A 99,754-nucleotide genomic window follows, 5' to 3' on the forward strand; every position below is an offset into this window, starting at 1 on the left:
GGGTACTTTCCAATGCCGCTTGCGATGCGCTGGCTCTCAGGCGCTTGTCACGCAAGCTGGCCCGCCGAAAAAGTGGCGCTGCCCTCCCCGTTAGCTTTTCCCCTTCTCCCCCGCGCGCGCGGGGGAGAAGGGGCATATTGGCAGCCGACTCCAAAATGAGAATTGCTGGGAAAAGCCGGATGCCCGGGTATGCCGACAACCTGACTGAACTCACAGTTCCCTCAGACCCGCGCGTCCGGCAGGTGTAGCACACCCGACGAGATGGTTAGCGTTGCAAATTGACCCGGCCTTGGCTATAATTCGGCCATGGCAGCCAACGGACTCCAGCGTCTGATCGAGCAGCGCGCGGGGGAGCTCAAGACGTTTGAGTCCCTGCGCAACGACAACTTTCGCCTGCTGTGGACCGGCAATCTGGCCACGCAGGCTGGATCGTTCATCAACACAGTGACCGTCGGTTGGCTGGTATACGAAAAGACCCAGTCGGCCGGCTGGCTCGGCATCAGCGGGTTCGTCAGCGGCATCCCGATGTTGCTGTTCTCGCTCGTTGGCGGCGTGATGGCCGACCGGCTGAATCGCCATCGCGTGATGCTCTTCAACCAGATGGTCGGCATGCTGGTCTCGCTGGCGTTTGTCGCGCTGCTCGCGTTCGACATTGTCGAGATCTGGCACATCCTGGCGCTGTCGTTCATTCTCGGCATCACCAGCTCGATCAATGTGCCGGTACGCCAGGCGATGGTGCCGACGCTGGTCGGCCGCGAAAATGTCGTGAACGCGCTGGCGCTGCACTCGGTCGGGCTGAACACCATGCGCATCGTTGGCCCGTCGCTGGCCGGCGTGCTGATCGCCACGATCGGCCCGGTCGGCTGCTTCGTGGTGCAGGCGGCCGGCTTTATCTGGGCGTTCATCAACGTACTTCAGATGAAGGTGCCGCCGCAGGCGCCGGTCGATCGCAAGGTCAGTCCACTGCGCACCCTGACCGACGGCCTGGCCTACGTGGCCGGCGACAAGGTGCTCTTCTGGATTCTGGCGGTCGTGGCGCTGCCAACCTTCTTTGTGTTCCCCTACCAGCAGATGCTGCCGTTGTTTGCGGAAAAAGTGCTCGCGGTGGGGCCTACCGGTCTCGGCATGCTGACATCGGCCGTCGGCATCGGCGCGCTGACCAGCGCGCTGGCCGTCGCCAGCTTCGGCAACATGCGAGGCAAGGGGCGCCTGCTGATGTTCGGTCTGATACTGTATCCACTGTTCATCGGGCTGTTTGCCCTATCGCCGTGGTTCGCGGGCAGCCTCGTCGCGCTGCTCTTTGCCGGTATGTCATGGTCGATCGCCAGCGCCATCGCGCAGTCGCTGCTCCAGACGCTGAGCAAACCGCAGTACGCCGGGCGTGTGATGAGCGTGTTCGCCGTCACCTGGGGCCTGCAGCCGATCGGCAATCTGGCGGTCGGCGGCGTGGCGGATGCGGTTGGCGCGCCGACTGCGCTGGCGGCCGGCTGCGTCATTGCCCTGGTTTTGACGCTGGCGCTGTTTGCCCGGCAGGCGCGGCTGCGCCAGCTGGTATGATCCGGCGCGCTGGGGGTCGGTTGTATCCTCTTTTGCGGTACAGATGTCCCTATTCGCACCCCCGCTTCCGGAGTATCGTTTCCCTATGCGAAGTTCTGCGCTTGAACAACCCCACGTACTAGGAGGAACACCGATGTCTGCGCCGACCAACACGTTGACGGTCGTTGATAACCGAACCGGCAAGTCCTACTCGTTAGCGATCGCCGACGGCGCTATCAAGGCCAACGATCTGCGCCAGATCAAAACGGGGCCCGACGATTTTGGCTTGATGGCGTACGATCCGGCATTCATGAACACGGCCTCGACTCGCAGCGCGATCACCTTTATCGACGGCGATAAGGGTATCCTGCGCTACCGGGGCTACCCGATCGACCAACTGGCCGAGAAGAGCACTTACCTCGAAGTTGCCTACCTCATCCTCTTCGGCGAACTGCCGACCAAAGCACAATACGACAAGTGGGAATACGAGATCAAGCATCACACCTTCGTGCACGAGAACGTCAAGCAGTTGATGGAGACGTTCCGCTACAACGCGCACCCGATGGGGATGTTCATCAGCACGATCGCGGCGCTGTCGACGTTCTACCCTGAGGCGAACAAGATCGCCGACGCGGAGAACCGCCTGCACCAGATCACCCGGCTGATTGCCAAGACACCGACCATCGCGGCATGGTCGTACCGGCACAGCCTCGGCTTCCCATACGTCTATCCCGACAACGATCTGTCGTTCACGGGCAATTTCCTGAACATGATGTTCAAGATGGGCGAGTTGAAGTACCAGCCGAACCCGGCGTTGGAGCGCGCGCTCGACGTGCTATTCATCCTGCATGCCGACCACGAGCAGAACTGCGGCACCAACGCCATGCGCGGCATCGGCTCGTCGCACGTGGACCCGTACTCCTCCATGGCCGGCGCGGCGGCGGCGCTGTATGGGCCGCTGCACGGCGGCGCCAACGAGGAAGTGCTGAAGATGCTGACCGAGATCGGCGACGTAAAGAATATCCCGCCGTTCATCGAGAAGGTCAAGAAGGGCGAGGGCCGCCTGATGGGCTTCGGGCACCGCGTGTACAAGAACTATGATCCGCGCGCGAAGATCATCAAGACGGCGGCCGACGCCGTGTTTGAAGTGACCGGCCGCAATCGCCTGCTCGACATCGCCATCGAGCTCGAGCAGATCGCGCTGAAAGACGATTACTTCATCGCGCGCAAACTGTACCCGAATGTGGACTTCTACTCGGGGATCATCTACCAGGCGATGGGCCTGCCGACCTCGATGTTCACCGTGCTCTTCGCGATCCCGCGCACGGTGGGTTGGCTGACGCAGTGGCAGGAACTGGTCACCGACCCGGAGCAGAAGATCGCGCGGCCGCGCCAGATCTATACCGGCCACGACACCCGCGACTACACGCCGATGCACAAGCGGTAATCCGCGCAACGACCAGGCCATATGCCGGGCGCCGCCTTGATGGCGGCGCCCGGTTTTCGTTTGACAACCGGCGCGCGACGCGCTATTGTACGCGGCGTCAACGCCGACGCAAAGAGGAAACGCTTCAATGTCACACGCAGACGAGAGGAAAATCCAGGTCGCGCGCGATACTCTGGTGATCGGCCGGACGACGCGCGAGGAGGTGCGGGCGCGCTGGGGCGAGCCGATGCTGCAGGAGCTGAAAGGCAAAACGCCCACCGGCCTGCGCGAGCGGTGGGTGCTCGATTCGGCCGATGGATTGGTGGTCTGGTTTGCCGGCGGCGTGCTGGAGCGGGTCGGCGACTAGCAGCGCATACCGACTCACCGCAAAGCACGCAGAGAACGCAAAGATAACAAGGTTTTCCTCTGCGTTCTCTGCGGTTAGATTTGCATTAGCCTACAGCGACTGCTCGAACTCGGTCAGCGACTCGTCCAGTTTTCCGAACAACTCGTCAAGTTCGACTGTGCTGATCGTGAACGGCGGGCAGAGCAGGAAGTGATCGCCGTTCACGCCGTCGGCCGTGCCGCCGCCGGGGTAGATGACCAACCCGCACCGCAGCGCGATGGCGGCCAACTGCGCGTTGGCGCGCTGGCCCGGCGGGAACGGCTCTTTGGTATGCTGGTCGCGCACCAGTTCGATGCCCATCAGCAAGCCTTTGCCGCGCACCTCGCCGACCGTGCGGTGCTTGAGCAGCGAGCGCCCGCGCGCGAAGAAGCCGGCCTCGAGGGCAGCGACACGCTCGACCAATCGCTCGCCTTCGATGATGTCGAGCACGGCGACGCCAACGGCGGCGGCCAGCGGGTTCGACGACATAGTGTAGCCGTGCACGAAGGCGGCGCCCGCCTGCGCGAACGCGTCGCGCACGCGGTCGTGTGCCAGCACCGCGCCGAGCGGGGCGTAGCCGCCGCTGAGCCCCTTGGCCGACGTGATGATGTCGGGCGTGACGCCCCAGTGCTCGATGCCGAAGTTGCGGCCCGTGCGCCCGAAGCCGGTGATCACCTCGTCGGCGATGAACAGGATGCCGTAGCGGTCGCAGATCTCGCGGATGATGCCGAAGTATTCGGCAGGCGGCGTCGTGGCGCCGGCGGCCGCACCGACGATCGGCTCCGCGATGAACGCCGCGACGTTGCGCGCGCCGGCCCGCTTGATCGCCGTTTCGAGCTCGTGCGCGCAGCGGATGCCGCACGACGGGTGCGTCAGGTTGAACGGGCAGCGGTAGCAGTTGCACTCCGGGATGTGCGGGAAGTCGAGCAACAGCGGGGCAAACTTCTCGCGGCGGCCGATGATGCCGCTGAGCGACAGCGCGCCGAGCGTCCCGCCGTGGTACGACTGCCAGCGCGAGATCATGATGTAGCGCGACGGATCGCCGCGCTCGACGTGATACTGGCGCGCGAGCTTGATCGCCGTCTCGGTGGCCTCGGAGCCGCCGGACACGAAGAATGCCGAATTGAGGCCGGCTGGCGCAACGCGACCGACACGCTCGGCCAGTTCCAGTGCCGGACGGTTCTCGAAGATGGACGACTGTACGTAAGACAGCGTCTGCGCCTGCGCTGCTAACGCCTCGGCCACCTGTGCGCGGCCGTGGCCGATGTTGACGACGGCGATGCCGGCGATGGCGTCGAGGTAGCGCTTGCCGGTCTCGTCGTAGATGGCGCAGCCTTCGCCGCGCACAATGCGCGGGTACAGTCTGGTGACGTCGCGCGGCAGCAGTTTGCCGTTGGATGGGGCGGGCATGGGCGGGCCTCCGGTGATGGGACTGGATTCAGCGGCAGTGTAGCATATTCAGGCGTGCGCCACAAGCCCGACAACGGACAATCAGTAATTCTCATTTTGGAGTCGGCTGTCAATATGCCCCCTCATCCCCTGCCCCTTCTCCTCCGCCAGCGCGGGGGAGAAGGGGCCAAGCTACCGGGGCGGTGCGCGGGGGCGCAGCCGCCGCGCACCTCCCCTAAGAATCTCGCCCCCTCCCAACCAAGTTGGGAGGGGGTCGGGGGGAGGGCAACGCCACTTTTTCGGCGGGCCAGCTTGCGTGACAAGCGCCTGAGAGCCAGCGCATCGCAAGCGGCATTGGAAAGTACCCGTACAAAGCCAAATTGAGAATTGCTGACGGACAATCACACCTCGCGGGTCTTCAAGACCCGCGAAGCAATAATTGACTGAGGAGAGAACGAATGGGCGAGACAGGCTATTCCGAACAGGGCGAGAAATGGTTTGCCGACGAAGGGCCGTTCGCCGGGCAAATCCAACAGTACTGGGGCGACTGGGGCTGCGCGTCCGAAGTGGCCCCGCTGCGCGCGGTGATGCTGCGGCGGCCGGGCGCGGAGATCGAGTCGGTCACCGATGCCGCGCAGTGGCGCTGGCTCGACGTGATGGATCCCGACAAGGCGCGCGCGCAGTTCGACGCGCTGGCCGACACGTATCGCCGGCACGGCGTGCGCGTCGCACTGGTGGAGGAGATGCGGCCTGACCGGCCGAACGCGCTGTTCCAACGTGACTCGACGTTCATGACGCCGGAAGGCGCGATTATCGCGCGCCACGCCATGCCGTTCCGGCGCGGCGAGGAGCGCTACGCGGCGGCGACGCTGGCAAAGCTCGGCGTGCCGATCGTGCGAACCGTGACGGGCACCGGCGTGTTCGAAGGCGCGTGCGCGATGTGGGTGGACCGCCAGACGGTCATCCTCGGAACCGGCGTGCGCTGCAACGCCGAAGGCGCGCGGCAGGTCAGCGAGGTGCTACGCAACATGGGCGTGACCGAGATCCTGCCGTTCCAGATCCCGTACGGGCATGCGCACGTGGATGGCCTGATGAACATGCTCGACCACAAGCTGTGCATGGTCTTTGCCTGGCAGGTGCCGCATGAGGTCGTGATGGCGCTGCACAAGCGCGGCTTCGAGGTGCTCGAAGCGCCGTCGATCGACGAAGTCAAAGAGAGCATGGGCATGAACTGGGTCGCGCTCGCGCCGCGCAAGGTGCTGCTGCCGAAGGGCAACCCGGTCACGCGCAAATTGCTGGAGAGCAAGGACGTCGAAGTGATCGAAATGGACGTCAGTGAGTTGATGAAGGGCTGGGGCGCGATTCACTGCATGAGCGTGTTCCTCAAACGCGATATGGCGGGCTAACGGAGACCCATGAAACAGATCATTGCGCTGGGCGGCGGCGGGTTCTCGTCGGAACCAGACAATCCGCTGCTGGAGCATTACATCCTGAAGCAGGCAGGCAAGGAGCGGCCGCGCGTCTGCTACTTGCCGAACGCGACGGCCGACCCAGTGAACGCCACGCTGGCGTTCTACGTGGCGTTTGCGGCGCTGGACTGCCGCATGACGCACCTGAACCTCTACAAGCCGCCGACCGCCGACCTGCGTTCGTTCCTGCTCGAGCAGGACATCATCCGCGTCGGCGGCGGCAATACCAAGACGATGCTGGCGACCTGGCGCGAGTGGGGACTCGACTCGATTCTGCGCGAGGCGTGGGAGCGAGGCATTATTCTGTCGGGCGTGAGCGCCGGTCAAATCTGCTGGTTCGAGCAGGGGCTGACGGATTCGATTCCGGGGCCGTTCACGGCACTGAGCTGCCTCGGCTTCCTACCCGGCAGTTGCTCGCCGCACTTCGACAGTGAAGTGAACCGGCGGCCGACGATGCTGCGGTTGGTGGCAAGCGGCGCGATGCTGCCGGGCATCGCCGCTGACGACGGCGCAGGGCTGCACTACATCGACGACCAACTGCACAAGATCGTCACGTCGCGCCCGAACGCGCGCGCGTATGCCATCGAGCGCAGCGGCGCGACAGCAACCGAGCGTCCGCTGGACGTGACGTATTTGGGCGCAGCGTAGCGGATTGACTAGCGTCAAGCTCGCCTTCGCCCGGTTGATGCCGATCCGCCAGCCGAGCCTGCGGCGCCTGCTGGTTGTCTGGGCACTCCTCGGCTTCAGCTACTTCGGGATTCAGACCGTTCTGCAGAACCTGTACCTGCTGCGCCTGGGATATGGCACCGAGTTCATCGGTGTGCTGATCGGCTCGGGGCAGGTCCTGTGGGCTGTGTGCGCGCTGCCGGCGGGCTATGTTGGCCGGCGCTTCGGCCTGCGCCGTGCGATTCTAGCCGGGTGGATACTGTCGGGACTTGGCAACAGCCTCGTGGTGTTCGTCGAGTTTGTACCGCCCGAGTGGCGCATGCCGTGGCTGTTCTTCTGGTGGGGCTTGAGCTGGGTCGGCGCGGCGCTCAACTCGGTCAACAACATCCCATATGTGATGGCGGTGGCCAGTCCGGAGGAACGCAACTACGCCTTCGCCGCGCAGCAAGGGATCCAATCGCTGATGGCGTTTGTGGGCAGCCTGGTCGCCGGACTGCTGCCGGGTACGATCGCGGCAGTGGTGGGGCCCGGCGACTCACTGGCGCCATTTCGATACACGCTCTGGTTGGTGCCGCTCGGCTACGCGCTGATCGTGCTCGTCATAGTCGGCATTGAGCCGGCGGCAGAACCGGTCCACCAGCAGCGCAGCGCAAACGCCGACAAGGCGCCGCTCGGCCTGTTCGCGCTGTTCGTCATCGTCGTGTTTCTGCAGACGACGGGCGACGGCAGCCTGCGCGCGTTCTTCAACGTCTATCTGGATCGCGGCCTGGGCGTATCGACCGCGCAGATCGGTTCGGTGATGGGACTGGCGCAACTACTGCCGGTGATCGGCGCGATACTGGCCCCGCGCGTGCTGTCAGCGCTCGGTCCCGCCCGAGCCTATGGCGCGGCCGCGCTCGCGGGCGGACTGTTCATCGTCGTTGTCGCGCTGGTACCCAACTGGTTGGTCGCGGCGGCGGCGTATACGGGCGCAATGACCGTATTTTCGATTGCGGGACCGGCGCGCAACGTGTTCAGCCAGCAGTTGGTGGTGCCACGCTGGCGCACGACCTCGGCGGCCTTGTCCACCATCGGCCTGGCGACAGGGTGGGCCGCGACGGCGATGGCCGGCGGCTACGCTATTGCGATGGTCGGATTTCCGGGCCTGTTCGGGGCGAGCGCGCTGCTTGCAGCCACGTCGGCGATGACCACGTTGTTATATTTGCGGCACAGGGTGCAGCGCGTGGATTAGAGCATCTTGCAGAAACATCGGGCACGCCATGCGGTTCGCCGGGTAGGGGCAGGTCTTTGACCTGCCCAGCGGACAGGCCAAAGGCCTGTCCCTACAGGCGTCGTGCAGCACCGTATCGGATCATTTCGCAAACCGCTATAGCCTGGCACGCCGCCCGAAAAAAGGCAGCCCCTCACGGTAAACTTCGTGAGGGGCTGTTTACATCTTGGAAGTGCTGCGGTTAGTTGCAGCCGATCAGGTGCCCATCCCATGGTGCGAAGCACCAGCGGTATGTCCACCCAAACGCTTTGACGCGGAACTCGGTGATATAGACATTGAGGTCCGTGTAGCCGGCCCACGTGACGTTCGTCGTTGCGCCGGGTGCGATCGCCGGCAAATACTCGCTGTTGTCATACGGGTAGTAACAGGACAGCACGGCGCCCCGGCTGTTATAGAACGTGCCGTACCAACTGGTCAGCATCTGTGACGTGCGGTTGATGCCGGTCAGATCAATCGTGAAGCGGCTGACCGGGTCTTTGTCGTTGTAGTTAGTGCACCAGTTATCGACCACGCTCGGTCGTCCCCACTTCTCATAGCCACGCACACTCACGTATAGATTGATATTCGGCGCGGCATCGGTGGCCGTGGCCGTCGGCGTCGGGAGCGACGGGCCGGGGCCGGGCGGCGGTGGCGGCGGCACGCGTGTCGCGGTGGGCGGCGTGGCCTGCGCGACGCACTGCAGTGCTTCGACGCCCGATGGATTGATGATCAGCGCGGCCTGACACTGCGCCATGGCGCCGATCAGGTTGCCTTGCGTTAGCAGTTGGGCTCCATAATTGACGCGCGCGGCGTACAGTTTGCCCGGAATCGACAGATCGGCGGGGTCCAGTTGGCGCAGCGCTTCCAGCAGTGTAACCACGCGCTGCCACTCGCCGCTGCCCCACGCATCGTCAAGCTGTGCTCTCAGGCGTGCCGCGGCGCTCGTGGTCGCGGTGGGAACGGGCGTGCCGGTGCTGGTGGCCGTCGCAGTCGGGGTGGGCGTTCCCGTCGGGGTGCGGGACGCTGTCGGAATGGCCGTCGCTGTGGGCGGCACGGGCGTCGCGGTCCGTGGCACGGCGGTGGCCGTCGGCGTTGCCGTGGGCGGCACGGGCGTCGTGGTCGGTGGCACGGCGGTGGCCGTCGGCGTTGCGGTTGGCAGCACAATCACAATTGCGGTAGCAGCCGGCTCTGCACGCCCGATGCCAAGCACCCCGTAACCGTAGACGCCGGCCGCGACGAGCACCAGCAGAATCAGCGCGCCGGCGCAACCAATCAAGAGGGAGCGCCCGCCGCTGCGCGCGACCGGCGCGGCGGCGAGCGAGGGCGGCTGTGCCGGGGCGGTCTTCACCAGCGGAAACTCGGCCAGGGACGGTGGCGATGTGGGCGCAACGCGAGCCGGCACGTTGCCTCCGCCGTACGGGTCGGCGACGGCCCACTGCTGGCCGTCGAAGACGTGCCAGCGCCCGCTGCCGGCCCCCAGATTCCAGTAGCGGCCCTGGGTATCCTGCACCATCAACCCCTGCAGCTCGCGCTCGTACTGCGCTTTGGCGATGCGCCCGGTGTCAAGCTGGCCTTTGAGCCGGTAGAAGTCGTTCTCGGCCTGCCGGAACCGTTCGAGCGGGTCCGCCGAGACCGACGGCGTCGAAGGCGCCGATGCACCGACCGGTGTGCCGCAGCGACTGCAGGCCTTCGCCTCGGGCATCAGGAAGTTGCCGCAATTTGGACAGGTGTTCATCTGTGCTCCTCGTCGTCCCGTGTGGGCCGCCCGGTGGCTGCAAAGTAGGCTGCTGGGTTAGCGCTCCGAAGCGCTGGCGTGCCGAGCCGTCTCGATGATGCGAATCACCGCGCCGTCATCCAGTTGGCTGAAATCATTGTACCAAAGCCCGATGGCGTGCAGGTCACCGGGCGTGTGGAGGCAGAGCAGGTCGTCGCACAGCGGGCGCACCTGGTCGCACGCATCCGGGGACGCGACCGGCACCGCAACGATCAGGCGCGCGGGACGCTGCGCGCGCAGCGCCATGAGCGCGGCGCGCATCGTTGCGCCGGTCGCCAGTCCGTCATCGGCGACGATCACGGTCTTCGCTCGCACGTCCAGCGGGGGCAGCCCGGCGCGATACGCGCGCTCGCGGCGCGCGATCTCGGACTGCTCGCGCGCGACGACCTGCGCGATGACAGCGTCGGAGATGCCCAACGCCGCGACGACGGAATCGTTCAGCACGCGCCCGCCGGCGGTCAGCGCGCCCATGGCGAGTTCGTCGTGGCCGGGAACGCCGAGTTTGCGCACGACGAGGACGTCGAGCGGCACGCCGAGGCCGGCGGCGATCTCCGCGGCAATGGCCACCCCGCCGCGCGGCAAGCCGAGCGTCAGGACATCGGCGCGCCCGGCGTAGGCTTGCAGGCGCGCGGCCAGCCGCTGCCCGGCATCGCTGCGGTCCAGAAACCGTTCAAACGAAGGCGGCAATACATACCACATGGCCAGCCTCCATGTTCCCTTCTATCGCGCCGTACGCGCGGTCAGGGGACGCGCCAGGCGGCGCGTCGTGCTTACTCGACGAGCTTAATACCGGTTTCGATCGCTTTCAGGCTCTCTTCAGCCACGTCCGCCCGTTGGTCGGCGCGCACGCTGGCCGTCAACGCCTCCAGCGGCATACACCGGCTGTGCTTGACGAAGGCGGCGACCGCCATCATGGCGAGCGCCTTGCGGTTCGTCTTGCCGTCCGGTCGCAGGATGATCTTGCGCGCGCGGGTCTGCACCTTTGACTCAAGCTCGGCCAGGACGTAGACCGTGCCGGATTCGCCCATCTCGGCCAGTTGCGCCTTCACCTGTCCGAGTCCTTCCGGCGAGATGATCGCCAGCACATCAGGACGCGGGATGCCGGTGTAGAAGATCTCGCCGGGCGCGATGATGATCTCCGACAGGGAATGGCCGCTCATCACGGTGGTCGGGTAGTCGTCGCGCTGGGTGGCGAACAGCCCGCAACGGATCGCGGCCTGCGCGAACACGGTGGCGGTCGACTTCACTTTGCCGCCCGCCGATCCGGCAATCACGACGCGCAGCGGCTTGTCGAGCCGGGTGGTGAACTCGCGCGCGAGCGGCTTGCGTGTGAACGGCGTCTTGCTGCGCGTCGGCGCGTACTGTGCGCGGTATGCCGAGGCCAGTTCGGGATAGCCGGCGCGGTACAACTCGCCCGCTTGCATGTGCAGTTCGCTCATGACGCCCAGCATATCGGAGCGCGAGAAGTCGTTGTTGGGCACGTAGTATGCCGTGCACAGCTCCCACAGATCCATCAGAGCGAAGCCGTCCACATTGATCGCCTCGGCGATGCGCTCGGGCAGGTCTTTGTCGAACGACGTGCCGCGGTAGACGTATGACGCGCCGTTGACGCCGACGGTGGCGCAGATGTCGAGCGGCCGTTCCAGGTTGCCGCCGCGCGTCGTCGCGGTCAGCGCGCCGTGCGGCGTCGTCACCGAGTGCTGGCCGCCGGTCATGCCAAAGTTCAGGTTGTTGAAGACGAGCACGGTGATGCCGACATTGCGCCGCGCGGCATTGATCAGGTGGTGGCCGCCGATGCCGCACCCGCCGTCGCCCATGAGCACGATGACCTTGAGCTCCGGGTTGGCGAGCTTGATGCCCGACGCGTAGGCCACGCTGCGGCCATGCAAGCCGTGGAAGGCGTGCGCGGCGAAATACTGGTCCGACAGGCCAACGCAGCCGATGTCGGTCACGATGACAACCTTGTGCGGGTCCAGTTGTAGCTTGACCAGCGCGGCGTTGAGTTGGTCATTGATCGTGCTGTGCCCGCAGCCAGGACAAAACGGGTACTTCGCAATCTCCGGGTTGCGGTAGGTAGCGAACGTCGTCACCAGGGGTGTGGCGGTATGCGTGCTCATGGAGTCTTCTCTCTCGGCGTCTGGTTTACAGCGCGTCCTGGATCTGGCGCGGCGCGATCAATTCGCCATCGACACGGTTGACGCCGCTGACGGCGGGGCGCGGGTCCAGCGCGTAGGCAATGCGCTCGATTTCAAGCCGGTACTGGCCGTGGTTCAATTCCGGCACGACGATGCGCCGGTGCGCGGCGAGTGCGCGGCGCAGCGCGTTTTCCGGCACGGGCCAGAGCGACTGCACGATCAGTTGCGAGACGCGCTGGCCGTCCGCTCGCGCATCGGCGACTGCTTCCTGCATGGAGCGCGCGGTGATGCCGAACGATACCACCAGCGTCTCGGCGCCGTCCTGCGGATCATAACGGACCATCTCGATCTCGGCGGCATGCGCCCGAATCTTTTCGTAAAGATGATTGTTGAGCCGCTCGACCTTTTCCGGCTTCTTGGTGAGCATACCGCGTTCGTCGTGTGTGCTGGTCGTAAAGCGGACGATGTTCTGCGCGTCGCCGATCGCCGCAAACGGCGGTGCGGTTGCCGGCTCGGTGAGCGGGTAGGGCAAGAAACTGCCGGGCGCGGCGACGGTGCGGGTGCGGCGTTCCGGGGTCAGGTGCTTGAGTGCGGCGTCCGTATCGAGCGTGCCCTGCGTCATCACCGTTTCTTTGTCGGTCGCCAGGAAGACGGGTGTACGGAAACGCTCGGCGAGATTGAAGGCGTGCTGCGTGAGCGTGTAGCACTCCGCCGCATCGGACGGGCAAAGCGCGATGACCGGGTAACCGCCGGACGTGCTCCAGCGCAGGAACTGCACGTCGCCCTGGGCGACAGTGGTCGCGCCGCCGGTGGCCGGGCCCAGCCGCTGCACGTCGACGATGACGAGCGGTACCTCGCCCATGAGGGCGAGGCCGATATTCTCGGAGTAGAGACTGATGCCGGGGCCGGCGGTGGCCGTCATGGCGCGCGCGCCGGTCATGGCCGCGCCGATCGTCATGGAGATGCTGGCGATTTCGTCTTCCGCCTGGATGCCGACGCCGCCAACTTTCGGCAGTTCGCGAAGCATGTGTATCAGGATCGGCGAAGCCGGCGTGATGGGGTAACCGGCGAAAAAATCGCAGCCGATATCAATCGCTCCGCGCGCGATCAATTCGGCTCCATCAATAAACTCGTACATAGCGGCTCCTCGGGGAGGAATAGGGGAGGCCCGCGACCGAAAAATCCCGTCCGGCCGCGCAAAATGCCCTCGCCCACCAGTATACGAGTGCGCCACCGCGCGTAAAGTGGCAATTGTCACGTTGGAGCGATGACATTTAGCCCGTCCGGGACCGACCAGAGGGGGAGGGTTTAGGTATTATCGCACTGATTTGTGCGCAATTCGAGGCGATTGGGAGGTTGTGAGGGGACTGAGATCATCGACTGAGCGTGTCTGGAGATGCCTACCACCTCAACCGGACGCCTCCTGCGAAGAGTGACTGCCGTCGATGGTCAGCGTGTTGTGACCTTCACGGTGCCCAACACGAATGCATCGTTGGGGAACTGGCTGCCATCGGCACGGAACGCCGGTATGCGCGCGGAGGTCGCGGGATCGTAAAGGCCAGCCAAGACCACGTAGGATCCAGGCCGCAACTCCGGCGGCAGCATGATCGCATAGCGATCATCGATCAATTCGCCAGCGCGCCACGTATCGGTCGGACGCAATCCAGCAACCGGCTCATCGTCGGCTTGCGCGACCGGCTGCCCGCCGGAATCGGCCACGTGGATAAACACCTTGTACCGCCGGTCGGTTGGGCTGTCCACTTGCCAGCGCAGGTGCACCGGTATCCAACTGCCGGGCAATACAGTCTCCGGCAGTGGCGCGACGCCCGTTAGCATGGCCAGATCATCTGCGCGCGCCCGTATCTCCGCGAATGGCACGTCCGGGCTGAGCATGAACGGACGCAGTCGCACGTTGGCCATCCATCGCGCTGAGAGGGGATAGGCGATATGTGCCAACCTATCTTCGCTGACACTGGCCGCCTGTCCCCAGAAGACGCCCCATACACGCGAAACGCTTGAGGGTAGTGGTTGCGTGACCGGATCCACATAGGGCAGCGTGCCCGGATAGTACTCATCCAGCACGCGCCGCGCTTCCGGGTTGGAAAACACAACGGCGTCGCCAACGCGCCCCTCGGCCAACAGCGTCTTGCTGATCGCATAGAAGGCCGTGTCATCGCGCTGGCGAGCGCGGTACACTTCGAGGCGGCTAAGTGTCGCCAGCGAGCGCCACGTTGCATCATAGCCCTCTGCCGCAATCAATCGCGGATCATCCGGAAGCCCATCGCGCAGGCGGTAGATGCGGGTCTGTGCGACGCCGTCCACCGTGATTGTGGCCCACAGGCGATGCGTGGTGAGCAGATCGGCGGGCACGGGTTTGCGATCGCGGCCCGGTTTTTCCGGAGGAGCGACAATGAAGAATACGGGCCGCGGGGTTGCCGGAGTCCACTGGTGATTGAGGTAGAAGTCCATAATACGCGGATCCGTGCTGTTGTGCTCGCCCCGCATCGCCCCCGTCTCGTACATCACGGCGATAGCCCGCCATCCGCCGCGATTTACCAGGAAGAACGACGACGAGATCAACCGTGGCGATGCCAACTGGCCAAACAACGCCGGTGTGTCCGACGCCTGCGCGTCAAGTTTGCGAGGAAGATAGGCGATGTTTTGCAGCGCGTCGTACGACACGAGCGCAACGAGCCATACGCCGACCAGCACCGCAACTACGATCCGCACGGCCCGCGTATTTGCCGCGGACCAACGCGCCTGGGCGCCGCGTGCGACAAGACGCATGCCCTCGACGGCGCCGAGCAATAGCGGCGGCAGGCCAGCCAGGTAGTGATCATTCGGCGAGGCCATGAAGAAACCGGTGAAGCCGAACGTGACAAACGCAACGAGCGCGACGGAGCCCCAGAATGCGTCCGGTACCCCCTTCCAAAGCAGAAACAATCCGAAACAGGCAAATGGCACAAGGCTCACGTTTGTCCCGGCAACCGAGAGGGCGTCTGGTTGGACGACAGCCAGCCCGGTCAGTAGTACGCATGCCAGGTACAGCGATGCCGCAACGCGCGGTGTGCCGGATCGAAGGCGCATCCGTCCATACACCGAGAACAAGGCAACCGCGAGCGCCGCCAGAACAATCGCTTGCTGGAGCGCAGAATTGTAGTCCCACTGCTCCCAGAAAAAGTCGTTCAGGTGGTTGAATGGGGCATGCGACAAATCCAGACGCTGATCAAGGTACCCTTCCTGCATCTCCCGCGCGTTGACGGGCAGCGCCAGCAACATCACGTAGTAGGGCACGCTCACGGCGAGTGCGAACGAGGCCAGCGCAAGTCCGCCGAGCCATGTGGAACGGCAGCGCAACGTGCGATGGTGTGCCTTCACAAACAGGTAGCCAATGGCGGGGACGAAGAAGGCGGCGAAGTAGTGGCCGAGCAGCGCCGCCCCCAGCAGCACGGCACAGAGCACCCAGTAGCTGCGCGCCTCGGGCTGGCGTCGGCGCTGGTACGCCCGCAACGCGCACAGCAACCCCAACTGGCCCATGGCGAGTACGAAGCCCTGAAACTGCAACCAGCGGACAAGGCCGGTCCACATGCCGAGCGAAAGCAACAGCAATCCGGCGATGAGGACGGCGGCCGGTCGCAGCCGGCTGCGGGCAAACAGCACGAACCCGGCAACCGAGATGAGCGCGCACAAGGCTGCGGGGAGGCGCAGAACGCCCTCGTAATAGCTGTCGGTCAGCCGCATGAACCATGCGGCGAGTATGATCTGCGCGGGACCTTTTGGCAGCGCGAACAGCGCCGCGGCCTTGCCGAACAGCAGATCGGTAGCGCTGCTCACGATCCAGTACTCATCGAACAGGTACTCGCCATGGTCGAGACGGGCCAAAAGGAGAAACGCGCCTGCCACTACAAGCACGGCGAACACGGCCAGAAACGGACGATCGACGCGCCCCGGCGTTCTCGCCGCGACGGGCGCGCGTTGATCTCGCCATGCCGCCATGAACGCCAGGATGAGCGTGAAGGCGCTTGAAACAAAAGCCAGCGTAAAAACCGAAATCGGCACGCGCGTGAGGAAAATGCCCCAGAACAGCAATACGGATAACGCGACGCTGGCGCCCGCGGAAAGCACGCAACGCTCGGCCAGCGCCATGCGCGTCCTGCGCGAGAAGAGGAGACTCACAAATGCAGAGCCAGGAAGCACAAAGACGAACAGCAGTGCGCCCGCCACCCGCGCCTCAAGCGGCGCGGGCAGAAACACGCACGCATTGGCGCTTGCGGTCAGGATTAGCGTTGCAAAGAGGTATTTCATCGACTGCGTTTTGGATGCCGCGATTCTGAAGCGCGCCTGCCCAGCGGTTATTATACCCGTGCCCGGCGATTGAGTGCGCGGGCCGCCCATGCTACAATAGTCGGGCAATCGTGGGCCGTCGCTTGAACCAGAGCAGGTGTGAAGTGCAATCGCAGTCGCCGGCGCCAAAGCCAGCAACGGGGATGCGACTGTCGTTCGCTCGCATGAGCGCTTGTGCCAAATCACATTCGCGGCGTTCGGGGCCGGGCGCGAGCCAAAGTCCCCGTACCTGGCCCGCGGCGAGCAGCCGGTCGATATGCCAATGCGGGTGCTTGTCTGCGCGCAAGTGGCGTGCCACGCGCGCTCGCAAGCCGCCCGGCCCGAGCGCACTGCCAACATAGACGTACCAGCCGGGCGGAAAGTCGTGCACGCCCAGTGCGCCGATCGCCAGCCGTATGCGCCGGGGCAGGCGGATGAGCAATGCATAAGTACCGGGCGCGCCATTTGCCAATTGGCGTTCCCAGCCGTCCAATACTTTTACTTCACGAAAGGATGTTGCCATGCTTGCTGCCGATTCTCACCTTGATCTGGGTTGGAGTTCCCTGCAGTGGAACCGCGACCTCGAACTTTCCGCGTACACGCTGCGCGCCAGCGAATCAGCGATGACCGAGAAGGGGCGCGGGCAGAACACGGTCTGCCTGCCAGAGATGCGGCGCGGCCGCGTCGCGCTCGCGTTCACGACCGTGCTGGCCCGCTCGACCGGCATCAAGAACCCGCACATTGACTACGGTTCGCCGGCGCAGGCGCATGCGATCGGCATGAGCCACATCGCGTACTACCGCGCGCTGGAGCGTCTCGGGCACGTGCGCGTCATCACCGATCTGGCAGCATTGAACAGACATATCAAGGAGTGGGAGTCCTGGGATGCGGCGCACAAGCAGCCGACCGATGCCACGCCGCCGCTGGGTTTCGTGATCAGTATGGAAAGCGCAGACCCGATTCTATCTCCCGGCGAGCTCGGACAGTGGGCCGAGGCGGGCCTGCGCATCATCGGCCCGGCGCACTACGGCCCCGGCCGCTATGCCGGCGGCACCGGCACCGAGCTCGGGCTGTCGAAGATCGGCGTCGAGCTCGTGCGCAAAATGGACCGGCTCGGCCTGATTCTGGACATGACGCACTTCTCCGACCAGGCATTCTGGCAGGCGGCCGATATCTTCAAAGGACCCGTGCTGGCCAGCCACAACAACTGCCGCGCGCTCGTCCCGCACCAGCGCCAGTTCAGCGACGAGCAGCTCAAGTGGATCATCGCGCGCGGCGGCGTGATCGGCGCGGCGTTCGACATCTGGATGCTGATCCCGGAGTTCAATCGCGGCGCTACGACCAACCGCCAGGCAAGCATCGCGACCGTCTGCGATCACATCGACCATGTCTGCCAGTTGGCGGGCAGCGCCCGGCACGCAGCGATTGGCTCCGACCTGGACGGCGGATTCGGCCGCGAGCAAGCGCCACACGATCTCGACACGATCGCCGATCTGCAGAAGGTGGGCGAGATCCTGTCTGGGCGCGGCTACAGCCAGAGCGACGTGGCGGCGATCATGTATGGCAACTGGGTGCGGCTGCTGCGCGAAGCGTGGGGCGCCAAGGCCGCCAAAGCACCGGCGCGTAAAGCGGGCGCGGGAACGCGCAAGTCGCGGTGACGCTTTCGGCGTACGGCGCGGCGGTGACGTCGACCGACAGAGTCGCTCAGGTGGATGTCCAGGCTCGGCCGCGGGGCCTTTCCAAAATCGGAATAGCCCTCTCCCTAACCCTCTCCCGCGACGCAGAACCGGCGTCGCAGGCGAGGGAATCAGCTCCTTCCCCTGTTCGCGGGGGCTGCGAACGGGGGAAGGTTGGGAAGAGGGCATTCTGTCCACGACTTTGGACAAGCCCGAGTTCGGCCGTGAGCCGACAAGCGCAGGCGACCCACTCGATGTATAATACTAACTCGGGTTAGCCAAAGCGCAACACTTCACTCCAGTCCCACATCGCAGAGATCACAATCATGAAAAATGCCGTTGCATTCGTGGCAGCTTCGACATTGCTCGCCGGCTTGTTGGTCGCCTGCGACAATAGCAGCGCACCCGCCGGCAGTGCGCCCGCAATTGTTTTGCCCACATCGACGACCACATCGCCTCCGCCTCCAATTCCAATTTACACAGCGACGCCATCCCCGATCCCAACTGCCGCCGCGACCGAGGTTACCCCGGTTCCGTCAGTTATCCCAGCAACTTCAACTCCCGACATAAATGAAGGAACGGCTGAAAACTTGGCACCTTACCAAGTCGTTAAGCAAACGATCGCTCCAACGACAATAACCAATGAAACGAATAAATATGTGACTTATCCGCAGACCGATAAAATGGTAGCAAGCGGTGACTTTGAAGTCCGCTTCAAGCTTGACGTCAAAAGTCCAGGTGTTGATACGGCTGGGGCCAATCCCAAAAACACCATGACGCTTGACCTAAATAAAGGTCGAGTATATTTAGCTAAAAATGGACCAAGTTATGTTATGGCGGTTGTGGATTCTAATCAAGTCATCAATCGAGTGATTATCGGCTCTGATAAGAACTTTCCTAAGGGTGAGTTTACCTTTCGCTTTCTTAAAGGTGGTCAAACCGCTCAAATTATTGTTGACGGGAGAGTTGTCGGCGCCCTGGACATTAGTAAAACTAACTTATTTAATCCTAATGGACAGTTCACTTTAGGAGTTGAAGCAGCCCCGAAAGCTGAGGATATTTTTTCAGCTACTGTTGCCGTACCGAAGGGACAGGAGGATAATATTAAACCTTTTGTTTCAACGCCAACTCCCCCAAAACCGGAGAGTACTCCAATTCCTCGGGCAACTCCAGTATTACAACCCGATAATGCGCCGTATAGTGTCTTTACCGAAATGGATAAATTTACGACAATAACCTCCAAATATCCGACTGTTTTTAATAGTCAAAACGGGATTCAGTTAACTGCCCCGATGAACTTAATTTCAAGAGGCGACGCCCGCAAATATAAGCCGGGTAATCCTACGTTTAACGGAATCGCTGTTATTAATTCATTTGACCCCGCGACTAGGGGCATTGATCTATGGAGAGGTACATTTAGAACAGGTAATATTGTCCAGGTCCTTGGTCAGGGAATGGTTGGAAATGAGCCATATGAGCAACTTCTTGTTCGGTTACAAAATGGACAGATGGCCATATATGATATGCCTTTAGCTAACGACGCTGGAGGAATTCTCGTACCGGCATATAAATCTTATCCTGGGATTGACAGCCCGCCAAGTGTTGGCGTTATTCAAACACATCTTTCAATGATTAATCCAAAAATTTTCGAGGAAGGGGATTTTGTAGCCTTTTTGGAAACACCTAACTCTGCATTTGTAACCCTTCCTAATGGCACTTTATACAAACGATTGGAAAAAAATCTATATGTCTTAATTGCTTCTAATAATAACCTGTACGGCTACCTTGTGCCTTGAATTTTGTTTCAGTTTTGATAGTATTGATTCAAAATGGCTAAGGCTCCTTCGCATTGTAAATCCAACACCCACGCCAACCGCGGCACCAAGCACAAGTTGCCAAAATGGGCAGAATCCATGACTGGCCAATCCGGCTATCGGGTTTGATGGGGTCACCACGAAGCTCAAGACTTCCTACCACGATTATCTGGGGTGCTACCCGGTCTTCCGATCTGACAAAGCATTGCTATTTGTGAGAAGGGCCATAGTAATTGTGCCTATTGGCTTGAGCAACGTCTTTGGATGATCCTCGTCACCAGCGCGACAGTTGTAGCCGGCATCGTTGATGCCGGGTGCCTTCCGCGACCACCGGTCGCAACTACAGGTCGCGCGCGTAGGCGCGGAAGAGCGGCCGGGTCAGACAGGTCGGACCGCCATCGCGGTTGAACGAAATCTCCTGGCCCTCGTACTCCCACACGTCCACGCCGCGCTCGCGCAGGTTGCGCACCGTGACTGGGTTGCCCTTGAGCATGATGACCCGGTTGGGCGCGACCGCCAGAATGTTTGACGCCTGCGTCTTGAACTCTTCTTCCGGAATGGGTAGCAGTTCGACGCCGCGGCTGTGCAACAAGTCGACCAGGTCGATTGGCATCAGCGGCAGATGCACGACCGCCAGTTTCTCGGAGACCGGGCTGATCAAGGACAGCAGATGCAGGATCTCGCCGCCGCCACGCCAGTGCGGCAGCGTCACCTTGACCACCTCCGCGATGCTGTCGAGCGCATGCTGCAACTGGCGGATGCCGTCGTCATTGGTGCGGTAGGTGCGCCCGACGACCAGAGTGCGCTCGTCGAGCCAGAACGTATCGCCGCCCTCCAGCGTGCCCTCGCCGCGAATCGTCGCCACGATCGGCACGCCCTCGGCCATCATCGAGTGGGCCAGCGCGTGCTCCTCGCCGCGCCGCAACGGCTTGCCCATGCGGCAGACGATGGCGCCCTCGCCGCACATGATCACCGGGTCGTAGACGAAGATCGAATCGAGCCGCTCGCGCTGCGGGTCGCCGACGAACAGTACCTCCGTCCCGGCCTCGGTCAGCAATTCGACGAAGTGCGCGTGCTCGCTCGCCACCCGCGCCAGGTCGGGCGGGCGGTAGTAGCCGAACTCGCGCCAGGCTTCGGCCTCGGCCTTCTGCTCGGCCGGCCGTTTCACCATCACGCGCCGCAGCGGCGCGACCATAGACGTAACACCGTAGCGTTTTGGCATTGTGGCCTCATGTCGTGCGCTGGTAGTTGGGCGACTCCCTGGTGATGACAATGTCGTGCGGGTGGCTCTCGATCAGGCCCGCGTTGGTGATGCGGCGCAGGCGTGTCTTCGTCTGCAGGTCGGCCAGCGACGCGGCGCCGGCGTAGCCCATGCCGGAGCGCAGGCCGCCCACCAGCTGGTAGACCACGTCGCGCAGCGAGCCCTTGTACGGCACGCGCCCCTCAACGCCCTCGGGCACCAGCTTGCCGCTGCCCTGGCCGCTGCCATAGCGGTCCTTGCCGAAGCCCTGCATGGCGCCGAGGCTGCCCATGCCGCGATATTCCTTGAAGCGGCGGCCCTCGTACAGCACGATCTCGCCCGGCGACTCGTCCAGACCGCCCAGCAGGCTGCCCAGCATCACGGTATTGGCGCCGGCCACGATCGCCTTCACGATGTCGCCGCTGAACTTCACGCCGCCGTCGCCGACAATCGGGATGTCCTTGCGGCGGGCGACGCGCGACGACTCGAAAATGGCCGACATCTGCGGCATGCCGGCGCCGCTGATGATGCGCGTGGTGCAGATGGAGCCGGCGCCGACGCCGACCTTGATCGCATCGGCCCCGGCGGTGATCAGCGCCTCGGCGCCTTCGGCGGAGATGACGTTGCCGGCGATGACCGGCAGGCTGGGCCAGTGCGCCTTGATTCTCTCGATGGCGCGCACGACGCCGAGCGAGTGGCCGTGCGCCGTGTCCACGACCACGACGTCAACGCCTTTGGCCACCAGCGCTTCGACGCGCTTTTCCAGCTCCGGGCCGACGCCGACGGCCGCGCCGCACAGCAGTCGCCCGCGGCGGTCCTTGGCGGCGTTCGGGTATTCGCGCTTCTTCTGAATGTCCTTGACCGTGATCAACCCCATCAGGTTACCGTCGCCGTCGACCAGCGGCAGTTTCTCGATGCGGCGCGACTGCAAGATCTGCTTGGCTTCTTCCAGCGTTGTACCGACGCGCGCGGTGACGAGGTTGGTGCTCGTCATAAATTCGCTGACCGGGTGCGACAGGTCGTCCGGCTCCACGAACCGAATATCGCGGTTGGTCAGGATGCCGACCAGCCGCTTGTGCCCGTCACGGTTCTCGGTGATCGGCACGCCGCTGATGCGAAACTTGTTCATGATATCTTCGGCGGCCTGCAGGCTGGCCGTCGGCGGCAGCGTGATCGGGTCGGTGATCATGCCCGACTCCGAGCGCTTGACCTTGTCGACCTCATCGGCCTGCGCCTCGATCGACATGTTGCGGTGAATAATGCCGATGCCGCCCTCGCGCGACAGGCCGATCGCCATCGGCGCTTCGGTGACGGTGTCCATGGCGGCGGACACGAGCGGGATATTCAGGTGGATGTCGGCGGCGAGCCGCGTGCGCACATCGGTCTGATCGGGCAGCACTTCGGTATAGTACGGCATGATCAGCAGGTCGTCGAACGTCAACGCCTCGTGGACCGTAAACAGTTCTTCGTTCATGTTTTTCTCCTCCATATAAGCCGACGCGCCCGCTCAATGAGGGCGCGCTGGCATATTTATCGTGCCATTTTGCATCTATCCGGCTCTTTGCACAAGTTGGCGCAGCGCACCGACGAGCAAACCGTGCTCGACGGCATGTACGCGCTGGGACAACAACTCCAGCGTGTCGTCGGCGTGTATCGGCACCACAGCCTGGGCCAGCACCGGCCCGTTGTCCACGCCCTCGTCGGGCACGCGATGGATCATCACGCCGGTTTCGCGCACCTCGCCGCGCCGGTATGCGTCCAACGCGCGCCCGATCGCATCGGTGCCGGGAAACATGCCGGGCAGGGCGGGATGCAGGTTGATGATCTGATTTGGGAAGCGTCCAATGAACGCCGACGAGAGGATGCGCATCCACCCGGCGAGCACGACATAGTCGGGGCGGTACGGCTCCACGAGGTCGGCCAGCGCGGCGTCGTAGACGCGCCGTTCCTGTGCCTTGCGCTTGGCCAGCACGAGCGCCGGGACGCCGGCCTTCCGCGCGCGTTCCAGCCCGAAGGCGTCGGCGTTGTTCGATACAACGGCCACGACCTGCGCCGGCAGTTCGCCGGATGCGCAGGCGTCCAGAATCGCCTGCAGGTTGGTGCCGTTGCCGCTAATCAAGACGACGAAGCGTTTGGGTGACGTCATTGGCATGGGAGCGATCCGTCAACAGTGAACGGTGAACAGTGAACAGTTCATGGCGTGGTTCCACTGTTCACTGTTGACTGTTCACTTTCCAGGTGGGCCTTGCGCGATGCGCCGCTGCACGACGCCGTACACGTCGGGCTGGTCGTTGGCCATCCAGCGCGATTCTATCCACCAGGTCGCACCGGCAGCGGCCCACGGCTGTACCTGCGCGGCGGCGCGTGCCAGGTCGTCGCCGGGCGTTTCGCCCTCGACGATGATATCGAACGGGCTATCAGGCGAGCGGTGCTCCCTGACGTAGTCGCGGATGGCGCGCACTTCATCCACGGTCGCCTGGCGTGCTTTGGGGTCCAGCACCTGCGGCAGGATGCCGTCGAACTTCAGCGCTCGCGCCATCGACTTTTGGCTGCCCCACGCGCCGACGACCCAGATCGGGATGCGCGGCTGCTGCACGGGCGGCGGGGGCGGCATGAATCCGAGTTCGTGCACATGGTAGTGCTTGCCCGCGTACTTGAACGGCTGCCCGGACCACAGTCCCGTCAGAACGTCGAGCCCCTCGTCGAGCAACTCGGCGCGCGCCTTGCGGTCGGTCACCTCGCCGAACTCGGCGAAGCCGGTGTCGACAGCGCCCAGCCCGACGGACAGGATCGTGCGGCCATTGGAGAGGCGGTCAACCGCGACCGTCTCGCCGGCCAGCTTCCACGGGCGCATGCGCGACAGCGGCGAGATCATGGTGCCGAGCCGGATGCGCTCGGTCTGCATCGCCGCGGCGGCCAGCGAGACCCAGGCATCGACGCCCCAGACCGGCTCCCAGACGAAGAAGCCGTCCCAGCCGGCGCGCTCCGCATCGCGCGCCAGATCGGCGGCGGCACGCGCATCGGCAAACGGCATTACAAATCCGTATTTCATCGCCCCTCCAACTCGACGCCGCGCGCGCCGGCAGCCAGTTCGCCGATGATATAGGTCTCTTCGTTGATTTGCGACCGGAACGCGGCAACATCCTCGCGTGCCACGACGACGACCATGCCGATACCCATGTTGAAGACGCGAAACATCTCTGCGCGGTCGATTTCGCCGCGCGACTGAATGACCTGAAAAAGCGGCGGCACCGGCCAACTGCCGGCGCGCACGCGCGCTTGCACACCGTCCGGCAAGACACGCGGGATGTTCTCGATGAAGCCCCCGCCGGTCAGGTGCGCCAGCGCCTTCACGGGCGAGGCGTCAGACGCCAGCGCCTGGGCGAGCACCGGCAGATACGAGCGGTGCGGGGCCAGCAGCGCGTCGGCCAGCGGCCGGCCAATCTCCGGGAAAACCGTGGCCAGCGGCACGCCGTCGAAGATGCGGCGGATCAGCGAGTAGCCGTTGGTGTGCGGACCGTTGGACGCCAGGCCAACCAGCACGTCGCCCGGGCGGACGCCGGCGCGCGGCAGCATGCGGTCGCGCTCGACCACGCCGACGATGGTGCCTGCGACGTCGAACTCACCGGCCTCATAGACGCCGGGCATCTCCGCCGTCTCGCCGCCGAGCAGGGCGCAGCCGGCGCCCCGGCAGGCCTCGGCCATGCCGGTGACGATCTCCGCGATCATCTCAGCGTTGAGCCGGCTGGACGCCACATAATCGAGGAAGAACAGCGGGCGCGCACCCTGCACCAGGATGTCGTTGACACAGTGGTTGACGATATCGTGCCCGACCGAGCGGTAGCGCCCGGCCTGCGCGGCGATCTTGACCTTGGTGCCGACGCCGTCCGTGCTGGCGACCAGCGCCGGGGCGCGCATGCGCTGAAGCTCGGACGCGTCGAACAGGCCGCCGAATGCGCCGATGCCGGACAGCACGCGCGCGTCGTACGTCGAGCGCACGGCATCGCGCATCAGCGCGACGGCGCGATTGCCGGCGTCGATGTTGACGCCGGCGGCAGCGTAAGTGCCGGGCGGCGGTTGCACGCTCATGCGCCGGCCTCGCGCTTCAAGGCCCGCGTGCCGATGTCGCGCCGGAACTGCGCGCCCTCGAACTGGATGCCGTCCACGGCGCGATAGGCGCGGGACAACGCTTGCGCGATATCGTCGCCCCAGCCGGTGACGGCCAGCACGCGCCCGCCGGCGGTGACGACGCGGTCGCCATCGGCGCGCGTCCCGGCATGAAAGACGAACGCGTTTTCAATCGGGCGATCGAGTCCGCTAATCGGCAGGCCGGTCGGGTAGCGATCGGGGTAGCCGCCCGATGCCATGATGACGCACGCGGCCGCGCCGGACTTCCAGCGTACGTCCACATCGGCGAGACGGCCATGCGCGCACGCCTCCGCAACGTCGAGCAGATCGCTGTCGAGCAGCGGCATGAGCGCCTCAGTCTCCGGGTCGCCGAAGCGGCAGTTGTATTCCAGCACGCGCGGTCCGTCAGCCGTCAGCATTAGCCCGGCGAAGAGCGTGCCGACGAACGGGTGCCCTTCCGCGCGCATGCCGTCCACGGCGCGCTGCAAGATCGACGCGCCCAACTCGGCGGCGAGCGCGGGCGGGCAGGCGGGCGCGGGAGCGTCCGCGCCCATCCCTCCGGTATTCGGTCCTTCATCGTTGTCGCGCTGGCGTTTGTGGTCCTGCGCCGGCGGCATGACACGCACGGTCGTGCCGTCGCAGAAGGCGAGCAGCGACACCTCTTCGCCGCTCAATCGTTCCTCGATCACGACCTGGTCGCCGGCCGTGCCGAACGCGTGGTCGAGCATAATCTGGCGCAGCGCCTTTTCGGCGTCGTCGGCGCAGTCCGGCACGATGACGCCTTTGCCGGCGGCCAAGCCGGACGCCTTGATAACTACGGGATAGTCGATCGCAAGCAAGTGCCCCACGGCGTCATAGAAATCCGTGAACACGCCGAAGCGTGCGGTCGGAATGCCGTGCCGTGCCATGAACGCTTTGGCGTACGCCTTGGACGCTTCGATCTGGGCGGCGGCGCGGGACGGGCCGAACACGGCCACGCCGGCCGCGCGCAGTTCGTCTGCCAGACCGGCGGCCAGCGGATCTTCCGGGCCGACGATGACGAGCTGCACATCGTTCTCGCGGGCGAAGGCCACGAGTGCCGGGGTGTCGCTGGCGCGGATCGGCACGTTTCGCACGCGGCCGCCGGGCAGTGCGGCGGTGCCGACGTTGCCCGGCGCGACGAACAGCGCGGTCAGCCGCGGCGACTGCGCCGCCTGCCAGGCCAGCGCATGCTCGCGGCCGCCGGAACCGACAATCAGAACATTCAACGGGAGCTCCCTGGCGCGGTTCAGCCGCGAATTGCCTTCTCGAAGCCGGTCTTGGTCTGCGCGAAGTCGATGTCGATCGGGTAGAGGCCGGTGAAACAGGCGTGGCAGTATCCTTCCTGGCGGTCGATGGCGCGCATCATGCCGGCGAGCGACAGGAAGTGCAGTGAATCGCAATCGAAATGGTCGCGCATCTCCTCGAGCGTCATGCGGTGCGCTACCAGTTCGTCATAGGTACCCATGTCCACGCCCATGAAGCAGGGATGGGCGATGGGGGGACAACTGAGCCGCAAATGCACCTCGCGCGCGCCGGCTTCGCGCAGGAGCTTGACGAGCGGCCCGGCCGTATTGCCGCGCACCACGCTGTCATCGATCATGATGACGCGCTGGCCCCGCACGTTGTCCGGCAGGGCGTTGAACTTGAGCGCGATCCCCTGCTTGCGCAGCGAATCGGTCGGCTGGATGAACGTCCGGCCGATGTAGCGGTTCTTGATGAAGCCGTCGTTGTACGGGATGCCGGCCGCGCGCGCATAGCCAATCGCCGCCGGCACCGACGAGTCCGGCACCGGCACGACGACGTCCGCCTCGGTCGGGCACTCGCGAGCCAACTCCTCGCCGAGGCGCTGGCGCACATGGTGCACGCTCAAGCCGTCCCAGAACGAGTCCGGGCGCGAGAAATAGACATGCTCGAAGACGCAGCGCGCCGGCTGCTCGGCGGCGGGCATACCCTGGCGAACGCGCAGGTTGCCGGCGTTCAGCGTGACGATTTCGCCGGGCTTGACTTCGCGGATGACGTGACAGCCAAGCGTGCGCAGTGCGCCGGTCTCGGATGCGGCCGCGTGCCCGCCGCTCGGCAGACGGCCGACGCTCAGCGGCCGGAAGCCCCACGGGTCGCGCACCGCAAAGACGTCTTCCTGCGTCAGAATGACCAGCGAGTAGGCGCCATGCCACTGCTGCATGGCGTTCTGGATGCGCTCCTCCCAGGTATCGCCGGGCGCGCCGGCCAGCATCATGGTGATGACCTCGCTGTCGGACGACGACGAGAGACCGACGCCCCGCCTGAGCAATTCGCGGCGCAACTCGCCAATGTTGACGAGGTTGCCGTTGTGCGCCACCGCCAACGGCCCGTGCACCGTCTCAATCAGGAACGGCTGGGCGTTGCGCGCCGCCGACGAGCCGGTGGTCGAGTAGCGCGTGTGGCCGATGGCATAGTGGCCCTGCAGCGGCGCGAGGCTTTGCGGCGTGAAGATCTGCGTGACCAGCCCGACGTCCTTGTGAATGTGCGCCGTGACGCCGTCCGAGACCGCGATGCCGGCTGCTTCCTGCCCGCGATGCTGCAGCGCGTGCAGGCCGAAGTACGCCATGCGCGCCACGTCTTCGTTCGGCGCGTAGATGCCAATCAGACCGCACTCTTCGTGCGGGCTGTCCGACTGGTATGGATTGGTCATATGGGGTCCTCCCTCTCTTGCGTGCACCTCACAGGTCTCCAGGACTTGTGAGGTGTTGCTCACCGATCAGTGCCTGCACCCGCGCAACAGCGTGCTTCAGTTCTTCGGCGCTGTCGCGCAGCAGCGTGACATGCCCGACCTTGCGGTTTGGGCGCGGCTCTTTGTCATACAGGTGCAGGTACGCACCCTGAATGTTCAACACGTCGATCATGGGCGGGATGATGCCGACCAGATTGACCATGGCGGCGCAGCCGCGCGCCTCGGTTGATCCGAGCGGCCAGCCCATGATGGCGCGAATATGATTGGCAAACTGGCTGGTCTGCGCGCCTTCGATAGTCCAGTGTCCGGAATTGTGCACGCGCGGCGCCATCTCGTTGACCAGCAGGCGCCCGTCCATTTCAAACAGCTCAATGGCCAGCACACCGACATAGGATAGCGCATTCAACGCCTGTGTGGCAATCGCCTCGGCCTGCGCCTGCAAGTGCGCGCTGTCCGGCGCCGGCGCGAGCGACAAGCGCAGGACGCCGTCGCGGTGGTGATTCTCGACCAGCGGATAGGTCGCCACCGCGCCGTCACGGGAGCGAACCGCCAGTATCGACAACTCGTGCCGGAACGGGACAAAGCCTTCCAGAATCAAATGGGCGCCGCCGAGCGCCTGCCATGCCCCATCCAATTCAGCATCGGAGCGCAGCACGACCTGGCCTTTGCCATCGTAACCGAGTCGCCGCGTCTTGAGCACGGCGGGCAAGCCGATCTGCCGCACGGCCGCCGTGAGCGATGCGCGATCATCCACAGCGGCAAAAGGCGGCGACTCGATAGCGAGCGACCGGAAAAACTGCTTCTCGACGAGCCGGTCCTGCGCAACGGCCAGCGCGCGCGCCGGCGGGAATACCAGGTGCGTGCGGGCCAACTGCTCCGCCACGGCGACCGGCACATTCTCGAACTCGTACGTCAGCACGTCGACGCTGTCCACCAGTTTGGCCAAGGCGTCACGATCGTCGTATGCGCCGGTGATCTGCGTTGCCAGATGACGCATCGGCGCGTCGGGCGACGGGTCGAGGAAGCGGAAGCGCAGGCCGAGCGGCAATCCGGCCAGCGCCAGCATGCGTCCCAACTGCCCGCCGCCGAGCACGCCGACGGTCGTTGCGCCCGTCATGCGCTAGGCCGCGCCCTCGCGCGGATCGGGATGATCGAGCACCGACTGCGTCTGGGTGGCACGGTAGACCCTTAGCGCCTCGCGGATTTGCGCGTCGCCATGTGCCAGTATCGCGGCAGCGTACAGCGCGGCATTGACCGCGCCGGCGCGGCCGATCGCGAATGTCGCCACCGGAACGCCGGCCGGCATCTGGACGATTGACAACAGCGAATCCATGCCGTGCAGCGCCTTCGACTCGACCGGAACCCCGAGTACAGGCAGAATAGTATGCGCGGCGACCATGCCGGGCAAGTGCGCCGCGCCGCCCGCGCCGGCGATGATCACTTTGAGGCCGCGCGCCTCAGCCGTGCGCGCATACTCCGCCAGCAGGTCCGGCGTGCGGTGCGCGGAAACGACGCGCGTCTCGTAGGCCACGCCGAGTTGTTCCAGCGTCTGCGCAGCGTGCTGCATCGTCTCCCAATCCGAGCGCGATCCCATGATCAGGCCAACTTGTAGCGTCGCCATATTACGCTATCACCCCCGCGCGGCGCAAATTGTCTGTCAGTCGCGGCTCGACCGGGTACGCGCCGAGGCGGAACGGCCTCCCCGTCAGCATCTCGTAGATCGTAATGTAGCGAATGCTCGCCTCCACCCAGAGCTCGTCCGGCATGACGGGCGGCTCGCCGTCGCCGCGATAGTCGTACCTGGCGTAGGCCAGCCGCACGAACTCTTTGTCGAAGTTCTCCGGCTCCTCGCTGTGCGCAAAGCGTTCCGGGTACGACGCAGCCAGCCAGAAGCGCGACGAATCCGGCGTGTGCACTTCGTCGATCAGCAGCAGCCGCCCGTCGGTTCCACGCCCGAACTCGTACTTGGTGTCCACGAGGATCAGCCCGGCGCGGCGCGCGACCGCCTGCCCGCGCCGGAAGAGCGCCAGCGCGGCGACCTGGATCGCCTCCCAGGTCGCCGCATCGACGAGGCCGTGTTTCACGACGTCGGCGCGCGTGATGCGCTCGTCGTGACCGGTCGCGCCGCCCTTGGTGGTCGGCGTGATGATCGGCTCCGGCAGCGCCTCGTTTTTGTAGAGTCCCTCGCGGAAATGGTAGCCGTAAATCTCGCGCTCGCCAAGCTCGTATCGGCGCCAGAGCGCGGTCGACGTTACGCCGGTGATGTAGCCGCGCACGACGACTTCCACCGGGAACGGCACGGCTTCGCGCGCGATCAGCGCGTTGGGGTCGGGCACGGCGATGACATGGTTGGCGACGATGTCCACCGTCTCGGCAAACCACCAGCGCGCCAGTTCGTTAAGCGCCTGCCCTTTGAACGGCACCTGCGCCAGGATGCGGTCGAACGCCGAGAGGCGGTCGGTCGTGATGAGCAGCCGCCGGTCGTTGCCCAGCGGGTAGCTATCGCGCACCTTGCCGGCCACGCGGCCGGGCAGCGGCAGATGCGTTTCGCCCAGCGCCAGCGGCAGGTGCGCGCGAATCACGCTGGAGTCGATCATAGACCCTCCGCGTAGCGCACGCCGTTCACAAACAATGGCAAGCCCATGTGGCCGCTTTCCCCCCGTGTCCAGCGCGGATGCTGGTAGGCGTGCAGATGATCTTCGGGGTGGGGCATGAGCCCGAGCACGTTGCCGCGCCGGTTGCATACGCCGGCGACATCGCCACGCGAACCGTTCGGGTTGGCGGGATAGGCGGCGCCGGCAGGCTGCCCGTCATGTCGCCGGTAGGTCAGCGCGATCTGTTCCGGCGGCAGCGCGGCCGCGTCGCTTAGGACGAAGTTGCCTTCGCCATGCGCGACCGGGCACTCGATCAGATCGGTCAGGCCGCGCGTCCAGATGCAAGTGGACGACTGCGGCGCGAGTGTGACCCAGCGGCACTCAAACGTTCCCTGCGCGTTAAACGTCAGTGTGGCCTTTGCGCCGGCGGCAGGGAGGTCGGGCAGGAGGCCGGCCTTCACGAGCGCCTGGAAACCGTTGCAGATGCCGGCGACCGGCCGACCGCTCTCCACAAAGGCCCTGACTTCGTCGGCGAAGTAGACACGCAAATCGAGCGCCAGCAGCTTGCCCGCGCCTAGCGCATCGGCGTACGAAAACCCGCCGGGCAACACCAGCATCTGGTAGTCGCGCCAGTGTCGCTCACCGCGCCGCAACTGGTTCAAGTGCACGATCTCGGCCGTGCCGCCGGCCGACTCGATCGCGTGCGCGGCTTCGTGGTCGCGGTTAGTGCCGTCGGCATGCAGAATCAACGCGTTCGGTTTCATCAGTTCACCTGCCCGTCATGCGTCCACGCCGCGACGAGGTTGTCGACGGCCGCATCGATCAACGGCGTGCCGGGACCTTCCACGACAAAGCGGACGCTCGAGGTTACGACGCCAATCCGCCGGGCCAACGCGCTGTCGAAGTGCGACTCAAAGGCGGCCGCGTCGGCTGTTCGCACTTCCACAAGCAGCGCGCCATTGGTCTCGGCAAAGAGGTCGCCGGGGGCGCTGGTGAACCGCATACCGAGCCGTCCGGCGATTGCCATTTCAGCGGCGGCGACCGCGAGACCGCCCTCGCTGAGGTCATGGCAGGCGCGGATCAGACCGGCCTGCATGGCGCGATGCACGGTCGCATACATGGCTGGCGCATGCGCCGGCAGTCCCGGCACAGCGGCGTTGTCGGCTGCAGCACCTAACCGGTATAGGATGTTGCCCGCTTCCTTGGCATCCATGCTTACGGCGTGCTGCACGTCCTCGATCAGTCCGATTGCCGAAATGAGCAGGGTAGGCGGGATAGCGTGCCGCAGACCGTCCGCGCCAAGGTATTCGTTATTGAGCGAGTCCTTGCCGCTGATGAACGGCGCGCCGTAATGGAGCGCGGCATCGTGACAGCCGCGCGCGGCCTCGACGAGCGCGCCGAGCGTCTCCGGGCGATTGGGGTCTCCCCAGCAAAAGTTATCCAGCAGGGCGATGCGCGACGGATCGGCGCCGGCGGCGACGGCGTTGCGAATCGCCTCGTCCACCACGCTCACCGCCATGCGATACGGGTCGACCGCGCCGTATGCGGGGTTGATGCCGCAGGCCAGGACGATGCCGCGCGTGCCGCGTGTGCCGATTGGCTTGAGGACCACGCCGTCAGACGGTCCGTCGCACGCCGCGCCTGCTAGCGGTTTGATGACGGTGCCGCCCTGCACCTCGTGGTCGTAGCGCCGGATGACGTCGGCTTTCGACGCCGTATTCGGATCGCCGAGTATGCGCAGCAGGCGCGCCGTGGCGTCGCCATCGGCAGGGGCAGCCAGTGCGGCCGGTTGGGGCGCCGAGGCGACCAGCGAGCGGCGCGGCAGGCCATCGTGCAGGAAGCTGTTGTCCAGATCGAGCACCGCGCGGCCATCATGGCGCACGACGAGATGCCCGCTGGCGTCGAACGCGCCGATGTCGGTCAACTCGATGTCGAAGGTGTCGCACAGCGTCTGCAGCGCGGGCACGTTCGCGGGCGGAACGGCCAGCACCATGCGTTCCTGCGCCTCGGACAGCCAGATCTCCCACGGCGCAAGGCCGGGGTACTTGAGCGGCGCGCGCTCAAGCTCGACCTGCGCGCCGCTCTGACTGGCCATCTCGCCGACGGCCGACGAGAAGCCGCCTGCGCCGCAGTCGGTGATGGCATCGTACAGCCGTGCGTCGCGCGCGCGGGTGATAACCTCGATCAGGCCTTTCTCGACGATCGGGTCGCCGATTTGCACCGACGCGCCGGCGACCTCGCCGGTCTGGGCATCCATCGTCATCGAAGAGAACGTCGCCCCGCGCAGCCCGTCGCGGCCGGTGCGCCCGCCGAGCACGATGATGCGGTCGCCGGTGCGCGGCTCGCGCACGTGCGCGCCTTTGGGCGCCAGGCCGACACAGCCGCAGAAAACCAGCGGATTGGCCGTGTAACCGGGATCGTACACGATCGCGCCGCTGACCGTCGGGATGCCGATCTTGTTGCCGTAATCCTGAACACCGGCCACCACCCCGGAACGGATGCGGCGCGGGTGCAGCACGCCTTCAGGCAGGCTGTCCGGCGCCACGTCCTGCGGGCCGAAGCAGAGTACGTCGGTCGCGGCAATCGGCTTGGCCGAGACGCCGAGCACGTCGCGAATGACGCCGCCGACGCCGGTGTTGGCGCCGCCGAACGGCTCGATGGCCGACGGGTGATTGTGCGTCTCGACCTTGAATGACACCTCGTACTCGTCGTCAAAGTCGATGCTGCCGGCGTTGTCCACAAAGGCGGAACGCACCCACGGCGCGGCGATCTGCTCGGTGGCCGCGCGGATATACGTCCTGAGAATCCCGTCGACGTCGCGGTCGCCGTAGCGGATTTGCGCCTTGAACGTCTTGTGCACGCAGTGCTCGCTCCAGGTCTGGGCGATCGTCTCGAACTCGACATCGCTCGGATCGCGGCCCTCGGCGCGGTAATACGCCTGCATTGCCTGCATCTCCGCGAGGTTGAGCGCGGCGCGGCGTTGGCGCGATAGCTCGGCCAACTCGCCGTCGTCTAGTTCACGCAGCGCGATGGTCTCGACATGCCCCGATGCCGTGGCTTCCTGCGGAAATATCGGCTCGATCTCGCCCAGTGCGTGGCGCTGGATGACTTCGTTCGCGAGCAAGCGGCGCGCCAGGGCGCGCAGATCGCCGTTGGATAGATCGCCAAACACCACGAAACGGATGCCGGTGGAGGCGTGCCGCACGCTCTGCACACCGATCATCAGCGCGCAACGCATGATTTGTTCGGCGACCGGATCGGTGACGCCGGGCCGGAGCGCGACTTCGATGACATGCCCGCCGACCGCCGGGCGTACTGCGCCGGGCGTGCGCCATTCGGCATTCTGGGTGACCGGGTCGCTCAACAGTTCGGATGCCAGTCGCGCCCGGTCGTCGCCCGAGAGGTCGCCGTCGATGAAGTAGAGATCGCTGACCGTCAGGCCGCGAACACGCGTGAGGCCAAGCGCGTGCGCGTCGGTCAGCAGGCTGGCGGCGCGCGGTTCGCGCTCGGACCGGGCGGTAACAATCAGGCAATGAATGGTCATGACGAAATCACAAATCCCATCATCCAAATCCCAAACTACCGGCGTACGATCGGCTATACTGCGGTCGTCCCTCGCAGCTCGGCGACATGGCTGACCCCTGCTTGCTTGCACGCCGCGACAAGCGCGCGACAGATCTGCCGGGGCAGGGAGGGACCGGCGTAAACCAGCCCAGTGTAGACCTGCACCAGCCACGCGCCGGCCCGAATGCGCTCGATGGCGTCGGCCGGCGACACGATCCCGCCCGCGCCGATCAACGGCAGTTGGCCGTGTGTGGCGCGTGCGATGTGCCGGGTGACGGCCAGCGCTCGCGCGCACAGCGGCGCGCCGCTCAATCCGCCACGCAGATCGGCGTAACGGGCCGCGATGCCGTCCCGGCTGATGGTCGTGTTGGTCGCAATAATACCGTCGAAACCCGATGCCGTGATAGCCGCCAGCACGTCGTCGATCTCACCCTCTCTCAGGTCAGGTGCGATCTTCACCAGCAGTGGCACGCGCCGTGGCAACTGGTCGCGCACGCCGGCAATCGCCATGAGCAGGTGCTCCAGCATGTCGCGCGCCTGCAACTGGCGCAGTCCCATCGTATTAGGGCTGCTGACGTTGACCGCGACGTAGTCGGCATACGCATGCACCCGTTCCAGCAGGGCGCCGTAGTCGTCGGCGGCGCGCTCGAGCGGCGTGTCCTTGCCCTTGCCGATGTTGATGCCGAGTCGCGTTGTGTGATTTGCAAGCGGTTCCCGGCCGAGCGATTCCAGCAACGCATCGACCCCATCGTTCGGGAAACCCATGCTGTTGATGACGGCGCGTGACTCGCTGACGCGGTGTATGCGCGGCCGCGGGTTGCCAGGCTGCGGGATGCGTGTGACCGTGCCGACCTCGACGTGGCCGAAGCCGAGCGCGCCGAGCCCGGTTACCGCCGCGCCGTTCTTGTCATAGCCGGCAGCGATCCCGACCGGGTTGGTAAATGTCAGGCCGAGCAACTCGGTTTCGAGCCGGGCATCATGGTACCCGCAGGCGGCGCTCAACGCGGCGCGCACCACGGCCAGCCGCCCGGCCAGGGCGAGCGCGCGGAGCGTCTTCTGATGCGCGTCCTCGGCGTCGAGCCTGAACAGTAGCCGCCGGATCAATCCGTACATGGCGGCGCGCTAGAATGACCCGTCAAGGTACGCCCGGACGTCGTTATACTGCGCCTCGCTGATGGCCCGGCTGTCGCGCCACGCGTCCAGCAGGTCGCCGATCTTTGCGACGGCATGGAAGGCGTAACCGGCCCGGCCCAGTGTGTCGGGCGCGCCCTGCTCGCGGTCGATCAGCACAATGATGTCGCGCACGACGAGGCCGGCCTCTTCGAGCTTGCGAATCGTCTCGATCTTCGTTTCGCCGGTGGTGGCCAGATCGTCGATGATGGCCACGACCTCGCCCGGCTCATACACCCCCTCGATGGACGCGCGCGTGCCGTACTCCTTGGCCTCGCGGCGCGGGTAGATCAGCGGGCGGTTCATTTCGAGCGCGACGGCCGTCCCGATCGGCAGCGCCGCGTACGGGATGCCGACGAGGCGGTCGAAGCTCAGATTGCCGAGCAATCCGGCATAGGCGCGCGCTACGCGCCGCAGCGCGTCCGGATACGACACGAGGCGGCGCATGTCAAGGTAGAAAGGCGAGATCAGCCCGGATTTCAGCTTGAACTCGCCGAAGCGTACGCAGCCGGATGTGACCAGGTCGGCGGCCAGGTCGGCCAGCGTGTTTTGCATTCCCAATCCCCCTGTGTGACCTAATTATGAACGCCGCGCGGCGTTGATCGCATCCCGCGTGCGCAGCGCCTCGGCGCGCGGGTCGTGGGCGCGCGCGATGGAGCGCGACGCGCTGATGAGCACGCCCAGTCCGTCGGCGCGTATCCCATGTTCCACCGCCATGCGCAGGTCGCCGCCCTGCGTGCCGACGCCGGGCACCAGGAACCAGAGGTCGGGCGCCAGCGCACGCACGCGCGCGAATACCTCGGGGTATGTGGCGCCGACAACGAGACCGACGTTGCGGTGCGTGTTCCACGCCTGGGCGTGGAGGGCGACCTGCTCGTACAGCGTGGTGACCTTGAATGACGAGTCGGCGGCGAACTGCGCGAAGAACTCGGCGGCCGGCCGGCCCCCCGTGTCCAGCACGCTCATGTTCTGGAATTCGTCGCCGCCGGCGTTGGAGGTTTTGCAGAGGATGAACGCGCCGTACTCCGGCCGCACGATGAACGGCGCGACGGCATCGCTGCCGATGTACGGGCTGACCGTCACCGCGTTTGCGCCGAGGCCGTCAAACGCCGCATGGGCGTATGCCGCCGCCGTGTCGCCGATGTCGCCGCGCTTGGCATCCAGGATAACCGGGATGCCGTCCGGCACGTGCCGGATCACGTCGTGCAGTGCGAACATGCCATCGGCCAGAAACATCTCAAAGAACGCACTGTTGGGTTTGAACGCGCAGGCCGCCTCGGCGGTCTCGTCGATCAGGCGCAGGCACTCGTCGCGCGCGATGGCTGCGCTGGGCGCGCGCGGGTCGAGGCCGACGCACAGCAGGCTGTTCTGTTTGCGCGCCGATGCGTTGAGCAGGTCATCGAAGCAGATCATCGGGTCTTATGCTTTCCCCAGCACCATCGCCAGCAGCGCCATGCGCACGTACAGGCCGTACTCCATCTGGCGGAAGTACGCCGCGCGCGGGTCGGCGTCCACGTCCATGTCGATCTCGCCGACGCGCGGCAGCGGGTGCATGACGATCATGCGCGGTTTGGCGCGCTGCAGCGTCTTCGGCGTGATCACGTAGGCATCCTTGACTTCCTCATACTGGTTCAGATCCGTGAAGCGCTCTTTCTGCACGCGCGTCACGTACAGCACATCGGTCTGCGGCAGCACCGCGTCAAAATTGGCGTCCTCGGTCTGTGCCATATTGCGCTCGCGCAGTTCGGCCACCAATTCGGGCGGCATGCGCAGGATCTCGGGCGACACGTAGTTCAACTTCGCGCCGTAAAGCGCCAGCAGGCGCGAAAGCGAATGCACCGTGCGGCCATACTTGAGGTCGCCGAGCATCGTCACCGTCAGGCCGTCGATATTGCCGAGTTCCTCGCGGATGGTGAACAGGTCGAGCAGTGCCTGCGTCGGATGCTCGCCGGTGCCGTCGCCGGCGTTGATCAGCGGCTTGCGCAGGTAGCGCGCGGCCGTCGCGGCGGCGCCGGTATCCGGGTGCCGCAGCACGATCAGGTCGGCGTAGCATTCCAGCGTGCGCACGGTGTCGGGCAGCGATTCGCCCTTGGCGACCGACGAGTAGCGCACTTCGTTGATCGGGATGGCCGAGCCGCCGAGCCGCTCGATCGCCGCGATGAACGAGGACGACGTGCGGGTGGACGGCTCGTAGAATAAATTCGCCAGCACCTTGCCCTTCAAAAGGTCGAAGGTGCCAACCCGCTCAACCATCACGCGCATGTCTGCCGCCACGGCGAACACGTAATCGAGATCGTCGCGCGAGAACTGCTTGACCGACAGAATGTGCTTGTTGTAGAAACGCCGGTCGCTTTTCTCCCCGAAGGGCAGGTGCGTCGCCGTTGCCGTTGTATTCATGGTCATGTCGCTCCTGGTTCGTGTTTGCGTGTTCCTGAACTAGCCGGCAATATTGCGGCCGGTACCGGGCGCGGCCAGCACCGTGCCGTTGCGGTACGCATCCTGCCCGCGCAGCACCACGCGCTCGACGCGGCCCCTCATGGTCCAGCCTTCAAAGGGAGTCCACTTGGCGCGCGTTTGCATAGTCGCGCCCTGTGCCACCCACTCGGCATCGGGGTCAATCTCGACCCATGTGTCGGTCTGTTCCTTCAGATTCAGCAGACTGCGCGGATTGACCGCCATGCGCTGGATCAGTCCGTCGAGCGTCAGTCGCCCGTCATGCACCAGTCGCAGGCATAGCGCGAGCGCGGTCTCCAGTCCCGGGAAGCCGGGGGGCGGATTGTCCGAGTCTTTCTCGGCCAGCGTGTGCGGCGCGTGGTCGGTTGCGAAGCAGTCCACGATGTCCAAGTTGGCGATCAGCGCGTCGCGGTCGGCGTCGGTGGCGAGACGCGGCCGCACCTCGCCGCGTCCCGATCCGATCGTCGGAATGTCAGCATCGGTGAGGAACATGTGATGCGGCGTCACCTCACAGGTGACCTGAAAGCCCTTGTCCTTGGCCTTGCGAATCAGCTCGATCTCGTCTTTGCGGCTGACGTGGCAGATATGCACCGAGCGACCGGCCAGGTTCGCCGCGAGGATGGCGGCGCCCACCGTGCGGCCCTCGGCGTGGCAGAGGAGCGGCGAGGCGGCCGGCCAGTTGGCGGCGTGCTCAACCAGCGCGCCCAGCTCATCCAGGCGCAGCGGTCCGAACGTCTGGTCGAGATACATCTTCATGCCGCTGACGCGCCCCGTAAATGTTTTCGCCGTGGCGGCGTTGTCGGCCCCCGCACCAAAGTAGAGGCCGTAGTCGCAGCGCGCTTTGGCGCGCGCGGCCGCTTCGGTGCGCGCCAGCGTCTCGCCATCGGTCAGCGGTGGCGTGGTGTTGGGCATGGCGCATACGACGGTAAAGCCGCCCACCAGCGCCGCCGCGGTGCCGCTATCGTAGTCTTCCTTGTGCGTTGCGCCCGGCTCGCGCATGTGGACGTGAATGTCAACGAGACCCGGCAGTTTCAGCGTGCTCATCGATCCCTCCCGAGGTCACAAGAAAAGAGCCGATATTTGATCGGCTCTTGGGGGAATGCAAATGCGGCATTGGAGCAGTGCGCCATGACAGCGCGCCGCCCGTCTATCGGCGTGCAAAGGGACAGCGAATAATCCAGACCGTGCATTAGGCGTCATTGTAAGTAGGAAGCAGCCTTGTGTCAAAAATGGCGAGCACTGAATACCGCGAGCTACCAGTAGTTGGTGGGAGCCGGAAGCGGTATTTTGTCTGACTTTGCGCCGACAACCGAGGGAATATAATGATACCTATAAACGAGGAATCGTCGAATGGAGGTTGAACCTATGCTCCGCACATCCGTCAAGCACGTAGTCGCGACGTTGTTGGTAGTCTACGCACTGGCCGGTTGCGCTTTTGCCGCACAGGAACAGGCGCAGGCACTGATTGTCAGTGGAGAGTTGGCCGCCAATGCCGGTAAGCTAGATGAAGCGGTCGCGAATTTCAGCCGGGCCATCGAACTTGACCCCACTTCTGCTACCGCTTATGACGACCGAGGCACTGCGTATTCTCAACAAGGCAGAACCGAGCTTGCATTTGCGGACTATAACAAAGCCCTCGAGATAAATCCCGGCTATGCGCTCGGCTACTACAATCGCGGCCTACTCCATGCCAGTACCGGCAATCAAGCCCAAGCCGTATCTGATTTTAGCAGGACCATTGAACTCGATCCGAAGAATACAAAAGCGTACTATAGTCGCGGCGTCGTCAATGCCCAATTGGGACGGGCGGAGCAAGCTATAACCGACTATAGCAAGTCAATTGAGTTGGCACCTACATTCGCTGCGGCCTACAACAATCGCGGCAGCGTCTATTTGCAGCAGCGCAAATTGGATCAGGCCATAAATGACTTCGATCGGGCAATAGAAATTGATCCTGGTTTTGGGCGTGCCTACAATAACCGTGGAATCGTTGGTGCACAGCGGGGCAACATTGATCAAGCGATTGCCGACTTCACATCCGCGATCGACCATGAGCCTGCTTACGCAAGCCCATACCTGAATCGTGGCAGAGCCTATCGCCAGAAAGGACTCAGTTCGCCAGCGATTTCAGATTTTGAGGCGTACCTGCGTTTGATGCCCGATGGAGATTCGCGCCTGCAAATCGAAGCATGGCTGCGCGAGCTCAAAGGGCAATAGCGGCCCTTATGCCGACAGCGCCAGTTCGGCCGCTTCTTCCGCGCAGCCCCACGAGCAAGTGATGACGGGACCGCCGGCGTCGCTCAGTCCACGGTGAACCGGCAACGCGGGTGCCCGGTCGCGATACACTCGATCTCCTGCACCTTCACCGGCCGGCGCCAGGCTTCTTCGAGAAACCCCGCGAGGTAGCCAGCGATCGGGTGACAGACCGATCGTTTCTGGGTGGGCACGGCCGACGCGAGGGTCGAGTGCTCGACGTTGATGAACAGCTTGGGGTCCTCGCGCATGAGTGTGGCGTGACCCCAGTTTGACTGATTGAATGCCGTCAATGCCGCGTCCACCAGATCGTCGCCATCATAACCCAGTTTGTCGCGCAGCAGCCGCGCGCCGCTCAGCCCGCCCTGCTTGCCCGCGGAATAGAGGATGCCGCCGACGCCCATGCCGACGAATTTGAGCGCCGTGTTGTACATCTCGCCAATTGCATTCTTGTCCACCAGAACCGACTCGGCGCGTATGAGGGCCGAAACCTTCTGCTGGCTGATCATATGAGTCTCTCTATGTGATGCGACGATCTGAGATGCCGCAGCGCCATGATGGCACCGAGCATCGATGATGGGTGGAACGGAGACACACCATCGATTCTAGTCCGGCCGGGCGGCATGTCAAGCGCGCTGCGCGTTTGGAGTATGAGTAAAGCTCGTCTGTGGGTGGCTCACCAATACGGTTGCCGTATAGGTCGGACCGCTCGGCGGCACACCGCGTTCGTGAATGGGCGCAGGAGAACGGGCGTATGCCGCGCCCGTTGTCGGGGGGGGCTGTAACCTGCGCGCTCGAACAGGCAGAATATCTGTCCCTACACACTGAACCATAGCTTACCGAAGATTACGAGCGTGTGCAATACTCTAATGCGCACATCCTTCACGGGGTTTTGACTTGTCGTTTTGGGGCCGGCTCAGGTAGAATGTCACCGTTCCGGCAGTACGGTTGACACTGGTACGCCGTTGCGATCGGCTCTATAATGCATATGGTATGCAAGACAGGCAATGACATCAGCTACACCATAGGAGGCCGCGATGGCCAAGCGCAAGATTCTCATCCCGCTCGATGGCTCTGAATTTGGACGAACCATCGTGCCGTACGTGTCGAAGTTCTTTTCACCGGATATGGTCGAGATCGTTCTATTCCGCGCCGCGGCGCACCCGCAGGGCATGACGGGGCGGCCGTCGCGCCCGGCATCGGCCGAGGTTCCCGTGCCGATGTATGAGTCGTCGCGCGACGTCGAGTACATGAACCATCCCGTCTACGCCAGCCAGGAGATGGAGAGCGAGCTCGCCGAGATCAGTGACGAGCTCAAGGCCGAGGGCGAGCCGCTGCGCGCCGCCGGATTCGAAGTCATCGTCGCCGTTCGTTTTGGCGATGCGCAATCCGAGATTGTGAAGTACGTGATGGACGAGGATATCGCGATGGTGGCGATGACCACGCACGGGCGGTCCGGCGTGAGCCGCGTGATGGCCGGGAGTGTGGCCGGTCATGTCATGCGCCATGCGCTGGTGCCCGTGATCATGCTGCGCCCGTTCGCCCCGGTCGATTCGAAGGATGGCGACGGCGGCCGCTAACCCTCAGCGACGCTGGACCAGCGGCCTTGGCGCCGGGTCCAGGCAGACCACCATCGGCAGTCCAGTAATGACGGCTGGCTCTATCCGTGCATAGAGTCGGCCGTCTGCCGTTGCCGGCCGGCGCACGCCATGACGACAGCGGGAGGTATCGCCATGTTGAAACGCAGTCTGGCATTTGCTGTGCAGCTTCTCGTGCTTGTGGCAATCTACATCGCGGTGTTCATCGCCGCCAGTTCGGTCGCGTACCCGATCCTGAACCTGCCGCCGCCGGCCGCCGCGACACAACCGGCCGACGCGTCGGCGTCCGGGGCCGCATTGGGCGCGATCCCCGCCGTCGCCATGCTCAACACATTGGTCATTGCGATCGCCATTGCCCGTGCGCGCTGGCGCGGTCTGAGCCTGGCGGCGGCGCTGGCGTTCGTGATGTTTGCCGTTATGGCGTTCATGACGCAGATCGAGCTGATCGTCTTTCCGGCGGTGCTCAATCGCCTGCCGCCGGGTACGATCCCGCTGGTCATGGTCATGAACGGCGTCCAGGCGCTGGTATTTGCGCCGCTGGCCGTCCTCGTGATGGGGCACTGGCGCCAAAGCGACGCGCCCAGCGGCGAGCGGCACGCGCTTGCCCTGCACCTGGGCGCTTGGCTATGGCGGCTCGCCACGATCGGGGTTTTGTATGTGGGCCTGTACTTTACGTTTGGCTATTTCGTCGCCTGGCGAAACCCGATCGTGGCCGCATATTATGGCGGAAGCGATCCCGGCAATTTTCTGGCCCAACTGGCGAGTGTTGCGCGCGACAACCCATGGCTGTTCTTGTTCCAGTTCGTGCGCGGCATTCTGTGGGCGCTTATCGGCCTGCCGGTTATCCGCGCGCTGAAGGGCGGGGCGGCCGAGTCGGGGCTGGTGCTGGGACTGCTGTTTGCGGTGCTGATGAGCTCGCAACTGTTGTTCCCGAATCCGGCGATGCCGTTTGATGTGCGTATGGTTCACCTGGCGGAAACCGTGCCGTCCAACTTCATCCTGGGCGTAGTCGTGGCGGAGGTGCTACTCTGGCGTGGCCGCACGACCAGTTCATTTTCTCGACCGGCGCCGATTCTGCGCTAACGTTTGCCTGCGGAGGCCAAGGAGACGCGATGCAATCACCCGCACCAATGGAAGCGATGCTGCACCGACCGGCAGTACGCCGCCTGTTCGGCGCGTTGAACCGCTATATGATGGTTCCCTATTTGCGGCTCGGCCTCGGGCCGTTGATCGGCAATCCGTTCACCGGATACATCATGGTGCTGAAGACGCGCGGCCGCAAGACCGGCCGCGTACGCTACGCGCCGGTGAACTATGCGATCCTTGACGGGAATGTGTACTGTCTGTCGGGCTGGGGCGGGGCGTCGCACTGGCTCCGGAATCTGGCCGCGGATCCGCAGGTGGAACTGCTGATGCCGGGCGGCGCGGTCAGGGGCACAGCCGAGGTCGTGACCGACCCCGATGAGGCGCTGCGCGCTGGGCGCGCGGTGCTGATCGCCGGCGGCTTCGCGGGCTTCGCGTTCGGGTTCAACCCGCGCACGGTACCCGACGACCTACTGCGTGCAGGCGCGAAGGACACGCCGGTTGTTCGTATCACGCCGACCGGTCTGGCCGCCGGCGCCAGCGATCCGGGCGGCTGGCTGTGGATGCTGGCCTTCGCCGTCATGGCGTGGCTGGTTCTGGGTCGCCGGCGCTCGCGCTGACGCCCGCCGTGGACCGGCGCGTTGCAAAAAAAGCAGAGGCCGGACGAAATGTTCGGCCTCGTGGTTTCGCAACGGTCGATCGTCACAACTCGTGACGATCGACCGGCGAATAGTGTGCGCGGCAGTTGGCGAAGCGCATATCGGCTATTGCCGCACCCTTCGACTGGCTCAGGGTTCGGTATTTTGTCTTTCGACCGACTCTCGAATTGGCCGATCGTCTAGTTCCTGCGATGCGCTTCGGCGAGACTGGCGTTCAGTGTGATGATGTCGCTCTTGCTCAACGGCAGCAGTTTGCGCCGGCGACCCTGAACGTATACCGGCTCGGTCACGGCGATCACGCCATCTTTGCAGATGTCAATACAGGCCCCGCATTCAATGCAGTACTTCGGGTCGACATAGGCAAAGTCTTCGCCGCCCTGGATGGCTTCCGTCGGGCAGTACATGATGCACTCGCCGCACTGAGGCCCTTCATCCAGGCACTTGCCGGCGATCACGTAGGGATGGTTCATCTGGCTCATGACGGTTCCTCCTCGTGTGATGGTAAACGACAGCTATGCGATTATCCAGTCATAGGGGTTGGCCTACGCCGGCAATTTCTGTCTGGCCCACTCCGCCCCGCGCCGCAGGCCCTGCTTGTTCGGTTCGAGCGCGTCGCGGTGACGCGGCCCGACATGCGCCTCCAGCACCCGGTCGATGGTCTCGATCTGTACGACGCCCGTCGCGCCGATCAGAGCGCCGAGCATGACGACGTTCGCGATCTGCGCGAAGCCGAGCGCGGCAGCCAGGTCCTTGGCGGGCAGCTCCAGCACGCGAATGTCCGTGCGCGCGCTATGCAGAGTGATGAGCGTCGCGTCGCTGATCAGCAGCCCGCCCGGCCTGACCAGCGGCTCATACTTTAGCATAGATGGCGGGTTGAACACAAGGGCCGCCAACGGATTGCGGACCAGCGGCGAGCCGATCTCTTCGTCGGAAATGATGACGGTGCAGTGAGCAGTGCCGCCGCGCATCTCCGGCCCGTACGATGGAATCCACGTCACGTGCTTGTCCTCGGCAAGCCCGGCATAGGCCAGTATCTGCCCGGCGAACAGCACGCCCTGGCCGCCAAAGCCGGCGACGACGATCTCGGTTTGCATGGTTCTCCTCGTCAGCGCCCGAAGACGCCCGCAGTGGCCTTGCCAAAGATGGGCGAGCGCGCCTTGCCGATTACGGCCGTTTCAGCCGGCTGCGCCTGGCGGCTGGGGTGCTCGTCCGATAGCTCTTTGACGCCGGCCGCGACCTTGAAATCGCCAAGTGGGAAGTACGGTATCATCTGTTCTTCAACGACCTTGAGCGATTCGGAGGGGGTCAGGTTCCAGTTGACCGGACAGGTCGATAGCAACTCGACCATCGAGAAGCCCATGGCGTGCTGTTGCACCTGGAACGCCGTCTTGATAGCGCGCCGGGCGCGATGGATGTGGCCCGGCTCGTGCACGGCGCGCCGGACAATGTACGCCGGCCCATCCAACTGCGAAAGCAGTTCCGACATACGTACCGGGTAGCCCATCGTCCCAACGTCGCGACCACTTGGGGACGAGGTGGTGCGCATGCCGGGCAGCGTCGTTGGCGCCATCTGCCCGCCGGTCATGCCGTACACGCCGTTGTTGACGAAAATGACGGTGATGTTCTCGCCGCGGGTGGCGGCGTGCACGATCTCGGCCGTGCCGATCGCCGCCAGATCGCCGTCGCCCTGGTAGGTGAAGACAATCCGGTCCGGGTGCACGCGCTTGACGCCGGTCGCCATGGCCGGCGCGCGGCCGTGCGGAGCCTGCGCGAAGTCGCAGTCGAAGTAGTTGTAGGCAAAGACCGAGCAGCCCACGGAGGCCACCCCGATCGTGATGTCACGGATGCCGAGCTCGTCCAGCACTTCGGCGACGAGACGATGGACGACGCCGTGCGTGCAGCCCGGGCAATAATGCGTGACCACGGGCAAGAGCGCCGCCGGCCGCTCGTAGACAACCTGTAAAGTGTCGGTGTTCATTGACTGTAATCCTCGATAGTCCGTCAGTTACCGGGCGATCGCCCACGGGTGGTCCCGGTCGAACGATGCGGATGGCATAGCGGAGACTATCCTCGCCAGCACCTCGTCGGGCATAGGCACCACACCGCCCATGCGGCCAAAGAACTCCACCGACGCGGCGGCGCCGACGGCCAGCCGCACATCCTGCACCATCTGGCCGGCGTTCAACTCGACTACCAGCACCTGCTTGATCGTCTGCGCCAGCGCGCGCAGCCGGTCGGTCGGGAACGGCCAGAGCGTAATGGGGCGGAACAGGCCGACCTTTGCGCCGCGCGCGCGCGCGTCCTTGATGGCCGACTGCGCGATGCGGGCCGCCGAGCCGAACGCCACGACCAGCAGGTCGGCGTCTGCGGTCTGTGATTCGGCGTAGCGCACTTCGCGGGTCTCGATCTCGGCCATCGTGGCCTGCAGCCGCTGGTTGAGCCGCTCCAGTTCCTCGCCCTGCAAGTAGAGCGACGAGATGATGCGGCGCGGGCGGTTGCGCGCGCCGCTTAGTTCCCAGCCGCGGTCCCGGCGGGGGATGGCACGCATCGGCGGCATGTCAACCGGCTCCATCATCTGGCCGATATTGCCGTCGGCGGCGATAATGACGATCGTGCGGTAGCGCTCGGCCAGCTCAAATGCCCCGTACGTCAAGTCCGCCGCTTCCTGCACGGATGCCGGGGCCAGCACGAGCGGGTGATAGTCGCCGTGGCCGCCGCCCTTGGTCAACTGGAAGTAGTCGCCCTGGGTCGGCAGGATATTGCCAAGCCCGGGGCCGCCGCGCATCATGTCGACCAGCACGCACGGCACGTTCGACGCCGCAATATACGACAAACCCTCCTGCATCAGCGAGAACCCCGGGCTTGACGACGAGGTCATGGCGCGCGCGCCGCCGGCCGCGGCGCCGTAGACCATGTTGATCGCCGCCAGTTCGCTCTCCGCTTGAAGAAACACCCGCTTCAGCCCCGGCATGCGTTTGGCCAGATACTCCAACAACTCGGTTTGAGGCGTGATCGGGTAACCGAAATACGCTTCAAGGCCGCCGCGCACGGCGGCCTCCGCGATCGCCTCATTGCCCTTCCAGAGTTCTTTGGTCATCGTGATTCCTCGTCAGGCGTGCGCCGGCGGCTCAACCGGCCATGGGCAGTTTGCGGCGGGCCGCTTCGCGATAGACGGTAATGGCAACGTCGGGGCAGATGGTGGAACAGAGCAGGCAGCCGGTGCAGGCGCCGTGCGGATCAACAAGCGTGGCGGGCCGGTACCCGCGCGGGGTGAAGTGTTCGGCGATGTGAATGATAGCCTTGGGGCAGACGACGATGCACAGCTCACATCCCTTGCAGCGGTTCTCATCAATCGCGATTGTGCCGCGCATGCGAGAACTCCTTGTCAACGGCCGCATGCCGCGCCCGGTACAGGATCGGGGGCCTTCGCGGTATGCGACATACGCTCGATGGCCGCTGACGTCAGAAAGCGGCAACCGGGCCGCGGTGGATACGGTTGGTGACGCGCCGCCGCGCGCAAGCGTGCGGCCGGCCAATATTAGTATGGCCCAACTGAATATTGCGGTAAGTGTTGAATGTCCCAGGATATTAAGGACATTGGACAAGTGGCAACTCCCGCGAATGGGACTACCCTGTATCAGGTATGCTGGCGTATGGCGCGCGCCGCGCCGGCGTTTGACTCATGAGATCGCGATACCACTTTGGAGGAGAACCTGCATGAAGACTGTGACGCGTGAAGAAGCCCTCGAGTATCACAAGTTACGAGGGAAACCCGGAAAGATTTCGATCCTGCCGACCAAGCCGCTGGCCACCCAGCGCGATTTGAGCCTGGCCTACACACCGGGCGTGGCCGTGCCGGTGCTCGAGATCGCCAACGACCCCGCGCTTGCCTATGAATACACATCCAAAGGCAACCTGGTCGCGGTCATTAGCAATGGCACCGCCATCCTCGGCCTGGGCGACCGCGGCGCACTGGCCTCAAAGCCCGTTATGGAAGGCAAGGGAGTACTGTTCAAGCGATTCGCGGACGTCGATGTGTTCGACATTGAGGTGAACAGCCACGACCCCGATGACATTATCAAGGTTGCGGCAGCGATTTCGCCGACTTTTGGCGGCATCAACCTCGAAGACATCAAAGCGCCGGAGTGTTTCTATATTGAAGAGACACTGAAGGAGATGCTCGACATCCCGGTGTTCCACGACGACCAGCACGGCACCGCAATCATCGTGGGCGCTGCGCTGATCAACGGCCTCGAAGTCGTCGGCAAGCGCTTCGACGAGGCGAAGATGGTGGTGTTGGGCGCGGGTGCGTCGGCTGTCGCGTCGGCGGAACTCGCGATCCGGCTGGGCTTGAAGCGCGAGAACGTTCTCCTGGTGGACAGCAAGGGCGTCGTGTACAAGGGACGCAAGGAGAACATGAACAAGTACAAAGAGCGCTTCGCGCATGAAACGAACGCGCGCACGCTCACCGACGCCATGCGCGGCGCCGACGTCTTCATCGGCCTTTCGGGCGCGAACCTCGTCTCGGCCGACCAGGTCAAGGTGATGGGCGAGCGGCCGATTATCCTCGCTATGGCGAACCCGGATCCCGAAATCAAGTACGAAATCGTGCGTGAGGCGCGACCGGATGCGATCGTTGGCACCGGCCGCTCGGACTACCCGAACCAGATCAACAACGTGCTCGGCTTCCCGTTCATCTTCCGCGGCGCGCTCGACGTGCGAGCCAAGGCGATCAACGATGAAATGAAAGCCGCCGCGTCGAAGGCGCTGGCCGCGCTGGCGCGCGAAGACGTGCCGGACAGCGTGTTGAGCGTCTACGGGCTCGACTCGCTCAAGTTCGGGCCGGGTTACATTATCCCAACGCCGTTTGACCCGCGCGTCCTGCTGTGGGAATCGCCGGCGGTCGCCAAGGCGGCGATGGAGACCGGCGTCGCGCGCAAGCAGATCGACATCGACGAGTATCGCGAGCAGTTGGAGTACCGCCAGGCGACCGGCCAGCGCGTGCGCCACTTCATCCTGAACAAGGCGAAGTCCGCTACACCGGCGAAGCGCATCGTGTTCGCGGAAGGCGAAGAGCCGAAGATCATCCGCGCGGGCGCCCAGATCGAGGAAGACGGCATCGGCAAGGTGATCCTGATTGGCCGCGCCGACGTCATCGACGACAAGATCAAGAACCTCGGGCTCGACTACGCGCCGCAGGTCGTCGATCCGGCGGATTTTGCGAAGCGCGATGGGTACGCCAAGGTTTATCACGAGCTGCGCCAGCGCAAGGGCGTGACGTACAGCCAGGCGCTCAAGAAGGTTGTGGAGCCGAACGTGCTCGGCGCGATGATGGTCAAGATGGGCGAGGCCGACGCGTTCGTGTCGGGCCTGACCTATGAGTACCCGGACGTGATTCGCCCGGCGCTGCAGGTACACCACACCCGGCCGGGCGCGACCACGGTCGCGGGCGTATACATCATGAACATCGGCGACAAGGTCTATCTGTTTACCGACACCACGGTGAACATCGACCCAACCGCCGAAGACCTGGCCGCCATTGCGGTGCTGGCCGCCGACTTCGCCAAGCAACTGGAGTTGGAGCCGCGCGTCGCCATGCTGTCGTTCTCGAACTTCGGGTCGACGCCGCACAACCACACCGACAAGGTGCGCAAGGCGGTCGAGCTCGTGCGCGCCAGCCGGCCGGACATCGCCATCGACGGCGAGATGCAGGCCGACACGGCGGTGGTGCCGGAGATCGTCGAAGAGCGCTATCCGTTCAGCGCGGTGAAGGATGCCAACGTGCTGGTCTTCCCGTCGCTCGAAGCGGCCAACGTGGCGTACAAGCTGATGACGCGACTGGGCAATGCCGAGGCGATTGGCCCGATTCTGTTGGGCATGGGTGCGCCGGTGCACGTGCTGCAGACCGGCGACGCTGTGTCCGACATCGTGCATATCGCCGCGATGGCGGTCATGGACAGCATGCACCGCTGAGTTTCGGTCTGGACTTGACGGCTCGTGGGCGAAAGTGGTTGCCGTCGATGAACGAGCATGCAATGACCGGGGCTGCGCCGAAAGGCGCAGCCCCGGTCTTTAATGCTACGCCCTGTAAAAATCGGAGCGCCGGGCCTGTGCGGGCCCGGCGCTTTCGACAACGGAATATCCCGCCAGCCGGTCATCCGCCTGGCGCAGAAACCACAGATGCTTACTCGTGGTTAGCCCGTCTGCGGCGCGTTGGCTTTGTAAATCGCCACTTCCTTCAGCCCGCCACGCCCCTCGTCCGATAGCCAGAACGAGAAGATCAGCCCGCTCTCCAGTTCGATCTCGCCGGTCACGAAGCGCCCGGCGCGGATGGCCTGTTCGTCGTTCTCATCCGTCTGCGTCAGGAAGGTCATCCGTCCGCCCTTGACCTTCAGGGTGAGCGTTTCGTTGCCCTTCAGCGAGAGGTTTTCGATGCCTTCCCGGTCGAGGTTGCCGTCGCCGTGAAAGACTTCGGTCAGCTTGGCTCGCTTCATGGTTCCTCCTGGATTGGTGCGCATGCCTCCGCCCGGCACGCATCGCGGCGGGCAAGAGGGTTCCGGGTTGCATACCTAATCTACCATCTCAAGTATGCCACACTTTCGCCGGCAGGCCATTTGGCAACCCTACTCGATTCGACGTGACAGTTCAGCAATTCTCATTTTGGAGTCGGCTGCCAATATGCCCCCTCATCCCCTGCCCCTGCTCCCCCGCGCGTGCGGGGGAGCAGGGGAAAAGCTAACGGGGAGGGCAGCGCCACTTTTTCGGCGGGCCAGCTTGCGTGACAAGCGCCTGAGAGCCAGCGCATCGCAAGCGGCATTGGAAAGTACCCGTACAAAGCCAAATTGAGAATTGCTGGTGACAGTTGACCCGCGCGCAGGGATGCGCGATAATGATAGTAGGGTCAACAGGCATACGTCGAAATAGACTACAGGAGGCAACCATGAAAGTCGAAACTGGTAGGCCGGTTGCGACGGCGAGCCACCTGGTGGATCGCCTGTACGATGATGATGGCATGGTCCGGGCGAAGGCGCGCGAGACGATCATCAAGTTGGGGAAGCCGCTGACGCCGCGCCTCATTGCGCTGCTTTCCGAGCCGGGCGACCAGGTGCGCTGGGAGGCCGCCAAGGCGCTGGCCGAGATCGCCGACCCGGCCGCGGCGCCCGCGCTGGTCGGCGCGCTCGTCGATCGCTCGTTCGGCGTGCGCTGGCTGGCGGCGACCGGGCTGATTGTGCTTGGCCGTGACGGGTTGATTCCGTTGCTGCGCGCTCTGATGGCCGACTCCAGCTCGGTCATTCTCCGGCACAGCGCGCACCGGGTGATATTCGATCTGGTCGGGCGCGAGCAACTGGTGCCGATTCTGGCGCCGGTACTGGAGGCGCTGGAGTCGGCGGAGCCGGCGGTGAGCGTGCCGCTGGCAGCCCACACGGCGCTGGAACAGTTGCTGGCGCTTAAGTAGCCGCCTTGCGGCATTAACAACACTCACGGGAAGCCAGAGCGCTTCCCGTTTCGTGTGCGAACGCCAGCGCTTGTGAGCTTCAGGCCGGGCCGGTCGCTGCGCCCTCGGCGCGAACAAGCTGCGCGGCGACCGCGAGTCGCAGGACTTTGACCCACAGGATGCCGAAGACGAACATCTGCTGGACGATGACGCCAGCCAGCGGCGACCAGATCGTGACGGTCGCGCCAACCTGCGCCAGCATGATAAGCAGTGCCGCCTGCGCGAGCAGCCCGAGCACGGCTAACAGTGCTACCGCCGGAAAGTGCCTTGCCACAAAGCCCGCGCTGCGTGCCGCCATTGCGAACGGGTTGCGGCGCTGGCGGGAAACGGCCAGCGCGCGCGCATATTCCCCGATGACGTTGACCAACTGGAGCAGAACGACCGCCGCTATGCCGCCGACCAGCCCGCTGCCCGTTGCCATAAGCGCTGCGCCGATCGCCAGGCCGATGGTACCGGCGATGATGAGCAACAGTCCGAGCACGACAAACGACAGAAAGTAGCGCGCGCCCCCGCGCCAGAACGATGACTGGCCCGCCCACGCCGCCAGCATGGCGCCCGAGATGAAGTTGTACGCGCCGGCGAATACCGCCGTCAGCACGACGGTCGACAGCAGGTACAACGCCGTCAACATCGACGCGCCCTGGGGATTGGACAGCGCCGCCAGCAGCCATGCGTCGGAGCCGCCCGTTGCGAGGTCGTTAAGGTATGGGTTGTGCAGCGCGCGATTGTCGATCAGCGGCCAGGTCTGCACGACCGCCAGCATCAGGCTGAGCCCGAACAGCGGCAGCCAGAGCCGGACGCGCCGGGCGTCGCGCCAGGCGGCCGGCAGGATCGACAATAGTCCCGGGCGTGTCATCCGAAAAGCCCCATCCACTGCGATAGCAGTTGGAACCACACCATCAGGCGGCCGGCGAGCGCTGTGGCGGCGTCGAGTTCGATGCGCCGGCTCACAGCGTTGTTCAAGACGTCTGTTTCGGCCGCCAGCTTCTTCTGCGGGTCGATCTCCACGCGGACGATCGGATCGGTCGCGGGCACCGCGAGGCGCGTATCGTCGCCCCGGCCGTCCCACGCCTGCGCCTGGATCCGGCCGCTGGCCAGCGTGAGCTGCACGTCAACGGGTGCATGCACAGTTCCCGTGCGCCGGACCGCTACGGCGCTTTCGGATGGCGTATCTGCGATCTCGCCAACGGCATAGTCGATATCTCCGCCGCGCGCGTACTCGTCGAAGAACCAGCGCAGATCGGCGCCATTCAGCGCCGCTTCGAGGCTGGCACGGAAATCAGCGCCGTTCGGATGTTTCCAGCGGTACGCGTTCAGGTAGTCCGCCAGCGCGCGCTGCATCGCGTTGCTTCCCACCGTGCGCTCAAGCGTCAAGAAGCCGAGTGCGGACTTGCTGTATACCGCGCCGCCATACGCGATGGTCGCGTACTCCCATGCCGGTCGATTGATCGGCTCACCGTCCCCGCCGCGCGCTTGCAAGCTGTCAAGCAACAACGGACTGATGCCGAGCGCCCCGCCCAGCCGCGCACGCGCATTCAGCATGTAGCGCAGGCTGATGTATTCCGTCAGTCCTTCGTCCAGCCACGGCTCGCGCCCTTCGTTGGTGGCGGTCTGCATCGGCCACCACTGGTGGCCCATTTCGTGTGCCACCACGTACGCGATCAGCCCGAGGCCGCCGGGCGCGCCAACGGTGCCGCCGGTGATCAGCGTGGGATACTCCATGCCGCCCGCGCCGCCCGCATCATCGGGCACGTCCACGACCGAGATGCGGCTGTGCGGGTACGCTCCATACCATTGGCTGTACGCCTGTAATGACCCGCTGGCTGCGCCGAGATACTCGTCGCGATACGACGCATGCTCCGGTAACAGGTAGAGCCACACATCAGACGTGGGGGTCTGCTGCGTGTGGACTTGAAAATCCGGCGACGCGGCAAACGCGAAATCGGTCACGTCGGTGGCCGTGAAGCGCACGCGCTGCAGGCCGTTCCCTGCATCGTCCGCGTTGCCGACCGGTTCGCCGACGCCGGCCACCACATACGCGCGCGGCAGCGTGATTTGGACATCGTAGCGGCCGAAGTCGTTGAAGAACTCGCTGTTGGCGTGCCACGGCTCGGTATCCCACCGTCCGCGATCGTAGACGGCCAGCTTCGGGTACCACTGCCCGACCATGAAGAAGGTGTTGTCGCGGCCGCCGTAGCCCGTGCGCGCGAACACGCGCGGCAGTTGGCTCGTCCAGGCCACGTCGAGCGACAGGCTGGCGCCGGGGGCCAGCGATCGGGGCAGCGGCACGCGCATCAACGTATCGGTTATGCTCGCCGTCGCCAACAGATCGACCCCGTCGAGCGCCAGGCGCGAGACCGTGATGTTGCCCGGCGCACCGGCATTGAACGCAAAGCCCCGGCTATCGCCCTTCGATTCGCGCATCCAGACGGTGTCGGGACTGTTGAAGGCGCGCAGGTACAGCCGCAGCCACACCTCGTCGAGCGTGTCGCCCGATGGATTGGTATAGGTGATCCGCTCGGTGCCGGCCACCGTCCGCGCAGCGGGGTCGAGCGCAACATCCATTTGATACGACGCCACGTGCGGCGCATGTGGAACAGCCTGCATTGGCGCGCGTGTCGCGGGCGCGGCGACTGCGGCAGCTGCGATCAGGCATGGTAGAAGGAATACAAGGTAGCGGCGCATAGCCATCTCAGGGCGAGATGCGTTTCTTCACGAGCTGGCGGACCGATGTCCAGTAGTTGGCGGCGAGATCGGGCGCATACGGGTCGGCCTTGCCAGTCGGCACGGAGATCGAAAGTTCCGGGTAGACGCCGTTCTTGATATCGCGCACCATGATCGGATTGGCGCTGGTGCCGACCCACTGCACGCCGCCATCGCCGATCGCCTGATCGACCACGAACAGCGAGCGTGTGATGGTGAGCGGTATCTTCTCGCCCTGCGCGCCGCGCGCGACATACTGGTTGATGGTCTGGAACAGCAGCGACGCAGCATCGAAATCGTATTCAACTTCCTTGTTATCCAGCGTACGGCGCAGGAAGTTCGCCAACCTGGCCCAGAACACGGGGTTGGTCGTCTCGCGTTTTATGTTGTCGAGTACCGCCGTAACGACGATTTGCTTGCGCACAGCCGGCTCTTTGCGCGGATCGTACTTGGTCTTGCCGAGCTGGGCGTTGATCGCCTTGATGAATTGCAGCGTCTGCAAACCGTTCAGTTTCTGCTTGCCTTGCGCGTAGCGCAGCGCGGGGTATTGCTTGTCGGCAAACACGATCGGCGCCGCGTCGAACACGTATGGCACGTCGACGAGCAGCCCGCCGAACACCTCGTCAACGATATTCTTGACGACCAAATCCTGGAAGACCAGTTGGAAATCGACATTGAGCCCGGTGGCGTCTTCCACCGTGGTCCGCGCGAGCGGGAAGCCGCCGGCCAGGTGGGCGCGGTCGAGCTTGGACGGGCCGACTTTCTTGCCGTCGCGCATCATGTAGCGCTCGACTTCGGGCGCGCGGATGTCGTGGTTCAGTGTTACGGTGCTGATCTGCAGCGTGTTCAGATCGAGCGAATAAAGCGTGACATGGCCCTTGTAGGTTGGCGGGTAGGGCGGCTCGTACGTTACGCCATAGCCGGTCACCAGGAAGTTGAGTCGGTTGGCGTTGAACGGGGCGTCGATGCGCGTTGCGAAGCCGGCCGGGTTGGCATCTTGCGCCGCGCGCCGTCGCCGGGCCGCTTCCGCGGCCAGCGGCTTCATGATGTCGGCAACGAAGTTGACCTGTGCCTGTGTAACCGTGGGCGCGGGAATTGGCGTGGGTGCGGGAAGCTCGGTCGGCGTGGGCAACGGCGTGCCAACCGACTCGGCCGCGGGCGTGAACACTGGGGAGACGGCGATCACGGGATCGGTGGTGATGACCACCGGGAGCGGCGCATCGCCTTCGTCGTCCGCGTTCGCGCCGAACTGCGGCAACCACTCTGCGGGTAACAGCATCAGAATGGCGATGCTCAACAGCAAGCAGCCGATCGAGAACGTCAGGAACACACTGACCCAGAAGAGGCAACTGCGTTTCATCATTGAAACCGTGTCCGAGCTATTGAAGTCCGCTAACCGGTGCCCGTATCGGCATGCGATTGCGTTGCGCAGGCCGGCGACGCTGTCAGTGTGATAACCTCACACCCGCAGCCTGCCGTCCCATTGTTCCCGCGCGGCAGAGCGCCAGAGAATCGGCAGCGTGAAACTGCATAAGGACAGGCACGTGCCGCACCATCGTGTTGACATGATTATACTTGCAGGCGCGCTGGCGTGCAACGCGTGGCGACCGGTGGGGTATACCAACGAACTGTCGGAACTCTGCAGTCCGTCATGCCGGCGCGTCGTTGTCCGCTGGCCTCACGCCAGCGGACGGTTAACGGTCAGCGGCGGGAAGCCGCTGACCACCGCCGGCATCCATATCCGCATGTGGCAAGCGTCCAAGCCGTGGTTGCCCAGACTGGATTCCGGCTAAGATCATGCCGAATGACGGGTTGGTGGGCCGCGGCTGGCTTCTTGCCCTCCGACAGTTTTCGGCTATACCCCGACAGGTGATTGCCACGACCGTCGCGGATGGCGCGTATCAAGCCCCCGCAGGTTTTCATAACTTGTGGTCACTGATCGCATGGCGGGCGGACAAAACAACAACCCCCGATCGCTCGGGGGTTGTTGTTTGGCTGGGGCGCAAGGACTCGAACCTCAATCAACTGATCCAGAGTCAGTCGTGCTGCCGATTGCACCACGCCCCAGTGCGGCGTTTATTCTAGCACAGTCCCGCCGATGGCCCAAATACGCTCGGCGTAGTCGTCGCCGCCGGCCGTGCGGCGTGCGTAGGCTTCGACGCGCCGCGCCATATCGGCCGGGCCGCGAAAGGTGGAATGCATCTGCGAGGCGTAGGCGGCCACGGCGCGGATCTTGCGCCGCACGTCGATTGGGTGCGCGGCGGCGATCCAGCCGGCACGGCCTAGCGCGTGCCGGGCGCGGGTGACGGCGCCGCGCGCTTCCGCATAGGGGAAATCCTCGTACCAGAGCACCATGTAACCAGCCGCCAGAACCGAACGGACGGCGTCGCGCGTGAGCAGGTGGTCAACATGTCGCCCGGCACCGAGCGGCGCGACGATGATACTGCTGCGCTTGCCATGTGTGTGCGATTTGATCTGCCGCGCGATGTGTGCGATCAGAGTAGCTTCCGGTGCATAGCCGCGTCCGAACAGCGTACGTCCGGAGTTTACAAGCGGCCGCCCGTTCGCTTTGCGCCGATAGATGGCATCGGGCACGTCGAGATAGACTGGCTCCGCGCCAAGCAGTCGTACCGCTTTGCCGTCTTCGCGCAGGCGTGCCGCAATCGGATCGCGTGGCTCGCCCCACTGGCGATGCTGTACGCGAGCGAACGCGGAGAGGGGAGCGTTGCCCGGTCGGCCGGCGCAGACGGTCAGCACAGCCGCGCGGCGCCCGGTGCGCGCCAGATGGCTGACCCAGCCGCCGCACGAAAGGGCGACGTCATCGAAGTGCGGCGATACGAACAGATAGTCCATGTCAGGCTGGCTGCGGTTGGCGCAACGGCTTGGTGACGGGTTCAGCCGGGTCTGGCGAGACTCGCCTTAATAACCAGAGCAATTGCTGGCAAAACGCGTCATGCGTAACCGCGCCGAAGGTGGCCGGCTGCATATGGTGTTAGACCTCTATTTGTCGCAGAGGCATTTAGGCGGAGTGCTTCGGGGGCACTCCGCCTCGAAACGCGCGTTAACGCAAGTCCCCGAAGCCTGTCTTACGCACCGCCCCGGTAGTCGTTTCTGGCTTCTTGAAGGCACGCGCCAGCACGATCACACCAAGCCCCATCAGCAAGGTCTCAAAGACCGGCAGTTCGACCGACAGATGCAAGACCGAAGTCGTTAACACCAGCCCTGCGCCCAACACGAGCGCGAGAATGCCGACCGCGGTCGTACTGGCTTTGATGGGAATACCGCTCAGCGATCGTGCGGCATTCAGGCCGAGTAAAATCAGGCCGGTGCCGATCAAGCCTGTGCCATTCGGCAAGAATGCGAACAACCAGCGGATGCCCCACCAGAGAATAAGCGTACCCCAAGCAAGCGTTTCGAAATCCAGATTGATTGTTCGTGGCTTGTTCATTTTGTCTCCTAATGAAAGTTGAATCTGGGCATCTATCTTAGGACCCGCACCCACACTCGCCATCTGTTTCGCTAGCCGTGGAGAGGGCGGTGTAGTTTTGGCGTAAGGCGAACTTGTCCATTTTGGCTCCTGCGCCCTTCCTTACCCGTCTTCCGATTTCAACTGCTTCCGCGATCTCCTGCGGTTTGGCCCCGCTTTCCAACGCCATGTTCACGGTGGCTTGCAGACACTGCTGGCAATTTGCGGTGATTGATGCTCCGACGGCTATCAATGCTTGAATCCGATTATCGAGGTTCATTACTGTTCGCTCCTTTCTGACTTTACAGACGAAAGTCATTTGGGAAAAGATACACTCCTAATTCGTCGCCGACAGTGAAGCTGGCGACGACATGCCTGATTCCGCCATGGCTGCTTGAACGGCCACCGCATCCGGCAGCTCATCCTCGACCAGCCGCAGGCGCGGATACAAATAGCCGATCACCGATGCGAGCATAAGGAATAGACCTGCGCTGATGAACAGCAAGCCTGCGCCTCGCCCCGGGCCTACGCCGATGATCTCTCCTAAGCTTCCAGCCAATGGTCCATCCACCCGCAGCAAGGGCTCGAAAACTCCATCGGCCAGCGGCCCGGTGATGAGATAAGCAAGCAGCGGCGTCGCTAGGAAGAACGCTTGCCGGATCGCAAAAACCCGACCCTGCACATCCGGTGCGACTTTGCTCTGCCAGATCGCCTGGTTGGCACTTATAGTGATTGGATAGAAAACAAGGCATAGGAATAGGCTGGCAGTGGCGAGGGGGATAGAGGCGCGCAGTCCGATCAGAGCCATGAACAATCCGACCAACAGCATAGAAACCATCACGGTATGGATGCGGCGCTTGGTGCCGCCCCATGCGCTCATGACGATGCTGCCCACCAGATAACCGATGCCACCAAGCGATAGTGCCATTCCGAGCGTGGCGGTCGAGGCGAAAGACAGGATCATGGGCGTGAATAGCACCGCGTCCAATTCCATCAGGAAATTCGCGATGGAAAGGAACACCAGCAGCGCGAGCAGCCCGGGACGCGCCGTAATGTACGTCCAGCCATACGCCGACTCATGCAGAAGCGAGCCCTTGCCTGCCTGTCCCTCGGCGGTGGTCTCGGGCCTGGGAATGCGGACGAGCAGGAGCGTCAGGATTGCGATGAGAAAAGTCATAAAGTCTGCGAGGATCACGCCCTGAAGTCCGATCGTGCCGATCAGCACCCCCGCGACGAGCGGAGAGACGAGCAGTGTGCCTGCCGACACGATTTGCAGCAGGCCGCTGGCGCGGCCGAACTGCTCTTTGGGGACCAGTTGTGTCGTTGCCGCCGTCATGGCCGGCCAGCGCAGCGTGTCAAAGATGCCGCAGATGAAGATGGCGAGGTAGATGTGCCAGATCTCCAACCGGCCGGCCAGGATCAGCAATGCGATGGAGAGCGTACTGAGACCGCCCCCCGCGTCGCTGATGATCATGACGTTCCGGCGGTCCCAGCGGTCTACCAGCGCGCCCACCAGCGGGCCCAACGCAACTCTTGGCAGGATTATGAACAGCGAAGTGAGCGCGAACTGCGTTATGGAACCTGTTGTCTGATAGACCCATACACCCAACGCGAAACTGGTCATGCCCGAGCCTATGAACGAGATCACTTGCCCGAACCAGACAACAGCAAAAGCCCGCACGCCGACTATGGAGCGCTTGATCGTCGAGATCATGGCTTGCCTCCGAGTTTGCGGGATGGAGGCCGGCCAGTTCCATATCGTCTGATTTTCATGGCATATCATCCCTTTCTGACCTATAGACGAGGCCAGTCGGGAAAGGATACACCCCTAATGTGTCGCTCCAAATTCCTCAATGGCCTTCTTCAGATCGGGAACAAATTCGTTTTCCTCAATCCAGTATGAATCACAATGCCGCACCAGTTCTACCTTGAGTCTTTCTCTGGCGCGATGCAATCTGATCTTGACCGTATCCAGGCTGACTCCCAGAAGTTCCGCGATCTCTTTGTTGCTTAGCCCCTCCAACTCACTAAGCACCAGAACCGGTCGGTAGTTCTCCGGAAGCCTTTCAATGCGGTCCCGAATGCACTCGTTCATTTCCTTCCGAACAAGCTGTTGTTCAACTGAATGCGTCTTTTCCCCGGTCCATACGTCTTTATCATCAACCTCTGCTTCACCGATCTCAGTTGAATTTTCCGATAACCTTTTCCGGAAAGACGGACTGCGTAACCTATCAAATGCGGCATTGGTTGCAATTCGATATAACCACGTCGACAGTTGAGACTCGCCTCGAAATGTCTTCAACGCTCGACTGACCTTTACGAAAACATCTTGAGTCAGGTCTTCTGCCTCGTGCTCGCCCACCAGTCGCAATAGATAGCGAAGTATTCTCGGCTGATAGGTGTCGTAGATTATCTGAAATTCCAATTCGCTGTCGTCCATCCGGTTCTACTCCTATTGAGTTAAGGGCGATTGCGCCTGACTCAATCAATTGACGCGCGGCTTCGCGTGTAAGCAGATGACCGAAGTGGCGTCCGGCGACGCGCATGTGGTGTCTGCTGCCGGCCAGTGCCGTGAGTCGGCGCGCGACCTTAGCGACGAGCGGCGATTCCACGACGTAGCCGCGCCCGAACAGCGAGCCGGCAGAGTGCGCCAGTGGGCGGCTGCGTGGTTTGCGCCGGTAGATCGCGTCCGACACATCAAGGTAGGCCGGCTCTGACCATATAGACGAGGTCGGTCGGGAAAGGATACACCCCCAATTATGTCTCTCGACATTCCTCCAGGGCCTCCTTTAGGTCGGGAGCAAATTCGCTTTCGTCAATCCAGTATGAATCACAATGCTGCACCGGTTTTTCCGCACGACAGTGCCACATCGTCGAAATGCGGCGCGATGAACAGGTAGTCCATCTCAGGCCGGCTGTGCCTGATGCCAGCGCTCGGTCGAAGTCGCTGAGACTGCATCCCGAACCCGATAGGCGGATTCCGCTTCGTCGTACACTGCCAGTATCTGGTCAGCAATACGCTCCCAACCGTAGCTGCGCGCGGCGCGGGCGGCCTGCTGACCCAGCGTGTCGCGGAAGACCTGATCGTTGAGAACGTGGCAAATAGCGTCGGCTAACGAGTCGGGGTCTTTGGCCGGCACCAGAAACCCGGTCACGCCATCCACGACGGTATACGACAGGCCGCCGACATCTGACGCGATGACCGGCGTGCCGCACGCCATCGCCTCGAGCGCCACCATGCCGAACGATTCATAGTGCGAAGGCATCACGACGACATCGGCGGCGGCATAGTACAACGGCAGAATATCCTGGCCCTGCGCGCCGAGAAAGGCCACCATCTCCTGTAACCCGAGCGCATCGCGCATCTGAATCAACCGCCCCATCTCGCCGGTCATGGCGTCCGGGTGGTCTTCGGCGCTGCCGCCGATCAGCATGAGCGACAGTCTGCTGCACGGCATGTTGCCGTTGCGCTGAATGAGCGCGATGGCGTGCAGCAGATCGTCAATGCCCTTGAGCGGCTCCATGCGGCCGACGAACAACACCGTGCTGGAGCCGGCGTCGAGCCCGACTTCCTGCCGGGCATGCGCCTGGTCGGTGGGCCGGAAGAGGGCCAGATCCACGCCGCATGGCACGATGCGGATCGGATCGCCAGGCACGTTGTACAGCGTGACCATCTGGCGCTTGTCCAACTCCGTGGCGGCGACGACGCGGTCGGCCCAGCGCATGATCTCGCGCTCGGTGTCGATGCGCTGCGGGTGTTCGCGCGATTCGTCCGGGCGCGCCACCTTGTCTTTCATGGCGCCCAATGTGTGAAACATCTGCACGACCGGCACGCGCCAGCGCGCCTGCAACTCGCGCGCCACCCAGCCGGACAGCCAGTAGTGGCTGTGAATCACATCGTAGCGGCAGCCTTCCATGTCTGCGAACTCGGCCACCTCGCGCACGAACTCGGGCAGGTACTCGTACAGCCGGTTCTTCTCCTGGTGCTGAAGCGGTCCGGCACAGATGTGCACGACCCGCGCGTTGGGGCCAAGCTCGACGATTGGCGGATGGATCTGGCTTTCGCAGCGCGTGAATACGTCGACGGCATAGCCGCGGCGGCCCAACTCGCGCGACAACTCGCGCACATAGACGTTCATGCCGCCCGTGTTTTTTCCGCCCAGCATGGCGAGCGGGCAGGTATGCACGCTCAGCATGGCAATTCGCTTCAATCCGTCCCTCCAGTACTATCCAGTCGCGCGCCTTTGATGGCGCGCCGCACGATGCTCCGTATATACGCGCTACCCGGCAATCCGAATTGCAGCATCCAGGCGCGCCAGCGTGCGGGCCTGGCCCAGCACGGCCAGTGTGTCGAACAGCGGCGGCGTGACCGTTCGCGCCGTGACCGCTTCGCGTATCAGCGTGAACAGGTTGCCGGGCTTGATCTGCAGCCGCTCCGCCAGCGCGCGCAAGTCGGTCTCCAGCACGGCCGCTTCGAACGGCGACACGACGGCGACGGCGGCGCGCACCGCCTCCAGCGCCGCGCGCGCGGCATTCGGTTGAGCGGCAAACGCCTTGCCGAGCATGGCGTCACGCGTTGGGTGCACATCGTCGACGAAGAAGAAGCCGGCCAGCTCGACCGGGTCCTTGAGCGTCTTGATGCGCGTCTGCACCAGCGGAACCACGCGCAGCAGCAGGTCGTTGTCGACTTCGATACCCGCAGCGTCCAGGAACGGGCGGATGCGGCGCGCCAGATCGAGCGTGTCGAGCGTGCGGATATAGTGCCCGTTCAGCCAGTTCAGCTTCTCCACGTCAAAGATTGCGGCCGACGGGTGCACCTTGTCGAGATCGAACAGGCTGATCAGTTCCGCGCGGGAGAAGATCTCGGTCTTGTCGTCATACGACCAGCCGAGGCGCGCCAGGAAGTTCAGCATCGCTTCCGGCAGATAGCCCTGGTCGCGGAACTCGACGACCGAGGTCGAGCCGTGGCGCTTGGACAGCTTCTTGCGGTCCGCGCCGAGGATCATCGGCAACTGCGCCAGCACCGGCATCTCCCAGCCGAAAAACCGATACAGCAGGGCGTGCTTCGGGCCCGACGAGATCCAGTCATCGCCGCGCGTGACATGCGTGATCTGCATCTCATGGTCGTCGACGACCACGCCAAGGTGGTACGTCGGGAAGCCATCGGATTTCAGCAACACCTGATCGTCAATCGTCTTATTGTCCACCGTCACGTCGCCGTGCAGCAGGTCGTAGTAGGTGGTCTGGCCCTCCAGCGGCACAGCCAGCCGAATGACCGGCACGATACCTTCGGCCGCTTTTTGTGCGCGTTCGGCCTCGGACAGGAAGCGACACCGGCGGTCGTAGCCCAGCGGCAGCTTGCGCGCTTCCTGCTCCTTGCGCATCTGCTCCAGCCGCTCGGGGCTGCAATAACAGCGATAAGCGTGGCCGCGCTCCACCAGCCACGCGGCCCAGCGCTGGTAGCGGTGCAGCCGCTCGGACTGCTTGTAAGGCCCGAACGGGCCGCCGATGTCAGGCCCCTCGTCCCAATCGAGCCCGAGCCAGCGCAGCGACTCCATGATGAGCTGCAGGCCGTTTTCGACCTCGCGCGCCTGGTCGGTATCCTCAATGCGGACGATGAAGCGGCCGCCGTGATGACGCGCGTACAGCCAGGTGAACAACGCGGTACGAATATTGCCGACGTGGGGCGCGCCCGTTGGGCTGGGCGCATAGCGAACGCGAACCGTGGACATGTCGAGGACTCTCGTCGTGCGATTGGCTAGGTTGGTACGAACCGATGAAATGCCGGCGCGCCGTGCTACTCGAACGCGAGCCGCCGGTGCCGCAGCAGGATGCTCTGGATCAGCCCCTGTCCGATCAATATGCTGACCACCGAACTGCCGCCGAAACTCAGAAACGGGAGTGGAATGCCCGCGACCGGCAGCAGGCCGACGTTCATGCCCAAATTGACAACCGACTGGAAGAAGAACATGAGCGCCAGCCCGACCGCAATCAGCCGCCCGTACACGTCGCGTGACAGCTCGGCGGCGCGCAGCATGCGCCACAACACCACGATCAGTAACAGCATGAATGCTGCGCTGCCGGCAAAGCCGAGCTCCTCGCCGACGACGGAGAAGATGAAGTCGGTCTGCCGCGCGCGCAGGAATCGCAACTGGCTCTGTGTGCCGCTCAAGTAGCCTTGCCCGGTCCAGCCGCCGGAGCCGAGCGTGATGCGCGCCTGCAGCACGTTATAGCCGGAACCGAGCGGATCGTTGTCGGGATTCAGGAACGTGGCGATGCGCTGCTTCTGGTAATCGGCTGCGGTGAACGTAAAGATGAGAACGCCAATGCCGACCAGGGCAGCCATGATCAACAGGTAGCGCGCGCGCATGCCCCACATCAGCAGCATGCCGACGCCGATGACGAGGAAAACGATGGCCGTGCCGAGGTTGGGCTGCAGGTACACCAGCGCGGCCGGAATGCTCATCAAGACCAGTGCGAACAGGATATGATACCAGCGCTGCGAATGGCTGTCGCGATCGGCCAGGAACTTGGCCAGCGAGATGATGATCAGGATTTTGGCGATTTCGGACGGCTGCACCGGCAGGAAGCCGAGGCTGAGCCAGCGCTGCGCGCTGAACTGCGACTGGCCGCTGGCGGCCACCAGCCCCAGGATGCCGACCGCGGCGATGTACGGCAGGAACGGCCAGAGCTCCCAGAAGCGGTAGTCGACCAGGGTGAAGATCAGCATCAGCACGATGCCGCCCACCACATACAGCAACTGGCGGACGTAGAACTCGTCCATCAACTCGCCCTGCGGCGGCGCGGCGGAGTAGATCATCCCCACGCCGAAGGCCGACAGGATGAGGACGCAGGCAAACAGCACCCAATCGAAATGGCGGAACAGTCGCAACATGGCTCGCCTGGTTTGCGTCTCTCGTTATTTGCGTTTGCGTTTCGGCGCAGCATCGCGCGGGCCGACGATCGGGATGTCCGCCGTCAGCTTCTGATAGCCGCGCCCGCTGGTCAGTTTGATTTCCATCGACTGCTCGTCGATGGTGACGTGCCTGGAGATCACGGCGATGATCTCGCTCTTCAGGGTCTCCATCAGCTCCGGTGACAGCTTGACCCGGTCGTGCACCAGCACGAGTTGCAGACGCTCTTTGGCGATTGCGCTGCTGGACGGCTCGCGGCGTCCGAAAAGACGGTCGAGGATGTTCATAAGGCTCCCTTGGCGCTCGTCAATTGCCGCGAGGGCGCAGCATCCGCCCCAGCCGGTTCCAGAGGCCGTCGTCGTTCTTCAGGATCATGAGCGGCACATCCTGGCCCATCAGGCGGGCCGCGATGTTCCGGTATGATTGCCCGGCCTGCGATTGGTTGTCCATCGCAGCGGGCTGGCCGCGGTTGGTCGTGACGATGATCGCTTCGTCGTCGGGCACGACGCCAACCAGGTTGATGGCGAGCACTTCAAGCACGTCTTCGACGCTGAGCATGTCGCCGCGCTTGACCATCGCCGGCCGCAGGCGGTTGATGATCAGCCGCGGCTCGCCCTTCTCCGCGGCCTCCACCAGCCCGATGATCCGGTCGGCATCGCGCACCGCCGATACCTCCGGCGTCGTGACAATCAGGATCTCATCGGCGCCGGCAATGGCGTTGCGAAAACCCTGTTCGATGCCGGCCGGCGAGTCGATGAGCACGAAGTCGTGCTCTTTCTTCAACTCGGCGCACAGCGTGCGCATCTGGTCCGGATTGACCGCAGACTTGTCGCGTGTCTGCGCGGCCGGGATGAGGTACAATTCCGGCATGCGCTTGTCTTTGATCATCGCCTGGCGCAGCCGCGCGCGCCCCTCGACCACATCGACAATGTCGTACACGATGCGGTTCTCGAGGCCCATCACAACGTCGAGGTTGCGCAGGCCGATATCGGCGTCGAGGCAGACGACTTTCTTCCCTTGCAGGGCCAGCGCCACGCCCAGGTTGGCGGTCGTGGTTGTCTTACCGACGCCGCCCTTGCCGGATGTAATCGTGATGACGCGTCCGATCATGTCTGGTGTCCTTGTCGAGCGTGTGGCGCGCCGGTTGCGCGCATTCCGGTTGAAGCGGGGCTTGCCCTGCGCAGCGCAAGGCAAGGCCCCCGCTCGTTATCCTAGGCGATCGCGCCGGTCTGCTCGGTCGTCAGGCTGAACGTGACACCGGCGGCGGCCAGTTCCGCTACGAGCCGGTCGAACGCCGCACCGGCAATCAGCTTCTCCGGCGTCACGACGCCGCGGCCCTTGACCTCGCCGCGCGCCACCATGCGGGCGACGATGGCGGCGGTGAACGCCGTCGTGCGCGCCATCGACGTAAAGCCGAGTTTCTCGTCGTAGCGGTCCACCGATTCGAGGCCATAGCCGCACGGCGCGCCGTTCTTTGCGCCGCACGCCTCGACCCGGAAGAGCGTGATGTCGCGCTCGTTTTCGGCCAGTCGCACCTTCGGGTACAGCACGGCGTCCACCACCTTTTTCGGCGCGACCTGTACGCCGTCCACCGTGACGGGATTGAGGCTGAGCAGGCCGAGCTCCTTGAGCATGGTTGCCTTGGCGGCGTAGCCCGGCCAGCGCACCGTCTTCTGCGTGCCGAGCCGCAGATTCTTGAGCGCGTCCAACTCGAGCAGCCACGGCATGAAGCCTTCATGCCATGCCTCGCAGGCGCCGACGCCGTCGAACCAGACGTCCTCGACGCCGGAGTAGCGGGCCACGCTCTTGAGCGCGCCGTTCTCGACATACTGCGTGTCCGTGTCGCGCAGCGGCATCTGCTTGCCGCCGAACACGATCTTGTAGCCCATCGGCGGCTCGGGCTTGTCCGGGATGCCGCCGCACTTGATGTGCAGTTCGTCCACGCGGTCGAGCTTCTCGGCCAGGTAGCGGGCCATGATTTCGGTCAGGCCGGGCTCGACGCCGCAGCCGGGAATATACAGCGTGCCCGACGCTTCCAGCAGCTTCTTCGCCTCGCTCAACGCGTCTGGCATCGGCCAGGTCAGGTCGATCAGCGGCTTGCGCGCGCGCGCCGCGGCGCGAATGGCCAGGATGGTCGCCGCGGCGGGCAGCGCGGCGACGGCGGCATCGTAGCCGGCGAGGATCGCGGCCGAGGCGGCCTCGTCACGCAAATCCTGCACGATTGACTTCAGCTTGTTCGCGCCGGGCTTGCCGGCCAGCGTGCGCAGGCAGGTGTCGATCTGCGCCTGGTTCATGTCGAACACGCCGACCTCGCTGACCGCCGGGTCGGACATCGCTATGTACGCCGACGCGGGGCCCATCAGTCCGGTGCCAATGACGACGATCTTCATAGTGGTCTCCTGTGGGTTCGTTTTGGGAGCCGGGCGTGCCTAGCTCCACTCGGTGATTTCGATTTTGCCGTCACGAATCCCGGCCGTTTCGGGCGCGGGCTTGCGTTTCTTGCGGTCGGGCATCCGGGCGATGGTATTGGCGATGCGCAACTGGGTCGGCTCCAGGTGCAGCGCGCAGACAATCGCGTCGGTATCGCCCAGCGCGCCAGCGTGCACCAGCCCGCGCAGTTTGCCCCACACGATGACATCGCCGCTCGCGATCAACTCCGCGCCCGGATTGACGTCGCCGACAACAATGATGTGTCCCTCATGCCGCACCGCGGTGCCGGAGCGCACCGTGCGCCGCAGGACTATGGCGGGGTAGCTCGCATCGGCATCGACCACGTCGCTCTCCGCCATGCCGGCCCGCACCGCCCGCACTCGCGCCAGCGCCGGAGAGCTGTTGCGCGGTTCCGGGGATTCCGGCGCGACGAGCTCCAGGCCGTGCGCCGCCGCGGCCGCCGCCAGTTCGGGGCTCGACGCGGACAGCCGGCGCAGCGTGATCTGGTGCCGCGACAGCAGCGCTTCGATGTCGCCGAGTTGTGGCGCACCGATGCCTGGATTCTCGACGTTGAGCGTGACCTGTGCGCCCTTAAAGAACGCCGCCGTGCGCGTCAGCCGGTCATCAAGCTCGGCCAGCATGTCCGGCACCGGCCCGTTGAGCAAGGTCACCGTCAGGCCGTGCTTGGTGCCCTTGATAGCCACGAGGGACGTTTCGCTGCGCATCGCGGATTGAGTCATAGGATCGCGGCTCACTGCTCCTGGAACAGCACCGTGTATTTCACGCCCGGCTGAATTTGCAGCGTCAGTACGTCGGCGCTCTCGACGCCATCGATGGCCACGTGCCAATCGCGCGCTACATTGGGGCGCATTAGATCGTACTTAAACCAGCCGGTGGCGTCGGTGGCGACCCGCACTTCCGCATAGCCGCCGCCGTCGATCTTCAGCGTCACGCCGGCCATCGGGCGGCCGGCGCGGTCGCGTACCCAGCCAAACACTCCGGCCGTGGACAGCGTCCAGCTTTCCTGCGCGAGGATGCGGGTCGAGAAGACGCGCGGCGCGTCCGCCGGTTTGCGCGGCACGATCGCGCCGGCCTGTGGCGACTCGCCGCCCGCGCCAGCCGGTTTGGTCTGGTTCAGCACCGCGCTGCTCGGAAGCACGACGTCGGGCGCCAGCGGCGTATCGGGCGGCAAATGGAAGTACGCTTTCAGAAAATCGCCCGCGATTGGTACCGCCGTCTGCGAACCTTCGCCGCCGTTCTCGACGAACGCGACGAGCACGATCTGCGGGTTATCGAACGGAGCGAACGCCGTGAACCAGGCGTGCGTCGGCAGGCGGCCGTAGCGGTCGCGCGGGCCGGGAAACTCGGCGGTGCCGGTCTTGCCGGCCACCGGCACGGCGGCGAAGTTGATCGACGTCGCGGTGCCGCTCGTCACCACCGCGCGCAAGCCTTCGCGCACGATGGCGAGGTTGTCCGGCGAGACGGACACACGGCGGATCACCGTCGGGTCAAACTGGCGCAGGATACGCGAATCGGTGTCGAGCACCGCGCGCGCAATCTGCGGCTTGTAGAGCGTGCCGCCGTTCACCACGGCCGCCGTGGCGTTGAGCAGCTGCAGCGGCGTCCCCAGCAGGAACCCCTGGCCGATGCCCATGTTGTATGTGTCGCCCGTCACCCAGCCTTGCGCGTAGGTGAGGCGCTTCCAGCGGTCGGTCGGCACCAGACCGCGCGCCTCGCCCGGTATGCCGAGACCCGTGCGATCGCCGAAGCCGAAACTGAGAGCGTAGCTTGCCAGCCGTTTTTCGCCGAGGCCGTCAAAGTTATCCGGCGTGAAGCCGCCGCTGACTTCATAGAAGAAGATGTCCGACGACCAGGCCAGCGCGCTCACCACATTCATCAAGCCCAGCCCCTGCCGCGACCAGCCGTAAAACGGCTGCGCCAGACGCGGCTCATTGGGGTAGAACTTGTTGGGCACCCAGATCACACCGGAATCCACGATGCCGGTTGTGCGATCGACGACGCCTTCCTGCAGCGCCGCGGAGGCCGGCACGATCTTGAAGACCGATCCAAGCGGGTACTCGCCGCTGATGGCGCGGTTGAACAGCGGCAGATCGGGGTTGTTGATCAACGCGGCATAGTCGTCGCCGCCGATGCCGCCGGTGAACAGGTTGTCGTCATAGCTCGGCAGCGACACCATGGCGAGGATTTCGCCGGTATTCGGATTCATCGCGATCAGCGAACCGGCTTTGGCTTTGGACTTCTTCAGACCGGTCTTCAACGCTTCGACCGCCGCATTCTGCAGATAGCTGTCGATGGTCAGCACGAGATTCTTGCCGGGCGCCGCCTTCTGCTCGGCGAGCACGCGCACCTCGCGGCCGTTGGCGTCCACTTCGACGAGCCGCCGGCCTTTGCCGCCGCGCAGATCGTCCTCGAACATGGTCTCGACGCCGCTCAGGCCGATCTGGTCGTTGATCTCGTAGCCGCGATCCTGGAACTGCTTGTACAGGTCGGACGGGATGCCGCCCGTGTACCCGAGCACGTGCGCGATGTTTTCCTTGAAGGGGTACTGCCGCGACGGCTCGCGCACAATGTAAACGCCCGGCAGGTCGACGCGCATCTCCTCAATGACGTTCGCGATCTCCCGTTCGACATTCGGCTTGATCACGACGTAACCAAAAGGGTTGTACCTGTTCTCCTCAACGATCTCCTCGATGCCCTTGGGGATGCCGGGCCCGGTCGGCGGTTGCAGGGAGCCGTTGGCCGGCTTGGTTGCGGCCTTCGTGCTGACGGGAATCTTCAGCATCTGCGAGAGCGTCCCATAGAGCGCGGCCAACTGCATCTTGTCTTCCGGCAGATCGGCCGGCACGACGGCCACCGCATACGTCGGCGTGTTGCGCGCGAGGATCGCGCCGTTGCGATCGTAGATGACGCCACGCGGCGCGTTCTCCGACAGCAGCCGGTAACGGTTGTTCTCAGCCAAACGGCGGTACTGCTCGCCGTTACTGATCTGTATGGTGAAGAGTTGGAAGGCGATCGTCCCGAATGCGACAAGGATGATCAGCCGAAAAACAGCAAATTTCATTCGTTAGTGAAAAGGAGCGCGGTCCCCGCGCCTAAAATCGCATCGCCGCGCCTGCGCTGGTGCGGCGTTGTGGTGCATCACGGCTTGGTCACCGTCGCCAGATCGATCCATTCGGTGTCGCCGTCGACGCGCAGTTGCAGCCGGTATGCGCCCGCGGCCAGCGTGCCCGGGCACCAGAGCGCCCGGTTGTCGCGCACGCGCTCGCCGGCGGACCACGCCGTGGCCGCATACCGGTCGTTGGATGGCGCGCCTGTCTGCGCGCCGGCTTCGCGGCCCTGCGCATCGATCAGGCGAAGTGCCATGTGCGTATCCGGCAATGGCACGCGATCAGCTTGCCAGAATAGCGCAACGCGCAGAAAGTCATTGGCGGGCAGGCGCTCTTTGTCCAGCGAGTAGCCCAGCAGTCGCAGGCCGGTCGGGTACGCACGCTCCGCCGGATGCTGAATGTTCAGGGCGGCGAGCGACGCCGGGTTGCCTGCCGCGACGATATGCAGCGGTCCGATGCGCATCTGGTCGGGCGGTTCTCCGGCGGGCGGCTCCGCGCGCAAAAGCCGTGCTCCGTTGTGCGGATCGTAAAGGCCGACCGAGAGCCAGTAGTCGCCCGGCGGCGTCCCGGGCGGTATGTCGATCAAATGCCGGTCGACGTTGAACTCGCCTTCGCGCCACGTCGTTGTGGGCGCGCCACCCGGATGCAGGTTATCTTTCTGCGCGTACAGATTTGACCGCTCATCCACGACCTGCGCAAATGCCGAATATACAGTCGGGATTTCACGGCTGGCCTTCCAGTAGAGCGTCAGATCAACTGACCCACCGGATTCGACCCGGTCTGTGGCCAGAGAGTAGCCGAGCCATGTGATTCCGCCGTCTAGCTTGGCAGGATGAGGATACAGGTTTAGGATATTGTAGCGTATGTATATGTAAACCGTCAAAGGCCACGCGGAACGGCGTGTTGGCGCGGTCGACAATGCCAATCTTGAACACAAACAGCACAATGCCGAGGGCCGCGAAGAACTCGGGGCCTGGTAATTCGTCAAATCGACGAGTTGATCCAGATTCATTCGCCGTGGTCGTTGCCTTCGACGCACGCGATCTGCGCAAGACGGCCATAGTCGCGAGGAACAGAGCAGACAGCAGTGCAGTCACCATCGAGAGACCTGCGGCCGCATCGCGAACGGCCGTAGACGTGAAGCGCAGCGTGACGGTATGTGTGCCGGAAGGCACCGCAACCACGGTCAAGCCCTGACCTTCGCTCGCTGTGGTGACCACTGGCTGGTCGTCGATATACGCCTGCCAGCCGGGAAAGAAGAACTGCCGGAAGGTTGCCGTAAACGGCTGTGTCGCGCTGATTGTGAGCGCCGACGCCAGCGCCGAGACTTGCTGTGACAACACCTTGCTGCCGGCCGGCAGCGAGCGCGACTCGAAGCGCTGCGGGTTTTCGCCGTTTGCGATCGCTTCCTCAAATGCCGAGTTGCGCGGAACGAACTTGACCCAGACGGGCAGATACTCGCCGCTGGCGGTCGTGCCCAGCGCGCCGGTGCGGTGCTCATGTGCCAGCATATCGGCCAGACCGGGCTCGGGGTTCGTGGCCGGCTGTGGGCGCGGATACAGGAATGGCAGCGCCGACAGCACTAGTGCGACAATGACCGTCGCGGCCGTTGCGCCGCGCCAGCGCAGCGGCGCCTGCGCAAGCGCAAACGCGCCGAGCAGCGGTGCGCTAAGTGCGGCGATGGTCAGGAACCGGTGCGGGAACTGGAGCGACGGCAGCAACGCAATGCCCTCCCATACAGCGAGTGAAGATGGCAGCGTCATCCAGAGCGAGCCGGCGAGAAAGAGCGCGATGAAAAGAAACGCGCCCAAAGGCGTTGCGCGCTGGCGAGACATTACGCTATGCCGGAGCAGCAGGCCCATGCCCGCCACCGCCAGCAGGCACTGCACGGGGCCGAGCGTGTTGACCAGATCGGGATTGATGCGCCCGATCTCGGCCGGCGCGGGCCACGCGAACCAGTCGGCCACACTCAAGAAGTGCGTGCGAAAATCGAAGTCGGGCGGAATCACCAATCGCCATGTCTGCACATACGCCGTCTCGGAAATGGCGGGCAACCAGAAGAAGGCGGAGAGGCCAAGCCCGACAGCGAGTGCGCCTACGGCGCCCGCTGCCCGAAGCAGGCGAATGCGAACCGCTTCCGACGGGGCGAAGACCACGTACGACACCGCGGCCGTCCCGGCGACCGGCATCAACAGGAGCGCCGAGACGTTATGGGCCAGCATGAGTGCGGCGGCGCCGAGCGTTGCCGCGACCAGATGCCGCAGATGGCCCTCGCAATGCCAGCGGTGCAGCGCCCACAACAGAAACGGCGCGAGCGCAAAGGCCAGCACGGTGCCCCACGCGCTGCGGTAGAAGTTGTCGTAGATGTGTGTCGGCGCGTAGCCGTAGGCGAGGGCAGCGACGAGCGCGCCGTGCCGGCTGCCGCTCAGGTTGAGCGCGAGCGCGTACATCGCCCACGCGCCGGCCAGCGTGCACGCGATGAAGAACAGCGTTGCCGTGTCCGCATACGTCACGCCGAACGCGTGCACCAGCGCGCTCAGGTAATAGGCGAGCGGCGCGTAGAAATTGAAGATCGGGTATCCAAAGCCGAAGACGAAGTCGGGCGCCCAGCGCGGGTACCATTCGCCCTGCCGCAGCAGATGATCGAGCTCGACCAGCCGGTAGAGGTGCAGCAGCCCGTCGAACGATGCGGCCAGCGAGGTGTACGAGAACGGGTGCAGGCCGACGAGCAGCAGTGCGGCCACCGCCAGCGGATCACGCCACCGGCGCATCGGGGCGAGGGCGGGGCGATCGTTTACCACCGCAGTTGCTCGCGCCCGTAGGAGCGGCTCAACCAGCGAATGGGCCGGAACACCAGCGGGCTGGCGATCAGGTTGAGCACCAGGGACGGGGCCAGGATGGAGATGATGGCGCTATCGAGCGCCAGCGCGTTTCCGCTCAGGAGCAGATACGCGCAGTGGGCGGCAAAGACGACGACGGTCAGCGCTGCGATGATGAGCACCGGCAGGACGAAGTTCGTGCGGAATACGCGCGCCTCGCCGAGACCCGCGAGGTAGCCGGCCGCGGTCAACACCAGCGCGTTCAGTCCGAGCGGCACGCCGGAGACCACATCGAGCGCCAGCCCGCCGAAGAAGCCCCAGACCAGACCTTCGCGCGAGCCGCGCTGCAATGCCCATGCGACGATGGTCAGCAGCATGACGTCGGGGTGCAATGTGCTGGGGTCGACCCGCGTCAGGATGGAGGACTGCAAGATGGCCAGCAGTCCCAGCAGGGCGACCGCCGCGTAGAGGCTCATGATCCGATGCGTCCGAAAGCGCGCGTCATTCGGCCGGGAAGTTGATGATCACGAAGACCGATTCGATCGCCTGGAAATCGACCGACGGGCGAATGTCGGCCGTCTGAAACGCATCCACATCCTGGCCGCGAATCGACTGCACCTGGCCGATGACCAGGCCCTTCGGGAAATGGCCGCCGAGGCCGGACGTGAGGACGATGTAGCCGTTGGACAGCTTCTCGCCTTGCGGCACGAACTGCAAGACCAGCCCGCCGCCGACCGTGCCCTGCACGACGCCGCTCGCGCGCGATTCCTGCGCCCGCGCGTTGACCGAGCTGGCCAGATCGGTAATCAGCATGACTTTCGATGATTTGACGGCCACCTCGCGCACCTGGCCGATCAGTCCGCGCGCCGTCACCACCGGCATGCCTTTGCCGACGCCGTCGGCCGAGCCGCGGTCAATGACGATGAAGCGAATCAGCGGGTTGGGGTCGCGGCCGATCACATCGGCGGCCATCAACCGGTAGTTCTGGTTGGCCTGCTTGAAACCGAGCATCTCGCGCAGCGTTTCGTTTTCCTGCTCTTTTTCGCGGAGCTGGGTGTTGTCGACCAGCAACTGGTCGATCATGGCCTGGCGTTCCTCGAAGCGTTGCCGCCACTCGGCGGCGTCGCGGAAGCCGGCGAACGGGCCCTCGATGACGCGCCACGCGCCGCTGGTGACGCCTTGCAGCGGTGAGAAGAACGCGGCCAGCAGGTCTTCGGCCGGACGCAAGACGTTCAGTTGATGCAGGAATATCAGCAAGGCTGAAACCAGCAAGAGGATGAAGAGGAGCGGTTCCGAGCGTAGGCGAGACATCGTGAACCCGGGCGGCCGGCGACCGCCGCGCGCGGTCTAGCGCATGGCCGCGGGGCTGCGGCGCCCGGGCACGGCCAGCACCTTCGCGTACAGATCGAGGTCCTGCAGCACGGCGCCGCCGCCGCGCACCACGCAGGTCAGCGGATCGTCCGCGACAAAGACGTGGATCTTGGTTTCCTCGCTGAGCCGCTCGGCCAGGCCAAGCAGCATCGAGCCGCCGCCGGCCAGCGCGATGCCGGACTCCATCAGGTCGGATACGAGTTCCGGGGGGGTGTCGTCAATCGCCGAGCGCACCACCGAGACGATGGTCTGCACGGAGCCGGACAGCGCCTCGCGCACCTCGACGGTCGAAATCTCGACCGCTTCGGGCAGGCCGGTAATCAGGTTGCGGCCGCGCAGCGTCATCGTCCGCTCTTCTTCCAGCGGGTAGGCGGAGCCGATGGCCATCTTGATCGACTCGGCCATGCGCTCGCCGACGAGCAGGTTATATTTCTGGCGCGCGTAACTGACGATGTCCTCGTTCATCTCGTCGCCGGCCACGCGCAGGGACCGTGACACCACGATGCCGCCGAGCGACAATACGGCGACCTCGGTCGTGCCGCCGCCGATATCGACGATCATGCTGCCGATCGCATCGGTGACGGGCAACCCGGCGCCGATGGCGGCGGCCATCGGCTCTTCGATCAGAAACGCTTCGCGTGCGCCGGCGCTCATGGTCGCATCCTGCACGGCGCGGCGCTCCACTTCGGTGACGCCGCTGGGGATGCCGACCACCACGCGCGGGCGCGGCAGGCTCATCAGGCGGCTGGTGTGCACTTTCTTGATGAAGTGCTTCAGCATCTGCTCGGTGATGTCGAAATCGGAGATAACGCCGTCGCGCAGCGGCCGGATCGCCACGATATTGGCCGGCGTGCGGCCGACCATCTTCTTGGCGTCGGCCCCGATGGCGAGAACCCGCTTGGACTTCTTGTCGATGGCGACGACGGACGGCTCGTTGATGACGATGCCCTTGCCGCGCACAAGAACCAGGGTGTTTGCTGTGCCGAGGTCGATACTGATGTCTGCTGAGAACAGCCCCAGCAGTGCGTTGAATGGATTGAACACGAAGCGGATAACCTCCAGGGACAGCCGCGATTATACCATCCGAAGCAGAGACAGCAAAAGTGGGGCTGTGCGCCCCACTTTTGATAATGCATAAACATGAATGGGGCGATCCCGCAGCGATCGCCCCGTTCGATGCTATTTCTTCTCTTCGGCGCCTTCCTCTTCTTCACCCTCAGCCACCTTCTCCTTCTTGATGATCTCCACCTCGGCGGTGGTCTCCTCGGTGGCTTCAGTCAGCGTCTCTTCCTTCATCGCCACGATCAGGGTAACGGTCTCGCCGCCATCGGTGATGATGCGCACCGTCTCCGGCACCTTCAGATCCTTGACGTGAATGGCCAAGTTGGTCGTGGTCAACTGCGCCAGGTCGACCGTGATCGAGTCGATCAAGTCGGCAGGCAGCGCCTCGATCTGCACCGATTCGCGCGAGCGCAGGATCATGCCGAGGCCGGCCTTGACGGCGGACGAATCACCCGAAAAGTGCAGCGGTACGGAGAGCGTGATCTTCTCGCTCATGATGACTTCCTGGAAGTCAGCATGCAGGATAGTGCGAGTCAGCGGATGCTGCTGAACGTCGCGCGCGAGACTCATGTGCGGCTGGCCGTCGATCTGGAGCTTGACAAGCCGAAAACCGCCGGCCTGTTTCAGCGTCTTCAGGAGGGCGCGGCCCTCGATCTGCAGCGCCTGCGGCTCGCGATGATGCCCGTAGAGCACCACGGGCACCAGGCCCTTGCGGCGCAACTGACTGACCTGCTTGCCCATAATGGTTCGCGGCTCGGCCGCCAAAACGATGTCTGCCATGTGTCCCTCGATCTGCTTTGTTCGTAATCCGGCGGCCGGATGGCGCCGGGATAATGACGTTCTTATCTTTTCCGACGAAAGATTATAACATGGTTCAGCGAGGCGGCAAAAAATCAGGCGCATTGGAATCGCCTCTATGCCTGTTTTCATGTAATATAAGCGCGTTGTACTTGTTTGCTCGGTAGTTGTCATGAGTGCGTAACCGGCAGTACACAGCTTGGGCGTTGATCGATAAGTTGACCGGCTCGATCGCGTGGGATGACGCCCCAGGCACACTCACTCAAATCAGCAACCCCACCCCTGGCCCCTTCTCCCCCGCAACGCGGGGGAGAAGGGGCCAGGGGATGAGGGGGGTGAGACACTCCCGGTAAGCTCTGCATTGAGAGTTCAAGACGGGTCGTGCCAGAGATTTCGCACATGCCACCAGCACATGGTTATCTGAGCCGGATACGCGGAAATGCCAACGAATTTGCGTCGTTAGACGCGGTAAGCAAATACAACGCGATGTCTCTGCGTCGGGCGCGCGGCGCCCTCTCCGGCTTGCTGCTCGCTTGCATTTTCGCCTGGCTGTTCGCCTGCGCACCGCGCCCGGTCGAAAAATATGTTGTGATCGAGGTCGACGGCAAGCAGATCCAGCGCCAGACACAGGCGGTGACCGTGGCCGATGCGCTGCTGGAAGCGCGCGTCCAGCTCGGGCCGCTTGATCGCGTATCGCCCGACCTGGTCGAGCCGGCCGAGCGGAGCGCCCGCATCATCGTCACGCGCGTCCGCGAAGAAACCGAGGTCGAAACGCGCCTGCTGCCGTTCCGGCGTACCGTCCTGCGCGACGAAGCGCTGTCCGATGGCATCTCGCGCGTGCTCCAGTTGGGCGTCAACGGCACCGAAGAGCTGCGCTACAAAGCGATCTTCGAGAACGGTGTGGAGATCTCGCGCGATCTGGTGTCGCAGGCGGCCACGGTGATCCCGCGCGAGGAGATCGTGCTGGTCGGCGCGAAAGGCACACTGACGAGTGTGCCGGTCACCGGCACGCTGTTCTACGCGAGCAATGCGAACGCCTGGATCATGCGCGATTTTTCGGGCGCCAAGCGACCGCTTACTTTTTCGGGCGACCTGGACGGGCGCGTGTTCGCCGTGGCCCCGGACGGCGGGCGGCTGCTGTTCACGCGCGGCGCGACCGTCGGCGGCGCGGTCGGCGCGGTTGGGCCGCTCAACTCGCTCTGGACGGTGGACACGCGGATTCTCGGCGAGGCGGCCGCGCCGCTCGGCCTGGACAACGTGCTGTTCGCCGAGTGGATCACCGGCACGCAGATCATCTTCTCGTCGGGCGAGCGCACGGTGGGCGCGCCGGGCTGGAAGGCGCACAACGACCTCTGGCTGTATGACACCATCAGCAAGACCCGCAAGTTGCTGCTGCCGCCGATGACCGGCTTTGCTTACGGTTACTGGGGCGTGACGTGGGCGCTCTCACCCGACCGCCGGCGCGTGGTATATGCGAGCGCCGACGAGATCGGGCTTGTCGACGTGCCGTCAGGCGTCCGCACGGTATTGCAGGCGCTGCCGGTGTATCAGACGCGCGCAGGTTGGGTCTGGACGCCCGATGTTACCTGGTCGCCGGACGGCCGGCTCATCCTCGCGACGCTGCACGCGCCGCCACCCGGCACGACCGACCCCGAGCGCGCCGAAACGTTCGACGTCTGGGCGATTCAGCCGGGCGGCGCATTTGCCGCGCCGCTGGCGCCCGCGGCCGGCATGTTGTCCAATGCCGCGTGGTCGCGGCAGGATCGGATCGCGTACGGGCAGGCGCACAACCCGCAACAGAGCGCCGACGGCCAGTATGATATCTTCATCATGGATGTGGATGGCAGCAACAAGGTGCGCATCTTCCCGGCAACGGGCGATCGCGGTGTGACCAACCCGCAGATGGCCTGGTCGGCGGACGGCCGCTGGGTCGTTGTCCTTCAGGATGGTAACCTGTACCAGGCGGATACACAGACCGGCGGCAAGGGCGTGCAGCAATTGACGACCGACGGCGGCGGGACACTGGTGCGATGGCGCTAAGGCTCAACTGGCGAATCTGGCTGGCGCTGGCTGCGTTGCTGGCTGGCTGGTGGGCGGGTGGGCTTATCGCGTCGGTCACCGCGCCGCGCGGTGCGGTGTTGGGGCCGCCGCCAGCCGTGGCACACTCCGACCGTTCGCTCGGCATCAATGTCAACTCCGCGACGTTTGCGGCGGCGGATGCCGAACGCGTCAAGGCGATTGGCGTGCGCTGGCTGCGCGTCAACGGTGCGCCGCCATCCGAGTGGCTGGACCGCGTGCGCGCACAAGGGCTGCGGGTGCTCGTCGTGCTGCCGGCCTCACCCGAGGCGCTGCCGGCCGTTCGCGGCGATAGTGATCTGTACTTCCACGACTGGCGCGAGGCAGGGCGGCGCGCGCGCGACATCGCCATATCTCTTCGCGGCCGCGTCGACGCCTATCAGATCGGCGACGAGCCCAACCTCGCCGCGCGCTGGGGCGGCGGGTTCCCGAACCCGGCAGACTACGCCGTGCTGCTGCGCGAAGCGGCTATCAACATCCGCGACGCGGATCCGGATGCGTTGATCGTCAGCGCGGCGCTGGCGCCGACGACGGAGAGCGGCCCGCTCAACCTGAACGAGCCGGCGTTCCTGCGCCAGATGTATCGCGCCGGCGCGCGCGACTTCTTCGATGTGTTAGGGGCGGAGCCGTTCGGCTTCTGGAGCGGCCCGGACGACCGCCGCGTCTCGGGCGATACGCTTAACTTCTCGCGGTTGATCCTTCTGCGTGACGTGATGGCGGCCAACAACGATAGCGGCAAAGCGATCTGGGCCACGTCCTTTGGCTGGTATGTCAAAGGAGAAACCGACTCACCCTATGGCGGCGACAGCGCCGAGCGGCAGAGCACGCGCACGCTGGATGCGATCGAGCGCGCGCGCGACGAGTGGCCGTGGCTCGGGCCGCTTATGCTGGCGCGCTGGCAGCCGGAAAGCGCATCCGATGTACGGCGCGGCTTCGCGCTCGTCGATTCGTCGGGCGCGCCGACAGCGCTGTTGACTGCGCTCTCTCAACCCGCCGGTTCGCCGCACGCAACGGTCGGACGCCACGCGCCGGACGATCCGGCGGCGACCTACCCGCAGTCATGGCGTGTCACGGCGAGCGGTGCCGATGTCGCGCAGGGCGATGCAACACCTGCGCGCATTGCATTTCGCGGCACCCGCTTTGACCTGACGGTACGTAGAGGAATGTACGAAGGCGATCTGTTCGTCACGGTCGATGGCCGGCCGGCCAATGCGTTGCCGCGCGACGGGCAGGGGCGCGCCTACCTCGTGCTATATGATCCGCTTGGCGCGACCGTCGATGTTACCGTGGCCAGCGGATTGCCGGACGGCGAGCATCAGGTCGAGATCGTGCCGCAGGGTGGGTGGGGGCAGTGGTCGATTGCGGGTTGGGCGGTCGCGCGCGAGCGCGACGACAACCTGGTCCGCTGGGGGGCGGCGCTGGCCGGCGCGCTGCTTGTGTTGATCGCCACATCCGCACCGACAGCGTCGCTGGCGCGGCGCGCGGCTGCGCCGGCCGCCGTCATGGCGTTGCGCATCGCGCCCCTGCTGCGCCCGGCGGCACGCTTTGTGGTTCCGGCGGTACTGCTGCTCGGCGCGGCGCTCTATCTGTCGCCGAGTGTGCTGATCTCCTTTGCGCTGATCGTCGTGCTGTTTGTGCTGATCTGCGCGCGGCTGGATGCCGGGCTGGCGCTGGTTGCGCTGGCAATTCCATTCTATCTTCAGCCGAAGGCACTGGTCGGCGGATCGTACGCGGTGGTCGAAATCGCGCTGGGGCTGTGCGTTGCGGCGTTTGTGGCGCAGCGGGTCACGCGCATAAATACCTGGTCATGGCAGGCTTTGTGGGCTGCAGTGGCCGCATACCGCCCGGCGGCGCTCGACCGAGTCGTGCTACTGTGGATTGTTGCTGGTGCGGTGGGCGTGTTGGTGGCCGAAAACACAGGCGTCGCCAATCGCGAGTTCCGCGTCGTGTTCATTGAGCCGGCGCTGTACTATGTGCTGATTCGCTGGTCGGGCACGGCGGTCGCGCCGTTGGCCGATGCGTTTCTGGCCGGCGCGGCGCTGGTCGCCGGCAAAGCGGTCAGCGACTGGTTCACGCATGTCGATCTGATCGCGGCCGAGGGCGTCATGCGCGCGCGCAGCGTGTACTTCTCGCCGAACAACCTCGCCCTGTACCTCGACCGGGCCGCTCCAGTTGCGCTGGCGCTCGCGCTGTTTGGGGGCGGCGGACTGGTGCGCCGCTTGGTGTATGCCGCAAGTGGCGTGCTGCTTCTGGTCGCGTTGTATCTAACGTACGCCCGCGGCGCGTGGCTGCTGGCGGCGCCGGCCGCGCTGCTGTTGATCGGCCTGGCGCGCGGACGGCGCGTCATGATCGGCGCGGTCGCGGCGCTGGCGGCTCTGGCGCTGGCGCTATTGCCGGTGCTGGGCACCACGCGCCTGCAATCGCTGTTCGACCTGACGGGCGGCACGACGTTCATTCGCGTGCAGTTGTGGCAGGCCGCTTTGGCCATGCTGCGTGATCACTGGCTGCTCGGCGTGGGGCCGGACAACTTCCTGTACCAGTATCGCACACACTACATCCTGCCCGGCGCTTTTGCCGAGGCGGGGTTGAGCCATCCACACAACGTCCTGCTCGATTTCTGGACGCGGCTCGGCGTGCCTGGGTTGGTGCTGCTGGCGGCCCTGCTCGTCGTCTTCTGGCGCGCGGCATGGCGGCGCTATCGCGCGCTGCCGGACGGCACACCACGCGCGCTGGTGCTCGGCTGGATGGCGGCGATGGCGGCGTCGCTGGCGCATGGGCTGATCGACAATTCGTTCTTCCTGGTCGATCTGGCGTTTGTGCTCATGCTGGGGCTGGCCACCATCGCCAGCCATCCGCCGGGCGATTGATTACACACTCGGACGTGCGTGCCTGTATAATTGAGGGGCTGAATCAAGGTTGAACTGTCTGGAGGGCATCTTTCATGCGTATCGTCATCACCGGCGGCGCGGGGTTTATCGGATCCCATCTGTGTGATCGGTTCCTGGCGGAAGGGCATGCGGTCGTCGCCATGGACAACCTGATCACGGGAAGCATCGACAACGTCGCGCATCTGGCCGGGCATGAGCGTTTCCGTTTCATCAAGCAGGATGTCACGGAGTACATATACATTGACGGCCCGGTCGACGTCGTCATGCACTTCGCGTCGCCGGCCAGCCCGGCGTCGTATCTCGAGCTGCCGATTCAGACGCTGAAGGTCGGCGCGCTGGGCACGCACAAGACGCTCGGCCTGGCGCGCGCGAAAAAGGCGCGCTACTTCCTCGCCTCGACGTCGGAAGTGTACGGCGACCCGAAGATTCATCCCCAGCCGGAGACGTACTGGGGTAACGTAAACCCGATCGGCCCGCGCGGCGTGTACGACGAGGCGAAGCGTTTTGCCGAGTCGATGACGATGGCGTACCACCGCTTCCACGGGCTCGACACGCGCATCGTGCGCATCTTCAACACCTATGGCCCGCGCATGGCGCTGAGCGACGGCCGCGTGATTCCGAACTTCGTCGGGCAGGCGCTGCGCCACGAGCCGCTGACGGTGTATGGCGACGGCAAGCAGACACGGTCATTCACCTACGTCGATGACCTGGTGGAAGGCATCTACCGGCTGCTGATGTCGAACGAACACGAGCCGACCAATATCGGTAACCCGAACACCGAGCTCAGCATGATCGAGGCGGCGCAGTTGATCAACCGGCTGTCGGGCAACCCGGCCGGCATTGTGTTCAAAGACATGCGCAGCACGGACGACCCGCAGGTGCGGCGGCCCGATATCACGAAGGCGCGGCAGGTGCTAAACTGGGAGCCGGGCGTTTCGGCCGAAGAGGGTCTGGGGCGGACGATCGAGTGGTTCCGAAAAAGGATGAATGTCTAGCCCGATTTGCGCGAAGACAAAACGGCGCGCAGGAGCATTGGCTCCTGCGCGCTTTGTTTTGCTTCGCCCGGAAAAAGCTTGGGCGCGCCCGTGCTGAACGGCCTGGCCGACCACGCCGTCGGCCTGCCGTTCACCAGCGCACGAGCGCGCCCGCTGAAGGAGACAGAGGGTTGGCTGTGACGGGGCGGCGCCGCGCGCCGCCGTTGGCTGCTATCGCCGGCGCAGGAACGCCGGGATGTCCAGATCCGACGGATCGAAGCTTGGCGTCGGGAACTGTTTCATCTTGCCGCGCTCCGGCGCGGGCACCGGCACGCTGGGCGCCTGGCTCTGCGGCGGCAGCGACACGGGCAACGCATGCGACGCCGTCGAGTGTGAAGCGCGCTTGGACACGCCGTCAAAACCGGTGGCAATGACCGTGATGCGCACTTCGTCCTTCAACGCCGGGTCGATCACCGCGCCGAAGATCATGTTGACGTTCGGGTCGGTCATGCTGCGGATAATTTCGGCCGCCTCGTTGACCTCGAACAGACTCAGGTCGGAGCCGCCCGTGACGTTGAACAGCACACCGCGCGCGCCGTCGATCGTCATGTCGAGCAGCGGCGAACGGACAGCGGCCTGCGCGGCGTCCACCGCCCGCGACTCACCGGTGCCGTGGCCGACGGCCATCAGCGCCGTGCCACGCTCTTGCATGATCGCGCGCACGTCGGCGAAGTCCAGAGTGATGAGGCCGGGCACCGTGATCAACTCGCTGATGCCCTGGATGCCCTGGTGCAGAACGTCGTCGGCCAGGCGGAAGGCGGCCTGCAGCGAGGCGCGCTTGTCCACGATTTCAAGCAGGCGGTCGTTGGGAATCACGATCAGCGAATCGACCTGCTCCTTTAGCGCTTCGAGACCGGCTTCGGCCGATGCGCGGCGGCGCGCGCCTTCGAAGTTGAACGGGCGCGTGACGACGCCGATGGTGAGCGCACCGCTTTCGCGCGCCAGTTTGGCGACAATCGGCGCGGCGCCGGTGCCGGTGCCGCCGCCGAGCCCGGCGGTGATGAACACCATGTCGGCGTCCTTCACCGAGTCATACAGATCATCCGACGATTCTTCGGCGGCCTTCATGCCGATCGTCGGATCGCCGCCGGCGCCGAGGCCGCGCGTCAGCTTGTCGCCGATGCGGACTTTCTTGGACGCCTTGGTCAGCAGCAGCGCCTGCGCGTCGGTGTTCACCGTGATGAACTCGACGCCGGGCAAGCCCTCTTCGATCATACGGTTGACGGCGTTGCTGCCGCCGCCGCCGACACCGATCACCTTGATCTGCGCGAAGTTGCCTTCGTACGCAGGCTGGGCCGCCGCGGGCGTGCTTTGCGGCGGTGTGGGCGCGTGCTGTGCCTCTCTGCGAGTGCTCATACGTGTCTCCTTCACCAATATAGTAAGAAGGTTGCCAGCCAGTTCACTCCCCATATTGTGGCCAAATCGGCGTGTAAACCACAATATAGGGACAAGTGCCCAAATTGTACGTCAGGACCGCATAAAAGACAAGTGCTACTGGTGCGATGCATCTTGCGCAGGCTAGTCAGGCGGCGCGTGGCAGCACATTCTTCAGCCAGTTGAGTGCCCGGCCAACGCGACCGCGCGGTTCATGCTCCTGCGCGTGGGTCGACAGCGCCGCTTTGTTGAGGCCCCAGAGCAGCAAACCAACGGCCGTAGCATACGCGGGCGACATGACGGTGTCGCTGAGTCCCTCGACGTCATGCGGTTCCCCGACGCGCACGGGCACGCCGAGTATGTCGCGCCCGAGATCGCGCAGGCCAGGCAACTGCGCCACACCGCCCGTCAGCACGAGGCCGGCCGGCAGCAGCCCGTCGTAGCCGGAGCGCTTGACTTCTTTCAGGATCAGCGAGAACATCTCCTCGGCGCGCGCCTGCAGGATGTTGGCCAGTTCGCGGCGCGGCACCGGCGCGTGACCGTTGTCGCCGAAGCGCTCGACGTCGATCATTTCGTCGGCGTTGATCTGCTCCGGGTTCGTGGCGCCGTACTGCACCTTCAGCGCCTCGGCCACGGCGAACGGCGCGCGCAGGCCAATGGTAAGGTCGTTGGTATACTGCCAGCCGCCCAGCGGCACCACCTGCGAATGCCAGATGCTGCCGTCGATAAAGATGGCGATGTCGGTGGTGCCGCCGCCGACATCGGCCATGATGACGCCGGACTCTTTCTCGGCGTCCTGCAGCACCGCTTCGCCGGAGGCCAGCGGTTCCAGCACGAGATCGTTCACGTTCACGCCGGCCATCTCGACGCAGTGAATCAGATTGTGAATCGACGGCTGGGCGGCGGTCACGATGTGCGCCTCGACTTCGAGGCGGAAGCACTGCATCCCGACCGGTTCGCGCACGCCGTCCACGCCGTCGAGCGTGAAGCCGCGCGGGATGACGTGGATCACCTCGCGGTTGGGAGGGATGGCGATGGCGCGCGCCGATTCGAGCGCGCGCTGCACGTCTTCCTCAGTGATGGCGCGCCCGCCGTGCGAGACGGCCACGACGCCCTTGCTGTTGAGCGACGAGATGTGGTCGCCGGCCACACTGACGTAGGCGCCCTCGATCATGTAGCCCGACGAGCGCTCCGCCTTCTCCTTGCTTTCCCTGATGGCGGCGGCCGCCTCTTCCACGTTGACGACGACGCCCTTGCGCAGCCCGCGCGATGGCGCCACGCCGACGCCGATGACGCGCAAATGCCCGTTCTCCGGGTTGCGCTCGGCGATCAGTGTGCACACCTTGGTGGTGCCGACGTCAATTCCGACAATGGGTCCAGGCATGGCTTGCCGCGGGGCGCTCACCGCGCCTTGTAGAATGCGCGATCCGGCAGTCGTACGTCTACGTATTCCGGATCGATCTTTTGCGCCAGCAGATGCGCGCTCAGGGATTGCAGCATGGCGAGCTTCGCGTTGATCTGCGTTGCTTCGCCAAACAGCACCTTCCAGCCGTGCTCCTCGTTAAACGCCAGGCCCCGCGCGTCCGAGTACTCCATGCGCCTAATGGACGGCAGCGCGGTATTGACCGCCTTGATCGCGCCAATCAGCTTCACGTCGAGGCGCGTGCGGGTAGCGCCATCCAAATCGCGGACGACGACCAGTTCGGGCGGGATGGCGCCCTGCGCATACAGCGCGCCGGCCTCATCCGCCCATACCGTTCCGCGCCCGTTGTCCCATGCCACCACGGGCATGCGCTCGCTGACACGGATGTGGACGGTGTTTGGAAACTCCAGCCAGGCGTCGGCGTCGCGCACGCCGGACAGTTCGCGTACCTGGCGCTCGATCTCGCTGTACTGTAGAAAGAAGACGCTGTAGTTGCGAATGCCGGCCTTCGCGATAATGGTATCCGTCGCTGCCAGCCGATTGCCGTCCACCTCGACGCGGCCGACGTAGAACAGATCGTTCATGCCGAACGCATACAGCAGCAGCAGACACCCGGCCATGAGCGCCATGCCGTCCCAGCGCACCCGGCGGGCGCTGTCCAGAACCATGTGCGGCCGCGCGACGGCCAGCCGGTTCTGAAAGCGGTGGCGCAGCGTGGGGCGCGCTTGCGACTGCTTGGCGCGGCGCGGCGGTTTGCGCGGCGCGCGCGGGGTCTGCGGTTCGGGCGGGTTCATTAGAGTTGCGACCGTTTCTTGTCGGCGTACCGCTCGAGCGCCAGCATGATCAGGCGATCGACCAGTTCGCCATAGCTGACGCCGGACGCTTCCCACAGTTTCGGGTACATCGAGAAGCGTGTGAAACCCGGAATGGTGTTCAACTCGTTCAGGTATACCTTGCCGGTTTCGCGCTCGATGAAGAAATCGGCGCGCGCCATGCCGGCGCAATCGATCGCGCGGTAGGCGCGCGCTGCCAGCGCGCGCACGCCGTCGGCGGTCTCGGCGGGGAGGTCGGCCGGAATGATCAAGTCGGCTTCGCCGTCGGTATATTTGGCGATATAGTCGTAAAAGTCGCGCCGGCGGGTGCGGATTTCCCCGACCACGGATACGACCGGCTCGTCGTTACCGAGCACGGCGCATTCGACCTCGCGCACATTCAGCCCCTGTTCGATGATGATCTTGCGATCGTAAATGCTCGCCGCCTCGATGCCGCGCCGCAACCCGTCGCGGTCGGCTGCTTTGCTGATGCCCACGCTCGAGCCCATGTTTGCGGGCTTGACGAACAGCGGGTAGGGCAACTGCGCCTCGGTCCGCGCGATGGCGCCATCGGCATCGCGCTCCCAATCGCGGCGGCGGACGACGGCAAACGGCGCGATCGGCAGTTGGTGCGCCATGAAGATGGTCTTCAGCAGTTCCTTGTCCATGCCGACTGCCGAGGCCGCCACGCCCGCGCCGACGTAGGGTATGTCGGCCATCTCCAGCATGCCCTGCACCGTGCCGTCCTCGCCGAGCGGCCCGTGCAGGATGGGGAAGACGACGTCCACCTCGCGCAGCGGCGAAGGTCGCAGCGTCATTGATGCGCTCTTCGCCTCCCGCGCGACGACCGCTTTGTCGTCGATGGCGTCATTGCCGTTGCTATGTGCCGCCGCATCGTCGCCGACGCCTCCCGTCAACTGGCGAAGCGCCCTGCCGCCCGACAGCCAGCGTCCTTGTTTGTCGATGCCGATCAGTACCGGTTCGAACTTACGCCGGTCGAGCGCGTCCAATGCAGACTGGGCCGAGGCCAGCGAGACTTCGTGCTCGCCAGACTTGCCGCCAAACAATATACCCACCCGCAGTTTGCGTTTCATGCGCCGCTTGCCTGTGCCTGCCACTCGCCGAGCAGCTCGATTTCGGTTTCCAGTGTGACGCCGAAGCGTTCGCGCACTCGTACCTGCACCAGCCGGATCAGCGTTAGCAGGTCGCCGGCGGTCGCGCCGCCCGCATTGACAAAGAAGTTGGCGTGTACCGGCGATACGAGCGCGCCGCCCACGCGCGCGCCTTTCAGCCCGGCGGCGTCGATCAGCCGTCCCGCGTAGTCGCCCGGCGGGTTCTTGAACACCGACCCCGCGCTCGGTTCCGGCGGTTGCGTGGCGCGGCGGTACTCGTTGTGCTTGCGCAGTCGCTCGATCACGGCTTCGGGCGCTTCGCGCACTAACTTCATGGTCGCCGCGAGCACGATTTCGTCTTGCCGGCCCTTGAAGCGGCTCGTGCGGTAACCAAAGCCGAGCGCCGCTGTGTCCAGGGTACGTTCCGCGCCCGCGCCGTCCAGCACGGTGGCGCTCACGACGCAGTCAGCCATGCATGCGCCATGTGCGCCGCAGTTGTTTACTACGGCGGCGCCAATCGCGCTCGGAATGCCGACCGCCCATTCGAGACCGGCCCAGCCTCGGCGCGAGACCGTGTTCGCCAGTTGCGGCAGCGATCCGCCGGTCTCGGCGTACAACGTGGCGACATCGTCGCGCTCGGCTAATTCGTAGCCATCGCATTCGGCGGCGATGACCAGTCCGCGCAGGCCGCGATCGGAGACCAGCACATTCGTCCCGCGACCCAGCACCCGATAGCCGATGCCCGCGGCCCGCGCAGCCAGCACGGCGCGCTTCAGCACGGCGACGCTGCCGGCGGCCACGAAGAACTCGGCAGGGCCCCCGACACGCCACGAGCAGTGACGCGCCAGCGGCTCGTCGCTTCGGACCGGCGCACCGATCTGCTCGGCCAGCGCGGCTGCGTTCATGCGGTTACGCACCCTTGGGCTTGCCCTTGCCCAGGCTGCCAATCAACCCGCCCAGGGACTTAGCCGGCGGTCCGCCGGGGCTGCCGCCGCCCTGCGCCGTGTATATCCGGTTGATCGCCGTGGCCAACCCGGCCAGCGCCCAGCCCAGCGTCCAGAGCGTATTCTTCGGATCGGTAATTGCGACGCCGAACCCGACCATCCAGTCCAAGAGGTTGGCAAAGCCGCCGGCGGCCGACTGTGGGATGAAGAACAGCCAGACGCCGAACAACTCGATCACGCCACGCCAGAAAACCTTGGCATCGGCCCAGCCCCGCCCGCCGATCGCCATGCCGAGTATGACGAGCCCCAGCAGCCAAACCCAGTTTGACCGTTCATTTATCATCTGGTCGCCAAGCGTCACGCCGACCCCCGCCGGTCCGATCGGCCCCATTTTGATAATCCGCAGGGTTTGACCGATCAGATGGTAGACGAAGAAGCAGATGACCAGCGCCAGCAGGTCATCGTATATGTTCGGCGAGTTGAGCGCGCGCATGTAGTAGCGGACCGCCAGCAACAGGAATACCAGGATCAGCAGGAAGCCGACACGGTAGCCGTCCAGAATCAGTGTGTTGCCCGTTTTGACGACGACCACGTTTGGATCGAACTGGAACGCCTTGATGATCTGCGTGGCGCGGTCATCGAACCAGCGGGTGAAGCCCTCGGCAATGCTGAATGGGAAGGCGCCCTGCGCAAACATCTGGTTGTTGCGCAGGTTCTTCGCCAGGTCGGTCGCCGGTGTCTTCAGAAATATGAACGACGTAAGAAACACCCACCAGTACAGCAGGTTGCGCGCACTAAACACTGTGGACATGTTCTGCTCCTTGGGCGGTCCCTTCGCCGGGCGCCCGCGCCGCTTTCAAGATTGCGCTCCATGCGCAAGCGGCGCCGGCTCTGAAACCGCCGTGCCCGCCAGTCCGTTCAGCAGGCGTCCGCTTAATGTGTTGATATCCCCCGCTCCCAGCAGCAGCAGCACGTCGCCGGGACGCCACGCCGCGCGCAGGGCCGTCTCGGCGGCGGCCAGCGTTGGCGCAAACTGCGCGGCCGGATGCCGCATGCGCGCCACGATGTCGCGGCCGCTGACGCCCAGTGTGTCCACCTCGCGTGAGGGGAAGATCTCCGTGATGATCACCGCATCGGCCTGCGCGAATGCGCCGGCAAACTCGTCCAGCAACGCGCGCGTGCGCGAGTACGTGTGCGGCTGAAAAACAGCCCAGACGCGGCGGCCCGCGTAACGCTCGCGCGCGGCCGACAGGGTCGCCCGAATCTCCGTCGGGTGATGCGCGTAATCGTCCACGATGGTGATGCCACCGGCCTCGCCGCGCACCTCGAACCGGCGCTGCGTGCCGCGGAAACGCGCCAGCGCGTCGACCGCAGCCGGCATGTCCAATCGCAGCCGGTCGAACAGCGCAACGACGGCGCACGCATTGAGCATGTTGTGCCGGCCGGGTATGCCCAGCCGTACCACCGCGATCGAGCGGCGGTCGTGGGAGACGACGTATTCAACGCCCTGCCCGGCGTGCACCTGCGGGTCGACAATGCGGTAGTCGTTGTAGTCGGCAAAGCCGTACGAGCGCGCATCGGGCGCCACGGCCCGCAGCGCCCGCGCATTGTGCGAGTCGCCGCAGACGATGACCGCGCCGTGCGCCTGCGCGATGCTCGGCAGCGTCACGAATTGCCGGAAGTCGCGCACCATGGCGGCCTCGTCGGCGAAGCAGTCTGGATGATCAAACTCGATGTTGGTCACCACGCCGTGGCGGGGCTTCAGCCCCAGGAACATGTGATCGTACTCGTCGGCTTCGATCACGAAATGTGGGCCGCGCCCGAAGCGCGCGTTGGTCCCGTAATTGGTCATCACGCCGCCGACGATGAATGTCGGATCGAGTCCCAGCTCGCTGAGACAGAACGCCGTCATGGCGGTCGTCGTCGTCTTGCCGTGCGTCCCGGCGATGGCAATCGCCTCGCGCGCCTGCATCATCTCCGCCAGCAGCGCATCGCGCTTGATGACGGGCAGTCCTGCCGCGCGCGCCGCCGCCAGTTCCGGGTTGTTCTCGCGCACCGCCGACGATATGACGACCAGTTCGGCGTCCGCCAGGTTCTCGGCGCGCTGGCCGATGCTGATGCGCGCGCCCAGCGCCGCCAGGGCGGTCGTCTGCGCGCTGGCCGCCTGGTCCGAGCCGCTGACCTGCTTGCCCTGCTCGACCAGCGTCCGGGCAATGGCCGACAGACCCGCGCCGCCAATGCCGATAAAGTGAATTCGATTGAAGCTCGCCAGCATCGTATGCCGATCTATGCTCGCCGCATGCACGCCTGCGTGACCTGCGCGATCTGCGCGGCCGCATCGGGACGGGCCAGCGACCGCGCCTGACGCCGCATTGCGTCAAGCGCGGCCGGATCACCGGCCAGCCGTTCGACCACGGGCGACAACTCGTCGCCCAGTTGCTCATCGCGCACGATGACCGCTGCACCATGCTTCGCCAGATAGTCGGCATTGACTTTCTGGTACCGCCAGGCATGCGGGTAGGGCGCCAGCACGGCCGGGAGCCCAAACAACGGAAACTCCCCCAGCACCGACGCCCCGGCCCGCGAGACCACAAGGTCTGCGGCGGCCAGCGCGTCGCCCATCTCCGCATGCAGATAAGAGTATATATGATAACGACGGCGCTGCGCTTCCGTCAGCGCCGCGTGCGCTGCTTCCACTGCCGGCCAGTCACCGCTGCCGCTGATGTGGATGATCTCGACGCGCTCCAACAGCCGGGCCGCGTTCGCGATCACCGCGCGATTCAGACTGCGCGCGCCACGCGAACCGCCAAAGACCAGCACAACCAGCGAATCGTCCGCCGCGCCAAAGGCCTGCCGTGCCACGCTGCGCGGCCGTCCGGCGGCGGCCAGCAGTTCGGGCCGCAACGGGTAGCCGGTGACGACGAACTTGCGCGGCGCAAAATACGCCTGCGATTCGCCGGCGGTGGCCGCCACGCGCGTGGCCAGCCGCCCGAGCACCCGCACCGACAGCGCCGGCTCAATATCCGGCAGGTACACCACGAGCGGCACGCCGAGCATGCGCGCGGCGCAGGCGATCGGCACGGTGATGAAGCCACCGGTAGCCAGTATCGCATCGGGCCGGAAGCGTCGGATGACGCCGATTGCCTGCCCGAAGCCGGCCGCCAGGCGCAACGCGTTCGGCGCCGCCTGCCGCCAGCCCACACCGTGCAGTCCGCCGCCGCTGATCGCCTGGTACGGCAGCTTCTCGCGGGCGGTCAACTCCTGCTCGACGCCGGATCCGCCGACAAACAGCCATTGCGTGCCGGGCATGACGGCGCGCACGGCCAGCAGCGGGTACACATGCCCGCCGGTGCCGCCGCCGCACAGCATGACGCGGCGCGGCCCCGCCGCGTGGCTCACTCCGCGTGTGCCGGGGCGGCCGGCCGGCCCACCGATGCCGCCATACGCGCGTTCGGCTGGTGTACCCGCGGGGCCGACAGCGCAATATTGAGCAGGATGCCGATTCCGGTCATCTCCGCGACGAGCGCCGACCCGCCGAGCGAGATAAACGGCAGCGGAATGCCGGTGAACGGCACGGTCGACGTGGCACTCGCGATGTTCAGCAGCGCCTGCACGCCGATCCAGAGCGCGATGCCCATACCCAGCAGCCGTCCAAACAGATCCGGCGCGTTCAGGGCGATCGTCATGCAGCGCCACGTCAGGAACGCAAACAGCACGACGATGACCGCGCAGCCGACGAATCCGAAGTCGTTGCCGATGACGGCGAAGATCGCGTCAGTGTGCGATGCCGGCAGGTATTCCACCGTCTTGGAGAGCGTGCCAAAGCCGTTGCCGGTCAGACCGCCGTTGCTCAGGGCGATCAGCATCTGGTAGATCTGGTAGCCGTCGCCCGTGCGGTCTTTCAGTGGTTCCAGGAACCGCATGAAGCGCGCCACGCGCCACGGCTCGGACACCAGCAGCGCGAAGACCAGCGCCGCCATGATACCGCCCAGGGTGCCAAACTGCGACAGGGGGGCGCCGGCGATGAAGAACATGCCCATGGCCGTGGTCACGATCACGATACTGGTGCTCAGGTCGGGCTGCAAGGCGATCAAGCCGGCGCTCACGCCGATGATGAACAGGAATGGAATAAAGCCATCGACGATAGTGTTCAGCCGGCTATGGCGCTTGGTCAGCCAGTGACTAACATAGATGATGACGATCAGTTTGGCCCACTCGCTGGGCTGTATCGATGCGTTATCGGTCAACCAGCGGCGCGCGCCATTGGTCAGCGCGCCAAACACGAGCACCAGCAGCAGGATGAACATGATGCCCAGCGCCAGCGGTACCGACAGCCGCTGTAACTTTGCGTACGGAAACTGGCTGGCCATGAGCATGCCGACGGTTCCGATGACGGCCCACATCATTTGGCGCTTCAGAAAGAACATCGCGTCGTCGTATGCGCTATACGCCCACTGGTGGCTTGAACTGTATACCGTGGGCACGCCGATGGCGATCAGCGCGAACACAAAGATCAGTAACCAGCGGTCAAAGTTTAGGCGGATGCCGAATGGCAAGCGGGATGGCATCGTGTTCACTCCTGGCCCAGGCCCATTACCAGCGCACGGAACTGATCGCCACGATCAAACTCGTTCTGGAACATGCCAAACGACGCGCAGGCCGGCGAGAACAAGACGGTGTCCCCGGGCTGTGCCACGGCGAACGCGTCCTGCACGGCATCGGCCAGCGCCTTGTACCGTCCGAGAATGCGCGTCCCGCCGCCGCCGAAGCGAATCATGGAGTCGAGCATGTAGTGTGCTTCGCCTTCAAGCAGCAACATGAGCTTGGCGCGCACCGAAAGGGAGCGGCCGAGCGCTTCGAAGTCCAGCTTCTTGTCCGAGCCGCCGCCGATCCAGATGATGTTTTCGCCCACGGCCTTGAGCGCCGCGATCGCCGCCGCCGGGGCGGTGGCTGTCGAGTCATTGATCCAGCGCACGCCGTTCAACTCGCGGACCAGCTCCATGCGGTGCGGCACGCCGTGGAACGCGCGCAGCGCGGGCTGAATCTGCGCCGGGCTGGCGCCCGCATCGAGTGCGAGCGCAACTGCGGCCAGCGCGTTTTCCACGTTGTGGTCGCCGGGCAGCTGCAAATCAGTGCGGCGGGCTATCACCTCGACCTGTCCGCCCGCCTGGCGCACGATGTCGTCGCCGAGCAGATAGACGCCGTCGATCGGTTGCGTGCGGCTGAACCAGGCAACGCGCGCCGGCGCCTGGTCGGCCCATTCACGCCCCTGTTTCTGGTCGGCGTTCAGCACGACGACGTCGCCGGGCTGCTGGTACTTGAAGATGAGCGCCTTGGCGTCCGCGTACTCGCCCATGTTCGCGTACCGGTTCAGGTGGTCGGGATGCAGGTTCGTGATGCAGGCCCGGTGCGGGCTGGTCTGCAAATCGGCCAGCCCTTCGCACTGCCACGACGACATTTCAAGCACGACCGGTGTGGTGGCATCGATCTGGTCGAGTGTATCGAGCGCCGAGACGCGCAGGTTGCCGGCGACAACGGTGCGCGGGTCCATCGCCTTGAAGATCTCGCCGACGAGCAGCGCGGTCGTCGTTTTGCCTTTGGTGCCGGTCACCGCGGTGATCGGGGCCGGGCAGGCGCGGAGGAAGAGACCGATCTCCATCTCGATCGGCACGCCGCGCGCGCGCGCTTCCTGCAGCAGTGCGTGCTCGCGCGGCACGCCGGGATTGCGGACGATCAGATCGGCCTGCGCGAAATCGGATGCCCGGTGTTCGCCCAGCACATAGTCAATCGGCAGTCCGGCCAGCGCGTCGAGCGACTCGCGCAGGTCCGCTTCGCTTTTTAGATCGGTGACGGTAACGCGCGCGCCATACCGGGCCAGAAAGCGCGCCACACCGACACCACCGCCGTGCATGCCCAGTCCCATGACCAGGGCGCGCTTACCTGCCAGATCAATCATAGGTCGCTCGTCCGCCTCATTACAGCAATGCCAGCGCGATGCCCGCCATCGCGCACAGGATGCCCGCCAGCCAGAAGCGCTGCGTGATGTGCGTCTCGCTCCAGCCAGTCAGCACGAAGTGATTGTGCAGCGGCGACATCTTGAACAGCCGCTTGCCGCGCGTGAGCTTGAAGTACGCGATCTGCAAGACCACGCAGCCCAGTTCGGCTACGAAGATGCCGCCCACAATGGGATAGAGCAGCCACTGCCCGGTCATGAGCGCGACGGTGCCCAGCGTGCCGCCCAGTGCGACCGAGCCGGTGCCGCCCATAAACATCTCGGCCGGGTAGGCGTTAAACCACAGGAACGCCAGCAGGGCGCCGACCATGATAAAGCAGAACGTCGCCAGCCAGCCCTGCCCCTGCAGGTAGGCGATAATGGCGTAGGCGGCGAACGCTACCGCGCTCGTCGTGCCGGCCAGCCCGTCGAGCCCGTCGGTCACATTGACGGCGTTGGCGCTGGCGACGATGATAAAGATCGCGATCGGCAGCCAGAAGATGCCGAGATCGATCTTCTCTCGGATGCCCGGCAGCGCAACGCTGTTCAACTGTGGCGGGCCGAAAAAAAGAATGCCCGCGATGATTGCGGCGATCGCGATCTGCAGCGGAAATTGCTCCCGCGCTTTCAATCCGCGCACGCCATTGGCCCGCGGCCGCACGACCAGGTAATCGTCCACCATGCCGAAGATGCCGAATGCCAGCAGGGCGAACAGCGGCACGACAATCGACCGCCCGACGAACACTTGCCGTGCGATGCCAAGTTCGGCCAGCAACGCCTGACCGAACGACGTGCTCGACAGCAATTGCACCAGGTTGACCGCCAGCGTTAGCACGACCACGGGTACGATGATCATCAGCCCGCCCATCACCGGCGTTCCCATTTTGGATTGGTGTGTGCTGGGGCCCTCGACCCGGATTGTTTGTCCGATGCGGTTGCGCCGCAACAGGCGGATCAGAGGCGGGCCCCAGATCACGGCAAGCAGGAACGAGACGGTCGCCAGCGTTAACGAGTAGGCCATGGTACACGAGCCAACGACTCCGGCGGGGCGCAGCGCGCCTTAGTGGCCGTGGTGACGATGCACGGATAGTTGTGTGACGACATCTTCCATTGCCATGCCGCGCGAGCCTTTGACCAGCACCATATCGCCGGCCTGCAGCAACTCGCGCAGGAGGGCGACGGCGGCCGTCTTGTCGGCGCAGAAGTACACGCGCGAGCGATCCATACCCTCGTCGATCGCGCATGCGCCGATCGTGCGCGCGCGACTGCCGACCGCCACGACGATATCGGCCACCTCGGCGGCGCGGCGCCCGACCAGTTCGTGCGCCTCGCGCTCGTAGTCGCCGAGTTCCAGCATATCGGCGAGCACGGCGATCTTGCGGCCTTCCAGTTCGCTCAACAGATTGAGCGCCGCGATGCAGGACGTCGGGCTGGCGTTATACGTGTCGTCGATGAGCGTGGCATCGTTGATGGCCCCGACCGCTGCCAGCCGCAGTTGGCCCGACACGTCTTGCAGGCCGCCGATGATCTCTTCCCAGTCCATGCCTTCGGCAATCCCGACGGCTGCGGCGGCCAATGCCGTGTGTACGCTGTGCCGGCCCAGAAGCGGCACGGTAACGTGCAAGCGGGTGGAGCCATGGTGTACCCAGAAACGGGTGCCCTTAAGCCCAAGCCCCTCGACGTCGCCGGCCCACAGATCGTTGGCCGGGTCCAGCCCGTAAGTTATCACCCGTGCCGCCGTAACGTGGCGCATCGGGCTGACCAGCGGGTCGTCGCCGTTCAGCACGGCCCAGCCATCGGCAGGCAGCGCGCGCGGCAGTTCGGCCTTGGCCTGCGCGATCCGCTCGATGCTGCCGAGCCGCTCGAGGTGCGACGGGCCGACATTGGTCACAACGCCGATGTGCGGTTGCGCAATTTCGGCCAGCCGGGTGATCTCGCCGAGATCGTACATGCCCATCTCGAAAACGGCGCGCTCCGGGCGGCTGTCCATCGCCAGCAGCGCCAGCGGCAGACCCGACTCGCTGTTCAGATTGCCCGCACTCTTGTACGTGCGGAAGCGCCGGCCGAGCACAGCGGCGATCGTTTCTTTCGTGATCGTCTTGCCCACGCTGCCGGTCACGCCAATGACCTGCAGCGCAAATCGCCGGCGCCACCAGGCCGCGATGTCCTGGAAGGCGCGCAGGCTGCTGGGTGCCAGCACGATAGCCGGCAACTGCAAAACGGCCTGGGTTGTCACGGCACCCAGGTCGATAAGCGCGGCGGCGAGTGGTTCGGGCAGGCGGGAACGCTCGGCCAGCACCACCTGAGCGCCGCGCGATAGCGCATCGCCGATGTGCCGGTGGCCGTCGGTCTGCTCGCCCGGCAACGCCACGAACGCCGACCCTGGCACGCACTGGCGCGAATCGACGTGCCATGCCGCGATGCTGTGCGCGGCCCAGGCTGCGGGGCGCTTTCCCGTCAGCGCTTCAGCAACGTCGGCCAGCGTTAGCATCAGGTCTCGAAAGCGATGCCGGTTAGCGGTTGACGGCCTTGCTGCCGATATCGAGCATGGTGACGAGCTTCCTGGCAATCTCGCGAAAGACCGGGCCGGCAGTGTCGGAACCGTACTGGCTGGTCTGCGGCCGATCCAGCTTGACGAGCATGACAAAACGCGGCGCCTCGACCGGCGCCCAGCCGACAAACGACGCGATGGTTGCGTTTTCGTCGTATCTTTGGGTGACCGGATTCACCACGCTGGCCGTGCCCGTCTTGCCGGCGACGCGCATTCCGGGAACCTGCACCGGAATGTTCTCTTTCTCAAGTGCGTTGGCCAGCATGCCTGCCAGCGTGTGCGCGGTGTCGCTGGACACCACGCTGCGCACGCGCACCGGCGCGACGGTGCGCGCCTGACCCTGGCCGAGAACGGTGTCGGCCAGATACGGCTTCATCAGCACGCCGTCATTTGCAATCACCGCGGCCATCATCGCCACTTGCAGCGGCGTCGCCGTCATGCCCTGGCCGAACGAGTTGGTGCCGAGGTCGGATACGTACCAGCCGGGCGTGCCGGGTGCGCGGATGGTGCCCTGCGCCTCATTAGCCACGTCGATGCGGGACGGCTTGCCAAAGCCGAACAACTCAGCGTACTTGTAGAAGACGTTCGGCCCCATGCTCGTGCTCAGGTATGCCGAGCAGACATTAAGAGACATGGCGAGACAGTCGGTCATGTTGACGCGCCCGTGCGACTTCTTATCCCAGTTCTGGATGGAGCGGCCGCCGACGATGATCTCGCCGGTGTCCACCATCGTGCTGGCGGGCGTAAACTGGCCGCTGTCCAGCGCCGCGGCCATGGTCATGATCTTGATGACCGAGCCTGGTTCGTAGTCAATCGATACCGCCGGATTGTTCAGCAGTGCGCCGGCTGTTTCAAAGAACCGGTTCGGATCGTATGCCGGCCGGGATGCCATCGCCAGTATCCGCCCGGTGGACGGCTCGATGACGATCACCGTGCCGCTGGCCGCCTTCGTCCGTTCGATGCCGGCCGTCAACTCGCGTTCCACCACATCCTGGATCGCCCAGTCGAGCGTAAGCACCAGATCGCACGCGGTGGTCGACGGCTGGAAATCGCGCACACCGAGGGTGAGCCGCGCCGGAGTGTACCCAATGTCCGACAGACACTGGCTGTCATTGCCGTGCAGTTGCTTGTTGTAATAGCTCTCCAGGCCGTAGATGCCGTCGCCTTGCGCCGCGACGAAGCCGAGCACGTGCGCGGCCAGGCCGCCTGCCGGGTACTGGCGGCTGGCTGTCAACTGCAAGCCGATGCCCGGCAAGTTGCGCGACTTGATCTGATTGCCGATCGCGAGCGATACCCCCGTGTCGAGCACGACCCACGTTACCTTCGGATCGGCCACCTTCTTCCAGATGAAGTCGATCGGCTTGCCCAGCAGCAGGGCGAGATGCTCGGCCGTGCGCCGCCGCGTGGCCTCACTGCCCATCGCGTAAGGCGAGGCGTCCACGGTGAACGCCCACGTATTCAGCGCCAGCGGCATGCCGTTGCGGTCCAGGATGGCGCCGCGCGCCACCGGTGCCTTGCGCTGCATCTGCGCGGCCACGTCGTTGGCAACGATACGGAGCTCGTCGAAGCGCACGATCTGCCAGACGAACAGCGGGATGACCAGCAGGAGGATGAGCGTGACGAGCCCAATCATGACGACTTGCGCTCGTCTGGTGGTGCCGGCCAGGTCGGACGGTCTGGGACCGTTCTGGTTTGCCATTATGCTACCGCCTGGCGGTCTTCAGCCGCTGCACGAGGCCGTCAAATAGCCGGCGGCCGAGCGATCGTTCGTCGCGCGCGGGCTGGCTCATGCTTTCGGGCGCCGGGTCAGCGGCCACCGCTGGGACGGCCAGCTTGATGCTCTTGCTGAGCTCCGTGAAGCCGAGCGCGTACGCCCGGTCACGGATGCGCGCCGGCTTCTCCATTTCCGCGATATCGACGGTGAGCTGAAGGTTTGCGCTCTGTGCCTGGTCGATCTTCTGCCTCAAAATGTCAATCTGCTGTGAGGTCTCAGTCGAGACTGACGACTCAAGCACCGTCAGCATGACCGCAATCGCCAGGAACGCGATCGTCAGCGCCCAGCGAGTCCAGTTGCGCCAGTTTGGCCTGAACTCGGCGGCGGATATCACGCGCGGGCGTTCGGTCAGGATGTGTGACGACAGATAGCGACGGGTGTTTAGGGTCATAGAAAGCTCCTCTCCGCAAACCGGGATTCGGGAGGGGGAGAGAAAGGGCCGTCGACTTTGACGGCCGCGCGCAGTTTGGCGCTGCGGCTGCGCGCGTTGGCTCGAACTTCCTCGTCCGAGGCCGTTACCGGCTTGCGGCCGCGGACCGTGAGGGTCCCCGCCGCCTGTTGCGCCCGCAAGAACTGCTTGACGATCCGGTCTTCCAGCGAGTGGAAGGCGATGACCGCCAACCGCCCGCCGTCGCGCAACAGGCCGACGGCTTGCGGCAGGGCCGCTGTAATGATCGCCAACTCGTCGTTGACGGCGATGCGCAGGGCCTGAAAGGTGCGGGTGGCCGGGTGGTTCTTTCCCCTGTGGCGGACGGCGCGAGCGACGACCGCGGCTAGTTCGCCCGTGCTGTACAGCGGACGCCGGGCGACGATCGCGCGAGCGATGCGGCGTGAATCAGGTTCCTCTCCGAACTGGTAAATCAGGTCGGCCAGTTCGCGTTCCGACCAGTGGTTGACGATTTCGCCGGCGGTGAGCGCCTGCGACGGGTCAAACCGCATGTCGAGCGGACCATCGGACTGCAGGGCGAAACCGCGCGTGGCATCGCCCACCTGCATGGACGAGAATCCCAGATCGAGCAGGATCCCGTCCACAGGCTCAAAGCCGGACTGGCGGGCGACGGCCGCCAGGTCGCCAAAACTGGCATGCACCAGCACGACACGCTCGGCGTATGCCGCCAGGCGTGCGCGGGCTAGTTCCAGCGCCCCGGGGTCCCGGTCCATTGCCAGGAGCCGGCCCGACGGCGCCGAGCGCTCGAGTATGACGCCGGAGTGCCCGCCGGCGCCGAGCGTGCCGTCGATGTAGCGGCCGCCCGGCTGGACAGCCAGCGCATCCATGACCTCAGCCAGGAGAACGGGAATGTGTTCCACATGTGACACCCTAGAGGCCCATGCCCGTCATTTGCTCGCCGATGAACTGGTTGTCGCGCTGCATGCGCGCCACTTCCGCCGCCCATCGTTCTTTGGCCCAGACTTCCACGCGATTCAACACGCCGACGACGATGGCGGTGCCGTTCAGCCCGGCGTAGTCGCGCAGTCCGGCCGGCACGAGGATACGGCCCTGGCGGTCGAGCTCGCACTCGGCGCCGGAGGCGAACATGCGGCTGAAGGTGCGACCCTCGCTGTGGCCGATCGGCAGGTTCAGAATCTTTTCGCGCAGCGATTCGAACTCACTGGTGCGCAGTATGAAGAGGCAGCCGTCCAGCCCGCGTGTTATGAACAGCGTGCCGGTCAGCCGGTCGCGAAACGCCTGGGGGATGGTCAGGCGGCCTTTTTCGTCAAGGCTATGTTCAAATTCGCCAACGAACGTTTGTTCTGTTTCTCCCACCGGAAGCCTCAAACGCCACGCTGAGCTTGATTGACGACCCACCAATTGCCACTTTTCAACACTTGCAGGCAGTATATACCACTTTTCGTCACCTGACAAGCACTTTGGCAGTATTTTCCCAGATATTTAAGGAGAAGACTTGGGATATAGCTGTGATAACATGTCAGCATGGCCAACCAATGAACACATACATAATATGTAATATAGATCAGCCATAGTTGGTTCGGTCTGCGGAGACAGATCGCCGACTCGAGCGCCTCGATACTGCGAGGTGGACGCCCAGCAATTCTCATTTTGAAGTCTGGCCACCAGGTTGCCCCCTCATCCCCTGGCCCCTGCTCCCCCGCGCGCGGGGGAGCAGGGGAAAAACTAACGGGGAGGTGCGCGGCGGCGCAGCCGACACGCACCTCCCCGTAGAATCTCTCCCCCTCCCAACGAAGTTGGGAGGGGGCCGGGGGGAGGGAGGCACTCATTATTCGTCGAATTGGCTTGCGTGATAAGCACCTG

The 99,754-nt window shown here is 64.7% G+C and carries 87 protein-coding genes and 1 tRNA gene; 17 read left to right on the forward strand and 71 right to left on the reverse strand.

What is annotated here, in order from left to right; genetic code table 11:
- Window positions 1–306: 306 nt before the first annotated feature.
- The 3 genes from HZB53_14605 to HZB53_14615 all read left to right on the forward strand — a co-directional run bounded on the left by HZB53_14605 (window position 307) and on the right by HZB53_14615 (window position 3,329).
- Window positions 307–1,557 (forward strand): MFS transporter, encoded by a 1,251-nt coding sequence (locus tag HZB53_14605; GenBank protein MBI5878878.1) that lies wholly within the window; start codon window positions 307–309, stop codon window positions 1,555–1,557.
- 133 nt (window positions 1,558–1,690) lie between these two features.
- Window positions 1,691–2,983 carry a citrate synthase gene (locus tag HZB53_14610; protein MBI5878879.1) on the forward strand — a complete coding sequence of 431 codons (1,293 nt, stop codon included), beginning with the start codon at window positions 1,691–1,693 and terminating at the stop codon, window positions 2,981–2,983.
- Between the two features lie 127 nt (window positions 2,984–3,110).
- Window positions 3,111–3,329: a hypothetical protein gene (locus HZB53_14615; protein ID MBI5878880.1), complete on the forward strand. Its 219-nt coding sequence runs from the start codon at window positions 3,111–3,113 to the stop codon at window positions 3,327–3,329.
- Between the two features lie 90 nt (window positions 3,330–3,419).
- Here the strand turns inward: HZB53_14615 and HZB53_14620 are convergent, their stop codons facing one another.
- The gene (locus tag HZB53_14620) at window positions 3,420–4,757 is read right to left on the reverse strand and encodes an aspartate aminotransferase family protein (GenBank protein MBI5878881.1); all 1,338 of its coding nucleotides are present in this window, start codon (window positions 4,755–4,757) and stop codon (window positions 3,420–3,422) included.
- A 437-nt stretch (window positions 4,758–5,194) separates the two neighbouring features.
- On the opposite strand from HZB53_14620, the gene HZB53_14625 reads away from it, so the two are divergent.
- The 3 genes from HZB53_14625 to HZB53_14635 are packed head-to-tail and all read left to right on the forward strand — an operon-like array spanning window position 5,195 to window position 8,102.
- Window positions 5,195–6,142 carry an amidinotransferase gene (locus HZB53_14625; protein MBI5878882.1) on the forward strand — a complete coding sequence of 316 codons (948 nt, stop codon included), beginning with the start codon at window positions 5,195–5,197 and terminating at the stop codon, window positions 6,140–6,142.
- A gap of 9 nt (window positions 6,143–6,151) precedes the next feature.
- Entirely contained in the window at window positions 6,152–6,853 is a 702-nt protein-coding gene (locus tag HZB53_14630; protein ID MBI5878883.1) for a peptidase E, read from the forward strand.
- A gap of 4 nt (window positions 6,854–6,857) precedes the next feature.
- On the forward strand, window positions 6,858–8,102 hold the full coding sequence (locus tag HZB53_14635; protein MBI5878884.1) for a hypothetical protein: 1,245 nt from the start codon (window positions 6,858–6,860) through the stop codon (window positions 8,100–8,102).
- Window positions 8,103–8,322: 220 nt separating this feature from the next.
- Here the strand turns inward: HZB53_14635 and HZB53_14640 are convergent, their stop codons facing one another.
- The 6 genes from HZB53_14640 to HZB53_14665 form a co-directional block, all read right to left on the reverse strand.
- Window positions 8,323–9,855, reverse strand: coding sequence for a zinc ribbon domain-containing protein (locus HZB53_14640; GenBank protein ID MBI5878885.1), 1,533 nt, complete (start codon window positions 9,853–9,855; stop codon window positions 8,323–8,325).
- 57 nt (window positions 9,856–9,912) lie between these two features.
- The gene (locus tag HZB53_14645) at window positions 9,913–10,593 is read right to left on the reverse strand and encodes a phosphoribosyltransferase (protein ID MBI5878886.1); all 681 of its coding nucleotides are present in this window, start codon (window positions 10,591–10,593) and stop codon (window positions 9,913–9,915) included.
- 71 nt (window positions 10,594–10,664) lie between these two features.
- Window positions 10,665–12,011: a 2-oxoacid:acceptor oxidoreductase family protein gene (locus HZB53_14650; GenBank protein MBI5878887.1), complete on the reverse strand. Its 1,347-nt coding sequence runs from the start codon at window positions 12,009–12,011 to the stop codon at window positions 10,665–10,667.
- Window positions 12,012–12,036: 25 nt separating this feature from the next.
- A complete protein-coding gene (locus HZB53_14655; GenBank protein MBI5878888.1) occupies window positions 12,037–13,167 on the reverse strand; it encodes a pyruvate flavodoxin/ferredoxin oxidoreductase in 1,131 nt (376 codons plus the stop codon).
- Window positions 13,168–13,478: 311 nt separating this feature from the next.
- Complete coding sequence (locus HZB53_14660; protein MBI5878889.1) at window positions 13,479–16,334, reverse strand: DUF1616 domain-containing protein; 2,856 nt, start codon at window positions 16,332–16,334, stop codon at window positions 13,479–13,481.
- 91 nt (window positions 16,335–16,425) lie between these two features.
- The gene (locus HZB53_14665) at window positions 16,426–16,875 is read right to left on the reverse strand and encodes a GIY-YIG nuclease family protein (GenBank protein ID MBI5878890.1); all 450 of its coding nucleotides are present in this window, start codon (window positions 16,873–16,875) and stop codon (window positions 16,426–16,428) included.
- Here HZB53_14665 and HZB53_14670 point away from each other — a divergent pair.
- Window positions 16,874–18,010 (forward strand): membrane dipeptidase, encoded by a 1,137-nt coding sequence (locus HZB53_14670; protein MBI5878891.1) that lies wholly within the window; start codon window positions 16,874–16,876, stop codon window positions 18,008–18,010. The two genes, HZB53_14665 and HZB53_14670, sit on opposite strands and share 2 nt — an antisense overlap.
- Window positions 18,011–18,302: 292 nt before the next feature.
- Here the strand turns inward: HZB53_14670 and HZB53_14675 are convergent, their stop codons facing one another.
- Window positions 18,303–18,479, reverse strand: coding sequence for a hypothetical protein (locus HZB53_14675; protein ID MBI5878892.1), 177 nt, complete (start codon window positions 18,477–18,479; stop codon window positions 18,303–18,305).
- Window positions 18,480–18,618: 139 nt separating this feature from the next.
- Here HZB53_14675 and HZB53_14680 point away from each other — a divergent pair, with 139 nt between their 5' ends.
- Window positions 18,619–19,824: a hypothetical protein gene (locus tag HZB53_14680; protein ID MBI5878893.1), complete on the forward strand. Its 1,206-nt coding sequence runs from the start codon at window positions 18,619–18,621 to the stop codon at window positions 19,822–19,824.
- Window positions 19,825–20,182: 358 nt separating this feature from the next.
- Here HZB53_14680 and HZB53_14685 read toward each other — a convergent pair whose 3' ends face one another.
- The 17 genes from HZB53_14685 to HZB53_14765 form a co-directional block, all read right to left on the reverse strand.
- A complete protein-coding gene (locus HZB53_14685) occupies window positions 20,183–21,064 on the reverse strand; it encodes an arginine deiminase (GenBank protein ID MBI5878894.1) in 882 nt (293 codons plus the stop codon).
- Window positions 21,065–21,071: 7 nt separating this feature from the next.
- Window positions 21,072–22,556 carry an IMP dehydrogenase gene (gene guaB, locus HZB53_14690; GenBank protein MBI5878895.1) on the reverse strand — a complete coding sequence of 495 codons (1,485 nt, stop codon included), beginning with the start codon at window positions 22,554–22,556 and terminating at the stop codon, window positions 21,072–21,074.
- 75 nt (window positions 22,557–22,631) lie between these two features.
- Window positions 22,632–23,234 (reverse strand): phosphoribosylglycinamide formyltransferase, encoded by a 603-nt coding sequence (purN, locus tag HZB53_14695; protein ID MBI5878896.1) that lies wholly within the window; start codon window positions 23,232–23,234, stop codon window positions 22,632–22,634.
- A 75-nt stretch (window positions 23,235–23,309) separates the two neighbouring features.
- The gene (locus HZB53_14700) at window positions 23,310–24,134 is read right to left on the reverse strand and encodes an LLM class flavin-dependent oxidoreductase (GenBank protein ID MBI5878897.1); all 825 of its coding nucleotides are present in this window, start codon (window positions 24,132–24,134) and stop codon (window positions 23,310–23,312) included.
- A complete protein-coding gene (locus HZB53_14705; protein MBI5878898.1) occupies window positions 24,131–25,171 on the reverse strand; it encodes a phosphoribosylformylglycinamidine cyclo-ligase in 1,041 nt (346 codons plus the stop codon). The genes HZB53_14700 and HZB53_14705 overlap by 4 nt, the downstream gene beginning before the upstream one ends.
- Entirely contained in the window at window positions 25,168–26,457 is a 1,290-nt protein-coding gene (purD, locus tag HZB53_14710; GenBank protein MBI5878899.1) for a phosphoribosylamine--glycine ligase, read from the reverse strand. Before purD ends, HZB53_14705 begins: the two co-directional genes overlap by 4 nt.
- A 20-nt stretch (window positions 26,458–26,477) precedes the next feature.
- Window positions 26,478–27,902 carry an amidophosphoribosyltransferase gene (gene purF / locus HZB53_14715; GenBank protein MBI5878900.1) on the reverse strand — a complete coding sequence of 475 codons (1,425 nt, stop codon included), beginning with the start codon at window positions 27,900–27,902 and terminating at the stop codon, window positions 26,478–26,480.
- Window positions 27,903–27,930: 28 nt separating this feature from the next.
- Window positions 27,931–29,058 (reverse strand): 5-(carboxyamino)imidazole ribonucleotide synthase, encoded by a 1,128-nt coding sequence (locus HZB53_14720; protein ID MBI5878901.1) that lies wholly within the window; start codon window positions 29,056–29,058, stop codon window positions 27,931–27,933.
- 3 nt (window positions 29,059–29,061) lie between these two features.
- Window positions 29,062–29,562, reverse strand: a complete 501-nt coding sequence (gene purE / locus HZB53_14725; protein ID MBI5878902.1) for a 5-(carboxyamino)imidazole ribonucleotide mutase — start codon at window positions 29,560–29,562, stop codon at window positions 29,062–29,064.
- A 1-nt stretch (window position 29,563) separates the two neighbouring features.
- A complete protein-coding gene (locus HZB53_14730) occupies window positions 29,564–30,538 on the reverse strand; it encodes a phosphoribosylaminoimidazolesuccinocarboxamide synthase (protein ID MBI5878903.1) in 975 nt (324 codons plus the stop codon).
- Complete coding sequence (gene purQ / locus HZB53_14735) at window positions 30,535–31,299, reverse strand: phosphoribosylformylglycinamidine synthase I (GenBank protein MBI5878904.1); 765 nt, start codon at window positions 31,297–31,299, stop codon at window positions 30,535–30,537. Before purQ ends, HZB53_14730 begins: the two co-directional genes overlap by 4 nt.
- Complete coding sequence (gene purL, locus HZB53_14740; protein MBI5878905.1) at window positions 31,299–34,079, reverse strand: phosphoribosylformylglycinamidine synthase subunit PurL; 2,781 nt, start codon at window positions 34,077–34,079, stop codon at window positions 31,299–31,301. Before purL ends, purQ begins: the two co-directional genes overlap by 1 nt.
- Before the next feature lie 53 nt (window positions 34,080–34,132).
- Window positions 34,133–35,212: a quinone-dependent dihydroorotate dehydrogenase gene (locus tag HZB53_14745; protein ID MBI5878906.1), complete on the reverse strand. Its 1,080-nt coding sequence runs from the start codon at window positions 35,210–35,212 to the stop codon at window positions 34,133–34,135.
- Between the two features lie 9 nt (window positions 35,213–35,221).
- Window positions 35,222–35,824 carry an orotate phosphoribosyltransferase gene (locus tag HZB53_14750; GenBank protein MBI5878907.1) on the reverse strand — a complete coding sequence of 201 codons (603 nt, stop codon included), beginning with the start codon at window positions 35,822–35,824 and terminating at the stop codon, window positions 35,222–35,224.
- A 24-nt stretch (window positions 35,825–35,848) separates the two neighbouring features.
- Window positions 35,849–36,682: an orotidine-5'-phosphate decarboxylase gene (gene pyrF / locus HZB53_14755; GenBank protein MBI5878908.1), complete on the reverse strand. Its 834-nt coding sequence runs from the start codon at window positions 36,680–36,682 to the stop codon at window positions 35,849–35,851.
- A gap of 6 nt (window positions 36,683–36,688) precedes the next feature.
- Window positions 36,689–37,666: an aspartate carbamoyltransferase gene (gene pyrB / locus HZB53_14760; GenBank protein ID MBI5878909.1), complete on the reverse strand. Its 978-nt coding sequence runs from the start codon at window positions 37,664–37,666 to the stop codon at window positions 36,689–36,691.
- A 39-nt stretch (window positions 37,667–37,705) separates the two neighbouring features.
- Window positions 37,706–38,767 carry an amidohydrolase family protein gene (locus tag HZB53_14765; protein ID MBI5878910.1) on the reverse strand — a complete coding sequence of 354 codons (1,062 nt, stop codon included), beginning with the start codon at window positions 38,765–38,767 and terminating at the stop codon, window positions 37,706–37,708.
- 321 nt (window positions 38,768–39,088) lie between these two features.
- Between HZB53_14765 and HZB53_14770 the strand changes: the two genes are divergently transcribed.
- Window positions 39,089–39,940: a tetratricopeptide repeat protein gene (locus HZB53_14770; protein ID MBI5878911.1), complete on the forward strand. Its 852-nt coding sequence runs from the start codon at window positions 39,089–39,091 to the stop codon at window positions 39,938–39,940.
- 83 nt (window positions 39,941–40,023) lie between these two features.
- On the opposite strand, the gene HZB53_14775 is transcribed toward HZB53_14770, so the two are convergent.
- Window positions 40,024–40,485, reverse strand: coding sequence for a hypothetical protein (locus tag HZB53_14775; GenBank protein ID MBI5878912.1), 462 nt, complete (start codon window positions 40,483–40,485; stop codon window positions 40,024–40,026).
- A 528-nt stretch (window positions 40,486–41,013) separates the two neighbouring features.
- On the opposite strand from HZB53_14775, the gene HZB53_14780 reads away from it, so the two are divergent.
- From HZB53_14780 to HZB53_14790, 3 genes are all read left to right on the forward strand, one after another.
- Window positions 41,014–41,556: a universal stress protein gene (locus tag HZB53_14780; GenBank protein ID MBI5878913.1), complete on the forward strand. Its 543-nt coding sequence runs from the start codon at window positions 41,014–41,016 to the stop codon at window positions 41,554–41,556.
- Between the two features lie 153 nt (window positions 41,557–41,709).
- A complete protein-coding gene (locus HZB53_14785) occupies window positions 41,710–42,657 on the forward strand; it encodes a hypothetical protein (protein ID MBI5878914.1) in 948 nt (315 codons plus the stop codon).
- A 29-nt stretch (window positions 42,658–42,686) separates the two neighbouring features.
- Window positions 42,687–43,277 carry a nitroreductase family deazaflavin-dependent oxidoreductase gene (locus tag HZB53_14790; GenBank protein MBI5878915.1) on the forward strand — a complete coding sequence of 197 codons (591 nt, stop codon included), beginning with the start codon at window positions 42,687–42,689 and terminating at the stop codon, window positions 43,275–43,277.
- Between the two features lie 218 nt (window positions 43,278–43,495).
- Here HZB53_14790 and HZB53_14795 read toward each other — a convergent pair whose 3' ends face one another.
- The 5 genes from HZB53_14795 to HZB53_14815 all read right to left on the reverse strand — a co-directional run bounded on the left by HZB53_14795 (window position 43,496) and on the right by HZB53_14815 (window position 46,687).
- Window positions 43,496–43,786, reverse strand: coding sequence for a 4Fe-4S binding protein (locus tag HZB53_14795; protein MBI5878916.1), 291 nt, complete (start codon window positions 43,784–43,786; stop codon window positions 43,496–43,498).
- A 72-nt stretch (window positions 43,787–43,858) separates the two neighbouring features.
- The gene (locus tag HZB53_14800) at window positions 43,859–44,410 is read right to left on the reverse strand and encodes a 2-oxoacid:acceptor oxidoreductase family protein (protein MBI5878917.1); all 552 of its coding nucleotides are present in this window, start codon (window positions 44,408–44,410) and stop codon (window positions 43,859–43,861) included.
- Between the two features lie 11 nt (window positions 44,411–44,421).
- Window positions 44,422–45,294, reverse strand: coding sequence for a 2-oxoglutarate oxidoreductase (locus tag HZB53_14805; protein MBI5878918.1), 873 nt, complete (start codon window positions 45,292–45,294; stop codon window positions 44,422–44,424).
- 27 nt (window positions 45,295–45,321) lie between these two features.
- Complete coding sequence (gene vorB, locus HZB53_14810) at window positions 45,322–46,413, reverse strand: 3-methyl-2-oxobutanoate dehydrogenase subunit VorB (protein MBI5878919.1); 1,092 nt, start codon at window positions 46,411–46,413, stop codon at window positions 45,322–45,324.
- Between the two features lie 31 nt (window positions 46,414–46,444).
- Window positions 46,445–46,687 (reverse strand): 4Fe-4S binding protein, encoded by a 243-nt coding sequence (locus tag HZB53_14815; protein MBI5878920.1) that lies wholly within the window; start codon window positions 46,685–46,687, stop codon window positions 46,445–46,447.
- A 346-nt stretch (window positions 46,688–47,033) separates the two neighbouring features.
- Here HZB53_14815 and HZB53_14820 point away from each other — a divergent pair, with 346 nt between their 5' ends.
- Window positions 47,034–49,289 carry an NADP-dependent malic enzyme gene (locus tag HZB53_14820; GenBank protein ID MBI5878921.1) on the forward strand — a complete coding sequence of 752 codons (2,256 nt, stop codon included), beginning with the start codon at window positions 47,034–47,036 and terminating at the stop codon, window positions 49,287–49,289.
- A 221-nt stretch (window positions 49,290–49,510) separates the two neighbouring features.
- Here HZB53_14820 and HZB53_14825 read toward each other — a convergent pair whose 3' ends face one another.
- On the reverse strand, window positions 49,511–49,810 hold the full coding sequence (locus HZB53_14825; GenBank protein ID MBI5878922.1) for a hypothetical protein: 300 nt from the start codon (window positions 49,808–49,810) through the stop codon (window positions 49,511–49,513).
- 446 nt (window positions 49,811–50,256) lie between these two features.
- Between HZB53_14825 and HZB53_14830 the strand changes: the two genes are divergently transcribed.
- On the forward strand, window positions 50,257–50,772 hold the full coding sequence (locus HZB53_14830; GenBank protein MBI5878923.1) for a HEAT repeat domain-containing protein: 516 nt from the start codon (window positions 50,257–50,259) through the stop codon (window positions 50,770–50,772).
- A gap of 79 nt (window positions 50,773–50,851) precedes the next feature.
- On the opposite strand, the gene HZB53_14835 is transcribed toward HZB53_14830, so the two are convergent.
- From HZB53_14835 to HZB53_14945, 23 genes are all read right to left on the reverse strand, one after another.
- Entirely contained in the window at window positions 50,852–51,667 is an 816-nt protein-coding gene (locus tag HZB53_14835) for a hypothetical protein (GenBank protein ID MBI5878924.1), read from the reverse strand.
- Window positions 51,664–53,418, reverse strand: coding sequence for a M1 family metallopeptidase (locus HZB53_14840; GenBank protein MBI5878925.1), 1,755 nt, complete (start codon window positions 53,416–53,418; stop codon window positions 51,664–51,666). The genes HZB53_14835 and HZB53_14840 overlap by 4 nt, the downstream gene beginning before the upstream one ends.
- An 85-nt stretch (window positions 53,419–53,503) precedes the next feature.
- Window positions 53,504–54,877, reverse strand: a complete 1,374-nt coding sequence (locus HZB53_14845; GenBank protein MBI5878926.1) for an LCP family protein — start codon at window positions 54,875–54,877, stop codon at window positions 53,504–53,506.
- Between the two features lie 629 nt (window positions 54,878–55,506).
- Window positions 55,507–55,581 (reverse strand) — tRNA-Gln (locus tag HZB53_14850).
- Between the two features lie 9 nt (window positions 55,582–55,590).
- Window positions 55,591–56,367: a PIG-L family deacetylase gene (locus HZB53_14855; GenBank protein MBI5878927.1), complete on the reverse strand. Its 777-nt coding sequence runs from the start codon at window positions 56,365–56,367 to the stop codon at window positions 55,591–55,593.
- Between the two features lie 208 nt (window positions 56,368–56,575).
- Window positions 56,576–56,962, reverse strand: coding sequence for a hypothetical protein (locus HZB53_14860; GenBank protein ID MBI5878928.1), 387 nt, complete (start codon window positions 56,960–56,962; stop codon window positions 56,576–56,578).
- Window positions 56,963–56,999: 37 nt separating this feature from the next.
- Window positions 57,000–57,260 carry a carboxymuconolactone decarboxylase family protein gene (locus HZB53_14865; protein MBI5878929.1) on the reverse strand — a complete coding sequence of 87 codons (261 nt, stop codon included), beginning with the start codon at window positions 57,258–57,260 and terminating at the stop codon, window positions 57,000–57,002.
- A 57-nt stretch (window positions 57,261–57,317) separates the two neighbouring features.
- Complete coding sequence (locus tag HZB53_14870) at window positions 57,318–58,694, reverse strand: MFS transporter (GenBank protein MBI5878930.1); 1,377 nt, start codon at window positions 58,692–58,694, stop codon at window positions 57,318–57,320.
- 114 nt (window positions 58,695–58,808) lie between these two features.
- Window positions 58,809–59,420, reverse strand: a complete 612-nt coding sequence (locus HZB53_14875) for a sigma-70 family RNA polymerase sigma factor (protein MBI5878931.1) — start codon at window positions 59,418–59,420, stop codon at window positions 58,809–58,811.
- A gap of 466 nt (window positions 59,421–59,886) precedes the next feature.
- Window positions 59,887–61,146 (reverse strand): glycosyltransferase, encoded by a 1,260-nt coding sequence (locus HZB53_14880; GenBank protein MBI5878932.1) that lies wholly within the window; start codon window positions 61,144–61,146, stop codon window positions 59,887–59,889.
- Window positions 61,147–61,260: 114 nt separating this feature from the next.
- A complete protein-coding gene (locus HZB53_14885) occupies window positions 61,261–62,712 on the reverse strand; it encodes a glutamate--tRNA ligase (GenBank protein ID MBI5878933.1) in 1,452 nt (483 codons plus the stop codon).
- A 65-nt stretch (window positions 62,713–62,777) separates the two neighbouring features.
- The gene (gene rodA, locus HZB53_14890) at window positions 62,778–63,875 is read right to left on the reverse strand and encodes a rod shape-determining protein RodA (GenBank protein ID MBI5878934.1); all 1,098 of its coding nucleotides are present in this window, start codon (window positions 63,873–63,875) and stop codon (window positions 62,778–62,780) included.
- A gap of 24 nt (window positions 63,876–63,899) precedes the next feature.
- Window positions 63,900–64,181 (reverse strand): cell division topological specificity factor MinE, encoded by a 282-nt coding sequence (gene minE, locus HZB53_14895; protein ID MBI5878935.1) that lies wholly within the window; start codon window positions 64,179–64,181, stop codon window positions 63,900–63,902.
- Window positions 64,182–64,200: 19 nt separating this feature from the next.
- Window positions 64,201–65,001: a septum site-determining protein MinD gene (gene minD / locus HZB53_14900; GenBank protein ID MBI5878936.1), complete on the reverse strand. Its 801-nt coding sequence runs from the start codon at window positions 64,999–65,001 to the stop codon at window positions 64,201–64,203.
- A 104-nt stretch (window positions 65,002–65,105) separates the two neighbouring features.
- Window positions 65,106–66,284: a hypothetical protein gene (locus HZB53_14905; GenBank protein MBI5878937.1), complete on the reverse strand. Its 1,179-nt coding sequence runs from the start codon at window positions 66,282–66,284 to the stop codon at window positions 65,106–65,108.
- Window positions 66,285–66,323: 39 nt separating this feature from the next.
- Window positions 66,324–67,064 (reverse strand): septum site-determining protein MinC, encoded by a 741-nt coding sequence (gene minC, locus HZB53_14910; GenBank protein ID MBI5878938.1) that lies wholly within the window; start codon window positions 67,062–67,064, stop codon window positions 66,324–66,326.
- 11 nt (window positions 67,065–67,075) lie between these two features.
- On the reverse strand, window positions 67,076–69,406 hold the full coding sequence (gene mrdA, locus HZB53_14915) for a penicillin-binding protein 2 (GenBank protein MBI5878939.1): 2,331 nt from the start codon (window positions 69,404–69,406) through the stop codon (window positions 67,076–67,078).
- A 77-nt stretch (window positions 69,407–69,483) separates the two neighbouring features.
- Window positions 69,484–70,140 (reverse strand): hypothetical protein, encoded by a 657-nt coding sequence (locus tag HZB53_14920; protein MBI5878940.1) that lies wholly within the window; start codon window positions 70,138–70,140, stop codon window positions 69,484–69,486.
- Between the two features lie 64 nt (window positions 70,141–70,204).
- On the reverse strand, window positions 70,205–72,253 hold the full coding sequence (locus HZB53_14925) for a hypothetical protein (protein ID MBI5878941.1): 2,049 nt from the start codon (window positions 72,251–72,253) through the stop codon (window positions 70,205–70,207).
- Complete coding sequence (gene mreD / locus HZB53_14930) at window positions 72,247–72,747, reverse strand: rod shape-determining protein MreD (GenBank protein MBI5878942.1); 501 nt, start codon at window positions 72,745–72,747, stop codon at window positions 72,247–72,249. Before mreD ends, HZB53_14925 begins: the two co-directional genes overlap by 7 nt.
- Window positions 72,748–72,772: 25 nt before the next feature.
- On the reverse strand, window positions 72,773–73,582 hold the full coding sequence (gene mreC, locus HZB53_14935) for a rod shape-determining protein MreC (GenBank protein ID MBI5878943.1): 810 nt from the start codon (window positions 73,580–73,582) through the stop codon (window positions 72,773–72,775).
- Window positions 73,583–73,618: 36 nt separating this feature from the next.
- On the reverse strand, window positions 73,619–74,665 hold the full coding sequence (locus tag HZB53_14940) for a rod shape-determining protein (GenBank protein ID MBI5878944.1): 1,047 nt from the start codon (window positions 74,663–74,665) through the stop codon (window positions 73,619–73,621).
- Between the two features lie 156 nt (window positions 74,666–74,821).
- Window positions 74,822–75,484, reverse strand: coding sequence for a 50S ribosomal protein L25 (locus tag HZB53_14945; protein MBI5878945.1), 663 nt, complete (start codon window positions 75,482–75,484; stop codon window positions 74,822–74,824).
- 504 nt (window positions 75,485–75,988) lie between these two features.
- On the opposite strand from HZB53_14945, the gene HZB53_14950 reads away from it, so the two are divergent.
- From HZB53_14950 to HZB53_14960, 3 genes are all read left to right on the forward strand, one after another.
- The gene (locus HZB53_14950) at window positions 75,989–77,542 is read left to right on the forward strand and encodes a G5 domain-containing protein (GenBank protein MBI5878946.1); all 1,554 of its coding nucleotides are present in this window, start codon (window positions 75,989–75,991) and stop codon (window positions 77,540–77,542) included.
- Window positions 77,533–80,445: an O-antigen ligase family protein gene (locus tag HZB53_14955; protein ID MBI5878947.1), complete on the forward strand. Its 2,913-nt coding sequence runs from the start codon at window positions 77,533–77,535 to the stop codon at window positions 80,443–80,445. Before HZB53_14950 ends, HZB53_14955 begins: the two co-directional genes overlap by 10 nt.
- 74 nt (window positions 80,446–80,519) lie before the next feature.
- Complete coding sequence (locus tag HZB53_14960) at window positions 80,520–81,461, forward strand: SDR family oxidoreductase (GenBank protein ID MBI5878948.1); 942 nt, start codon at window positions 80,520–80,522, stop codon at window positions 81,459–81,461.
- A 210-nt stretch (window positions 81,462–81,671) separates the two neighbouring features.
- On the opposite strand, the gene ftsZ is transcribed toward HZB53_14960, so the two are convergent.
- The 16 genes from ftsZ to mraZ form a co-directional block, all read right to left on the reverse strand.
- Window positions 81,672–82,856, reverse strand: a complete 1,185-nt coding sequence (gene ftsZ, locus HZB53_14965) for a cell division protein FtsZ (protein MBI5878949.1) — start codon at window positions 82,854–82,856, stop codon at window positions 81,672–81,674.
- Between the two features lie 166 nt (window positions 82,857–83,022).
- A complete protein-coding gene (gene ftsA, locus HZB53_14970) occupies window positions 83,023–84,258 on the reverse strand; it encodes a cell division protein FtsA (protein ID MBI5878950.1) in 1,236 nt (411 codons plus the stop codon).
- 17 nt (window positions 84,259–84,275) lie between these two features.
- A complete protein-coding gene (locus tag HZB53_14975) occupies window positions 84,276–85,091 on the reverse strand; it encodes an FtsQ-type POTRA domain-containing protein (protein MBI5878951.1) in 816 nt (271 codons plus the stop codon).
- Window positions 85,091–86,203: a D-alanine--D-alanine ligase gene (locus HZB53_14980; GenBank protein MBI5878952.1), complete on the reverse strand. Its 1,113-nt coding sequence runs from the start codon at window positions 86,201–86,203 to the stop codon at window positions 85,091–85,093. The genes HZB53_14975 and HZB53_14980 overlap by 1 nt, the downstream gene beginning before the upstream one ends.
- The gene (gene murB / locus HZB53_14985) at window positions 86,200–87,126 is read right to left on the reverse strand and encodes a UDP-N-acetylmuramate dehydrogenase (protein ID MBI5878953.1); all 927 of its coding nucleotides are present in this window, start codon (window positions 87,124–87,126) and stop codon (window positions 86,200–86,202) included. The genes HZB53_14980 and murB overlap by 4 nt, the downstream gene beginning before the upstream one ends.
- 4 nt (window positions 87,127–87,130) lie before the next feature.
- Window positions 87,131–87,976, reverse strand: coding sequence for a hypothetical protein (locus HZB53_14990; GenBank protein ID MBI5878954.1), 846 nt, complete (start codon window positions 87,974–87,976; stop codon window positions 87,131–87,133).
- Between the two features lie 45 nt (window positions 87,977–88,021).
- Window positions 88,022–89,440, reverse strand: coding sequence for a UDP-N-acetylmuramate--L-alanine ligase (murC, locus tag HZB53_14995; GenBank protein ID MBI5878955.1), 1,419 nt, complete (start codon window positions 89,438–89,440; stop codon window positions 88,022–88,024).
- 11 nt (window positions 89,441–89,451) lie between these two features.
- Window positions 89,452–90,534 (reverse strand): UDP-N-acetylglucosamine--N-acetylmuramyl-(pentapeptide) pyrophosphoryl-undecaprenol N-acetylglucosamine transferase, encoded by a 1,083-nt coding sequence (locus HZB53_15000; protein MBI5878956.1) that lies wholly within the window; start codon window positions 90,532–90,534, stop codon window positions 89,452–89,454.
- A 26-nt stretch (window positions 90,535–90,560) separates the two neighbouring features.
- Window positions 90,561–91,733 carry a cell division protein FtsW gene (locus HZB53_15005; protein ID MBI5878957.1) on the reverse strand — a complete coding sequence of 391 codons (1,173 nt, stop codon included), beginning with the start codon at window positions 91,731–91,733 and terminating at the stop codon, window positions 90,561–90,563.
- Between the two features lie 5 nt (window positions 91,734–91,738).
- Window positions 91,739–93,118, reverse strand: a complete 1,380-nt coding sequence (murD, locus tag HZB53_15010) for a UDP-N-acetylmuramoyl-L-alanine--D-glutamate ligase (GenBank protein MBI5878958.1) — start codon at window positions 93,116–93,118, stop codon at window positions 91,739–91,741.
- A gap of 22 nt (window positions 93,119–93,140) precedes the next feature.
- Window positions 93,141–94,178, reverse strand: coding sequence for a phospho-N-acetylmuramoyl-pentapeptide-transferase (locus HZB53_15015; protein ID MBI5878959.1), 1,038 nt, complete (start codon window positions 94,176–94,178; stop codon window positions 93,141–93,143).
- A 39-nt stretch (window positions 94,179–94,217) separates the two neighbouring features.
- The gene (locus tag HZB53_15020) at window positions 94,218–95,648 is read right to left on the reverse strand and encodes a UDP-N-acetylmuramoyl-tripeptide--D-alanyl-D-alanine ligase (protein ID MBI5878960.1); all 1,431 of its coding nucleotides are present in this window, start codon (window positions 95,646–95,648) and stop codon (window positions 94,218–94,220) included.
- A 22-nt stretch (window positions 95,649–95,670) separates the two neighbouring features.
- Window positions 95,671–97,407, reverse strand: a complete 1,737-nt coding sequence (locus HZB53_15025) for a penicillin-binding protein 2 (protein MBI5878961.1) — start codon at window positions 97,405–97,407, stop codon at window positions 95,671–95,673.
- A gap of 4 nt (window positions 97,408–97,411) precedes the next feature.
- Window positions 97,412–97,873: a hypothetical protein gene (locus tag HZB53_15030; protein ID MBI5878962.1), complete on the reverse strand. Its 462-nt coding sequence runs from the start codon at window positions 97,871–97,873 to the stop codon at window positions 97,412–97,414.
- A complete protein-coding gene (gene rsmH / locus HZB53_15035; GenBank protein ID MBI5878963.1) occupies window positions 97,870–98,757 on the reverse strand; it encodes a 16S rRNA (cytosine(1402)-N(4))-methyltransferase RsmH in 888 nt (295 codons plus the stop codon). The genes HZB53_15030 and rsmH overlap by 4 nt, the downstream gene beginning before the upstream one ends.
- A gap of 43 nt (window positions 98,758–98,800) precedes the next feature.
- Window positions 98,801–99,247, reverse strand: coding sequence for a division/cell wall cluster transcriptional repressor MraZ (mraZ, locus tag HZB53_15040; GenBank protein ID MBI5878964.1), 447 nt, complete (start codon window positions 99,245–99,247; stop codon window positions 98,801–98,803).
- Between the last annotated feature and the right edge of the window lie 507 nt (window positions 99,248–99,754).

The organism is Chloroflexota bacterium (assembly GCA_016235055.1).
In the GTDB taxonomy this organism is placed as follows: Bacteria; Chloroflexota; Anaerolineae; order JACRMK01; family JACRMK01; genus JACRMK01.

What these genes read in the sequence shown, in the direction of transcription:
- HZB53_14605 (MBI5878878.1), top strand. Translation starts at nt 307, where the DNA reads ATGGCAGCCAACGGACTCCAGCGTCTGATCGAGCAGCGCGCGGGGGAG.
- HZB53_14610 (MBI5878879.1), top strand. Translation starts at nt 1,691, where the DNA reads ATGTCTGCGCCGACCAACACGTTGACGGTCGTTGATAACCGAACCGGC.
- HZB53_14615 (MBI5878880.1), top strand. Translation starts at nt 3,111, where the DNA reads ATGTCACACGCAGACGAGAGGAAAATCCAGGTCGCGCGCGATACTCTG.
- HZB53_14620 (MBI5878881.1), bottom strand. Translation starts at nt 4,757, where the DNA reads ATGCCCGCCCCATCCAACGGCAAACTGCTGCCGCGCGACGTCACCAGA.
- HZB53_14625 (MBI5878882.1), top strand. Translation starts at nt 5,195, where the DNA reads ATGGGCGAGACAGGCTATTCCGAACAGGGCGAGAAATGGTTTGCCGAC.
- HZB53_14630 (MBI5878883.1), top strand. Translation starts at nt 6,152, where the DNA reads ATGAAACAGATCATTGCGCTGGGCGGCGGCGGGTTCTCGTCGGAACCA.
- HZB53_14640 (MBI5878885.1), bottom strand. Translation starts at nt 9,855, where the DNA reads ATGAACACCTGTCCAAATTGCGGCAACTTCCTGATGCCCGAGGCGAAG.
- HZB53_14645 (MBI5878886.1), bottom strand. Translation starts at nt 10,593, where the DNA reads ATGTGGTATGTATTGCCGCCTTCGTTTGAACGGTTTCTGGACCGCAGC.
- HZB53_14650 (MBI5878887.1), bottom strand. Translation starts at nt 12,011, where the DNA reads ATGAGCACGCATACCGCCACACCCCTGGTGACGACGTTCGCTACCTAC.
- HZB53_14655 (MBI5878888.1), bottom strand. Translation starts at nt 13,167, where the DNA reads ATGTACGAGTTTATTGATGGAGCCGAATTGATCGCGCGCGGAGCGATT.
- HZB53_14660 (MBI5878889.1), bottom strand. Translation starts at nt 16,334, where the DNA reads ATGAAATACCTCTTTGCAACGCTAATCCTGACCGCAAGCGCCAATGCG.
- HZB53_14670 (MBI5878891.1), top strand. Translation starts at nt 16,874, where the DNA reads ATGCTTGCTGCCGATTCTCACCTTGATCTGGGTTGGAGTTCCCTGCAG.
- HZB53_14665 (MBI5878890.1), bottom strand. Translation starts at nt 16,875, where the DNA reads ATGGCAACATCCTTTCGTGAAGTAAAAGTATTGGACGGCTGGGAACGC.
- HZB53_14685 (MBI5878894.1), bottom strand. Translation starts at nt 21,064, where the DNA reads ATGCCAAAACGCTACGGTGTTACGTCTATGGTCGCGCCGCTGCGGCGC.
- guaB (MBI5878895.1), bottom strand. Translation starts at nt 22,556, where the DNA reads ATGAACGAAGAACTGTTTACGGTCCACGAGGCGTTGACGTTCGACGAC.
- purN (MBI5878896.1), bottom strand. Translation starts at nt 23,234, where the DNA reads ATGCCAATGACGTCACCCAAACGCTTCGTCGTCTTGATTAGCGGCAAC.
- HZB53_14700 (MBI5878897.1), bottom strand. Translation starts at nt 24,134, where the DNA reads ATGAAATACGGATTTGTAATGCCGTTTGCCGATGCGCGTGCCGCCGCC.
- HZB53_14705 (MBI5878898.1), bottom strand. Translation starts at nt 25,171, where the DNA reads ATGAGCGTGCAACCGCCGCCCGGCACTTACGCTGCCGCCGGCGTCAAC.
- purF (MBI5878900.1), bottom strand. Translation starts at nt 27,902, where the DNA reads ATGACCAATCCATACCAGTCGGACAGCCCGCACGAAGAGTGCGGTCTG.
- HZB53_14720 (MBI5878901.1), bottom strand. Translation starts at nt 29,058, where the DNA reads ATGACGGGCGCAACGACCGTCGGCGTGCTCGGCGGCGGGCAGTTGGGA.
- purE (MBI5878902.1), bottom strand. Translation starts at nt 29,562, where the DNA reads ATGGCGACGCTACAAGTTGGCCTGATCATGGGATCGCGCTCGGATTGG.
- HZB53_14730 (MBI5878903.1), bottom strand. Translation starts at nt 30,538, where the DNA reads ATGATCGACTCCAGCGTGATTCGCGCGCACCTGCCGCTGGCGCTGGGC.
- purQ (MBI5878904.1), bottom strand. Translation starts at nt 31,299, where the DNA reads ATGAAACCGAACGCGTTGATTCTGCATGCCGACGGCACTAACCGCGAC.
- purL (MBI5878905.1), bottom strand. Translation starts at nt 34,079, where the DNA reads ATGACCATTCATTGCCTGATTGTTACCGCCCGGTCCGAGCGCGAACCG.
- HZB53_14745 (MBI5878906.1), bottom strand. Translation starts at nt 35,212, where the DNA reads ATGTACGGATTGATCCGGCGGCTACTGTTCAGGCTCGACGCCGAGGAC.
- HZB53_14750 (MBI5878907.1), bottom strand. Translation starts at nt 35,824, where the DNA reads ATGCAAAACACGCTGGCCGACCTGGCCGCCGACCTGGTCACATCCGGC.
- pyrF (MBI5878908.1), bottom strand. Translation starts at nt 36,682, where the DNA reads ATGATCTGCTTCGATGACCTGCTCAACGCATCGGCGCGCAAACAGAAC.
- pyrB (MBI5878909.1), bottom strand. Translation starts at nt 37,666, where the DNA reads ATGAATACAACGGCAACGGCGACGCACCTGCCCTTCGGGGAGAAAAGC.
- HZB53_14765 (MBI5878910.1), bottom strand. Translation starts at nt 38,767, where the DNA reads ATGAGCACGCTGAAACTGCCGGGTCTCGTTGACATTCACGTCCACATG.
- HZB53_14770 (MBI5878911.1), top strand. Translation starts at nt 39,089, where the DNA reads ATGCTCCGCACATCCGTCAAGCACGTAGTCGCGACGTTGTTGGTAGTC.
- HZB53_14775 (MBI5878912.1), bottom strand. Translation starts at nt 40,485, where the DNA reads ATGATCAGCCAGCAGAAGGTTTCGGCCCTCATACGCGCCGAGTCGGTT.
- HZB53_14780 (MBI5878913.1), top strand. Translation starts at nt 41,014, where the DNA reads ATGGCCAAGCGCAAGATTCTCATCCCGCTCGATGGCTCTGAATTTGGA.
- HZB53_14785 (MBI5878914.1), top strand. Translation starts at nt 41,710, where the DNA reads ATGTTGAAACGCAGTCTGGCATTTGCTGTGCAGCTTCTCGTGCTTGTG.
- HZB53_14790 (MBI5878915.1), top strand. Translation starts at nt 42,687, where the DNA reads ATGCAATCACCCGCACCAATGGAAGCGATGCTGCACCGACCGGCAGTA.
- HZB53_14795 (MBI5878916.1), bottom strand. Translation starts at nt 43,786, where the DNA reads ATGAACCATCCCTACGTGATCGCCGGCAAGTGCCTGGATGAAGGGCCT.
- HZB53_14800 (MBI5878917.1), bottom strand. Translation starts at nt 44,410, where the DNA reads ATGCAAACCGAGATCGTCGTCGCCGGCTTTGGCGGCCAGGGCGTGCTG.
- HZB53_14805 (MBI5878918.1), bottom strand. Translation starts at nt 45,294, where the DNA reads ATGAACACCGACACTTTACAGGTTGTCTACGAGCGGCCGGCGGCGCTC.
- vorB (MBI5878919.1), bottom strand. Translation starts at nt 46,413, where the DNA reads ATGACCAAAGAACTCTGGAAGGGCAATGAGGCGATCGCGGAGGCCGCC.
- HZB53_14815 (MBI5878920.1), bottom strand. Translation starts at nt 46,687, where the DNA reads ATGCGCGGCACAATCGCGATTGATGAGAACCGCTGCAAGGGATGTGAG.
- HZB53_14820 (MBI5878921.1), top strand. Translation starts at nt 47,034, where the DNA reads ATGAAGACTGTGACGCGTGAAGAAGCCCTCGAGTATCACAAGTTACGA.
- HZB53_14825 (MBI5878922.1), bottom strand. Translation starts at nt 49,810, where the DNA reads ATGAAGCGAGCCAAGCTGACCGAAGTCTTTCACGGCGACGGCAACCTC.
- HZB53_14830 (MBI5878923.1), top strand. Translation starts at nt 50,257, where the DNA reads ATGAAAGTCGAAACTGGTAGGCCGGTTGCGACGGCGAGCCACCTGGTG.
- HZB53_14835 (MBI5878924.1), bottom strand. Translation starts at nt 51,667, where the DNA reads ATGACACGCCCGGGACTATTGTCGATCCTGCCGGCCGCCTGGCGCGAC.
- HZB53_14840 (MBI5878925.1), bottom strand. Translation starts at nt 53,418, where the DNA reads ATGCAGGCTGTTCCACATGCGCCGCACGTGGCGTCGTATCAAATGGAT.
- HZB53_14845 (MBI5878926.1), bottom strand. Translation starts at nt 54,877, where the DNA reads ATGATGAAACGCAGTTGCCTCTTCTGGGTCAGTGTGTTCCTGACGTTC.
- HZB53_14855 (MBI5878927.1), bottom strand. Translation starts at nt 56,367, where the DNA reads ATGGACTATCTGTTCGTATCGCCGCACTTCGATGACGTCGCCCTTTCG.
- HZB53_14860 (MBI5878928.1), bottom strand. Translation starts at nt 56,962, where the DNA reads ATGAACAAGCCACGAACAATCAATCTGGATTTCGAAACGCTTGCTTGG.
- HZB53_14865 (MBI5878929.1), bottom strand. Translation starts at nt 57,260, where the DNA reads ATGAACCTCGATAATCGGATTCAAGCATTGATAGCCGTCGGAGCATCA.
- HZB53_14870 (MBI5878930.1), bottom strand. Translation starts at nt 58,694, where the DNA reads ATGATCTCGACGATCAAGCGCTCCATAGTCGGCGTGCGGGCTTTTGCT.
- HZB53_14875 (MBI5878931.1), bottom strand. Translation starts at nt 59,420, where the DNA reads ATGGACGACAGCGAATTGGAATTTCAGATAATCTACGACACCTATCAG.
- HZB53_14880 (MBI5878932.1), bottom strand. Translation starts at nt 61,146, where the DNA reads ATGCTGGGCGGAAAAAACACGGGCGGCATGAACGTCTATGTGCGCGAG.
- HZB53_14885 (MBI5878933.1), bottom strand. Translation starts at nt 62,712, where the DNA reads ATGTCCACGGTTCGCGTTCGCTATGCGCCCAGCCCAACGGGCGCGCCC.
- rodA (MBI5878934.1), bottom strand. Translation starts at nt 63,875, where the DNA reads ATGTTGCGACTGTTCCGCCATTTCGATTGGGTGCTGTTTGCCTGCGTC.
- minE (MBI5878935.1), bottom strand. Translation starts at nt 64,181, where the DNA reads ATGAACATCCTCGACCGTCTTTTCGGACGCCGCGAGCCGTCCAGCAGC.
- HZB53_14905 (MBI5878937.1), bottom strand. Translation starts at nt 66,284, where the DNA reads ATGAAGATCGTCGTCATTGGCACCGGACTGATGGGCCCCGCGTCGGCG.
- minC (MBI5878938.1), bottom strand. Translation starts at nt 67,064, where the DNA reads ATGACTCAATCCGCGATGCGCAGCGAAACGTCCCTCGTGGCTATCAAG.
- mrdA (MBI5878939.1), bottom strand. Translation starts at nt 69,406, where the DNA reads ATGAAATTTGCTGTTTTTCGGCTGATCATCCTTGTCGCATTCGGGACG.
- mreD (MBI5878942.1), bottom strand. Translation starts at nt 72,747, where the DNA reads ATGAGCCTCTACGCGGCGGTCGCCCTGCTGGGACTGCTGGCCATCTTG.
- mreC (MBI5878943.1), bottom strand. Translation starts at nt 73,582, where the DNA reads ATGTCTCGCCTACGCTCGGAACCGCTCCTCTTCATCCTCTTGCTGGTT.
- HZB53_14945 (MBI5878945.1), bottom strand. Translation starts at nt 75,484, where the DNA reads ATGGCAGACATCGTTTTGGCGGCCGAGCCGCGAACCATTATGGGCAAG.
- HZB53_14950 (MBI5878946.1), top strand. Translation starts at nt 75,989, where the DNA reads ATGTCTCTGCGTCGGGCGCGCGGCGCCCTCTCCGGCTTGCTGCTCGCT.
- HZB53_14955 (MBI5878947.1), top strand. Translation starts at nt 77,533, where the DNA reads ATGGCGCTAAGGCTCAACTGGCGAATCTGGCTGGCGCTGGCTGCGTTG.
- HZB53_14960 (MBI5878948.1), top strand. Translation starts at nt 80,520, where the DNA reads ATGCGTATCGTCATCACCGGCGGCGCGGGGTTTATCGGATCCCATCTG.
- ftsZ (MBI5878949.1), bottom strand. Translation starts at nt 82,856, where the DNA reads ATGAGCACTCGCAGAGAGGCACAGCACGCGCCCACACCGCCGCAAAGC.
- ftsA (MBI5878950.1), bottom strand. Translation starts at nt 84,258, where the DNA reads ATGCCTGGACCCATTGTCGGAATTGACGTCGGCACCACCAAGGTGTGC.
- HZB53_14975 (MBI5878951.1), bottom strand. Translation starts at nt 85,091, where the DNA reads ATGAACCCGCCCGAACCGCAGACCCCGCGCGCGCCGCGCAAACCGCCG.
- HZB53_14980 (MBI5878952.1), bottom strand. Translation starts at nt 86,203, where the DNA reads ATGAAACGCAAACTGCGGGTGGGTATATTGTTTGGCGGCAAGTCTGGC.
- murB (MBI5878953.1), bottom strand. Translation starts at nt 87,126, where the DNA reads ATGAACGCAGCCGCGCTGGCCGAGCAGATCGGTGCGCCGGTCCGAAGC.
- HZB53_14990 (MBI5878954.1), bottom strand. Translation starts at nt 87,976, where the DNA reads ATGTCCACAGTGTTTAGTGCGCGCAACCTGCTGTACTGGTGGGTGTTT.
- murC (MBI5878955.1), bottom strand. Translation starts at nt 89,440, where the DNA reads ATGCTGGCGAGCTTCAATCGAATTCACTTTATCGGCATTGGCGGCGCG.
- HZB53_15000 (MBI5878956.1), bottom strand. Translation starts at nt 90,534, where the DNA reads ATGCTGTGCGGCGGCGGCACCGGCGGGCATGTGTACCCGCTGCTGGCC.
- HZB53_15005 (MBI5878957.1), bottom strand. Translation starts at nt 91,733, where the DNA reads ATGCCATCCCGCTTGCCATTCGGCATCCGCCTAAACTTTGACCGCTGG.
- HZB53_15015 (MBI5878959.1), bottom strand. Translation starts at nt 94,178, where the DNA reads ATGGCCTACTCGTTAACGCTGGCGACCGTCTCGTTCCTGCTTGCCGTG.
- HZB53_15020 (MBI5878960.1), bottom strand. Translation starts at nt 95,648, where the DNA reads ATGCTAACGCTGGCCGACGTTGCTGAAGCGCTGACGGGAAAGCGCCCC.
- HZB53_15025 (MBI5878961.1), bottom strand. Translation starts at nt 97,407, where the DNA reads ATGGCAAACCAGAACGGTCCCAGACCGTCCGACCTGGCCGGCACCACC.
- HZB53_15030 (MBI5878962.1), bottom strand. Translation starts at nt 97,873, where the DNA reads ATGACCCTAAACACCCGTCGCTATCTGTCGTCACACATCCTGACCGAA.
- rsmH (MBI5878963.1), bottom strand. Translation starts at nt 98,757, where the DNA reads ATGGATGCGCTGGCTGTCCAGCCGGGCGGCCGCTACATCGACGGCACG.